The 115343-nt window shown below is 34.7% G+C and carries 130 protein-coding genes, 1 tRNA gene, 4 pseudogenes and 1 riboswitch (2 of these 136 cut by a window edge); of the genes and pseudogenes, 29 read left to right on the forward strand and 106 right to left on the reverse strand.

Features of this window, described 5'->3' with window-relative positions; all coding sequences use genetic code 11:
- The 10 genes and pseudogenes from paaD to FI644_RS23475 all read right to left on the reverse strand — a co-directional run.
- A protein-coding gene (paaD, locus tag FI644_RS23435; protein WP_056684474.1) for a 1,2-phenylacetyl-CoA epoxidase subunit PaaD crosses the window boundary here: on the reverse strand, positions 1 to 476 show its 5' portion. 16 nt of this gene lie to the left of the window's left edge; the window shows 476 of its 492 coding nt (coding positions 1-476); it begins with the start codon at positions 474 to 476; its stop codon lies off the left edge, out of view.
- A gap of 49 nt (positions 477 to 525) precedes the next feature.
- The gene (gene paaC / locus FI644_RS23440) at positions 526 to 1335 is read right to left on the reverse strand and encodes a 1,2-phenylacetyl-CoA epoxidase subunit PaaC (RefSeq protein WP_053477515.1); all 810 of its coding nucleotides are present in this window, start codon (positions 1333 to 1335) and stop codon (positions 526 to 528) included.
- On the reverse strand, positions 1328 to 1684 hold the full coding sequence (gene paaB, locus FI644_RS23445; protein WP_053475873.1) for a 1,2-phenylacetyl-CoA epoxidase subunit PaaB: 357 nt from the start codon (positions 1682 to 1684) through the stop codon (positions 1328 to 1330). Before paaB ends, paaC begins: the two co-directional genes overlap by 8 nt.
- A gap of 26 nt (positions 1685 to 1710) precedes the next feature.
- Positions 1711 to 2670, reverse strand: coding sequence for a 1,2-phenylacetyl-CoA epoxidase subunit PaaA (gene paaA, locus FI644_RS23450; protein WP_053475872.1), 960 nt, complete (start codon positions 2668 to 2670; stop codon positions 1711 to 1713).
- A gap of 295 nt (positions 2671 to 2965) precedes the next feature.
- The gene (locus FI644_RS23455; RefSeq protein ID WP_142108878.1) at positions 2966 to 4285 is read right to left on the reverse strand and encodes a UDP-glucose dehydrogenase family protein; all 1320 of its coding nucleotides are present in this window, start codon (positions 4283 to 4285) and stop codon (positions 2966 to 2968) included.
- Position 4286: 1 nt separating this feature from the next.
- Complete coding sequence (gene galU, locus FI644_RS23460; RefSeq protein WP_056684468.1) at positions 4287 to 5192, reverse strand: UTP--glucose-1-phosphate uridylyltransferase GalU; 906 nt, start codon at positions 5190 to 5192, stop codon at positions 4287 to 4289.
- Positions 5193 to 5477: 285 nt separating this feature from the next.
- Positions 5478 to 5633, reverse strand: a complete 156-nt coding sequence (locus FI644_RS26540) for a hypothetical protein (RefSeq protein ID WP_181758145.1) — start codon at positions 5631 to 5633, stop codon at positions 5478 to 5480.
- A 952-nt stretch (positions 5634 to 6585) separates the two neighbouring features.
- Positions 6586 to 7761: pseudogene (locus FI644_RS23465) on the reverse strand (glycosyltransferase family 4 protein); the annotation flags it as partial.
- Positions 7762 to 7763: 2 nt separating this feature from the next.
- Entirely contained in the window at positions 7764 to 8858 is a 1095-nt protein-coding gene (locus FI644_RS23470; protein ID WP_056684465.1) for a CotS family spore coat protein, read from the reverse strand.
- 517 nt (positions 8859 to 9375) lie between these two features.
- Entirely contained in the window at positions 9376 to 10437 is a 1062-nt protein-coding gene (locus FI644_RS23475) for a glycosyltransferase (RefSeq protein WP_142108879.1), read from the reverse strand.
- A gap of 373 nt (positions 10438 to 10810) precedes the next feature.
- Between FI644_RS23475 and FI644_RS23480 the strand changes: the two genes are divergently transcribed.
- Positions 10811 to 11815 carry an NAD-dependent epimerase gene (locus FI644_RS23480; RefSeq protein ID WP_053475867.1) on the forward strand — a complete coding sequence of 335 codons (1005 nt, stop codon included), beginning with the start codon at positions 10811 to 10813 and terminating at the stop codon, positions 11813 to 11815.
- Positions 11816 to 11962: 147 nt separating this feature from the next.
- Here the strand turns inward: FI644_RS23480 and FI644_RS23485 are convergent, their stop codons facing one another.
- From FI644_RS23485 to FI644_RS23505, 5 genes are all read right to left on the reverse strand, one after another.
- Positions 11963 to 12334, reverse strand: coding sequence for a hypothetical protein (locus tag FI644_RS23485; RefSeq protein ID WP_053475866.1), 372 nt, complete (start codon positions 12332 to 12334; stop codon positions 11963 to 11965).
- Positions 12335 to 12638: 304 nt separating this feature from the next.
- Entirely contained in the window at positions 12639 to 13517 is an 879-nt protein-coding gene (sdaAA, locus tag FI644_RS23490) for an L-serine ammonia-lyase, iron-sulfur-dependent, subunit alpha (RefSeq protein ID WP_053475865.1), read from the reverse strand.
- A gap of 252 nt (positions 13518 to 13769) precedes the next feature.
- The gene (gene sdaAB / locus FI644_RS23495; protein WP_142108880.1) at positions 13770 to 14432 is read right to left on the reverse strand and encodes an L-serine ammonia-lyase, iron-sulfur-dependent subunit beta; all 663 of its coding nucleotides are present in this window, start codon (positions 14430 to 14432) and stop codon (positions 13770 to 13772) included.
- Between the two features lie 38 nt (positions 14433 to 14470).
- A complete protein-coding gene (locus FI644_RS23500; RefSeq protein ID WP_231690063.1) occupies positions 14471 to 15154 on the reverse strand; it encodes a helix-turn-helix transcriptional regulator in 684 nt (227 codons plus the stop codon).
- A gap of 464 nt (positions 15155 to 15618) precedes the next feature.
- Complete coding sequence (locus tag FI644_RS23505; protein WP_053475862.1) at positions 15619 to 16242, reverse strand: DedA family protein; 624 nt, start codon at positions 16240 to 16242, stop codon at positions 15619 to 15621.
- A 242-nt stretch (positions 16243 to 16484) separates the two neighbouring features.
- On the opposite strand from FI644_RS23505, the gene FI644_RS23510 reads away from it, so the two are divergent.
- Both FI644_RS23510 and FI644_RS23515 read left to right on the forward strand, forming a co-directional pair.
- The gene (locus FI644_RS23510) at positions 16485 to 17051 is read left to right on the forward strand and encodes a YkoP family protein (protein ID WP_053475861.1); all 567 of its coding nucleotides are present in this window, start codon (positions 16485 to 16487) and stop codon (positions 17049 to 17051) included.
- 232 nt (positions 17052 to 17283) lie between these two features.
- Positions 17284 to 17577 (forward strand): hypothetical protein, encoded by a 294-nt coding sequence (locus tag FI644_RS23515; RefSeq protein WP_053475860.1) that lies wholly within the window; start codon positions 17284 to 17286, stop codon positions 17575 to 17577.
- A gap of 93 nt (positions 17578 to 17670) precedes the next feature.
- Here the strand turns inward: FI644_RS23515 and FI644_RS23520 are convergent, their stop codons facing one another.
- The 7 genes from FI644_RS23520 to FI644_RS23550 form a co-directional block, all read right to left on the reverse strand.
- Positions 17671 to 18066, reverse strand: a complete 396-nt coding sequence (locus FI644_RS23520; RefSeq protein ID WP_082620658.1) for a phosphatase PAP2 family protein — start codon at positions 18064 to 18066, stop codon at positions 17671 to 17673.
- 160 nt (positions 18067 to 18226) lie between these two features.
- Complete coding sequence (locus FI644_RS23525) at positions 18227 to 18499, reverse strand: FmdB family zinc ribbon protein (protein WP_053475859.1); 273 nt, start codon at positions 18497 to 18499, stop codon at positions 18227 to 18229.
- Positions 18500 to 18520: 21 nt separating this feature from the next.
- A complete protein-coding gene (gene fmdA, locus FI644_RS23530) occupies positions 18521 to 19699 on the reverse strand; it encodes a formamidase (protein ID WP_142108881.1) in 1179 nt (392 codons plus the stop codon).
- 283 nt (positions 19700 to 19982) lie between these two features.
- On the reverse strand, positions 19983 to 20216 hold the full coding sequence (locus FI644_RS23535) for a hypothetical protein (protein WP_053475857.1): 234 nt from the start codon (positions 20214 to 20216) through the stop codon (positions 19983 to 19985).
- A gap of 383 nt (positions 20217 to 20599) precedes the next feature.
- Positions 20600 to 20782 (reverse strand): hypothetical protein, encoded by a 183-nt coding sequence (locus tag FI644_RS23540; RefSeq protein WP_053475856.1) that lies wholly within the window; start codon positions 20780 to 20782, stop codon positions 20600 to 20602.
- Positions 20783 to 20936: 154 nt separating this feature from the next.
- Complete coding sequence (locus tag FI644_RS23545; protein ID WP_053475855.1) at positions 20937 to 21365, reverse strand: M67 family metallopeptidase; 429 nt, start codon at positions 21363 to 21365, stop codon at positions 20937 to 20939.
- A gap of 1 nt (position 21366) precedes the next feature.
- Positions 21367 to 23508, reverse strand: coding sequence for a coiled-coil domain-containing protein (locus tag FI644_RS23550; protein ID WP_142108882.1), 2142 nt, complete (start codon positions 23506 to 23508; stop codon positions 21367 to 21369).
- A 361-nt stretch (positions 23509 to 23869) separates the two neighbouring features.
- Here FI644_RS23550 and FI644_RS23555 point away from each other — a divergent pair, with 361 nt between their 5' ends.
- The 3 genes from FI644_RS23555 to FI644_RS23565 all read left to right on the forward strand — a co-directional run bounded on the left by FI644_RS23555 (position 23870) and on the right by FI644_RS23565 (position 26238).
- Positions 23870 to 24628, forward strand: a complete 759-nt coding sequence (locus FI644_RS23555) for a BMQ_0737 family morphogenetic spore coat protein (RefSeq protein ID WP_053475853.1) — start codon at positions 23870 to 23872, stop codon at positions 24626 to 24628.
- Positions 24629 to 24765: 137 nt separating this feature from the next.
- Positions 24766 to 25257 carry a hypothetical protein gene (locus FI644_RS23560; RefSeq protein ID WP_053475852.1) on the forward strand — a complete coding sequence of 164 codons (492 nt, stop codon included), beginning with the start codon at positions 24766 to 24768 and terminating at the stop codon, positions 25255 to 25257.
- 9 nt (positions 25258 to 25266) lie between these two features.
- Positions 25267 to 26238, forward strand: a complete 972-nt coding sequence (locus FI644_RS23565) for a CgeB family protein (protein WP_053475851.1) — start codon at positions 25267 to 25269, stop codon at positions 26236 to 26238.
- 325 nt (positions 26239 to 26563) lie between these two features.
- Here FI644_RS23565 and FI644_RS23570 read toward each other — a convergent pair whose 3' ends face one another.
- On the reverse strand, positions 26564 to 27229 hold the full coding sequence (locus FI644_RS23570) for a glycosyltransferase family protein (protein WP_053475850.1): 666 nt from the start codon (positions 27227 to 27229) through the stop codon (positions 26564 to 26566).
- Between the two features lie 224 nt (positions 27230 to 27453).
- Here FI644_RS23570 and FI644_RS26545 point away from each other — a divergent pair, with 224 nt between their 5' ends.
- A complete protein-coding gene (locus tag FI644_RS26545; RefSeq protein WP_156319108.1) occupies positions 27454 to 27627 on the forward strand; it encodes a hypothetical protein in 174 nt (57 codons plus the stop codon).
- Between the two features lie 90 nt (positions 27628 to 27717).
- On the opposite strand, the gene FI644_RS23575 is transcribed toward FI644_RS26545, so the two are convergent.
- From FI644_RS23575 to FI644_RS23590, 4 genes are all read right to left on the reverse strand, one after another.
- Positions 27718 to 28530 carry a glycosyltransferase family 4 protein gene (locus tag FI644_RS23575; protein WP_231690062.1) on the reverse strand — a complete coding sequence of 271 codons (813 nt, stop codon included), beginning with the start codon at positions 28528 to 28530 and terminating at the stop codon, positions 27718 to 27720.
- A 196-nt stretch (positions 28531 to 28726) separates the two neighbouring features.
- On the reverse strand, positions 28727 to 29944 hold the full coding sequence (locus FI644_RS23580; RefSeq protein ID WP_142108883.1) for a glycosyltransferase family 2 protein: 1218 nt from the start codon (positions 29942 to 29944) through the stop codon (positions 28727 to 28729).
- Between the two features lie 100 nt (positions 29945 to 30044).
- Positions 30045 to 31622, reverse strand: coding sequence for a DUF4214 domain-containing protein (locus FI644_RS23585; protein WP_053475848.1), 1578 nt, complete (start codon positions 31620 to 31622; stop codon positions 30045 to 30047).
- A 35-nt stretch (positions 31623 to 31657) separates the two neighbouring features.
- Positions 31658 to 32779: a glycosyltransferase family 4 protein gene (locus tag FI644_RS23590; protein ID WP_231690061.1), complete on the reverse strand. Its 1122-nt coding sequence runs from the start codon at positions 32777 to 32779 to the stop codon at positions 31658 to 31660.
- A gap of 322 nt (positions 32780 to 33101) precedes the next feature.
- Between FI644_RS23590 and FI644_RS23595 the strand changes: the two genes are divergently transcribed.
- Positions 33102 to 33704, forward strand: a complete 603-nt coding sequence (locus FI644_RS23595; protein ID WP_053475847.1) for a class I SAM-dependent methyltransferase — start codon at positions 33102 to 33104, stop codon at positions 33702 to 33704.
- Positions 33705 to 33818: 114 nt separating this feature from the next.
- Here the strand turns inward: FI644_RS23595 and gmd are convergent, their stop codons facing one another.
- From gmd to FI644_RS23630, 7 genes are all read right to left on the reverse strand, one after another.
- On the reverse strand, positions 33819 to 34775 hold the full coding sequence (gene gmd, locus FI644_RS23600; RefSeq protein ID WP_053475846.1) for a GDP-mannose 4,6-dehydratase: 957 nt from the start codon (positions 34773 to 34775) through the stop codon (positions 33819 to 33821).
- Between the two features lie 52 nt (positions 34776 to 34827).
- A complete protein-coding gene (locus FI644_RS23605; RefSeq protein ID WP_053475845.1) occupies positions 34828 to 35868 on the reverse strand; it encodes a mannose-1-phosphate guanylyltransferase in 1041 nt (346 codons plus the stop codon).
- Between the two features lie 52 nt (positions 35869 to 35920).
- A complete protein-coding gene (gene manA, locus FI644_RS23610; protein ID WP_053475844.1) occupies positions 35921 to 36868 on the reverse strand; it encodes a mannose-6-phosphate isomerase, class I in 948 nt (315 codons plus the stop codon).
- Between the two features lie 284 nt (positions 36869 to 37152).
- Positions 37153 to 37818, reverse strand: a complete 666-nt coding sequence (locus FI644_RS23615) for a glycosyltransferase family protein (protein ID WP_053475843.1) — start codon at positions 37816 to 37818, stop codon at positions 37153 to 37155.
- 222 nt (positions 37819 to 38040) lie between these two features.
- Positions 38041 to 38805 (reverse strand): TylF/MycF family methyltransferase, encoded by a 765-nt coding sequence (locus tag FI644_RS23620; RefSeq protein WP_053475842.1) that lies wholly within the window; start codon positions 38803 to 38805, stop codon positions 38041 to 38043.
- A 50-nt stretch (positions 38806 to 38855) separates the two neighbouring features.
- On the reverse strand, positions 38856 to 39542 hold the full coding sequence (locus FI644_RS23625) for a class I SAM-dependent methyltransferase (protein WP_053475841.1): 687 nt from the start codon (positions 39540 to 39542) through the stop codon (positions 38856 to 38858).
- A gap of 49 nt (positions 39543 to 39591) precedes the next feature.
- A complete protein-coding gene (locus FI644_RS23630) occupies positions 39592 to 40260 on the reverse strand; it encodes a glycosyltransferase family protein (protein WP_053475840.1) in 669 nt (222 codons plus the stop codon).
- A gap of 481 nt (positions 40261 to 40741) precedes the next feature.
- Between FI644_RS23630 and FI644_RS23635 the strand changes: the two genes are divergently transcribed.
- Entirely contained in the window at positions 40742 to 41563 is an 822-nt protein-coding gene (locus tag FI644_RS23635; protein WP_056684439.1) for a glycosyltransferase family 2 protein, read from the forward strand.
- Positions 41564 to 41689: 126 nt separating this feature from the next.
- Entirely contained in the window at positions 41690 to 42343 is a 654-nt protein-coding gene (locus FI644_RS23640) for an O-methyltransferase (RefSeq protein ID WP_053475838.1), read from the forward strand.
- Between the two features lie 78 nt (positions 42344 to 42421).
- Here the strand turns inward: FI644_RS23640 and FI644_RS23645 are convergent, their stop codons facing one another.
- The 16 genes from FI644_RS23645 to ltaS form a co-directional block, all read right to left on the reverse strand.
- The gene (locus FI644_RS23645) at positions 42422 to 44158 is read right to left on the reverse strand and encodes a LamG-like jellyroll fold domain-containing protein (RefSeq protein ID WP_181758146.1); all 1737 of its coding nucleotides are present in this window, start codon (positions 44156 to 44158) and stop codon (positions 42422 to 42424) included.
- Positions 44159 to 44226: 68 nt separating this feature from the next.
- Entirely contained in the window at positions 44227 to 45120 is an 894-nt protein-coding gene (locus FI644_RS23650) for a methyltransferase domain-containing protein (protein ID WP_142108886.1), read from the reverse strand.
- 78 nt (positions 45121 to 45198) lie between these two features.
- A complete protein-coding gene (locus tag FI644_RS23655) occupies positions 45199 to 46191 on the reverse strand; it encodes a hypothetical protein (RefSeq protein ID WP_053475835.1) in 993 nt (330 codons plus the stop codon).
- Complete coding sequence (locus FI644_RS23660) at positions 46188 to 47231, reverse strand: N-acetylneuraminate synthase family protein (protein ID WP_053475834.1); 1044 nt, start codon at positions 47229 to 47231, stop codon at positions 46188 to 46190. Before FI644_RS23660 ends, FI644_RS23655 begins: the two co-directional genes overlap by 4 nt.
- Positions 47232 to 47235: 4 nt before the next feature.
- The gene (locus FI644_RS23665; protein WP_053475833.1) at positions 47236 to 47913 is read right to left on the reverse strand and encodes a class I SAM-dependent methyltransferase; all 678 of its coding nucleotides are present in this window, start codon (positions 47911 to 47913) and stop codon (positions 47236 to 47238) included.
- Between the two features lie 27 nt (positions 47914 to 47940).
- The gene (locus tag FI644_RS23670; protein ID WP_053475832.1) at positions 47941 to 49137 is read right to left on the reverse strand and encodes an ATP-grasp domain-containing protein; all 1197 of its coding nucleotides are present in this window, start codon (positions 49135 to 49137) and stop codon (positions 47941 to 47943) included.
- Positions 49138 to 49153: 16 nt separating this feature from the next.
- Entirely contained in the window at positions 49154 to 49882 is a 729-nt protein-coding gene (locus tag FI644_RS23675) for a cytidylyltransferase domain-containing protein (RefSeq protein WP_053475831.1), read from the reverse strand.
- Between the two features lie 193 nt (positions 49883 to 50075).
- Entirely contained in the window at positions 50076 to 51236 is a 1161-nt protein-coding gene (gene pseC / locus FI644_RS23680; RefSeq protein WP_053475830.1) for a UDP-4-amino-4,6-dideoxy-N-acetyl-beta-L-altrosamine transaminase, read from the reverse strand.
- Positions 51237 to 51306: 70 nt separating this feature from the next.
- Positions 51307 to 52272 (reverse strand): UDP-N-acetylglucosamine 4,6-dehydratase (inverting), encoded by a 966-nt coding sequence (pseB, locus tag FI644_RS23685; protein WP_053475829.1) that lies wholly within the window; start codon positions 52270 to 52272, stop codon positions 51307 to 51309.
- Positions 52273 to 52743: 471 nt separating this feature from the next.
- Positions 52744 to 53007 (reverse strand): hypothetical protein, encoded by a 264-nt coding sequence (locus FI644_RS23690; protein WP_053475828.1) that lies wholly within the window; start codon positions 53005 to 53007, stop codon positions 52744 to 52746.
- Positions 53008 to 53206: 199 nt separating this feature from the next.
- Positions 53207 to 53866 carry an exosporium glycoprotein BclB-related protein gene (locus tag FI644_RS23695; protein WP_181758147.1) on the reverse strand — a complete coding sequence of 220 codons (660 nt, stop codon included), beginning with the start codon at positions 53864 to 53866 and terminating at the stop codon, positions 53207 to 53209.
- A 237-nt stretch (positions 53867 to 54103) separates the two neighbouring features.
- Complete coding sequence (locus FI644_RS23700) at positions 54104 to 54562, reverse strand: dTDP-4-dehydrorhamnose 3,5-epimerase family protein (protein WP_053475826.1); 459 nt, start codon at positions 54560 to 54562, stop codon at positions 54104 to 54106.
- On the reverse strand, positions 54559 to 55401 hold the full coding sequence (gene rfbD / locus FI644_RS23705; RefSeq protein WP_053475825.1) for a dTDP-4-dehydrorhamnose reductase: 843 nt from the start codon (positions 55399 to 55401) through the stop codon (positions 54559 to 54561). Before rfbD ends, FI644_RS23700 begins: the two co-directional genes overlap by 4 nt.
- Before the next feature lie 4 nt (positions 55402 to 55405).
- Positions 55406 to 56365 (reverse strand): dTDP-glucose 4,6-dehydratase, encoded by a 960-nt coding sequence (rfbB, locus tag FI644_RS23710; protein ID WP_053475824.1) that lies wholly within the window; start codon positions 56363 to 56365, stop codon positions 55406 to 55408.
- The gene (locus FI644_RS23715) at positions 56362 to 57102 is read right to left on the reverse strand and encodes a sugar phosphate nucleotidyltransferase (protein WP_053475823.1); all 741 of its coding nucleotides are present in this window, start codon (positions 57100 to 57102) and stop codon (positions 56362 to 56364) included. The genes rfbB and FI644_RS23715 overlap by 4 nt, the downstream gene beginning before the upstream one ends.
- Positions 57103 to 57415: 313 nt before the next feature.
- Positions 57416 to 59350 carry a lipoteichoic acid synthase gene (ltaS, locus tag FI644_RS23720; RefSeq protein ID WP_380000648.1) on the reverse strand — a complete coding sequence of 645 codons (1935 nt, stop codon included), beginning with the start codon at positions 59348 to 59350 and terminating at the stop codon, positions 57416 to 57418.
- Between the two features lie 321 nt (positions 59351 to 59671).
- Between ltaS and FI644_RS23725 the strand changes: the two genes are divergently transcribed.
- A complete protein-coding gene (locus tag FI644_RS23725) occupies positions 59672 to 59857 on the forward strand; it encodes a hypothetical protein (RefSeq protein ID WP_053475821.1) in 186 nt (61 codons plus the stop codon).
- Positions 59858 to 59969: 112 nt separating this feature from the next.
- Positions 59970 to 61019 (forward strand): M42 family metallopeptidase, encoded by a 1050-nt coding sequence (locus FI644_RS23730; RefSeq protein ID WP_053475820.1) that lies wholly within the window; start codon positions 59970 to 59972, stop codon positions 61017 to 61019.
- A 45-nt stretch (positions 61020 to 61064) separates the two neighbouring features.
- Here FI644_RS23730 and FI644_RS23735 read toward each other — a convergent pair.
- The 10 genes and pseudogenes from FI644_RS23735 to FI644_RS23780 form a co-directional block, all read right to left on the reverse strand.
- Positions 61065 to 61409: pseudogene (locus FI644_RS23735) on the reverse strand (C40 family peptidase); the annotation flags it as partial.
- A 76-nt stretch (positions 61410 to 61485) separates the two neighbouring features.
- On the reverse strand, positions 61486 to 63372 hold the full coding sequence (selB, locus tag FI644_RS23740; RefSeq protein ID WP_075209139.1) for a selenocysteine-specific translation elongation factor: 1887 nt from the start codon (positions 63370 to 63372) through the stop codon (positions 61486 to 61488).
- A gap of 74 nt (positions 63373 to 63446) precedes the next feature.
- Complete coding sequence (locus FI644_RS23745; RefSeq protein ID WP_053475819.1) at positions 63447 to 64175, reverse strand: YwaF family protein; 729 nt, start codon at positions 64173 to 64175, stop codon at positions 63447 to 63449.
- A gap of 15 nt (positions 64176 to 64190) precedes the next feature.
- A complete protein-coding gene (locus FI644_RS23750) occupies positions 64191 to 64874 on the reverse strand; it encodes a Dph6-related ATP pyrophosphatase (RefSeq protein WP_380000629.1) in 684 nt (227 codons plus the stop codon).
- Positions 64875 to 64973: 99 nt separating this feature from the next.
- Complete coding sequence (locus tag FI644_RS23755) at positions 64974 to 68108, reverse strand: AAA family ATPase (protein ID WP_053475817.1); 3135 nt, start codon at positions 68106 to 68108, stop codon at positions 64974 to 64976.
- On the reverse strand, positions 68105 to 69250 hold the full coding sequence (locus FI644_RS23760) for an exonuclease SbcCD subunit D (RefSeq protein WP_053475816.1): 1146 nt from the start codon (positions 69248 to 69250) through the stop codon (positions 68105 to 68107). The genes FI644_RS23755 and FI644_RS23760 overlap by 4 nt, the downstream gene beginning before the upstream one ends.
- Positions 69251 to 69558: 308 nt before the next feature.
- On the reverse strand, positions 69559 to 69759 hold the full coding sequence (locus tag FI644_RS23765; protein ID WP_053475815.1) for a cold-shock protein: 201 nt from the start codon (positions 69757 to 69759) through the stop codon (positions 69559 to 69561).
- Positions 69760 to 69971: 212 nt separating this feature from the next.
- The gene (locus FI644_RS23770) at positions 69972 to 70109 is read right to left on the reverse strand and encodes a YvrJ family protein (RefSeq protein ID WP_053475814.1); all 138 of its coding nucleotides are present in this window, start codon (positions 70107 to 70109) and stop codon (positions 69972 to 69974) included.
- 66 nt (positions 70110 to 70175) lie between these two features.
- Positions 70176 to 70394 carry a DUF2922 domain-containing protein gene (locus tag FI644_RS23775; protein WP_053475813.1) on the reverse strand — a complete coding sequence of 73 codons (219 nt, stop codon included), beginning with the start codon at positions 70392 to 70394 and terminating at the stop codon, positions 70176 to 70178.
- Positions 70395 to 70444: 50 nt separating this feature from the next.
- Entirely contained in the window at positions 70445 to 70663 is a 219-nt protein-coding gene (locus FI644_RS23780; protein ID WP_142108888.1) for a DUF1659 domain-containing protein, read from the reverse strand.
- A 151-nt stretch (positions 70664 to 70814) separates the two neighbouring features.
- On the opposite strand from FI644_RS23780, the gene FI644_RS23785 reads away from it, so the two are divergent.
- The gene (locus FI644_RS23785) at positions 70815 to 71093 is read left to right on the forward strand and encodes a phage holin family protein (RefSeq protein WP_321172054.1); all 279 of its coding nucleotides are present in this window, start codon (positions 70815 to 70817) and stop codon (positions 71091 to 71093) included.
- Between the two features lie 86 nt (positions 71094 to 71179).
- On the opposite strand, the gene FI644_RS23790 is transcribed toward FI644_RS23785, so the two are convergent.
- The gene (locus tag FI644_RS23790) at positions 71180 to 72064 is read right to left on the reverse strand and encodes a methyl-accepting chemotaxis protein (RefSeq protein WP_053475811.1); all 885 of its coding nucleotides are present in this window, start codon (positions 72062 to 72064) and stop codon (positions 71180 to 71182) included.
- Positions 72065 to 72674: 610 nt separating this feature from the next.
- Here FI644_RS23790 and FI644_RS23795 point away from each other — a divergent pair.
- Both FI644_RS23795 and FI644_RS26995 read left to right on the forward strand, forming a co-directional pair.
- The gene (locus tag FI644_RS23795; protein ID WP_053475810.1) at positions 72675 to 73028 is read left to right on the forward strand and encodes a hypothetical protein; all 354 of its coding nucleotides are present in this window, start codon (positions 72675 to 72677) and stop codon (positions 73026 to 73028) included.
- Positions 73029 to 73172: 144 nt separating this feature from the next.
- A pseudogene (locus FI644_RS26995) lies at positions 73173 to 73271 on the forward strand (alpha/beta hydrolase); the annotation flags it as partial.
- Positions 73272 to 73313: 42 nt separating this feature from the next.
- Here the strand turns inward: FI644_RS26995 and FI644_RS23800 are convergent.
- The 4 genes from FI644_RS23800 to FI644_RS27000 form a co-directional block, all read right to left on the reverse strand.
- Entirely contained in the window at positions 73314 to 73859 is a 546-nt protein-coding gene (locus FI644_RS23800; protein ID WP_053475809.1) for an NADPH-dependent FMN reductase, read from the reverse strand.
- Between the two features lie 69 nt (positions 73860 to 73928).
- The gene (locus tag FI644_RS23805; protein WP_231690059.1) at positions 73929 to 74360 is read right to left on the reverse strand and encodes a MarR family winged helix-turn-helix transcriptional regulator; all 432 of its coding nucleotides are present in this window, start codon (positions 74358 to 74360) and stop codon (positions 73929 to 73931) included.
- A 113-nt stretch (positions 74361 to 74473) separates the two neighbouring features.
- A complete protein-coding gene (locus FI644_RS27435; RefSeq protein WP_342668479.1) occupies positions 74474 to 74578 on the reverse strand; it encodes a hypothetical protein in 105 nt (34 codons plus the stop codon).
- 1 nt (position 74579) lies between these two features.
- Positions 74580 to 74780 (reverse strand): hypothetical protein, encoded by a 201-nt coding sequence (locus FI644_RS27000; RefSeq protein WP_231690058.1) that lies wholly within the window; start codon positions 74778 to 74780, stop codon positions 74580 to 74582.
- 231 nt (positions 74781 to 75011) lie between these two features.
- On the opposite strand from FI644_RS27000, the gene FI644_RS23815 reads away from it, so the two are divergent.
- Positions 75012 to 75365: a YxeA family protein gene (locus tag FI644_RS23815; protein WP_053475807.1), complete on the forward strand. Its 354-nt coding sequence runs from the start codon at positions 75012 to 75014 to the stop codon at positions 75363 to 75365.
- Positions 75366 to 75650: 285 nt separating this feature from the next.
- Positions 75651 to 75842: a DUF1272 domain-containing protein gene (locus FI644_RS23820; protein ID WP_075209138.1), complete on the forward strand. Its 192-nt coding sequence runs from the start codon at positions 75651 to 75653 to the stop codon at positions 75840 to 75842.
- Between the two features lie 151 nt (positions 75843 to 75993).
- On the opposite strand, the gene FI644_RS27260 is transcribed toward FI644_RS23820, so the two are convergent.
- The 7 genes from FI644_RS27260 to FI644_RS23850 form a co-directional block, all read right to left on the reverse strand.
- Positions 75994 to 77298 carry a globin-coupled sensor protein gene (locus FI644_RS27260; RefSeq protein ID WP_053475806.1) on the reverse strand — a complete coding sequence of 435 codons (1305 nt, stop codon included), beginning with the start codon at positions 77296 to 77298 and terminating at the stop codon, positions 75994 to 75996.
- 218 nt (positions 77299 to 77516) lie between these two features.
- Positions 77517 to 78485 carry a carbohydrate kinase family protein gene (locus tag FI644_RS23830; protein WP_053475805.1) on the reverse strand — a complete coding sequence of 323 codons (969 nt, stop codon included), beginning with the start codon at positions 78483 to 78485 and terminating at the stop codon, positions 77517 to 77519.
- Positions 78486 to 78662: 177 nt separating this feature from the next.
- Positions 78663 to 79367, reverse strand: coding sequence for a LutC/YkgG family protein (locus tag FI644_RS23835; protein WP_053477511.1), 705 nt, complete (start codon positions 79365 to 79367; stop codon positions 78663 to 78665).
- 2 nt (positions 79368 to 79369) lie between these two features.
- A complete protein-coding gene (locus tag FI644_RS23840; RefSeq protein WP_053475804.1) occupies positions 79370 to 80794 on the reverse strand; it encodes a LutB/LldF family L-lactate oxidation iron-sulfur protein in 1425 nt (474 codons plus the stop codon).
- A gap of 40 nt (positions 80795 to 80834) precedes the next feature.
- Entirely contained in the window at positions 80835 to 81551 is a 717-nt protein-coding gene (locus FI644_RS23845) for a (Fe-S)-binding protein (RefSeq protein ID WP_053475803.1), read from the reverse strand.
- A gap of 667 nt (positions 81552 to 82218) precedes the next feature.
- On the reverse strand, positions 82219 to 82359 hold the full coding sequence (locus FI644_RS26665) for a hypothetical protein (RefSeq protein ID WP_156319107.1): 141 nt from the start codon (positions 82357 to 82359) through the stop codon (positions 82219 to 82221).
- A 47-nt stretch (positions 82360 to 82406) separates the two neighbouring features.
- Positions 82407 to 82823: an ArpU family phage packaging/lysis transcriptional regulator gene (locus FI644_RS23850; protein ID WP_056684387.1), complete on the reverse strand. Its 417-nt coding sequence runs from the start codon at positions 82821 to 82823 to the stop codon at positions 82407 to 82409.
- Between the two features lie 222 nt (positions 82824 to 83045).
- Between FI644_RS23850 and FI644_RS23855 the strand changes: the two genes are divergently transcribed.
- Together FI644_RS23855 and FI644_RS23860 are read left to right on the forward strand one after the other, a co-directional pair.
- Entirely contained in the window at positions 83046 to 83558 is a 513-nt protein-coding gene (locus FI644_RS23855) for a DUF3231 family protein (RefSeq protein ID WP_142108889.1), read from the forward strand.
- Between the two features lie 185 nt (positions 83559 to 83743).
- Positions 83744 to 84283 carry a GNAT family N-acetyltransferase gene (locus tag FI644_RS23860; protein WP_053475801.1) on the forward strand — a complete coding sequence of 180 codons (540 nt, stop codon included), beginning with the start codon at positions 83744 to 83746 and terminating at the stop codon, positions 84281 to 84283.
- Between the two features lie 218 nt (positions 84284 to 84501).
- Here the strand turns inward: FI644_RS23860 and FI644_RS23870 are convergent, their stop codons facing one another.
- Positions 84502 to 86325, reverse strand: a complete 1824-nt coding sequence (locus FI644_RS23870; protein ID WP_053477617.1) for a reverse transcriptase/maturase family protein — start codon at positions 86323 to 86325, stop codon at positions 84502 to 84504.
- Between the two features lie 586 nt (positions 86326 to 86911).
- On the reverse strand, positions 86912 to 87121 hold the full coding sequence (locus FI644_RS23875; protein ID WP_053475800.1) for a hypothetical protein: 210 nt from the start codon (positions 87119 to 87121) through the stop codon (positions 86912 to 86914).
- Positions 87122 to 87297: 176 nt separating this feature from the next.
- On the opposite strand from FI644_RS23875, the gene FI644_RS23880 reads away from it, so the two are divergent.
- From FI644_RS23880 to FI644_RS23885, 3 genes are all read left to right on the forward strand, one after another.
- A complete protein-coding gene (locus FI644_RS23880) occupies positions 87298 to 87432 on the forward strand; it encodes an aspartyl-phosphate phosphatase Spo0E family protein (RefSeq protein WP_246067097.1) in 135 nt (44 codons plus the stop codon).
- A gap of 136 nt (positions 87433 to 87568) precedes the next feature.
- Positions 87569 to 87724 carry a hypothetical protein gene (locus FI644_RS26550; protein ID WP_172797637.1) on the forward strand — a complete coding sequence of 52 codons (156 nt, stop codon included), beginning with the start codon at positions 87569 to 87571 and terminating at the stop codon, positions 87722 to 87724.
- A gap of 445 nt (positions 87725 to 88169) precedes the next feature.
- Complete coding sequence (locus FI644_RS23885) at positions 88170 to 88412, forward strand: hypothetical protein (protein WP_053475799.1); 243 nt, start codon at positions 88170 to 88172, stop codon at positions 88410 to 88412.
- Here FI644_RS23885 and FI644_RS23890 read toward each other — a convergent pair whose 3' ends face one another.
- Both FI644_RS23890 and FI644_RS23895 read right to left on the reverse strand, forming a co-directional pair.
- Positions 88413 to 88739 carry a hypothetical protein gene (locus tag FI644_RS23890; protein ID WP_231690056.1) on the reverse strand — a complete coding sequence of 109 codons (327 nt, stop codon included), beginning with the start codon at positions 88737 to 88739 and terminating at the stop codon, positions 88413 to 88415.
- 264 nt (positions 88740 to 89003) lie between these two features.
- Positions 89004 to 89089: riboswitch (cyclic di-GMP riboswitch) on the forward strand.
- Positions 89090 to 89389: 300 nt separating this feature from the next.
- Positions 89390 to 89815 (reverse strand): YopX family protein, encoded by a 426-nt coding sequence (locus FI644_RS23895; protein ID WP_075209135.1) that lies wholly within the window; start codon positions 89813 to 89815, stop codon positions 89390 to 89392.
- A gap of 117 nt (positions 89816 to 89932) precedes the next feature.
- On the opposite strand from FI644_RS23895, the gene FI644_RS27215 reads away from it, so the two are divergent.
- Complete coding sequence (locus tag FI644_RS27215; RefSeq protein ID WP_256376274.1) at positions 89933 to 90067, forward strand: hypothetical protein; 135 nt, start codon at positions 89933 to 89935, stop codon at positions 90065 to 90067.
- Positions 90068 to 90134: 67 nt separating this feature from the next.
- Here FI644_RS27215 and FI644_RS23900 read toward each other — a convergent pair whose 3' ends face one another.
- Genes FI644_RS23900 through FI644_RS26560 form a run of 4 tightly spaced genes read right to left on the reverse strand, consistent with a single transcriptional unit; the run spans position 90135 to position 90975 of the window.
- The gene (locus FI644_RS23900) at positions 90135 to 90323 is read right to left on the reverse strand and encodes a hypothetical protein (RefSeq protein ID WP_053475797.1); all 189 of its coding nucleotides are present in this window, start codon (positions 90321 to 90323) and stop codon (positions 90135 to 90137) included.
- Positions 90320 to 90598: a hypothetical protein gene (locus FI644_RS23905; RefSeq protein WP_056684378.1), complete on the reverse strand. Its 279-nt coding sequence runs from the start codon at positions 90596 to 90598 to the stop codon at positions 90320 to 90322. Before FI644_RS23905 ends, FI644_RS23900 begins: the two co-directional genes overlap by 4 nt.
- 12 nt (positions 90599 to 90610) lie before the next feature.
- Positions 90611 to 90757 carry a hypothetical protein gene (locus FI644_RS26555; protein ID WP_156341142.1) on the reverse strand — a complete coding sequence of 49 codons (147 nt, stop codon included), beginning with the start codon at positions 90755 to 90757 and terminating at the stop codon, positions 90611 to 90613.
- The gene (locus FI644_RS26560; protein ID WP_056684375.1) at positions 90754 to 90975 is read right to left on the reverse strand and encodes a hypothetical protein; all 222 of its coding nucleotides are present in this window, start codon (positions 90973 to 90975) and stop codon (positions 90754 to 90756) included. The genes FI644_RS26555 and FI644_RS26560 overlap by 4 nt, the downstream gene beginning before the upstream one ends.
- 189 nt (positions 90976 to 91164) lie before the next feature.
- Between FI644_RS26560 and FI644_RS23910 the strand changes: the two are divergent.
- Positions 91165 to 91907, forward strand: a pseudogene (locus tag FI644_RS23910) (site-specific integrase); the annotation flags it as partial.
- Positions 91908 to 92024: 117 nt separating this feature from the next.
- On the opposite strand, the gene FI644_RS26565 reads toward FI644_RS23910, so the two are convergent.
- Positions 92025 to 92121: transfer RNA gene (locus tag FI644_RS26565), tRNA-Sec, on the reverse strand.
- 142 nt (positions 92122 to 92263) lie between these two features.
- Here FI644_RS26565 and FI644_RS23915 point away from each other — a divergent pair.
- The gene (locus FI644_RS23915; RefSeq protein ID WP_056684369.1) at positions 92264 to 92692 is read left to right on the forward strand and encodes a DUF2621 domain-containing protein; all 429 of its coding nucleotides are present in this window, start codon (positions 92264 to 92266) and stop codon (positions 92690 to 92692) included.
- Positions 92693 to 92767: 75 nt separating this feature from the next.
- On the opposite strand, the gene FI644_RS23920 is transcribed toward FI644_RS23915, so the two are convergent.
- From FI644_RS23920 to FI644_RS23930, 3 genes are all read right to left on the reverse strand, one after another.
- Positions 92768 to 93244 carry a CcdC family protein gene (locus FI644_RS23920; protein WP_053475793.1) on the reverse strand — a complete coding sequence of 159 codons (477 nt, stop codon included), beginning with the start codon at positions 93242 to 93244 and terminating at the stop codon, positions 92768 to 92770.
- Positions 93245 to 93379: 135 nt separating this feature from the next.
- Positions 93380 to 93739 carry a response regulator gene (locus tag FI644_RS23925; protein WP_053475792.1) on the reverse strand — a complete coding sequence of 120 codons (360 nt, stop codon included), beginning with the start codon at positions 93737 to 93739 and terminating at the stop codon, positions 93380 to 93382.
- Positions 93740 to 93920: 181 nt separating this feature from the next.
- Positions 93921 to 94628 (reverse strand): cytochrome c biogenesis CcdA family protein, encoded by a 708-nt coding sequence (locus FI644_RS23930; protein WP_056684367.1) that lies wholly within the window; start codon positions 94626 to 94628, stop codon positions 93921 to 93923.
- Between the two features lie 290 nt (positions 94629 to 94918).
- Between FI644_RS23930 and FI644_RS23935 the strand changes: the two genes are divergently transcribed.
- Entirely contained in the window at positions 94919 to 95089 is a 171-nt protein-coding gene (locus FI644_RS23935) for an aspartyl-phosphate phosphatase Spo0E family protein (protein ID WP_053475790.1), read from the forward strand.
- 69 nt (positions 95090 to 95158) lie between these two features.
- Here FI644_RS23935 and FI644_RS23940 read toward each other — a convergent pair whose 3' ends face one another.
- The 5 genes from FI644_RS23940 to FI644_RS23955 all read right to left on the reverse strand — a co-directional run bounded on the left by FI644_RS23940 (position 95159) and on the right by FI644_RS23955 (position 100019).
- Positions 95159 to 96952: an ABC transporter ATP-binding protein gene (locus FI644_RS23940; RefSeq protein ID WP_056684364.1), complete on the reverse strand. Its 1794-nt coding sequence runs from the start codon at positions 96950 to 96952 to the stop codon at positions 95159 to 95161.
- Positions 96953 to 96956: 4 nt separating this feature from the next.
- Complete coding sequence (locus tag FI644_RS23945) at positions 96957 to 98705, reverse strand: ABC transporter transmembrane domain-containing protein (protein ID WP_142108890.1); 1749 nt, start codon at positions 98703 to 98705, stop codon at positions 96957 to 96959.
- A 409-nt stretch (positions 98706 to 99114) separates the two neighbouring features.
- Positions 99115 to 99267, reverse strand: coding sequence for a hypothetical protein (locus FI644_RS26570; protein ID WP_181758148.1), 153 nt, complete (start codon positions 99265 to 99267; stop codon positions 99115 to 99117).
- Positions 99268 to 99336: 69 nt separating this feature from the next.
- The gene (locus FI644_RS23950; RefSeq protein ID WP_053475787.1) at positions 99337 to 99651 is read right to left on the reverse strand and encodes a hypothetical protein; all 315 of its coding nucleotides are present in this window, start codon (positions 99649 to 99651) and stop codon (positions 99337 to 99339) included.
- A 176-nt stretch (positions 99652 to 99827) separates the two neighbouring features.
- A complete protein-coding gene (locus FI644_RS23955; protein ID WP_053475786.1) occupies positions 99828 to 100019 on the reverse strand; it encodes a helix-turn-helix domain-containing protein in 192 nt (63 codons plus the stop codon).
- A gap of 135 nt (positions 100020 to 100154) precedes the next feature.
- Here FI644_RS23955 and FI644_RS23960 point away from each other — a divergent pair, with 135 nt between their 5' ends.
- Together FI644_RS23960 and FI644_RS23965 are read left to right on the forward strand one after the other, a co-directional pair.
- Complete coding sequence (locus FI644_RS23960) at positions 100155 to 100775, forward strand: hypothetical protein (protein ID WP_142108891.1); 621 nt, start codon at positions 100155 to 100157, stop codon at positions 100773 to 100775.
- Positions 100775 to 101050: a hypothetical protein gene (locus FI644_RS23965; RefSeq protein WP_056684353.1), complete on the forward strand. Its 276-nt coding sequence runs from the start codon at positions 100775 to 100777 to the stop codon at positions 101048 to 101050. The genes FI644_RS23960 and FI644_RS23965 overlap by 1 nt, the downstream gene beginning before the upstream one ends.
- A 301-nt stretch (positions 101051 to 101351) precedes the next feature.
- Here FI644_RS23965 and FI644_RS23970 read toward each other — a convergent pair whose 3' ends face one another.
- The 5 genes from FI644_RS23970 to FI644_RS23990 form a co-directional block, all read right to left on the reverse strand.
- Positions 101352 to 102326 carry a phage lytic cycle repressor MrpR family protein gene (locus tag FI644_RS23970; protein WP_056684351.1) on the reverse strand — a complete coding sequence of 325 codons (975 nt, stop codon included), beginning with the start codon at positions 102324 to 102326 and terminating at the stop codon, positions 101352 to 101354.
- Between the two features lie 11 nt (positions 102327 to 102337).
- Complete coding sequence (locus FI644_RS23975; RefSeq protein ID WP_142108892.1) at positions 102338 to 103675, reverse strand: DNA sulfur modification protein DndB; 1338 nt, start codon at positions 103673 to 103675, stop codon at positions 102338 to 102340.
- Between the two features lie 85 nt (positions 103676 to 103760).
- The gene (locus tag FI644_RS23980) at positions 103761 to 104192 is read right to left on the reverse strand and encodes a site-specific integrase (RefSeq protein ID WP_246066979.1); all 432 of its coding nucleotides are present in this window, start codon (positions 104190 to 104192) and stop codon (positions 103761 to 103763) included.
- 156 nt (positions 104193 to 104348) lie between these two features.
- Complete coding sequence (locus FI644_RS23985) at positions 104349 to 105635, reverse strand: S1 family peptidase (RefSeq protein ID WP_181758149.1); 1287 nt, start codon at positions 105633 to 105635, stop codon at positions 104349 to 104351.
- A gap of 147 nt (positions 105636 to 105782) precedes the next feature.
- Entirely contained in the window at positions 105783 to 106286 is a 504-nt protein-coding gene (locus tag FI644_RS23990; RefSeq protein WP_053475779.1) for a hypothetical protein, read from the reverse strand.
- Positions 106287 to 106516: 230 nt separating this feature from the next.
- Between FI644_RS23990 and FI644_RS23995 the strand changes: the two genes are divergently transcribed.
- Positions 106517 to 107221 (forward strand): DUF4163 domain-containing protein, encoded by a 705-nt coding sequence (locus FI644_RS23995; RefSeq protein WP_053475778.1) that lies wholly within the window; start codon positions 106517 to 106519, stop codon positions 107219 to 107221.
- Positions 107222 to 107276: 55 nt separating this feature from the next.
- Here the strand turns inward: FI644_RS23995 and FI644_RS24000 are convergent, their stop codons facing one another.
- The 12 genes from FI644_RS24000 to tkt all read right to left on the reverse strand — a co-directional run.
- A complete protein-coding gene (locus tag FI644_RS24000; RefSeq protein ID WP_181758150.1) occupies positions 107277 to 107834 on the reverse strand; it encodes an HNH endonuclease in 558 nt (185 codons plus the stop codon).
- A 97-nt stretch (positions 107835 to 107931) separates the two neighbouring features.
- Entirely contained in the window at positions 107932 to 108243 is a 312-nt protein-coding gene (locus FI644_RS24005) for a hypothetical protein (protein ID WP_053475776.1), read from the reverse strand.
- A 220-nt stretch (positions 108244 to 108463) separates the two neighbouring features.
- Complete coding sequence (locus tag FI644_RS24010; protein ID WP_156319104.1) at positions 108464 to 108718, reverse strand: hypothetical protein; 255 nt, start codon at positions 108716 to 108718, stop codon at positions 108464 to 108466.
- 281 nt (positions 108719 to 108999) lie between these two features.
- A complete protein-coding gene (locus FI644_RS24015; RefSeq protein WP_053475774.1) occupies positions 109000 to 109188 on the reverse strand; it encodes a hypothetical protein in 189 nt (62 codons plus the stop codon).
- A gap of 286 nt (positions 109189 to 109474) precedes the next feature.
- Positions 109475 to 109879: a hypothetical protein gene (locus FI644_RS27015; RefSeq protein ID WP_231690055.1), complete on the reverse strand. Its 405-nt coding sequence runs from the start codon at positions 109877 to 109879 to the stop codon at positions 109475 to 109477.
- 12 nt (positions 109880 to 109891) lie between these two features.
- A complete protein-coding gene (locus FI644_RS27020; protein WP_231690054.1) occupies positions 109892 to 110083 on the reverse strand; it encodes a hypothetical protein in 192 nt (63 codons plus the stop codon).
- 262 nt (positions 110084 to 110345) lie between these two features.
- A complete protein-coding gene (locus FI644_RS24025) occupies positions 110346 to 110654 on the reverse strand; it encodes a hypothetical protein (RefSeq protein ID WP_053475773.1) in 309 nt (102 codons plus the stop codon).
- A gap of 1529 nt (positions 110655 to 112183) precedes the next feature.
- Positions 112184 to 112786 carry a tyrosine-type recombinase/integrase gene (locus FI644_RS27025; RefSeq protein WP_053475772.1) on the reverse strand — a complete coding sequence of 201 codons (603 nt, stop codon included), beginning with the start codon at positions 112784 to 112786 and terminating at the stop codon, positions 112184 to 112186.
- Between the two features lie 150 nt (positions 112787 to 112936).
- Positions 112937 to 113197, reverse strand: coding sequence for a phage integrase SAM-like domain-containing protein (locus tag FI644_RS27030; protein WP_056684330.1), 261 nt, complete (start codon positions 113195 to 113197; stop codon positions 112937 to 112939).
- A 201-nt stretch (positions 113198 to 113398) separates the two neighbouring features.
- Complete coding sequence (locus tag FI644_RS24035; RefSeq protein ID WP_053475770.1) at positions 113399 to 113611, reverse strand: YneF family protein; 213 nt, start codon at positions 113609 to 113611, stop codon at positions 113399 to 113401.
- Positions 113612 to 113699: 88 nt separating this feature from the next.
- A complete protein-coding gene (gene sirA, locus FI644_RS24040) occupies positions 113700 to 114137 on the reverse strand; it encodes a sporulation inhibitor of replication protein SirA (protein WP_053475769.1) in 438 nt (145 codons plus the stop codon).
- 180 nt (positions 114138 to 114317) lie between these two features.
- On the reverse strand, positions 114318 to 115343 hold the 3' portion of the coding sequence (gene tkt / locus FI644_RS24045; protein WP_142108896.1) for a transketolase. 981 nt of this gene lie beyond the right edge of the window; the window shows 1026 of its 2007 coding nt (coding positions 982-2007); its start codon lies off the right edge, out of view — the gene reads right to left on this strand; the stop codon is at positions 114318 to 114320.

Raw genomic sequence — 115343 nt, forward strand, 5'->3', positions numbered from 1 at the left:
ACAGGTTTCATCGCCTCAAAGGGATTTTTACAAGATTTACAATATAGAATGCTTCGGCACGAAGTCGGACCAAAGATATTTTCTATCGTCGTATAAGTAGATCCACAATATGGGCAGTCTACATGCCATTCGCCCGTTTCAGTCATTTGTTTTGGTGGTGGAGCAATACCAAACTCCTTTAATCGCAGTCTTCCTTCATCAGAAACTCGATCAGAAGTCCAAGGAGGGTAATAAATAAATTGGACATGTATTTCTTTGAAACATTTCAATTCAGCAATTGCTTCGACTACATTTTGACGGATAATATCCAGTGCAGGACATCCCATAAAAGTAGGTAAAAGCTCAATTGAAACAGCGTCTCCATTCACTTCCACTTTTTCAACCATACCTAAATCAATGATGGAAATCGAATCAATTTCTGGATCCTTTACATGCTGAAGCGCTTCCATTACAATGTTTACTTTTTCTTGAAGCATCCTGCATCAATCCTTTGCATTTTTTACTGTGCGCTACCTCCTCCTTTTCCTACCAGCTTGCTGCGGGATCAACTTGATACACTTCGCTAAGGATTATCAATGCATCATCCAAATCCTTTGAATGCTCTCCTTTTCGTCCATCCCCGCTTTGAATGCCAAACTGGTCCGGCATTTCCAGATTTACAGAATCGAAAACTGGCTGCATAAATAGCTTCCATTTCTCCTTCAGAATGTCCTCGGATTCAATTAATTTGAATGTAGCTATATCTTTACTCAAAGGTCCGAGTGACACCACACCATCAAAATCAGCACTTACTCGTTTAATTGCATCCTCCATCTTTTTTCTTGCCTCATCCCCAGCCTGCATTAATTGCACAAACCATGTTTTCCAATGCAAAAGATGATAATAGAGCTCCATATTCACTTTCAGCGCTGCGTTTGCCAGCGGCTCATAGGAAGAGTTTTTCAAAGATTCCATACGAACCTTTTTCGCTTGGACATAGAAATAATTTCTGACAACAGCAAATGCCCAATCATAGCGCGGCTTGGATAAATAATGACCAGGTCCGTTCACCATTTCTAGTAAAATAGCATTCTTCCGCTCTTTTGCTGAACGGGCATGAGCAAGATGATCCACATCGCCTTCACCAAGGTCGCTAAGTAGCTGATAAAACATCGCGGCATGCCCCATCGTATCCTGGCTAATCGAAGAGAATGCAACATCCTCCTCAATATGTGGAGCAAGGCCAAGCCATTCTGAGCCCCGGTAAGCAAGGATGAAATCATCATCAGCCAGCTGGTACAGGAGTGAAAGTAACGCAGATTGATATGCTTGTTCCATTGGCTTCCCATCAACCATTTTCACTTTTCTTCTCCTCTCCCCATGACAGAATTTCTTTCTCATCGAGCATTCCCTGTTCGTATTGCCGCCATTTTTTCTTTAAATAGCCATACCCTTTTGTATTCCGATATTCCTTATTATCAAGCCTTTGCAATGTTTGCTTTTCCTCCATATTCATTTTACGGATATCAGAACGCTTGACGACCCAAATATCGGCTACCGGTTCTCTCCTCATAAAATTTTCCTGTGCCATAATCAACGCAATCTCACTGTTCGGTGCCAGCAGCGAAAATTGATATTGTAGAGGAGAGGTATCCGATCGTTTGCTAAAAACCTCGAATTCCTGATAAAATCCTTCACTGCCCAAAAGGTTCGCTCCTTTCTAAACTTCCTTTATTTAGCCATGTTCAAAGCCTCACGTACCCACTGATTTTCAATATATGCCATCTTGCGGAGCTCCAAACGATCTTTTGACTTTGGTCCATTATTTTTAATAATCTCTTTAAAACGATTCCAGTCCGGCTGTTTATATACCCAAAGAGCTTGCTCTTTATCAAAATGCAGTGTCTCATCTGGCAAAGTCAGCCCTAGTGATAACACCCTTGGAATATATTTTGAAAAGAAGTCCTGCCTAAGCTCTTCGTTTGTTTTTGTCCGGATCCGGTATTTAATTGTAATGTCCTGCTTTGATGTTCCTGTTGTAGATGCATCTGCAGGTCCAAAAAACATGAGAAGCGCTTCCCACCAACGATTGACTGCCTCTTGAACCATTTCACGCTGTTCCTTTGTGCCCTCTGCCAATGCCATGATAATGGCCTCCCCATGCTGGGCATGAAATACTTCTTCAGCACAAATTCTTTTTAAGGCACGTGCATAAGGTCCGTAAGAAGCATTCAGCATATTCGTTTGTGAAATAATGGCGGCCCCATCGACAAGCCAGCCAATTAGTCCAGCATCCCCCCATGTCGGCGCCTCCATATGAAACACATTATGAAATTTCAGACGGCCGCTAAATAAATCTTCCAGTATATCCTCACGTGTTTTTCCTAGAGGTTTCATTAAGTCCTCAGCCACACGAAGCAAAAGCTGTCCATGCCCCATTTCATCCTGTACTTTGGCCATAATGCCTAGCTTTCTTTTTAATGAAGGCGCTTTTGGCACCCACTCTTTTTCAGGGAGCGCCCCCATGATTTCGCTTATACCATGCATGGAGATCAGTTTAATCAGTGTGAAGCGATATTCATCTGGCATCCAATCGTCTGCTTCAATTTTTTCCCCTTCTTTAATCCTCTTCAAAAAATGCTCGTATTTCTCCTTTTCGGTTAATTGATTTGAAAAAATAACATCCGACAATGCCTTCACCTCCTAAAAGTTTTTTGAAATTATTTTATTTATATATAACGTTTATTAGACGTTATACCTTTTATATGTCATATATATTTAACACAAAGATACAGTGTAAACCGTTAAAAGTCAATTAGTTTTCAGAAAATTAAATAATTTATTTTAAACATAAGAACACCTGCTGACTCGATTAAAAATCAGCAGGTGTTAACTCAACTTCTTTTCTATCAATTTTATAATTAACTGCTTCCACCATCAGGAAATAGTATGCATATAAACAGAAGGTCCAGCCGCTTTTATACATTTATTTTTTCCCTATCAAAATAGCTGGTCTTCCTATAGGATAATATTCTAAAGCCTCACATGCTCTTACTCTTTCTTCATCTAAACAATTTCTTCCATCAAAAATGATTGGATGTCTCATATTCTTCAGCAGTTTTGCCATGTCCAAGTACTTAATCTCTTTCCATTCTGTGATAATAAAAACAGCGTCGGAATTTAAAACAGCTTCATTGATTGAATTGGAATACGTGATGGTATCCCCTAATATCTTTCTGGCATTATCCTTTGCAACGGGATCATAGGCAACCACTTCTGCACCTAGGTTTGTTAATAGGCGAGAAATTTTAATAGAGGGTGCTTCCCGCATATCATCTGTCTCCGGCTTAAAAGCAAGACCAAGCAATGCAATTTTTTTTCCTTTTAAGTCTCCAAAACGATTCATCGCTTTCCTGACAAGGGTTTCCTGCTGAAGATCATTAATAGCAATGGTCTCTTTTAGCAATGAGAAGTGAACTCCATGTAAATCGGCAGTATGAAGCAAAGCTTTAACATCCTTTGGAAAACAAGATCCACCGTATCCAATTCCTGGACGAAGGAAAGCCTCTCCAATCCTTTTATCTTTTCCCATCCCTTCAGCAACCTCTTTAATATCTGCTCCCACTGCTTCACATAAATTTGCAACTTCATTAATAAAGCTAATCTTTGTTGCTAAAAATGAATTGGAAGCATATTTAATCATTTCCGCACTTCTAATGCTTGTTAATAGAAATGGAACATTCAATGGACGATACATCTCTAATACTTTATTTGCAGCCTCTCTATTTGCATAGCCTATAATAATTCGGTCAGCTTGCATTGTATCCATTATGGCAGAACCTTGCCTGAGAAATTCTGGATTTGAAATGATCTCAATGGCTGCTTGTTTGCTGCAGCGGTCATCTAAAATGCTTTTAATATATTCATTGGTACCAACTGGCACTGTACTCTTTAATACAACAATAGCACTCTGTTCTAAATGAATTGAAATATCCTTCACCGCTTGCTCAAGATACGATAAATCGGCAGCCCCATCATTTTTTTGCGGTGTTCCTACAGCAATAATAATGATTTCGGCACCTTTTAAACCATCCCGATGTGATGTTGTAAATTCCATTCTCCCAACTTCAATATTTTTAATAAGTAAATTTTCAAGGCCAGGTTCATAGATGGGGGAGATCCCTTGAATGAGATTATTAATTTTTTGTTCATCCAGATCAATACATACAACTCTGTGACCAATTTCCGACAAACACACACCTGTAGAAAGCCCAACATAACCTGTACCTAAAATGGCTACATTCATCTTATTCAAGCTCTCTTTCTACATATAGATGATTTTCTTTGTTATTTATTTCCTTTAAATACTCAAGAACTAGTTCCCTAGTATCGCCTCTTTGTAAAGCAAAATCTACCGTTGCCTTAATAAACCCTATTTTCCCTCCAATATCATAGCGGGTTCCTTCAAAATTATAAGCGTATACCGCCTGCTGTTTGTTTAATTCATGTATAGCATCCGTCAGCTGCAGCTCATTTCCATGTCCAGCAGGAAGGCTTTCGAGAATGTCAAATATCTCGGGCCTTAACACGTAGCGGCCCATAATGGCATATCTTGAAGGAGCCTGTTCTATACTTGGCTTCTCTACTAATGAGTCAATGCAGAATAGATTCGGCTCAATTTGATTGCCTTTTGGCTTGATAATCCCATATTTACTTACTTCCTTCGCCGGGACATCTTGAACAGATACCACTGAGGAATTGTAGTATTCGTAAACATTGATAATTTGTTTCAGACAAGGTATTTCAGACATCACAATGTCGTCCCCTAACAGGACCGCAAAGGGTTCATTGCCAATCAAGCTTTTCGCGCATAGAAGCGCATCCCCTAGACCCTTTGGCTCCTTTTGACGGATATAATAGATAGTTGCCATGTTGGATATTTTCTGGATTTCTTCCAATAATTCGAATTGCTTTTTCTTTAATAGTACTTGTTCAATTTCATATGATTTATCAAAGTGATCCTCAATTGATTTTTCCCCTCGCCCTATTATGATAGCAATCTCCTTTATGCCTGAAGCTACCGCTTCCTCCACAACATATTGTATCGTCGGTTTATCAATAATCGGCAGCATTTCCTTTGGCTGAGCTTTTGTAGCAGGCAAAAAGCGAGTGCCAAGGCCTGCGGCGGGAATAATGGCTTTTCGAATTTTCATAAACTGCCTCCCTATTTTTTCCTTAATCCTTTATATGCAAGGAGATAATTACCGCTACGTTAAAAGCCTAACAACTGTGCATAAATAACAGTTTTATTTAAATACCGTAAAACGTGTTGTGTTAAATAACATGCTATATTTCCTAGTCCTAAATAGGGTACTCTTCTGACAACGGTGACTTACTTACCGATAGACTGCAATAAAAAACTCCTTTACCCTAATGGGCATGGAGTTTTATTTAACCTAATGGATGCTTAAACAGCCAAATTGCCCTATTCCCTCTGTTTAATTAGTAATCTCGGATGATATCCTTCTGAAAGGAGCAGCTATTTTCACGGCAATTATCATTTTCTGAATCGCACGATGCTTGAGCAGCATGGCATTTTCTTCGTCTGACATGATCCAATCATTTATCTTTCCCATGGTGTTTGTCAGCATCAATGTAGCGGCCTCTCATAACTGAATAACTTTCTTCATCTCGGTAGCGGCCTTTCATTACTGAGTATGAGTTATCCCCTTGATAACGGTCTTTTTTAGAGAATCCCTGTTTTTGGGAAGTAATATGAGATTTTGTATGGAGTTTATTATGCAGATTTGTTTGAGGGACTTTTGATTGTTTATTAGAATATTCACTCGGTATCTCAATTTCTTGTTCTTTTTGATTCTCAACATTGTTTTGTGTGTTGTTCATATTAGGCGCTTCAGAAGTTTTATCGGTATTTTCCTGAACTACATAATTAGATATCGTTTGTAAAAATTCCTCCCAAATTTCAAGAACCTCGGATGCGATTACTCTTCCTTTTTCCCCCACTCTCTTCATTAATGGCTCGTTTGTCAATATATCCATAATTTTCCCGCCAAATATACTATGGAGTTTATTGTTCAGTTTAGTTTGAGGGGCGTCAGATTGTTTACCAGCGGACTCAATAGGCTTCTTACTTTCAGACTTACTATCTTGCCAGCTATCTAAATTACCCTTGTCAATTTTTTGATCTTCTTGATTTTCAAATGTATTCTGCACTTCATTCATAATAGGAACTTCAGCGGTCTTAACTGTATCTTCCTGTGGTACATTGTTAGATAATAATTGTATTAATTGTTTCCTGATTTCTGGAACCTCGGTAGCAAGGTCTTTTTCCTCCTTTCCCAATCTTCTCATTAATAACTTGTATAACAATATTTCTGCATTTTTTTCATCATAAATACTATGGGGTTGATCGTTCAGTTTACCGTGAGGGACGGCAGGTTGTTTATCAGCGGATTCACTAGGCATCACAATTTCAGGCTTACTATCCAAGAAGCTAACTATTTTATCATTGTCAATTTCTTGTTCTCCTTGATTTTCAAATTTGTTCTGCATTTCAAACATAGCAGGTACTTCAGCAGTCTTAACTGCTTCTTCCTGAAGTACATGAACGGCTGGCATTTGCATAGATTGCTCCCAAATTTCAAGAACCTCCGAAGCTACTCTATCATACTTATAAATAGAAACCGCAAGCTCTCTCCCTCTTTCCCCCATTCTCCTCATCAGTGACTTATTTGACAATATTTCTGCAATTTTTTCTTCAAAGCACCCAGGATCCTCTGGATTTTCCACTACAAGGCCGTTCTCTCCAGAAAGTATTACTTCCGGATTTCCTCCTCTTGCAGTTGTTACGATAGGCAGACCAGCCGCCATCGCCTCGTAATGCACCCGTGCCAATGGTTCTTGCCATATTGATGTACACACAAATATATCAGCTGCAGCAAACCAGTTTTGAATTTCATCTGGTGCAACAAAACCTGTTGTTACAACGGGTATCGGCAGTTTCTTTGCTAATGATTTTACATAGGCAATATAGTCAGAAATATCATCTTGACTGAACCATTTACTGCCAACTATAACTAAGGCTAAATCATTAAATTTTCTTGAAAGATTTGGAATTGCCCTAATTAGCCTATCTACTCCTTTATTATTTGAAAGTCTCCCAGCAAAAAGAATGACCGACTTGTTTTCTAGGCCATGCGCTTTGCGAATATCATTACGTGTTTTTTGCATCTTTGGATGATTACCAGGTAAAAATCGGCTGCTATCTACGCCAGAATAAATTGTACTGATTTTGGGTGAAGCCTCAGGATATAACGTTCGAATGACATCACCGATATATTCACTGACTGTTACAATTTTAGAGACTTCATTTAAAGCTGATTTCGCTTCTTCGGGATTGATTTTTTCCGGATTGAACATATCATTATGCATGCTTAGGGTTATTATTGAATTAGGTGACGCTTGTCTAACAGGCATGACTAATAGAGGACGGTTAAATATATGGATGAGATCAAAATGATTAGATTCAAGATAGCGAATGACCTCTTTTCTGTATACTTCAAATATTTTTCCCGGTACACGAACATAATGGATGCCATCTACTGTTTCTTGATTCGGAAGTGATGCATCATTTACTCCTAAAACACTAATATCGTGGACTTTACTTAAATAAGGCAGGATGCCGGATATATAGGTTTGGATTGCACCTCCCATTATTGGCGGAACCGGAAGCTTTTCGGTACAAATCATTAACACTTTCATGCTTAATTTACTCCCTTCCAATCGTCTTTAATTTCTTCTAATACTGGCCACTTTGATTGGTCGGTATCTACTATGGTTTGGATTAAGGCTGTTGCAGTATCATCGAGAAATAATTCAGGTTCATATACTACCTCTTTAATATTCTTGTAAAATTCATTCGGAAGGGATAAATCAATCATCAGGATATCGTATAGTTTCGATGAAATTGGATTTTCCTCATTGTAAGCCTTGATCATCTCTCTTATCCAAGTTGCATCCCAATTATATAAGTCCGCCATAGTACCAGTAATTAATTTTGTTAAATCACGAATCGGTAGATCATATGCAACACCGTCCAAATCAATAATCCACATGCCATTAGGACCCATTTGACCATTTGACCAGCCGTAATCCTGATGGACTAATCCCCAGTATTCATTTCCTTGCTGTGCAAGCTCCCAGTAGCTTGATTGATTCAACCTTTCGAAACTATTTTTTGCCTGATTTTCGAATAAATCTATAACATTCAGTAAATAAGGACTTGCTGGCATTTCTTCATATGCTTTGCCAATATTTCGAAACCAGTCCATTTTGTTCATTACTTTTTCATAGCTTTTTGGCCATTTATATAGTCTAGATGCAACTTCAGCTCCTTGAGGAGGAACATACCCCTTGCTTAATCGGTGGAATTCTCCAAGAGCGCTACAAAGCTGTTTGGCTCCTTCCAAATCTTTTGTAACAGGCTCCAATGGTAAAATCCACTCAGCAACGAACCATAGCTTTCCCCCTGCCTCAACATACGGAGCATCATCCTTTGTTTTTATAATCGGCGGTACCCTTGCCTTTTGCACATCAACTAAATATTCCTGAGCTCCTAAGCTAAACATGCTTCTGGTAGGTCTTCGATGTAGTAATTTTAAACTTTTTGGCCCCGAACTCGTTTCTAGTTTCCAAATAGCTCCTCCTTTATCCGGCTTAGTAGTAACCACCTCAATGCTGTGAACAGAAAAGGCATACGACTGAAGAACGTAATTTGCTAGTTCAGTAATATAGTCTGGAATAAAAAACTCGTGCATAAGTTCATCAACTTCCCATGGGACGATTTGTAAGTTTTCCATATTTCTCCTCCTTTGAAGTTTCATGAATCTTTTATAAATTATGTTTATAAACTATATTTGTATAGGACAAATTAATTAGATGTGTATTTTAAAAGATGTTAATTGCAGTGATAACAGCATATGAAAGCTATAATACCCATTTTGTTACATGAACAATTGGCTTTTGTCATTTAACACCGACCCAATTTGCTGCAGTGCTGTTTTATTCTAAGAGAACTCTATTACCTTTTCGCTATGGCTCTATATATAATGGACAGTTGATTGGAAAATTTAATATTAATATGGGAATACATGGGAACATAAAAAGAAGAAAAAATGAGGGATTTACCCATTTACTAAAGCCTCTTTATTACAAGCTATTACTAGTGTGTTTCTAAAAATGGCTAGTATTTTGATAGAAATCATACACATATATTTTTTAAATTCCAAATTTCCTCGCTTACAATTACAAATGGACATTTACTCTTCAAAATTATTTTTTTTAAAAAACATAGCTTCCGTTTTGCATTCTCAAAGTTTAATTCCCATATAACAATTCGTCATAATATTTCGCCTGCTGCAACAGCTGTTTATTTTGGTCAAATTTCTGTTCAATTTTATTTCGGGCTCTGATTGTGTATTCTTTCCACAGTTGTCTGTTATTCAGCATGAATTCAATTGCCTCTGCCAGCTCATTCACATTGTTTTCCTTGACCAATATTCCATCTTCGTTATGTGTGACCAATTCAGGGATTCCAGCATGAAAAGTTGAGATAACAGGCACTCCTGTTGCCATAGCTTCTTTTATTGTATTTGGGATACCTTCCACATCACCATTTGAAGCTTCAAGACTTGCAGCACAAAAAAGATCAGCACTAGCCATATGGTCATGTATTTTGTCTTTATGGAGATAATTTAATAGCCGAAAAGACTCCCCTAAATTTAGCTGATTAGATAATGTTTTGAGGTAACCTTCAAGTTCGCCTCTTCCGATAATGGTGAGAGTTGCATTTGGAAATTTATCCTTTATTTTTTGAAAAGCTTGCATCAAGATATGGTGACCCTTTTTTTCGACAAACCTTCCTATGGATAAAATATTTTGTGAGTCATCTTGCTTTGGAGACCGGTATTTAAATTGATTAAGGTCAACACCACCGTATAAAATTCTTATTTTTTCAGCAGGACAACCCCATAAACTAATTTTATCTGCAAGATAATCACAAACTGGAAAAAAACGTTCGCCCTGATCAAAAAGCAATTTCATATTCTCTAAATAATTTGCAGGCTGGTTTGCCAGGGTTGCATCTCTTCCCCTAATGCTTGTTACTAATGGGAGATTTGTCCTTTCTTTAAAAGGAAGCAGCAATATACCAAATTGGCCATGGTGAGCATGTAAAAGAGAGATATTATTCTTATTTACATATTCTTTTGGGGAGGAAATTTCATTTAAATAATGAACCTTCTCATTCAGAAGAGAATTATCTACGATATACTCAGGCAGGCGGATTAAATGAATGTATTCATAGCCAGGAACTTGCCGAATCTGTGGAATATATTGAGTTGGATCAACTCTTAAATTTAAATGCATAGCAGTAGGCAAAAAAATCTTCTCCTTTCGTTCAAAATCAGAAAATTTCTGGTCCTTTCCAAATAAATTATGCACGATTTAACTAGGTAGCTTGGGCTAAAAGGAATTTTTAATTCGTTTGTTTCAGCGCTGACAGCAGAATTCACAACCGCAGCCATAGCAGAAAGTATTAGGTTCACATTTATATCTGCCCATCCTGATAAATAGTAGGCTTAAGCATAAACAACTTGTGACCTATTGAATATATAATATGTAAGCTTAAACCTACATTCCCTTTTAAAGGAGCAAAAAAAATGAAGATTCAATACTGTAATAGACGCTTTGGAAAAATACAAGTTCTGAATCTAGTGAATGGAAAAAGAGAAGAAGAATTGGAAGAAACACAATGAATGTTTTAGTAACGGGAGCAGCAGGGTTCATCGGGTTCCACTTATCAAAGCGTTTGTTAACCCTTGGTTATCATGTTATTGGTGCAGATAATCTTAATGAATATTATGATGTTCGTTTAAAGCAAGACCGTCTGAAACTACTAGAAAAAAACAAAAACTTCAAATTTTATAAGATAGATTTGACAAATAGAGATAAGGTAAATGAAATTTTCAAAACTAAAACGATTAAAATAGTTGTAAATTTGGCAGCTCAAGCGGGAGTACGTTACAGCCTAGAGAACCCGCATTCCTATATTGACTCAAATCTGGTCGGATTTATGAATATTTTGGAAGCATGCAGACAATATGGTGTAGAACACTTCATTTATGCTTCATCCAGTTCCGTTTACGGAGCAAACAGGAGTATTCCATTCTCTTCCAATGACTCAGTTGATCATCCAGTCAGTTTATATGCTGCAACAAAAAAAGCTAATGAATTAATGGCTCATACTTATAGCCATCTATTCAATATACCTGCTACAGGTCTTCGGTTCTTTACGGTCTATGGTCCTTGGGGTAGACCTGATATGGCTTATTATTCATTTACGAAAAATATTATAGATGAGAAAACAATAAAGGTATTTAATAATGGAGAAATGCGAAGAGATTTTACTTTTATAGATGATATAGTCGAAGGCATAATCCGTTTGCTTAATCACCCTCCAAAATATAACGAAAATTGGGATAGGCAAAATCCGATTCCAAGTTCAAGCTATGCCCCATATAAAATATATAATATCGGCAGCAATCAACCTATTAAATTAATGGATTTCATCCATTCATTAGAAAACTTAATTGGCAAAAAAGCAAAAATAGAATTTGCTCCTATGCAGCCAGGGGACGTAAAGGAAACTTATGCTGATATATCCGATTTGCAGACCGATGTGGGATTTTATCCTAAAACATCCATTGATCAAGGTTTATCTCAATTCGTCGATTGGTACAAAGCATATAATAAGTGACCCTTCCAAAAAGTCTGAAGGGTTACATCCCTTTATAGCTTGAATTTTTTGTCCGAAAGTTTAGTATTAAAAAGTTTACCATTATGATGGTTCCTTTTGAGGAAAATAAAAAAAGCGCATTATTAGCGCCTTGTGATTATGCATAGTTTAGCTTACTTTATTATTTTTCCCTTCAATCATTAAGATTGCTTCTTCATTTTTTGCAATTTTCGTTAATTGTGCATCTAAACGCTGATTGATTAAATTTAATTCTTCTTGAAGGACTTTATTAAATGAATTGCCTTTAAAGATTTGGAAAAAGTCTTTAAGGACATCTGTTTGGAATGAATCCATTTTCTCCAATATCTCCTTAATGTCAGTCAAGTCAATTTGATTCACTTCTACTCTATGTTCAATGCTGTCCATTTTTTCTAAGCGGTCCAGCCTATGTTCAACTGTTTTAATGTTTTTTCCGATTTCAGCTATATCATTCTTCATTTCATTCATGCCAGATAATATCTGCTTTAGTATCTCCTCCATAAGTATCGCTCCCTATTTTTTTGGTAATTTTATATTATCATTGTTCCTATAAGGAATCTGTGTATATTTATTTACACTTTTTTTAATCTTCTATGAAATTTATGGAAATATTAATTGTTGATAAATAAGCAAGTAATAATTTGCTACTAACAACCAATCATGTAAATATCATTCTACCTTCTACTCTGCGCGGGTTATTCTTCCCGTCATAAATGCTTGTACAGGTCATCAACCGATCATTTACTTTTTACAAAGAAAAAGCCTAAATCCTTTTTTAATCAGGATCCAGGCATTAAATGTACAGCTAATTTTTCTTTCCAAAAATTTCAGCTTCCAGCCTTCTTCCGGTAGGTGTGGCAGCAAGTCCACCTTCTGCGGTCTCCCTAAGTGCAGACGGCATTGATTGCCCAATAAGGAACATCGCATGTATGACTTCATCACATGGAATTCGGCTTGTAATCCCTGCTAAAGCCATATCGGCAGCCGTCATCGCATTAGAAGCACCCATGGCATTTCTTTTTACACAAGGAACTTCCACTAATCCAGCAACAGGGTCGCAAACAAGACCTAGCATATTTTTCAATGTAATCGCCATCGCTTCCGCTGCTTGGCGCGGTGTCCCGCCAGCCAGCTCAACAATCGAAGCAGCAGCCATTCCACTTGCAGATCCCACCTCAGCCTGACAACCGCCAGCAGCTCCTGATATGGACGCATTATTCGCTACAACAAATCCAAAGGCTGCGGAAGTGAATAAGAATTCAATCATTTCCATTCTTGTAGGGTTTAATACTTCTTTCACGGCAAATAATGTACCTGGAACAACTCCAGCTGAACCAGCAGTTGGTGTTGCGCAGATTGTACCCATGGCAGCATTGACTTCATTTGTTGCAACCGCTTTGCTTACCGCATCCAATAGGATATTTCCAGATAAAGCTTTTCCACTTTGAATGTATTTCTGCAGAAGGACTGCATCCCCTCCTGTTAAACCGGAAACAGAGGTAACACCGTTCAATCCTCGTTCTACTGCTTGTTCCATCACAGTTAGGTTTCGATCCATTTTTGCAATGATCTCTTCTCTTGATAGACCTGTCACTTCAATTTCCTGCTGAATCATAATTTCTGCTATTTTCACTTGTTTACTTTCTGCAAGTTCAACAAGCTCCGCTACGTTTCTGAATAACATGATTTCACCCCTAATTCTTGGCTGCTTTCATTCTGGTTTAAAAATACACAACGTACTTTTTTAAAAGATAAGAATGTATAATTTTGGAGTTAGAGAATTGTCTAGCGCAAGCGTCCTATCGCCTATCAAACTTCAGACCCCCTCCGCAACGATTGCGTCAACATCGGTTCGCTCTCGCTCACCATGTTTCCTTTATCTCAGACGGAGACCTTCTGCGTTTGTACGGCGATGATCAAGGCGCTTGCGCTTTTCTTAGTCAACCATTCTAATCGTCTGAGTTACATTTGGCAGCTTTTCAATCTCTGTCATGATCTCTTGGTCAATTTTTTGGTCGACTTCAATAACCATTAATGCCATTTTTCCTTTTTCCTTTCGAGAAACTTCCATATGTCCAATATTAATTTCATGATTCGCTAATATTTGAGTAACAGCTGAAATCACGCCAAACTGATCATTATGAACAACAAGTATAGCAGGATGTTCACCAGATAATTTCAATTCAAAGGAATTTAGCTCTGTTATTTCAATGGTTCCACCGCCAATTGAAATTCCAACAACCTCTAAATCACCTTGGTCATCATATAAATTAATCCGAACCGTATTCGGATGTTCTGTCACTGTATCTTCTACCTGAAAAACAACTTCCATGCCTGCTTCCTCAGCTAGCTGAAGAGAAGTTGGAATGCGCTCATCAAATGTATCAAAATCTAATAACCCGCCGACGATTGCCACATCTGTTCCATGTCCTTTGTAAGTTTTTGCAAAAGAACCATATAAGGATATTACTGCTTTCTTCGGCAAACGGTTGAATAATGTTCTGGCAACACGGCCAATCCTCGCCGCACCTGCTGTATGAGAGCTGGAAGGACCGATCATAACAGGTCCAATGATGTCAAAAGCTGATCTATATTTCATTTCATAAGCTCCTTTATTTATAATTGAATGAATGATGATTACTTATGCTCAGCTAGCTCTTCTGTCTGGAACTCATTTATTGTCCTAATTTTTTGCAAGTAATTATAAACGGTAAACTTAGAGACACCTAATACGGATGCGACATAATCAGTCGCTCCTTTTATTAGAAATGTCCCTTTCTCTTCAAGCTGGCGAACACATTCCACCTTCTCATCTAAACTCATTAAAGAAGGTGCTTTTTTAAAGCCATGGAGAACTTGTTCAACCATTTCATGTGTCACATCCTGAACAGAGGTAAAAAAGTTCTCTGATTTTGCCTGTTGCTCATCAAAGTTGATAAATTCTTCAATTTCTCCTCCGAATTGCATGAGTAGGCTGATATCGTAATTTAAACATAAGGCCCCAATTACTTTGTCTTCATGATCACGCAGAAAAATAGTAGCCGATTTCATGATATTCCCTTTCTTCGATTGCGTTTTATAATTAGGAATATCTTCAATATCTCTTTTCTGTTTTGCTAATTCCTTTAGGACAAGGTCTGTTATCGGAGATCCGATTTCTCTCCCTGTCACATTCCCTGCAATATGAATGAGTGATTTCTTTAGATCAGAAAAATCATGAACAGCTACCTCACAACGGGAACCGAACATTTTCACAAGCATATCGGCTGTGCGAATTGCTAAATCAAAAATAGGCTGATGAGATTCCTTCAATTCAGACACTTCCCTTACATTTATGTCGGTTTTCTTTATAAATAAGTTAATAACATTTTATAAATTCATCTTACCACAAAAAATAGATAGTTAAAATAATATTTTAATAGTTACAAAAAAATTGTAAAACGATTAAAAACCCACGCTAAAACTGACCGTTACCTCCGTTTCGTAACGATAAACACAGGCGTTGAGTTTATTTATTTATTTATTTATTTCATAACAATTACTGAATCCAAATATATTAAGGATACTTTCCTCATTTTTTGACGATATTTACCCAATAGTACATTACTCAGCGTCATAAATAGATAAATTTAAATATACCAAAATTCCTTATTTAAAAGGAGGGTATAAGAATTCCTCTCCGTACTAAATTAAGGATGAAATGAAGAATAAATGTAAAAAGAAGCATAGCTTGAATATAATAAAACATTTAGGGAAGAGGCATGGGATGAATCATTGGCAGTCTACTACGATTTCCCTTTATGAATGTCCAACCACTTCTTCAACCGACTAGGCCATATTAATAAGAGAAAAATAATTAACGTACCACATAATATGATTAAGATAAACTTCATAAAATGTTCTATCAAAGTAAAAACTAGCTGCCATTGATTACCGAACACATAACCGATACCGATGAATATGGAAACCCATAAGGCTGCCCCTGTATAGGCATATAATGCAAAGGTCCGATATGGTACTTGAATAATGCCCGCAAAGTAGCTGTTGAGCTGCCTGACTCCGGGCAAGAAGAAACCAAATAAAAGCATTTTGTTCCCATATTTCTCGTAAGTTATTCTTGTTTTCTTTAAATATTCTGGTTTCAGGAATAGCCATTTTCCGTATTTTTCGACAAGAGGCATACCTAGCTTTTTTCCAATCCAATACGCAATTGATATGCCTATAACCGATCCAGAATATGCCATTGCTATAGCTGGTAGAAGGTCAAGAACATTCTTGTGGGATAAATATCCGGTGTATGCAAGTGTTGAGTTTCCAGGAGGTATCGGAAGAGCAATTAATTCCAAGGGTAGACCGAATAACAACACAAAATATCCATATTGAGCAAACAAACGTTCAATGAATTCCATAAACTCTCCCCATTCCTGTTTACTTAATTCATTTATTTAATAGAGGATAGATGGATTTTCCTTAAACCCTATAAAATTATAGTTTGTTTACTTTTCGACTTTATACAGAAAAAAATAATAAACATCTAAGATAAGCGAATATCTTTTTTTATATCTAATTCAGCCCTAAATTACCATAAGTAAAGATTTCTTTTTTTGATAAAAATAAAATAAAACTGGTTATGAAAAAGGAGTATAGGAACATGAGAGATTTTTTTATCTCCATTTGGTCTATAATCGATCCTTTATATTTTCAATGCACTCGCCTTACATACCCTTCTTGTAAGGAGGGTAACATTTTTCGGGTTAGGTTAACCAAATATAAAGGCAGGAATATTATCCTTTCAGATGGGACATTAATAAACAAGAATGATACATTGGTTAAGATTCATCTTCACAATGTTAGACTGCTAAAGGAATTTAAAAACATTAACAGTGAAATTAGAAAAGCAAAAATGATTTATAAGTACGTTCAAATGTCTTTACCTGGAATAGAAAATTATATTCAAAATCATACTCATTCTAAAAAGATCAAAGGGATAATTGGAATTACAATGTTAAACAAAGGCTGTGAAAGGCTTGGATTTGAGACTTTTGAGATTTCTCATCCTATTTATAAATGGTTTAAACGAATCTCCTTCTTGCCAATCGAGATTCTATCAAGCAAGAATACATCTGATTGGAATGTACTTAAGCTCCATAATCCAAGCTATTTATTTATGTCTATAAATAAATTATCCAAATATGTTCAAACAATGAGTGAAAAATAAATCTTTGTTATTATAATTTAACGTGACTTTAAAAATAGTTCCGAATCTTTTTCATATTTGGGCTTTTGTCTGTTCATTCATTACATTTTTTTCTCAAGCAGTTTTCGTCCGGTTTTATGAAATTATGTCCATATGAAAAAGATGTCAGCATTTTCAAACGTCTTTAAGCAAATATTAGATAATGGAAGTGAAAGATTCATTTCTAAATTCTCTAAAGAGGAAGTGCTTGAAAATGAATAACTGGCTAGCAGCGCTTTTCAATACAATGAGAAAGCAAAACATTATGAAGATGTTTGGCAGAAAAAGAAATAATAAAGGCATAGTCTGGGCATCTTTATTAGGTCTAGGGGTTAGTGCAGTTGCATATGGGTTAAAAAGAAATCAAAACAGCAATATGTTGCGACCTATTCAAAAGGTTATGAATAGCATTCAATTGGGGGCAAATGGCAATAAACAAAACGCTCCTGCTTTAGCAGAGATTGCGAAAGAATTAGGACCTGATCTAAAGTCTTTAACAAATAAATAGCTCTTCACCTAAAAATGCCCACATTGTGATGGGCATTTTTAGGTGAAGATTAAAATCTGTGGGCACATTTTAAATTCAATTAGGAATTAAATGCTATTGACGGATAAATTGATTATTTAAATGAGAGATTTTATCTAAAATAATGCTGGTTATGGATGCAATAAAGGCAATACCTATTATATCAGATGGGTAATGATGCCCTACCCAAATACGAGAGAAGCCCGCCAATAATGATAACAGCCACATAATTGAACCAAGGAAACGGTCATAAAGAAAGATAGAAGTTGATATAGCGAATACTAGCAGTGCATGTTTACTTGGAAATGTAGAATCTATTTTTGATGGAATAATTATACCGACACGATTTTTTACAAAAGGACGTGGTTTAAAATAAAACAATTTAATTAAAGTATGAATAAACAATGTAATTCCCATAGACATTAATGCATTATTAGCAATATTTTTGTAGGAATCATTTTTAGACCACATGAAAACCAAAACAAAAATAAATGTAAATGGCTTCTATTGAATTACTTAAATTACCTTAGGAGATACAGTACGAAAAAACCAATTGTTATAGGAATTACTTTAGAAAAGTTTTCAAAAAACATATAAAAAACGGCCGTTTAAACAGCCGCTTTAAACTAATTCAATTTCCAACTTGCCAAGGACGGCTAGTTGATTTGTTTTTTATTTTCTGCCTAGGTCCTAATTCCTCACGTGTCATTCTTCGTGGCTCCATTCCTTTTTCAATTCGAGTACGAAGTTCTTTTGAATAAGAAAAAAGATTAGGCGGAAGATACACTCGTGTAGATTCTTCTAAACATTCTGGGCATGCTGCTCGATCTTTTTTCCCAGTCATTGATTTTAAAAACAATGTAAAATCACCGCAATTTTGGCAGCAAAATGTATAACTGGGCATCAGAATTCTCCTCCCAACAATTTATTTCGGCATGATATCTTTATCAAATATTTGTGTTGGAATCGCAACTGTACAGCATGCATTTGGAATATCCACTATTCCATTAATTCGTCCTTCAACAGGAGCAGTGCTTAATAGCATATATGCCTGCTCCCCTGTATAACCCAATGTTTTTAAATATTCAATTGCATTTAAACATGCTCTTTTATAAGCGATATTAGCATCTAAATAATGCTGCTTTCCATCCTTTTCATCAACTGATATTCCTTCAAAAACGAGGAAATCAGAATAAAGAGGATCAACTGGGCCTGGTTTGAATACTGGATTTTCTTTTATTTTATACTTCTCCATGCCCCCTTTAATGACATCTACCTTAAGGTCTATCCAGCCTGCCATCTCGATTCCACCGCAAAAAGTGATTTCCCCATCCCCTTGTGAAAAATGAAGATCACCTACTGAAAGTTTGGCGCCTTTAACAAAAACAGGGAAATAAATTCTTGAACCCTTTGATAGATTTTTAATATCGCAGTTTCCCCCATTTTCCCTTGGAGGAACTGTTCTTGCTCCCTCTTTTGCTACTCTGTCAAATTCAGCTCCTTTAAGGGTGCCAAGTACAGCTGCTTCAGGGTTAGGAGTGTTGGCAAGTGCAGGTACTCGGTCAGGATCTGTCATCTTTAATTCATTTTCTCGTTCATTCCATTTCTGTAAAAGCTCAAGTGAAGGAGCAACACCAATTAAACCAGGATGAATGACTCCAGCAAATTTCACACCCGGCACATGTCTTGATGTTGTGTAAATCCCTTCAAAATCCCATATCGATTTTGCAGCTTCTGGAAAATGGTCTGTTAAAAAGCTCCCGCCATTTTCCTTTGCAAAAATACCGTTAAAGCCCCATTCATATTCTTGAAACGTACCAATATCCAATATGTCAACAACTAAAAGATCTCCTGGTTCAACTCCATTTACATAAACGGGACCACTTAAAACATGTACTCGGGCTAAATTCACATCCCTAATATCATTTGGAGTATCATTATTTTTAATTTGTCCGTCCGTCCAATCTTGGCATTCCATTCGAAACGCGGTTCCTGGATCAACAGAGAAAGCAGCAGGAATATCTGGATGCCATCTATTATGCCCAGGATGAATTTGCTCCTCCATTGGTTTACTTAAATCAAGTTTGTACATTGTTTTTGGCATTTTATTTCCTCCTAAAATAAGTAATTCATTTCTAATGGAGTAAAAATATGTATGCGTTTTCTTGTACAAGTATATGTTTCGGAAACCGATTTATTCTAATTATCCCTATTCATTCAGGCAATAAAACTATTATGAGCTACAATCATCAACCACATATGTTAATGCTTGCCTGCTTCATTTCACCGTGTAGGTTTTCATTCGTACATAAAGATTTATTTTACGAATTAGACCGACACATAAAAAAACACCGCAGCAGGCTTTCTCACAGCGGTGTAGGTATCGCTTATACATTTTTCAATACTAAATATAAACGATTGACACGTTCTTCCTTTTCGTCATTTGATGATAGATCGTACTTTTTTAATAGATGGAAGACTTCATTTAAGATGTCTTGAGTATGTTCTTTTTGAAAAAATTCCTCAAATAAATGGATTGTATCACTTGGTAAAAATTTTATTTGCTGCTCGTATTTAGCCTTTACATCATCGTGAGAATGATCTAATTTACATTCGCTCATTTGGTTCCCCTCCTTGTTTGTTTTATTTTACTACGCTTTTGAAAAAACACCAAAGTCAAATTGATGAACAGGGGCACATACTGATAATAGTGGTGTTAACTAAGGGACATTTATGTATAGGGGGGGCATAGGGATGATTCAATAGACAACTACCCTATTACTATATGGGTTAGACTAAGACATGAGGTAAGACTTGTCTTTTTCACTGAATCATTTTGAATAAGGTTCTCCATAGTCTGAAATGAGCTCATTATTTCGCAATTCAACTGTAACAATGTACTCGTTTACAAAATAGACAATTATTTCAAAAAAGACAACTCATAAAATTTATTGAAATTTTAGAGTCGCCTTTTTTTCTTGAATTTATTTAAAATTGATTTGACCTACGACTTTTTTTGGTTTCTTCCACAACCACAGCCACCGTTTTTATATTTCTGCTTTATAGGATTCACTCCTCCTGGTATGGTATTGGATTTGATCTTATGTCCCATATAGGGTATGGATTCCGGAGATTGTTGCGATTCAAAAGATCTCTTTTGAATTTTTATTATCTGTTTTTTTATCAAAATTCTCCCTCCTGGATATTTAGGTGCTTTACTCTTAATTATATGTTTCATAAAAATATGACGTGTTTCGATTAAAACCCATTTTTTCTGTTTCAGGTAAAAACTCATAATATAAATAAAAGAAGCGGCGATCTGCTTGATCCGCCGTCTTCATTCACTCATCCACAACGATTAATTTCAATGGGATTACCTTACCCTCAATTATTTGAAAACAACCCACTTCTACTTTCCCTTTATAAAAAGAAACAATTAAATAGGCTAAATTCGGATAAGGATTATTTCCAATATCATGCGATGATGGATAGGCAGGTGAGCTTGGATGAGAGTGAAATATACCTGAAATCTTTTCACCAATTCCATTTGCATTCTTTGAAGTACGTTCGATTGACTCCTTAGACATAGTGAATCGGTTAGAATTAAGAGATTCATTTTTTATTTTCCATAGATTCATGCCATTAAATTGCGGTCCTGAAAGTAATCCGCAGGCTTCATGAGGTAGTGCTTGTTGACAATACAATATCATATCCTCATAAACTGCTTTTTTTATTTCAAAAGCAGGAATACGAAGGTCTAGATTATTCAAATCACCTTTGATTCCCGTAGTTTCCCATACCTGTGGGCTGGGTTGTTTTATTACGTAAGGTAAAGAAGTCCATTGTTCCATGCTGCGAATTTTGGCTTTTGGGCAGGGGCTGATAGCCACGCTGCTGTTGCATCATTCTTTGGAACCAGTCGGCTTGTTGTTGAAATTGTTGTTGAGTTTGTTGTTGAGTTTGTTGTTGAGCTTGTTGTTGAGCTTGTTGTTGACTTTGTTGTTGACTTTGTTGTTGAGCTTGTTGTTGGGCAGACTGTTCCTGCTGTACTGCAGGTTTAATCTGTTGAGCAGGTTGGCTTTGTATTGGTAAAGGCTGTTCAGGCTGGGATTGAACTGGCTGATCTGGCTTAAATTGCTGATACGAATTTTGATGCTCAGGTCTTGTTTGGGAAATAGGCTGTTGAATATATTGCTTAATAAAAATCTCTTTTTCCTCCAAAGTAGATTCCAAAGCATTAAATTGAGCTTTCATTTGCTTCATTTGCTTTTCCCAAGTCTCTCTGTCTTTTTCGTATTGATTAATTTTTAATCGATACAGTTCAATCTCTGCCTGGAATTTTTCCATCTGTTGAGCGAGTACACGTTCTCCATCCTTCTTAGCTTTATAGATTTCAATCTCTTTCGCTTGAAGCTCTGCAGTAAGCTTTAGATTATTCTGTTCCATTTCTTCCATTTTCACAATAGTTGCTTTTGTCTCTTTTAGTTCAGTTCTTAATTCATCAATTTGCTTGGACCAAGATCCTTTTTCGGTATCAAAATGCTCAGACTTTTCTTTATATACATTTACTTGATCTTGCACATGTTCAAGAACTTTAAGATAAGATTCTTTCTCACGCTGATAATGATCGGTAAGCATATTAAATTCATCAATTTTTGACTCTAAATCCTCTTTAAGCTTTAGTTTCTCTGTTTCGAATTTCTCAAGCTTCGATAAGGAACTTTGTGCTTTCAGCAATTCATTTCTCATGATCTCAATTTGGTGTTCTAACTCATTCTTTTTAGCCTCAGACTTCTCATATTCATCTTTAAGCAAAATGACTTCTTGCATGAGCATCTCCTTCTCTTTTTTAATTTGGTTAAGTTCAATAGTCTTTGCTTCCAATTGGTGTTTTAATGATGATGTCATCCGTACTAACTGCTTTGTCTCTGCGAAAACCTCATTTAAGTTAGAAGTGATTTTTTCTAGTCTTTTTTCATCGGATTGCCTTTGTGAAGATATGTTTGAAATACTTTCATGAATCGAAGTATTTTCCTCTTCAAGATGCGCAATCTTATTTAGGAGTGTAATTTTTTCCTCATTATACCGATTGTTTGCATCTTCTAATTTACTCATTTCCTTCACTTGGTTCTCCAGACGGTTTAACAGTTCTAATTTCAGTGATTCCAATTCTTTTATTTTGGCTTTTGCTTCTGATAATTCAGTTTGCAGATGACTAGCAGACTCAAGAGCAGTAGTTTTTTCTAATTCCAATTGGGTTATCTTTTGTTGATAAGATACGTTTTTCTGTTGTAATTGTTCCTGTTTTTCCTGGATTCCTTGAAAGTCATGGCCCATTTTTTCATTTTGCTTAAATAACCGATCATAATCCTCAGTTCTTTGTTTTAATTCTTTCTCCAGGTCCCTCAGTTCTTTTTTATACTGTTGGTTTTGTTCATAAGCTTCGGACAAATTAATGGATATTCTGTCTGCATGCTGCTTACTTGTTATTTCCTTTTCTCTATTTGCTTCTATCTGTTCCACGTATTTAGCAATTTTCGCCTCCTGCTTTTTAATAATCTCCTGCAATTGGCTATTTTCAACTGCATGATCATTATCCAGCACTGTTCGGACCGTATTTTTTTCAAGCATTGTGATTCTTTCCTGCAAAGCTGTATTTTTCATAAGCAGCTCATTATAATCATCTATTAATTCATCTCTTGTTTGATTACTTTTTACTTCGGCTTTCGTTATTTCAGTGAGTTCTAAATTCAATCGCTCATTTTCGCCTTTCAACATTTTTATTTGTTCCAGGTACCTCCTATCTCTCGTCTGGCTGTCCGCTCGGTAATAGGAAAGTTCAGACTCTAGATGAATCACCTTCTGTTGAAGCTGTATGTGTGTCAGTTTATCAAACTGATTCCTTCTTATCATCAGTTTCTCCTCCTTAGTCATTAGCCCAGTTCTTTTTTTTCATTCTATGCTTACTGGGCAAAAGTGTAACTGGATAGAGGGAATACTCTTTTCATTCAGAAGTTATATGTTAAAAACACTAGAGATTCACAACAAATTTCATTAAATTAATTAGGCTTATTTCATAGATAATTTAAATCACACCTTTGATCTAAGGGAATATATTATGTATGGGTCAACTGTACGTAAAATTGCTTTCTCTAATTTCCCCCGTGATGTACAACTAAAAATACACTCTAGCCTAAACACAGATCTGGGATAATCGCATAGTATACAGTAGGCTCAGCCCTATTAACAAAATAGTTGAGGAGATGATTGTTTCATGGATTTTAAATCAATTAGCGGTGGCCAGGAAACTTTATGTATAAAAGTAAATAAAGTTTATGACTGGGTCACCCGCCAAGCAGATGTGCCGCTAATCGCCTTTACCGGCACTGATTCTCTTCTTGATATTGGATTTGATTGCCCAAGCGGCGTAACCCCTACTCCTGGCGGTGCAGGAGACCCATGTGCTTTTCTAGGCGGAAATCTGACAGTAGAATGCTTCCCTACTGATGAAGAAGGAAATCCAATTGATCCGTTAGCACCTGGGGCAATTCTTTGCCAGGAGATTCCGCAGCCAGAAGGACGTGCAAGTGGACAGTTCCAGTTACCTGATGGATCGACTGTTACACTTCAGAAGGTAAAAGTTTTGAAAAAAGGATTTATCGTAGTTCGTGTATCAAATGCTGCTGGTCTAAGCTGTACTTCTGATCCAATTCCTTGGGCTGTATCTGAGAAGTTCTTCCTATGTGCACCTCCAGGTACATTCCTTCAATGTGAAATTACAGACTTTGAGTGCGATGCAAACATCATTTGCCGTCAAGTCGGAATTACTCCAGGAGTATTCGAGTTCCAGCAGCTTGATATTTCAATCAATCTATGCCAAAACGTTCAAATGGAGGCTATGGTCAAACTAGAAATTACTGCAGACTTCTGTCAGCCACGCCCTGATATGCCGTTTGTATGTCCGCCATTGGCATTCCCGCCTCAATGTCCAACAGTGTTTCCAGGACCTGGACCAACACCGACAGGGATGTAAAAAGAAATTAACTTCATACAGCATGTTAACTGAGGAGTTCCGCTCCTCTTTTTTGATTGTAAAATATTTCGAAACATTTCATCTCATTTTATGCATAGAATGTAAAGATATCTTCGGAATATTCAAGGGGGATCAATATGTTCTGGAAAAAAAATGCGAAGGAAACTGCTGACGCTTGTGTCTGGTTCAGCTATGCTGTTATGCTTCCAGATATTGATGAGGATGATAAGGAAGTGACTGTTATCGGGAATATGATTATCAAAAATACAGGTACTTCCATATTAAATAATCCAATGATTTGTATACGTATTAAGTCTCCTGAAAATGTTCGACTTGGCGGAAAAATCGGTTCTGTCACACATACTGCTTTAATGATAGATGGAACGAACAGCGAAGCATGGCACTACTTCCATGAAAACTGGAAGGAACAAGCAGAAAAAACTGGAGAGCATTGGCTCAAGCCTAACCGTCTTCAAAAATTAGAACCTGGTGAAAATTTAACGTTCGAAAATGAGCTGCGAATTCCAACGACAAAAAAAGAAAAATTCGTCTTGATTGAGGGGTTTTTCTATAGTGATGAGATCAAAAATGGAATCGGGACTTTGAACAATATTTCTATCAATCTGTAGGAGAATGCAATGAAAATCCTCTTTATTTCTTCAGGGTATAATGGAATCTATGACCATTTTGAAGCATGGATATTACAAGAGTTAAGCAAAAAACATGAAGTAAAGTACTTTCAGAATAAAAACGGCCTTCGTACATTACAAACACTGACAAAATCATTTATGCCAGATGCAGCAATCACAATGGTAGGCTTTAAACTGCCAATTAACATGATCCAATGGCTAAAAGTAAATAATATAAAGACTGCGATTTGGTTCACTGAAGACCCCTATTTTATGGATCAAACAGCTGAGCTTTCCCGTCATTACGACTTTGTTTTTACCATCGATACTGCAGCACTTGAATTTTATAAAAAAAATGGCCACAAGCAGGCTTACCAATTACCTCTTGCTACTGAACCAGAAATATTTAAGCCAAAAAAGATGGAAGGGATTTTTACAAGCGATATATGCATAGTTGGCTACCCTTATCCTGATCGAGTACAATATATCCAATTCCTTTTACAAAACACACCTTACAATATTAGGGTTGTAGGAAATTGGAAAAAACCTTTGTATTATTATCAAAATAATCCAAAACTAATCATTAATGAAGGCTGGTTCAAACCATCCATAGCAGCAGACTTTTATAACTGTGCAAAAATTATCTTAAATACACACAGGCCATTTAACTTGAAGCATAATCAAAACCGACTCGGCATTGAAGGAAAAAGCATTAACAATCGAACCTTTGATGTTGCCGCGTGTGAGGCCTTTCAATTAATTGAATTCAAAGAGGATTTACCTAACCACTTCGTTGAAGATGAGGAAATAGCAGCTTTTAAAAATAAAGAAGAGCTGCTAAAAAAGATTGACTATTATTTGCAAAACGATATAGAGCGGCAAAGAATGGCGGCTAAAGCCAGAAATCGAGTATTAAAAGAGCATACTTTTGAGAAGAGGCTTGACAAATTAATTCATATTATTAGTAATGCCTCCACTTAATACTTCATTCTAATCAATCTAGCAATCATTATTTTAGGAAGAAGCGATTGAGATGACAATCGCTTTCCAGAGTCCTTTTATCTGTAATTCCCATACTTGGTCACCATGTTAGGAGTTTTTTTGACCATCACTTGAGATGGAGCAACTTTTGTCATCTGCACTGGCCTTCCATGATACCGGCCATCAGCTGAATATATTTTATTAATCTTATTGCATAGACACATAGGATCACCTCACCTTCTTAATGTACAATATGAAAAAATTAATTTTTTGCTTGTACTTCTGTACTGAATTGTCCAATTTAAAGGAATGGCTATATTAAGCCCTAAAAATACTCTTGATAATTTTGAACGAATATGATCCTGTTTTCTTCATAACCGTTTAAGTTTACTGTCCCTGTTGCATGGAGACACCACGGACGTATTTGCCTTGGAACTCCTACATCATATCCTGCTTTCTCAAATTCTAAACTTTGAGAAACATCATAGAAATGCCAGCCTTGGAATAATTCTTCCCTCCATTCGAGATCGTATTGGGTAACCATGATTAATCCATCGATCGCCTTAACCTTCTCATAATCTTCTATTACAGGGCGATTCGCTAAGGTTCCTATTGCTCTTTTGCCTTTAGGGGTATAATAGACAGCTCCATATACGAGCTTACTATTCCACCAAACCCCATTAGGGATTGTTTTGGCTCCTACCATCCCTAGCATTCCTAATTTAGGATATTTATTAAATAACGAAATGATATCGTAAATGAAAAGATTATTAAAAATATAAGTGTCCTGGTGAAGATATACTTTAAATTTAGCATCACTTCTTTTCATCCCTTGATTGTATCCTGATGTCAGACTTGAAGCATTCTCAATAGATATCGTTTCGATTTCATAGCCTTCTGGTATCTTTAGAGAATGAATATATTTTAATGCTGTATTGTATTTTTCAGCATGATTGACACAAGAAATAAAGCATATTTTTTGGTTATTCAATTTGCGGTCACCTCTTCATTCCTATCATTTTTAAATATATTCATAGATATTCATTCACTTTCATTCAATAGCATTTTGAAAGAGTATGTACGCTTTGACATTATAATTAAAAAGGGGCGATATAAGTGAAAGAAAACAATAAGGAAAGGTATCCGCTCGTTTCTATTTTAATTCCTACATATAACCGCCCACATTATTTTGAATTAGTTCTTTCTGATGGGTAATTGAATCAAAAAATAAGCAAAACAGATGCAATTACCTTTGGAATTGAAATTGGAAACCAAAACTTAATGAATTCACATAATTATATTGTTGAACCAAGTTTTTTGCAGCAAAAGAGAGAATGGGAACAAGCTTTAATTGAAGCTTTAAGATGGATTAAAAAAGGCTTTCATTAATATCGAAAAGACAAAACTGAAAATTAAAATAGATTACTTCAATCCCAGGAGCTTGTTCATTAAGAATTACGTTCCCTTTAATTTCTGGCTTTAATATTTGCTAAATTCTGAAGTTAGATTACTCATTACTCTTGGCCAGTTATATTTCTGTGCTGTTTGTATGGCATTTGCGGCAAGATAATTTGCCAGTTCTCTATCTGTTAGTACTCTATAAATTGCATTTGCTACACCATCGGCATCTCCACTATTGACCATCAGACAGTTATGACCATCTATACAAAATTCTTCGTTTCCATTCGCTCTCGTAGTAACTACAGGCGCACCGCATGCCATTGCCTCTAGAATGGGCATTCCGAATCCTTCGTGGTAAGATGTTTGGACGAATACCCCACAATTCGCGTAAAGGTAAGCTACTGTTCGATCATCAGGGACAGAAAAATGCAAAGCAGGGATACGGGGAATATTTGGTGATTCTAGACCGAACGTAACTAGAGATACATTACTTAACATTTGATGAACCTTTTGTACTGCTTCAGCCGTGACATGAAATCCCTTCAAATGTTGACTTCTTCTACTACATGCCAAAATGCGAAGCGGATCATAATCATGCGTTCTATTCGGCCTGAAAACATCATGATCAATAGCGATTGATACATTTGCGGCCTGCTTTTGAAAACGCTGTGCCAATTGTTGAGTTGTCCAGTCTGCTACCGTTAAGTAATTAATATTCTTCTGGTAGGTTTGATGAACTCTTGCCCTCATTTCTGGTGAATGAGGATAATAACTTTCTTCAATATCCTGTACAAGGTAAAATGGAATGCCTCGTCCATTTTGGAGCGGATCACAGCTATTCACTACGGTGTCGAGTGTATTCCACCAAGTGGCAACTTTTATTGCATCCATAACCTTAAGCTGCTGAAGCATTTTCTGATAGTTTTTAAATCTCCTAGTCTGCACCTTTAGCGGAAACCAACGCGGGTGATTATCTAATGAAAACAAATGAACCCGATAACCCATATCATGTAAATGATTTATGTGTTCAAAAACATTCTTAACTCCTCCTGATACACCATTAGCTTCAAGTATATAAACAATCTCTCTATGATTTAAGGATGTGATAATAACCCCTCCATTTCAAATCAAATTGTTTCCTAGCTTCAAAATCCTTATGCTTATAGAAATTGATTTTTTGATGTCCCCCTCTTGTTTGGCCTTCCAAATGAATGGCTGCCGCTGGCCCGCAGTAAACCACCCTCCATCCTTTTAATCTTGCTCTGAAGCAATATTCTACATCCTCAAAACCAGTAAAAAAATCTTCAGAGAAAAGACCTAAATCTGCAACGGCATCCTGTTTTATTAGTAATAAGGCACCTGTAACAGCATGAACGTCATCAACGGCAAGGGCAGGTGGATAATCTGCGGGCATGCCAACGTATCGATGAAGAAGCTCTCCACTCATTCCCCCATGCTGAATCGTTTGATTAGGATAAAGCAATCGTGCACCTATCACGCCAATTTCAGGTGAGCTTTGTATGGTACTAATCATTTTCTTTAGCCATTCAGGTTCATGAAAAATAACATCATTATTAACGAGTGCTATATGTTTACCTCTTGCTTGTCTTATCCCTTGATTAACGGTACAGCTAAAACCCTCATTCGGGTTTTTTAGGATTACTTTAATATTTTCCTGTGATCCCCATTGCAAAAGCTGCTGTTGAATATGCATGGCACTTCCATCGTCAACTACGATAATCTCATAAGAAGTTTTCGTTATAGTGGCTTTAAGTGTGTTTACACATTGTTTCACTAAATCAACTTGATTAAAGCTTGGAATGATGCAGCTTACTATATCTTCGAAATCAGCTTTCCAAGGAGGATTAGGAGAACTTAGAAGTGAAATACATTCTCCAGATGTTAAAATATTTTCTAAAATTTTCAGCCGGTTCCCACTTTTCTTAAGCACTCCAACAAATCCATGCATTCCTCCCTTATCAGGCTCACGAAATAGCAATTCCCTGTATAAGCACTGCACAAATAGAGTTTCATTTGCTTGAAAAAATGTTCTTAAAATTCCTGGGATTGTTTGATTATGTCTTGCATGTATGGCAGGCGGGTGATTGTAATGCTGCAAACATTCATTACTTTGTATGACTGAATTGATAATAGATATTTTGCTGTAGCCAGACATGAAAAGATTATGGTAATGCTCGATTTCAATGGAATTCGGTTCCCGTAGTAATAACCCCTCATATAAACTAATAGCAAACTCTGGTCCATCTTTTTGGTAAATCTCAAATAATTTTTGAATGATTCTCAATTCAACCCCTCCAAAGAAAAATATTCAAATATTAATTGTTCGTAGAAATCGTGAAGGCCAAACAAAAAAGTGGAAAATGATTTTTATTTCTATGGAGGATTTACTTAGTAAAAAGTGCAACGCATTCTGGAGATGTTAAAATCGATTCAATGACAGAAATCCTGCTGCCGCCATGTCTAAGAATATTTATAAAGCCATACATCCCTCCTTCATCAGGTTCACGAAACAGTAATTCTCGGTATAGGCATTTAACAAATACAGTATCATCGTATTCGTTAAATGTTCTAAAAACTTCTATAATCGTTCGATTGTATCTATTTAGAGTATTTAGCGGCTGGTTGAAATGCTGACCACATTCATCACTTTGCAAAATGGCCCCTATAATAGATATTTTGCTAACGCCAGAGAATAATAAATTTCGATAATGGTCCAATTCTAGCGGTTTTGGCTCCCGCATTAGTAATTCCTTAAATAAACCATTAATGTATTCAGAGGACTCACATCGAAATAACTGGTGGATTTTTTCCATTACTCTAAATTCGTTTTCATGATAGGAATTTATTTTATTTGTACCATCTTGAAACCTTCCGCCAGTCAATTGGTTTAAAGCAAATGATAAATCCATTGCAGCCTGATCATAGGTAAATGTTTGGTCAATGAAGATTTTTAATTTATTGCCTCGATCGGCTGCTTCTTTATTTTTTACAAAGATGTTTCTCATCCTTTGTTTCAAATGTTCAACAGAAGCTTCTGCCCATAACTGATCACTTCTATATCCGTGATAATGAGATTGTGGCTTTACTGGTACAAAATGATAAGGAATTAAATAACTATTTTCTTCATTAAGAAAGTCAAGATGACCTCCCCATGCTGTCGCAATGACCGGAAGACTCCTTTTGCCAGCTTCAAGCATTGGGTAGCCAATTCCTTCCCCTCGACTTGGAAGAACGAAAGCATTGCAATGATTATATAAACCTTCCATTTCGAATTCATTTCTAATGGACAAATCAATATAATATCTTCCAGGGTCTTTATATTTTCTGCTCTCCGCTGCGATCAGTTCTTCGATCTTTTGGTTATTGTGTGCTCCAGTTTTAATAATAAGCACTACATCTTCTTTTGATGAAAATTCTTCGAAATAGGCTTTGAGCAATAAATCATACCCTTTTCTTTCTATCCATGTGAATATGGATAAAAAACGAAATTGAGGAAGCTGATGAATGTAATATGGAACTTGACTAGAAAAAGAATGTAAGGTTTCTGGAGATAAACATGGTCTTATTTTAAATACTGGAACTTTTAAACCAGCTTGGCGCATGACCTGAACATTATGTTCACTTGAAACAAACACCGCATCCATTTCATTACACTTGCTTATCCAATGATCAGGAATTTTTGATGTTTCCCAATAAGTGAATCCAATCGTTAGTCCAGGCATCCGTTTCCATGAATCTGGAGTTTGATGTAAGATATATACTTGATTTCCATAAACATTTGGCTTCTCAATTAATTGTCTGAATAGATTGCTTTGACCTGGAGGCAGATTTAATTGATAACCATTGTTAATTAAATCCAGTTTTACATCGATTCCTTTTGAATGTAAGGCTAAAAGATATTCCCTAGCGGCTCTGCTATAACCCGAATGATCATAAACTGATCCTTTCCAGACAATTTGCATGATCACCTCTCCATTTTCCTTCATTCATAAAATGATTAAATTAGTATTTCTCGAAACCTGTCCATCATTCTCTCTGCACTTTTAGACCATGTGTAGCTTGATAAGACGGTAGCTTTTGCAAGCTGCCCCTTATATTCAGCTTCATTTTGATTCATATAGACATGTCTCATTAAAGATCTTAAGTGATCTTTATCTGGTTCAGCCCATGAAAGTTCGGTATTCCAGGCATGTAGCTTTTGATAGTCTTTCACATCAATAAGATAGCCATTTGTATGATTAATAAAATCAAGATGAGCTGACCAATTAGTGGTAATGACAGGAAGACCTGTTGCCATCGCTTCCATCACAGTCATATTCCAGCCTTCACCTCGTGTAGGCAGAACATAGCAATTCACACTGTTATATAACTGTACTATTTTCTCTTCATTCCAATCATCGGTTGTAGAAAAAAAGATAATTGAACTTCTATTTCTTCCAGCAATTTGATGAACAAATTGATTGACCCTCTCCTGCTGCTGACGAATCTCTTCTTGGCTGCTTGCGCGGATTTTAATAATTAAGCAAACATCCTCTTCTTCACTAAACTCTTCAACAAATGCTTGCAGCAATACATCGTATCCCTTGCGTGCATCCCACCCAGATGAACTCATAATTAAAAAGGAAAAACTGCGTTTACCGTTAATATTTAAAGGTGAAACTCCTGGCCGGTAGATGTTCGTGTTGACTCCCAACGGCATTACTTTAAGTTTTTGAGGCTGAACTCCACTATGAATAAAGGTATGATAATTAAACATGGATGGAACCCATATCTCATCCATTTGATTACAACTATGTTCCCACCCCATTGGAAGCCTATTGCATTCAAACATAGTCAAGCCAATGCTATAGTGATTTGGGTCCTTTTTTAAATAACTCGGAATAAAGTTATAAAAAACGAGATGGTTCTCCTGTATAGATCGATGAGAAAGACTTTTTAACAAAGACACTTCATTTGGATCTAGCGATATAGGTTCTCTCTCATTTACACAAGGTGTAAACCGAATATTTGCCCCTTGTTTAATCATTTCTAATATTAATGAGCGATTTAATTTTGCATAGCCTGTTGGTTCAAAAAAGGATCCAAAGTTATGAATGTTTACCTGATTACCGTTCAGCAAACTCAATCACCTCCTAAAATCTAACTATTTCTTTACATGTTATGTTCTGTCTAGGACAAGCGGAACAAGGTCAATTGCCTTTTTTCCAAAAAATTAAGACAGTCCGGTTAAATCTTCAAAAAATATACGATCATTCTTCTTATTATTTCCTAATAGCTTGTTCCATTTAAATTTTTCCAGCATATTCTACTATTACTAAGTACTCTAAAGCTTTGGTTAGAAACTTTAAAAATTCCATTCAAAGACTTTCATTTACTTACAATATCACTGCTTTCTTGTTTAGTTTAATGGAGAACACGTAAAAAAATTGGAGGTTTGGTATATGAGTGTTTTAGATAGAGACACTTTTTTTAAACTTTTTGGTAGGGGTACCTTTTATGGTGAGTTATCTATTTATTTAGGTTTAAATGATATCGAGCCAATATTAGCATTCGTACAAACTTTTCATTTAAAAACAATCATTGAAATTGGCATCCAACGTGGGGCGACTGCAAAAGCTATTTTAGATAATTGTCCTTCTATAGAAAGATATATCGGTATAGACCTTACACCACACTCTCAAACTACCTTGTCTATTCAACAAGAAGAAGTACCTCAAATTGCCGGAGAATTAGTTAAGGATTATCATCAAGTCGAGCTAATTTTAACACCAAATGGTACAAGAGATTTATCTCCCGGCCATCTCCCTGCAGCAGATTTAATATTAATTGACGGAGATCATTCTGCACAAGGTGTTATTTTAGATACCATATTAGCGCGACAAACGATTCGAAAAGGCGGAATTATTTGCTGGCACGATTATGGAAATTCATTAGTACCAGACGTAACAAAAGTAATAGATGATTTGAATACAATAGAAGGAAATCATATTTTTCTAATTGAAAATGGATTTTTATGTTTTCAAATTTGCAGGGACGGAAGATAGTTCTCCATTACAAGAAAATACGGTAGAGTAGCTGGGAAGGCTACTTTCTACCGTATTTTCTTTGTCATTTTTCAATTAATATCAGTTAAATATTCTTGTACATGTGAAAACTTGTCATTGATATTTTTCAAGATCCTTTTCTACCATCATTTTCACTAGCTGATCAAAACTTACCTCAGGTTCCCATTTTAGATTTTGTTTTGCCTTAGCTGGATCCCCTAACAATATATCTACTTCAGCAGGACGCATAAAACGAGGGTCTTGTAAGACATAATCCTGCCAATCTAACCCAACATGTTTAAAAGCAATCTCTACCAGCTCTTTAACAGTATGAGATTCACCAGTAGCAATAACAAAATCATCAGGCTCTTCTTGCTGCAGCATCAGCCACATAGCTTTCACATAATCTCCGGCAAACCCCCAATCTCGTTTGGCGTCTAAATTTCCTAAAAGGAGTTTTTCTTGAAGTCCAAGCTTTATTTTGGCTACCGCATCCGTCACTTTTCTCGTAACAAACTCAATTCCACGGCGTGGAGATTCATGATTAAACAAAATTCCAGAGCATGCATACATGTCATAGCTTTCACGGTAGTTTACCGTAATCCAATGACCATATACTTTTGCTACACCATATGGACTTCGGGGGTAAAAGGGGGTCTTTTCGGTTTGGGGGATTTCCATCACTTTACCAAACATCTCACTGCTTGAAGCTTGGTAAAAACGAGCATCCGGTTTAGATAAACGGATGGCCTCAAGCATATTTGTGACACCTAGTCCTGTAACCTCTCCAGTATAAATGGGCTGTCTCCAAGAATCTCCAACAAATGATTGTGCTGCTAAATTATAAACTTCATCTGGTTTGATTATCTGAACCGCTTCAGCCAAAGAAGTTATATCACGAAGGTCTCCTGAAAAAAATTCAATTTCATTTTGTATATGTTTGATATTTTCAAAATTGGGTGTAGCCGTTCTCCTTTTTAATCCGTAAACTTTATAGCCTTTATCTAAAAGCAGCTCAGCAAGGTACGAACCGTCTTGACCTGTAATTCCAGTGATTAATGCTTTTTTCAATTGTCAGTCCTCCCTATTATGCAATGGTATATCATATGAAAGAAATCTTTGTTCAATCAGTTTTCTGCGGATTTTCCCTCGTCATGTTTTCGTTATTTAGTATTTTTTTGATCATCTGTTCTTTAGATTTGTGACACACTATTATTCCTTCATTTGTTGAAGCGATAATAAGATCCTCTACCCCAATAAGAATAGTTTTCCGATCAGAATAGACGATGCAATTTTTTGATGAAGCTGACATTACATCACCATTTTGGTAATTATTATTTTGATCAGATGATTGGATACGTCCCAAAGAAGTCCATGATCCTATGTCATCCCAATCAAAATTTACTGGGACAGTGAACACATTCTCCGCCTTCTCCAAAATCGCATAATCAATGGACACCTTCGGTAATAAAGAATAGACTTCTTGTAATTTAGTTTGATTGTCATTGATGAGTTTCCACATCTCTGGCTGATGCTTGTAAAAGTTATAGGCTATAGTAGAAGGTTTCCAAATGAAAATGCCACTGTTCCAAAAAACATTCTCATTCAAAATCAATTCTTTCGCTTTTTTTAATTCCGGCTTTTCGATAAATTCTTCTACTAGATAGGCTGATGAAGAAAGCGGGGATATTTTATTTGCATTAATATAACCGTATCCTGTTTCTGGTCCAGTTGGACGGATACCTAGCGTAACGATAGAATCATCTCGCTCAGCTAATGTTTCTGCAAGTATAAGCGCATTTTGGAAGGCTAGCTCATTTCCAATATATTGATCAGACGGAGCCATGACGAGGACTTCATCGTCTTTTTGATTGAGAAAATGTAAAGCGGTCAAGGCAATACATGGTGCTGTATCACGTTGATCAGGCTCCAGAATAATTTGGGTTTTCTCTAATTCGGGCAATTGATCCTTTACTAAGGGCATGTACTTTTCAGTTGTAACAACAAACACCCTTTCAGCAGGAAGCCAATTTCTAAAACGCTGATATGTCTCTTGAAGCATTGATTGATTTGAAATTAAGTTCAGAAACTGTTTAGGTTTTTCTTCTGAACTTAATGGCCAAAAACGTGTTCCCTTCCCTCCCGCTAGAATAATTGCTTTCATATTTTTCAACACCTTTTCATATTTTAATAACTTTAAAACTTCTACTATTTAATTAAGGATGAGATACGATTGCTTCAAAATTACCATTTATCGTAAAACCCCCTATACCTGCTGGTAAAATAATGTGATCGCCTTTTTGAATGTTGTAGGTTACCCCATTTACTATTAATATTCCAGAGCCATAAATCATGCTGACTAATTGAAACGGCTGGTCTTGTACCATTTTTGCCTCTTCGTGAATTTCCCATTTATACACGGTGAAATCCCTTGTCTGAATAAAAGTGATAATCGTATTTTTATTTGGTTTTTTAACAATTGGTTCTATTTGACTCTTTATATTTGGAACTGTAATAACATCAAGGGCTTTTTCTAGATGAAGCTCACGACTTGTCCCATTTGTATCCTTTCGGTCATAATCATAGATCCGATAAGTAATATCAGAACTTTGCTGAGTTTCCAGTACTAAAATGCCATCACATAAGGCATGGATGGTTCCTGAAGGCACATAAAAAAAGTCACCAGGTTTCACAATAATTCGATTTAGCAACTGATCCCATAGACCGTTTTCCAAACTATATGCTAGTTCTTCTTTCGTTTTAGCTTTATGTCCAAGTATGATTTCGGCATTTTTTTTGCAATCAATAATATACCAGCATTCGTTTTTTCCAAGTTTCTCATTTTCATACTTTTCCGCATATTTGTCACCTGGATGTACTTGGACAGATAAATTTGCATTTGCATCAAGGATCTTTGTCAGAAGTGGAAAGACAGGAGACGTATAGTTTCCAAACATTTTACGGTTATTTTCCCATAGCTCACTAATAGTTCTCCCTTTATATGTTCCATTTTTTATTATACTGTGTCCGTTTGGATGCCCAGAAATCGCCCAGCATTCACCCGTTTTTTTTGAAGGAATTTGATAACCAAATTGGGTAAGTAAAGCAGCACCTCCCCAGATCCTTTCTTTAAAAACTGGATCTAAAAACAAGGGTTGAATCACGCGTTTCCCCCTTTCTCCCTAATTTTTTTCAATATACCTAATAATTAACTTGAATATTTTCGCTCGTTGTATGCCTTTACACAAAATGAGAAATATTTTTCGATAAAACGGGATAAATGTACGTAAAATTTTTAGGGGAAGTACAACTTTTAAGTATTATATGGGGTTATAACTGAAGTGTGTGGTTGACTACCTATTGCTTTAGGAAAACTAATAAATAAAAAATCTTCCCTTATCAATATGCAAAAAATTCTGCATATTCCTTTTCAGGGAAGTGTACAATCCTACACGTATTCCTTATAATGACAAACTAGGATTCTCCTATTTTCCTCATAACCATACATGTTCGGTTTTCGTGTATCATGCAGACACCAATGACTGATTTGTTTTGGAACGCCTATATCATAGCCTGCTTTCTCAAATTCCAAGCTTTGGGAGACATCATAAAAATGCCAACCTTTAAATAAATCTTCTCTCCATTCAAGGTCATATTGTGTAATCATGATTAAACCGTCAATAGCCCGTACCTTTTCATAATCTCCTTTTACATCAAGATGTGATAATAGACCTATTTTTCCTTCACCATCAAATGTATGATAAACAGATCCGTATACTTTAGGACTTTTCCACCATAATCCATTTGGTGTTGTGATTGCACCTACAACTCCAAGCATACCTAACTTAGGGTATTTCTCAAATATGGATATAATATCGAATATAAAATTTCTGTTTAAGATATACGTATCTTGATGAAGATACACTTTGTATTTGGCATCACTCTTTTTCATTCCTTGGTTGTAACCCGATGTCATGCTACTTGCTTGCTCAATCGAAATTGTTTCGATTTCATATCCATCTGGAACCAGCAAGGAATTTATATACTGTAATGCAGTTTTGTACTGCTTTAAATTATTTACACATGATATAAAGCATATTTTTTTTTTGTTCACCTAGGTCTCTCCTCTTTTTTAGATTTGAAATATTGTTTTTCAAAAATTATTAACCTCAAACCCCCCATGTCTAAAGTATGCTTTAAATTCAATAAGTTTAAAATGTGTCAAAAAAAGTGTCCTTGCGATACTTTTAGGACACCTTTTTCAATAATAGATAGCAAGAATTGAATTACACATGACTAATCTATATAATCAAACTTATTTATTAATACGTTTTCATCACCATTTTCTCCAATATACTGCGTGATTATCAATTGGTATAAGCGGTTCTTTTATGTTATGCGCATTACGAAAATCTTTAATTGCCGGCTCACAAGTTGGCAAAATATAATCATCAACGATAATAAAACCACCATATGAAACTTTATCGTATAAATTGGTCAAACTATCCATGGTAGATTCATAAAGATCTCCATCAAGTCGTAAGATTGCTAATTTTTCAATTGGAGCAGTAGGTAACGTATCCTTAAACCATCCTTTTAGAAATTGCACTGATTCGTCTAATAAGCCATATTTTCGAAAATTATTTTGTACTTCTTCTAAAGACACACGCAGGTAATCAAGTGTATGCAGTCCGAGTCCTCCTTTATCCTTCGGGTATTTCTTTTCATTTGGAACTGGCACTCCCTCAAATGAATCTGCCACCCACACCTTCCGATCATCAACTCCGTGAACTTTTAGGAAACCACGCATAAAAATACATGCCCCTCCGCGCCATACTCCTGTTTCGATAAAATCTCCTTCAATATTTTCTCTCAATACTGTCTCCATACACATTTGTAAATTATCCATACGCATTTTTCCAATCATACTATGAGCACATTTTGGCCAAATTTCTCCCATTCTATGTTTCTCAGGATTTACAGCAGAATCCTTATAAACTAAGCCTGAGTACAAATCCTCTTCGTGTTCCTGCCAAATCTCAAACAAAATTACCTTTTTTAATAATTCAAGATAACTCTCTATTCCTTGTTCTAATTTCATAAATATCCTCCTTGGAAATTAGGTAAAGTAACCATCTTTTGATTATTAAATCAAGAAAGTCCAGTATACTTACTTAACTTTTCATATCGCTTTTGTAATTCGGTAGCTCTTTGTATTATTTCATTGAACTTCTTACTATTCCCTTTAGGGAATAGTACACCTAATCCAAATGCATGTTTAAATTCAAAAGCAGGATAATCTTCCTTTAGCATATTCCATAATTTATAAACACCAAATTCATTATCATAAAATGAAATATCATGAAATAATATTACTCCATTATCCGAGAGTTTAGGTAGCCACGTTTGATAATCATGGCTGACTGCCTCAAAAGTGTGATATCCATCAATATGTAAAATATTGATGGATTGATCTTCAAACCTACTAACCGCCTCATCAAATGTAGTACGAACTAATTCAGCTATGCTGGAATAATAAAGATCAACAATATCCTTAACTGTAAGAAAAACATCTTCCCCATAAAGACCGCTGTGCTCGTCACCTTGCCAAGTATCGATTGCAAAACATTTGCTTGATAGTCCTTCATCCTTAAGTGCTTGGCAAAAGCTAAAGAACGATGCTCCGTAGTGAGTACCAAGTTCAACTATTTTTTTTGGTTTCATAAACCTAACTAAATCATAGGCAAAATTTCGATGGCCACTCCATGCTGAATTATCCTTTATAGAAATATGATAATTATCATATTCAAATAAAGGCTTATAATATATCCAATCCATTTATAATCCTCCCTATATTAAATCCTGAAAACAAACAAATTTGATATTGTTAATCAATGTAATAATTGTAATGTTGCGAAAATTTCTTCCAATTATCATCATAACCATTTAAATTTACAATTCCGCAATCATGAATACACCAAGGAGTGATTTGTTTCGGAACTCCTACATTATATCCAGCTTTCTGGAATTCCAAGCTTTGGGAAACATCATAAAAATGCCAGCCTGGAATTAGATCTTCTCTCCAAACAAGATCATATTGAGTGATCATTATTAATCCATCAATAGCACGAACTTTCTCATAATCCTTTTTTATAGAACGGCAAGATAATAACTCTATCTCCCCTTTACCTTTAGGAGTTTGATAGACGCTGCCATAAATACTCGGACTGTGATACCAAATTCCATTAGGGATTGTTTTTGCACCTATAACCCCTAGCATGCCCAATTTGGGATATTTTTCAAATAAGTAAATAATATGGTATATGAAGTTTGAATATAAAATATTTGTATCTTGATGAAGATACACTTTGTATTTTGCATCACTCCTTGCCATTCCCTGATTATATCCTGATGTAAGACTAACAGCATTTTCAATGGCAATCGTTTCAATTTCATAATCATCTGGTACCTTTAAAGAATGAATATATTGTATTGCTATGTCGTACTCTTCAAAATTATTAACACAAGAAATAAAGCTTATTTTTTTAGTATTCAATTTGTTTTCACCTAATTCTAATATTAATTACTCCCTTAATAAATTTTATTTCTTTTTCAAATTTCATAACTCATGTATTTAGCTTTTCAATAATTTATTCATAAATTTCCTTTTGGTTAATCTGATTTAAACTCTAAGGTTGTTGATTTTGCCCATTATTTTATAGTGTAATTAAACTTTAAATTACAGCAAAAGATTGACAATATTGACATTTATGGCGGAAATAAAGTAAGAATACCCTAAGGTTGAGGAATCTACAGCTACATAATCTTATTTTTAAGATACTGAATTTGTTCACTGTGAAAGGCGTTTATAAATTCTATTACATTAGTACATATTTGAAAAGCTACTAACAATTTCATAAATTTCACATATGATACAGAAGATATTTTAAGATGAAATAAGAAGAAACATTACCGAGAAATCTGCACCTATAATCAATTTTCTATGTCTTCTTAGTAAATTCCGAGGAGGAATTATATTGAAATATTCAATTATCATTAGATGTTATAATACTCTCCCCTTGATTAAGAAATGTATTGAAGCTGTACTCCAATCTACTGATGATAAAACAGAAATTATATTAATTAATAATCATCCACCTCAAAAATCGGCAATTGAGTATTTGCAAAATTTAAATCATCCACGAATCATTGTGCTGAACCCTGGAAAAAATATTGGGAATTTAGAAGGGTTTCATTTAGGAGCAAGACATGCCAATGGTGAGAATCTTGTCATACTTGATGATGATATTATTGTTCCAAATAATAATTGGATTCAAATTATGTCTCAGTCACTATCAGATTTTCCAAATTTAGCATATACAGCATTATTATGTTCACATATTCATTTGTATCTTTTATCTAATAAAGATCCCCATGATACAGTTATTCATAAACCGGAATATGTTTTTCAACTCACAAATAATGTCGTAATATTTGGATGTGTAATGCTTAAAAAGTCTTTCTGGGAGAAATACTTTTCCGACATAAAGCTCACTCACATAGCACTATATGATATTGATAGGTTGTATAAATTGAAAGCTGATGAAATTGGAATGAAAACAGGTTATATTATTTCACATATGGCAGATCACTTAGGTCGTACTCAAGAATCAGATCTTGTTTACTGTGCTTGGAAAATACTCTATGTTTTTGGACTGACTACAGAAGAATACGTAGATTGGAGAAAAAACAAAACTAAATTTACTATTGAGGAAGAAGAACTTCTTATAAACAATGAATACTCTGACCTTAATATTGCAGAACTAAAAACTCTAATTGCAAATTCTTCTTTTCAATAGTAAATCTAAAAGTTGCAGAATTAAGATTATATAAAACCTAATCATATATTAAGACAATAAACAAACAAATTATTATTATTACCTTTGCATAACCCAAAAAATCAATGACTAAAGGAAGGTTAGGAAATGGGGAAATTACTAAATTATTTCGAATCAAATAATGGTCGGTTAATAAATAAATGGACGCACTATTTCGAAATATACGAACGTCATTTTGAGCGTTTTGTTGGACAAAAAGTGAATATATTAGAAATAGGGGTTTATTATGGCGGTTCACTTCAAATGTGGAAACATTATTTTGGTGACAAAGCCACTATTTGGGGTCTAGACATTAATCCTCTTTGTAAATCATTTGAAGAGGATCAAATAAATATAATCATTGGTGATCAAGGTAGTAAGGATTTCTGGAACCAAATAAAACCTACATTACCAATCTTTGATATTATCATCGATGATGGTGGACATTTTATGTACCAGCAGAAGATTTCGTTTGAGGAAATGTACTCAGTTCTTTCCCCAAATGGGGTCTACCTTGTAGAAGATTTGCATACAAGTTACCTGGAAGAGTATGGTGGTGGATACAAAAACCCTGCTAGTTTTATTGAATATTCAAAGAACTTAATCGATAGTCTGAATGCCTCGTTTTCTAGAGATCCTCAATTATCAGTAAATTCATTCACTACAACTACTTGGTCAATGAGTTATTATGATAGTGTTTTAGTTATCGAAAAAAAGCCAAAGGAACAACTAATAAATAAAACGACAGGAACACAAAGTTAAAGTCCCCCAATTATTACCATACTGGGGGACTTGTTTCCTTTGCTTGATTTATATTGGCCTTTTTTAATAGTAAAAAAATCATATATTTTTAATTAACTGGTTATGAATATAATCAGCTATTCGATCAGAAGAACCGTCAATCTTGTAAAACAGATCGTTCAAATATTCATCTTGTTTTTCCATATATTCATTAAAATATTGGGGATCATCTTGCAATTTCTTGATTACAATTATTAATTCCTGAGGTGTTTTTACATAGTGAAACTTTAATAGTTTTTCTTCTATTATTGAATGACAAATTTTTATTACTGGTTTATTTAAGGCCGCTGCCTCGTAAATGGCGGTAGAATAATCTCCAACAACAATATTTGCCTGTTCTATTAAATCAATAATATTATCAAACTTTAAGATTTGTTCTGGTCTTATGATACCTTTTAGAAGATATTCTTGTAAGTAATCCGGAGGAGAGCCAGGATGCAGTTTAAATATTACTTCTATATTTCTTATTTGACTGATACCTTCAATGAACATTCTTTCATTTTCTTTCCTCACCTGATCCATTTTCGGAGAATAGGCAAATATATATAGAATTTTTAGTTTGGTATTTCCTGTTTCTTTTTTCTTAGATAATATTTTATTTTTTCCAAAGACATCTTTCCGAATTTGTTCTATTTTTGGATTCCCTATCACTATATTTGGTGGGGCGTTATCCATCTGATTTAAAAGTCGTTTATCCCAATCCCCCCATAAAAATACTAAGTCTGCACCATTATAATCATGAGCAATACTATTATACATTAAAACTCCGTGTTGAATTAAAACGACTTTGGGTTGAATATATAATGACTTAATAGCATTTATACAACCAGGGGCAGTAACAAAATGAATGCCATAAATACATTTAGGTCTTATTATGTTAAGAAGGATAGTCGAATAACTTCGATCAATTGCAACAGAGTAAGTTTTATAAAACGGATGTAATTCTGTATTTTTCAACAGAACTTGATAATACTCATTTGCACGTTGAGAGATATTAAATTTATCTTTGAATTGATCAAGATAGATAATATTAACTTTACTTGAAAGCATTGACAAATTAGGAGAATATTCGTTTTCTATCAGCATACTTACAGATAAACCCTTTTTGACTAGACTATTGGCAACAGGGAATAATAGATACTCAAGATCTTGACGATAATGACCAAACATAAACAAAACATCTGAAGTATTATCCATTATTTCAAAATACTCATTAATATATAACCCATATTCATTTTCAACTATTTTCCCATTCATTCCTGCCTTAATTTCTGTTTCTGTTCTTGCGTAAGACCAAACACGGAGATTACAAATTTCCCCTTTAAAATATCCGTATGCAAACCCACCAAAAATGCCTGAAGCATACAATATATTCATTGTACTTGTTAACCCTTTTTTTATAAAATTCCCATTGATAAATAGGTATGGCGTCTTTTCGTCATAAACTACCCCAATATGAGTCCAACCATCTATTAGCACAGGATGAACTAAGGTTGCAGGTAAATGAAATGCAGTATGTTCATAAATTGAAACCCCGTTTCTTCCAATTGATATTCCTATACCAGCTTGATTATCCAATTGTCCATGTCCAGGTGCAACAATATAGTTTTTTCCAATTAGACCAGAACCACCTGTTAGCGATTCTTCATCTATTTTATGTTCTGCGTAAGGCTTAACCCAGAATTCATAAGTAAAGGAATTATATAGATCAGTAAGCAATGGCTTTATAATTATTTGCTCTCCCCCATTAAAAGTTTTTAAACCAATTTGATCCATTCCCAACACCTCGTAACTTTTTATATATTTGGGCAAGACACTCCCTAATCTCATTTTTATTTTTTACCTTAATCTAAGAATTTTGTTGCAATAATAGCATTTTGTGGTAATAAACAAGGGATCTCATCTATAATAGGATATGCTAATAAACTATCTTGGGAGTAGTATGCATTAAATCTCCTGAAGATATCTGTTTTAGTAACTGGGCAACACAATGGATTAACAACCACTGGCTTATCCTTTCGTTTTCTTATAATCATAAGACCAGTAGGATTTAATGGATTTGAATTATTTCCAAACAACTTATGTTCAATAATATTAAAACCAAGTTTCTTTGCTGTTGAGTACAATTTTGTTATATAACCATTTTCCAACATTCTCTGTCTAGATTTTACATCTGCAAATTCATAGGAAGGTTCTAACAAGATCAAAAATTTATTTGTAATTCGATAGAGTTCTCTTAAAGCCTCTTCTTCCCTTCCACCATTAGGTTCAATTGAATGTGATGTATAAACAATATCTATTGAATCATCTTTTAATGGAGTATTAAATAAATCACCAGTAAACAATTTTACATTATCTAAATTTAAACTATTAACAAAACTATTTGCATATTTAATTCTTGACCAAGAAATATCGAATCCATAACATTTTTCGGGCCTTGAATTTAAGCCTGAAATAGTTGGACATAGTGTAGTAGCTTCTCCTACTCCTACTTCTAGTATTGATTTGCATTCACCTAAGTCATTAATAATACTTGCTAATTTGCGGCCATATACTTCAAAATCTTGTGGTCTTTTCTTGTATTCTTCAATATATGTCCCTGCTTGAAAATCATAGCTAATCAATATATCTTCTAGTGAATTTATTTTTCGCTTATCTAAGTGCTTTAAATATTTTATTATATTTTCGTTATTAATATATATTTCTTTAATTTTATTTAGATATCCCAGTTTATCCATAGATCAATCAACACCTGACTTTTTTAGGGAATTGTCATTTCAAAAAACTAAAGTCTTGTTCCTTAACTAACTCTTTTTTTAGTTCATCAATATTCCTTTTATTAAATTCACGATTCGTTCTGTTCCTTTACCATCTATTTCATACCATCCACTCTTAGCAATATCATTAAGTAAGGGTATATTATTTAGGTTAGAAACTAAATTACCAAAAACTTCTTCCCCATTTCCTAGTGACTTAAGTAATCCTTTTTTTTCTAACTCTTTTACATAGTAAGACATATGAGCCCATTCTATTGCTAACACTGGTTTGCCAAGATACATCGCTTCATAAGAAGTAAGACCTCCTAGGGTTACAACAACATCTACATTCACTAAATATTCAGGTAAATAAGGGTTGTCTAATATAATAATATTTCTATTTAAATAATTATTCATTAATCTTTTCCTTCTATTATTGTTAAATCCAGGTCCGCATACTACGTAAAAAGTATAGGCTAAATAGTTATTATTAAAAAAATTAATAAATTTTTCAGTATATCCAGAAGGGTCTGAGCCTCCTAATACAATCATTACTTTCTTAATATTTTTTATTTTAATAAAATGCTGAGGTCGATAAATGATTAGATCATTTCTAATAATTTGATATGTTGATCCTGTATATTTTTTAATCTGTTTATTTTTAACTTCTACAAAGTTATCTCCATTAATAAATATATCCGGACAAAAACGATCTACATTTACATCGTTTAATTGAATAATAACTTCAGCACCAACCATTTCGTAGCTAACACGATCATGTTCGTTTAACTCGATGATATCAGTAATAAGAATATTATTGTTCTTGGCTTTCTTTTGAAAAAGCACTTGAATCCATTCAAGTGCTTTTTCACGATCTTCCACATAGTATATTTTGCCTTCTTCAAATGCAAATACGGTTGCAAGCTTTTGTTTTCCTTCACAAATAATCACTATATTATTAATAGTAGTTCCAAGATGTTTTCCTATGCTAAAACATCGACTTAGATTTCCCATACCAATTTTTTCATTAGCGGCCACATGAAAGACTATCACTTAAAGTACTCCCACTTCAGTACAGTATTTTTTGGTAAGCTTTTATTAATTTTTAAACCGATAATTTTATCTCTATCGAAAGGAGATATTCCCCACCCTGGTCTTGTAAATTTAATATCTTCTTTTCGAATGATATCTCCATAGTTCAAATCTTTATTTAAAACAATTGAGCGAATAGAGGTTTGTCGTTCATTCTCTTCTGAAGGCATCACTCTTTTCCTAGGACTCCCCAATGCCAATTCTATATTCCTAATTTCATTAACGAGTAACTTCATCTCCAATGGATCTAAGCTAAACCAATGGTCTGGTCCATCTAATTGTTTATTAAGTGTAAAATGCTTTTCTATCACTCTAGCACCTAAAACAACAGCACCAATTGCAGATGTTATTCCCAAAGAATGATCTGAAAACCCTACGATACACTCTGGATACATTGCTTTTGTACTTTTGATTACTCTTAAGTTCATCTCTTCCATGGGTGATGGGTATTGTGAAACACAATGCATAATAACAAGATCTTTACACCCGTTGTTTAATAAAGTGTTAATAGCAATATCCGCTTCTGATAAAGAGCATTTTCCAAGTGATAGCATCACTGGTTTATTCATCTTTGCCAGTAAAGTTAACATTTCAAGATAATTCACATCGGAAGCTGCTACTTTAAAGCACGGAACTTTCAATTCATTTAAAAACCGAACTCCATCTAAACTAAATGGCGTAGAAAATGGTATCACACCTAAGCTTTTGGCATAATTAAATAAATCTAGATGCCATTGGCGCTTTAGCGAAAGTCGATTAAACATGTCGCCAATTTTTTCAGATTTTAAGGCAGGTGATTTCCCCCAAGAAACAATACGTTCATGGTCAGAAAGCAGTTCATCAGCTGTGTAGGTTTGAAACTTTACGGCATCAACACCAGCTTCAGCTGCTGCCCGAATAGACCTTTTTGCTAATTCAAAATCACCATTATGATTTGCCCCTATTTCTGCAACAATAAATGTTGGATCATCATACCCAATACTCCTATTAGATATATACATCCGATCACTTCCTTACAGTAAATACCCACCAACTGTGTTTCTCACTCAAATTATTCTTCCAATAATCGTCTCTTTCAATATTTTCTACAGTAAAACCAACTTTAGTTAAAAGCATTTCAGCTTGTTCTTTTGATAAAAATGTATAAAGCATATTTTGATAAACAGGAACAGAATTACCTAAATGATAAGTTTCTTCACTGATTTTTCTACCTTTACCGAAAAGAAAATCTTCAGTTGTTCTAAAATTGACAATCATTTTTCCATTTGGTTTCAATAATTGATACATCGTTTTTAAATCATTAAACATTTGATCATACTTCCTAAGAAAAACAACTCCAAAAAGGAGAATCACATCAAAAAATTCATTAAAAAATGAGTTTTCTTCTATACTTTCTAATTTAAGTCCCTTCAACTTTTCATGATGGCCTAAGACAGAATTAGCAATTTGAAAACTTTCCTTACTATAATCGATCCCATACGTATTAAATCCATAATCTAATAGCAGTTTCAAATGCCTACCCGAACCAAACCCTACATCTAGAGCATTCTTAACATGGTTATGATCTATATCTTTAAAATTCCTAGCCAAAAAAGAAACGATTCTTTCATTTGGATATAACATTTGGTGCTTTAAAATTGATTTTCCCCATGCCTGTTTATTTAAATCGTCAAAATTTGTCATCTTTTTGTACTCCTCGTTTACTAATATTTACTCTATAATAAATTTAGAAAAAATATTTTCTGCTATGCCCTCACAATTCTTAAAATCGTCACCACAAACAATAAAATAACCCCTATTCACAATGTCTTTCCCTTGTTTTACAACATGAATAAACTCATTTACTCTCAATTGACAATCATAATAAAGAACTTTCTGAACATTAAAATCTTTATCTTTTTGGGGGATTACTTTAACTATTCCTGGTTTTAAATCAAAAAAACAGATCATGTACACTTTATTAACTTTAATATTAGGACAATATAACGCTTTCCCCATTAAATATGCAATAAAATTAGAAATTGGATTAAACCCTATAACATGTGGAATAAAATGAGTCATTAAGTTTAATCCAGCAGGTCTCCCAGAACTTTCGATAACAAAAATCCCATCATTATTAATAATAATATCAGCGTGAAATAAACAGTTGTTGGCCTGAATTAAGGTAGTTAATTGTTGGAGGATTAATATAATACTTTGTTCTAATGGAGGATGTATTCTTGCAGGAGCTAAATAGCCTATTTCTTGTCTAAAAGGGAGATTAGTTAAAATTTTTTCACGGATTAACAGTAATTCAAATTTTCCATTTACAATTCTTCCATCAATTCCATATTCAGTCCCTTCTATAAATGATTCAATTAAAGTAGCTTCATCCTTAAGTAAAGTAGAATGATGAAATTCGAGTAATTGGTCCAATTCTTCATTTGAACGTATTACTCCGACTCCTCTGCTACCTGAACCAATAGAAGGTTTTATAACACACGGGTAACCAATAATATTTATTTTTCTTTTTAATTCATGTATTTTACTTTTGCTTTCTTTCAAAATAATTTGTTTAGGCCGAGGTAAATTTAACACTTCCAAACATCTATAAAACTCTGATTTATGAACAAATGATATTGCTGCAGTCTCTGATATTCCCTTTAGATTCAGTTCATCGTTTACTTTTCCAATCGTAATTAGCGACCCGCCGATTGGTACAGGTAACACAAATTTTATCTGATGTTTTCTAGCTACTTTAATAATATCGTTGACTTCTTTTAAATCAATATTATAAGTAACATCACAATATGCAAAACCTGGTGCGTCTTTGTCACCATCAATACCTATTACGATTAAGCCCATTCTTTTAGCTTCTTGAATACTAAAAATTTGTTCTTTTCCAGCTCCAATGGACAGGACTTTCATCTTTTCAACCCCATAATTACATTTTATTAACAGGTTTTTGTTTAATGTGCTTGTTAATACTTGCGATATCTGGATTCTGAATTAAAAAACGGATTACTTCGTAGCTGGAAACTAAAGGGTTTTGGAATTTTTGAGCGATCCGCTCACAAAGCTGATAATCTTCTTGCGTATCTAAAGTAATTCTTAATTCTGGATACTGTAAATTTTCATCTATAACATAATTTTTCCAGTTGAATTTATTAGTAAATTCATAAGCATATAGTGTAACATGTTCCCTATGTCTATTTTCTTTTCCGATATCATAAATATTTTGTAAAGCTTTACTTGAAATTAATTCGATGTTTAATCCTCGTGGAACTTTTCCGACAATATTCACAATATCGCATTTACTACTTTGCACTAATTTCACAATCCTACTTGCCGTCTCGTAGTCTACAAAGGGGCAGTCTGCTGTTACCCTAATAATATATTCAGCGGGATACTTCTTTATACAATCAATAAATCTGCTTAAAACATCATTTTCAGATCCTCTGAAACACAAAGTTTGGTTCTTCAAACACCACTTTTCAATTTCATCATCTTTTTCTGTATTTGATGTTGCAACTATTATATTTTGGATACCTTCTATCTGTTTACACCGAGCTACCACATACTCCAAAACAGAATGCTCTCCCAATCTCATTAAAACTTTACCTGGTAATCTTTCTGAGCCAACCCTAGCTTGTATAATAACATTAATCCCCAATTATTGTTCCTCCGTATCAACTTTCGAGATTAATTGATTATTACAAAATTTATCAATTAAAAGGTATTCTTTAACAGATATATTAATTATATTCCTAATCTCTATTACTTCCTGGCCTTTTTTCTTAATTATCCTCGTTAATTAAGGTTCACCAAAACAATTAACTTTATATTTTTCAATTCATAGATTTAATTTATAATATAACCTTTTTAACCGCTTTAATGACGTCTTTAACATCTTCCCTTGTCATAGAAGAAAACAAAGGTAAAGTAATAAAACGTTGATAAAGCTTTTCTGAAATCGGACATATTCCTTGTTTATAACCTAATTGTTTATAATAAGGGTGATAATATACAGGAATGTAATGCAAATTTACTCCAATATTTTCTTTAATTAATTCATTAAAAATATCATTTCTTCCTTTTTCTAATTTTTCTAAGTTAAGGCTTAAAATATATAAATGCCAACTTGATTCTCTTTGTTCCTTCTGAAAGGGGATATTGACTTGTTCCATATCCCTAAAAGCCTCATTATACATAGAAACATAAGTTTTTCTTTGATTGATTAACACACCTATTTTTTTTAATTGACTTATGCCAAGCGCAGCCTGAATATCAGTCATTCGATAGTTATAACCTAAAAAGTGCATTTCATAATACCAAGAACCCTCATTATTATATAGCAAATCTGGATTTCGAGTGATCCCATGACTTCTAAATTGAATTAACTTATCATAATAAACTTTTTTATTAGTTGTTATTACCCCCCCTTCACCAGTTGTAATATGTTTTACTGGATGAAAACTAAACATTGTCATATCACTAATTGAACCTATTTTTCTGCCATTATATACAGCGCCTAATGCATGTGCGGCATCTTCGATAACTACTAAGTTATATTTTTTTGCTATACGCAAAATTTCGTCTAAATCTACTGGTTGACCTGTAAAGTCAACAGGGATGATTGCTTTTGTTTTCTCAGTAACTAAATGTTCAACTTTAGCAGGGTTAATATTATAGGTAAGCTCATCTATATCCGCAAAAACAGGCTTCCCATCCTGATACAATATACAGTTAGCACTTGCAGCAAACGTCATCGGCGTTGTTATTACTTCATCACCTTCCGCTATTTCTGCTGCAAAACATGCACCATGGAGAGCTGCAGTCCCACTTGAAAATGTTACTGCATATTTTACTCCGACATAATCTGCAATTTTCCTTTCAAACTCTTGAACAGTAGGACCTGTAGTTAAGTAGTCATTTTTTAGAACTTTAAGCACTGCTTCAATATCATCATTATCAATCGATTGACTTGCATAAGGAAGGTAGGTAGGTCTAACTGGTTTATGATTCAATTAATAAACTCCCTTCCATAAAAAAATATATTTCCTAGATTAATAAATTGTTATTATTAAATGACTTATCCTATTCATAAACTAATTTTTTCAACTCATCAATAGTTAACCAGTTTTCATTTCTATTACTTGTATAGCTAAAGCCTTCTGGAATTATATTCCCCTCCATTGTCCCCTTGTTCTCCCACCATGTGAATTCTGGTTGAATGATATAGAAATCTTTATTCTCTATAGTATGTCGAGCATCATCTTCCGTAATCATTACCTCATGAAGCTTCTCTCCCGGGCGAACCCCAATAATCTCGATAGTACAATCAGGGGCAATTGCTTTTGCCAAATCAGTAATTTTCATACTTGGAATTTTTGGAACAAATATTTCTCCACCCTTCATTCGACTAATATTATCAAGTACAAACTGAACACCTTGATCTAGTGTTATCCAAAACCTAGTCATACGTTCATCCGTTATTGGGATTTTTCCCGTTTTTTTCATCTTTAAAAAATATGGAATTACACTTCCTCTACTCCCCACTACGTTTCCATAACGGACGACTGAAAATCTAAGATCCTTGTTTCCAACATAAGAATTGGCAGCAATAAATAACTTATCTGAAGCCAATTTTGTTGCGCCATATAAATTAATTGGACTAACCGCTTTATCTGTACTCAAAGCGATAACACGTTTAACATTACAATCAATTGCAGCTTCAATTACATTCTGTGCGCCATGAATGTTTGTTTTGACTGCCTCAAATGGATTATATTCACATGAACCAACATGTTTTAATGCAGCAGCATGAATAACTATGTCTACTCCACTAAATGCTCGAATTAACCTTTCTTTATCTCTAACATCCCCTAGAAAATAACGAATTCTCTTATCTGTATAAATATTTGCCATTTCATATTGCTTTAATTCATCTCTGCTTAGCACAATCACTTTTTTTATATTTTCCTTTAAAACCCTAGCTACAAACTTCTTCCCAAATGAACCTGTTCCACCTGTTACTAAAATTGTTTTTCCAGACAAATTCATTTGTACACACAACCTTTTTCTAAAGTCAATTTCCCATGAAGGCTATTAAATAAATATGCCAGTTACGAAAAATCGGTGAACAAATATTTACTATTTATTAAGATTCTAATTAATAGTCTTAATCTATTTCCATTCTTGTATGTTTGTCCAATAGCTTATGTTTGAATCTTAAATTCCTTTCAATGAAATTTCTAAGGGTAATAAATAATATTGAGGTATTATATGAGAATAAAACTTTAGGTGTATAGATGAATACCTAGGGATCAAAATAATCTATTTTAATAATCGGACAGGCTGAAAACATTGAAAAGACCGAGCATAAAATATGCCCGATCCTACTTTGTGACACATAATAAATTGACATTAAAAAATCATGAATTCTATTTTTTTAAATGAGCAAGAAACGTTTGTTTTTATCCTTTATAGCAAACTTCGATTCTTGAAATACTTCATTCTGATTAATAGGTATATTCATTTTAACTCAATATTAACTTCCTTATTATAACAGCAAAACTTAAACTTCCCGCCTTTCCCGCATGGGCAAGGATCGTATAATCTATCCTTCATTTTAACTTTTAACGCCTTTTTCAACTGTGAAATGTCAACGTAGGGTTTTATTTTAATGATGGAATATATTCCATAATCGTTACATATTTTAGCAACCTGAGCAAGCTGAAGCTCATTAACAACATAACAGACAATTTGCCTTTCTTTAGGCGGGTTTCTATTTGTCATTTTTACGTCCTCCCTCAAATGAATCCCCTTCTCTTCATCTAAGATTATTTTTCCTGTGATATCTTTTCATCATCAAATATATTCAACATCTGCCCATTTTATTTATTTTTTAGCAGCCATTATTTTAAGCTCAAATGAATACAGAACAAAAAACCGTAGATTCGCATCTACGGAAAATGAAAAAACATTATGGAACAAGTTAATTGATGGCAACTCCTGCACTTGCGTATCCTGCAAAAGTTACAGCAATTGGTATACCGCCGGTTGCTAGTGCACTAAATACCATTAATAAGCGTTCTCCTTGTACAACTGGAATAGCCAAGCCAGGAGTATTTCCTGCGGTAGTATTACCTAAGACAATGGCACCACTGAGAGCAGGATCTAGTGTAACGATGGCTCCAGGAATTGGATTAAAGACATTGCTTAGCGGGGAATCTGATCGATATAGCTGTGCTCTAATCGTTACTGTAGAAGCTCCAAGGTCAACACCTAAAAAAACACTAAAAAATGCTGACATAGATGTAATGATCCCAGCTCGTGGCACGGAAAATGCCAAGTTCTGAAGTGTTCCTCCAGCACCTGTAAGATCTATTGGTCCTCCTAAAACACTTAGTGTTGTACCTGAAGATCCAAACCCGATTAGGCCTTGAGTAGAAGCTACACCGCCTAGAACCGTAGATAGTGAAACTGGAAGACCTGATGCAAATGGGAGAATTGCGCCAGCTCCAGGGATTCCTGGTGTTCCTGGTATTCCAGCTGGTCCTGGTGCTCCAGTAGGCCCCGGTGGTCCTGGTGGTCCTTGCATTCCGCGTAACCCTCTTGCTCCTCCATTTCCTATTACTCCTGGTATTTTTTGCATCGCGCAAACACAAGGATTACAAAAACAACTACAATTGTTTGTGTGAAAATTTGACATAAATTCACATCCTTTCATGAGGTATTAAATTATATTCATTTAATGTTAATTCTCTTGTATGCTTGTCTGTATTTAAAAAAATGTTACTTCCTATTTTCTGAAAAAAGGAAACAGAAAAAAGCCAATGGTGATTGTTGCCAAAAATTATCACCATTGACAGGCAATGCATCAAATTAATTATTAACGAAATTTCGTGTCCCAGTTAAAGCCAATGGATGGATCATTCCACTCGATTCTTTTCTCATCAGGGTTCTTGCTATCGTATGATTTGGTTGTAAAGTAGATAATGGTTGCAGGCTTTTCGCCTAAAACTCGGTATCCGTGTGCGATTCCTTTAGGGATCAGGAGCATGATTGGATTTTCTTCTCCTAAATAATAAACATCTGTTTTTCCTTTTGTAGACGAGCTATCTCTCAAATCATGTAGAACAACTTGGGCATTGCCTGAAGGAAAAAACCATAAATCATCTTGCTTTTCGTGATAGTGAAAGGCTTTAATGACACCTGGATAGCTCATAGACCAAGAAGCCTGCCCGAACCTCGACAATAAATCAGGTTCATCATCACGAACAAGCTCAGCGAAAAATCCCCGGTCATCACAATGTTTGACAAGCTTTTTTATCTTCACTCCTTCAATCACTGACTAGTCTCCTTTCGAATAAATTCTTTTAGAGCTTCTTTCCACAGTCTAGGACGCGCAATTTCTTCTCTCAGCAAAGCTTGATGACTGAATACCGAAAATTGCGGCCTCGGGGCAAGAGCTTTATATTCGCCTGTTGTAATAGGAAGAACTAAGTCGGGATTAACCCCTGCTTCCTCAAAAATAGCCCTTGCAAATTCATTCCATGTACACGAGCCTGAATTGCTTATATGGTAAATTCCATTTTTTTTATCCATTAATTGAATAATCATTTCAGTGAGGTCATTCACATAGGTTGGTGATCCTAACTGGTCATTAACAACCTTAATTTCCTTCCCTTTCTTAGAAAGGTTTAACATTGTCTTAACAAAATTATTCCCCCCATGCCCGTAAAGCCAGGATGTGCGAATAATTGTTGAATGATAGCAATGACGTGTTAATTGCTCGCCCAGCCACTTGCTCAGACCATATATGGATTGAGGGTTCGGCTCATCTTCTTCGGTATAAGGCTTGTTTTTCTTTCCGTCGAACACATAATCTGAACTAATATAAAACAGTCGAGCCTGAATTTTATTGGCTGCATGTGCGATATATTGTGTGCCGAGAGCATTAACTTCCATTGCTTTTTTTGGTTCAATTTCGCATTGATCTACAGCTGTAAAAGCAGCAGCATGAATGATTAATTGCGGTTTATAATGAGATATTAAGTGATCAACTTGAATTTTGTTTGTAATATCCAAATCCTTTTTTCCTAAGCCAATGACAGAATGGGATGTGCATAATTGTTTCTCTAATTCTTTTCCTAATTGTCCATGAGCTCCAGTTATTAAAATATTCAATTGATCACCTGCTGTCGTTCTCCTGTTTTTTGTACCAATCTATTGTTCTATCTATTCCTTCGGAGAAAGAGACGAGTGCCTTCCATCCTAACTTACTTGCTATTTTCCCAGAATCCATTGAATATCTTCGGTCATGGCCTTTCCGATCTTCAATAAAATGTATGAGATCATCACTTTTCTTCAGCTTTTTAAGGATGAGTTGAATAACTTCTAAATTTGTTTTTTCTTCACTGCCTCCAATGTTGTACACTTCTCCAGGAACACCATTTTCAAGTACCAATTTTATCGCTCGGCAGTGATCCTCCACATAAATCCAGTCACGGATGTTTAACCCATCGCCGTATACTGGGATATCAATGTTTTTTAGTGCGTTTGAAATAACTTTAGGTATAAATTTTTCTGCATTTTGAAATGGTCCATAATTATTGCTGCAGCGTGTGATGGTTAATGGAAGCTGATGTGTATTAAAGTAGGATCTAACGAGCAAATCAGCGCTTGCTTTCGAAGCCGAATAAGGATTATTAGGCGCAATAGGAGTCTCTTCTGTAAATGGAGGATCTGTTAATTGTAGGGAACCATATACTTCATCTGTGGAAATTTGAATCATTTTCATTGCTTTTCCGTTTAATACTGCTTGTAAAAGGTTAAATGTGCCATTAATATTCGTACGAATAAATGGAGCCGCGTCTACAATGCTTCGATCCACATGTGATTCAGCAGCAAAGTTGATGATTGCTGCATATTTTTGGTCAAATATCGCATCCAGATCTTGCTCGTTGCCAATATCACGATGAAGAAACTGATATTGACTCGATTTTTCAAATCGTTTGATGGCTTCCGTATTACTGGCATAGGTCAGAGAATCAACATTAGTAATATAGTAATTTGAAGATTTAAGCAAGTAAGAAATAAAATTCGCTCCAATAAAGCCAGCTCCGCCAGTGATTAGGAGGTGGTTGTTCATTTATTGTTCTCCCCAATCGGGTTAGTGTTTACATATTGAAAAGCTTTAAATAGTGATTCATGAGTCCCCGCATCAATCCACCAGCCTTTTAAAATATCGTATTCAAGTTGTTTATTTTTAATGTACATATTGTTGACATCTGTAATTTCAAGTTCGTTTCTGTCGGAGGGCTGAGCAGCATCAATGTACTGAAAAACTTCATGGTCATACATATAAATTCCAGTTACACAATAGGATGAAGGGGGATGAACTGGTTTTTCAATGATGGAGAGAATTAATTTTTTGATCGGGTCTATATATGGCACCCCATATCTGGTTGGGTCTTTGACTTCTTTAAGAAGGACTCTTGCACCTTTCTCCTGTTCTTTAAATGTATGAACATAAGGTGTTAATGAATCCTCAAAAATATTATCGCCAAGAATAACAATAAACTTTTCTTTATTTATAAAATGGCGTGCACCTAATAAAGCGTCTGCAATTCCCCCACCTACATTAGGCTGAATTTGATAACGAAGCTCTACATTTAGGTTTTCCCCGTATCCTAATATCTCAATAAAGGAAGGAATATCTTTAGGATTTGTTATAATTAAAATTTCATTGATCCCTGCTTCCTTTAATTTCAAAATGGGCCAATATATCATCGGGTACTGGCCAACAGGCAACAGATGTTTATTGAATACTTGAGTAAATGGTTTCAAACGGGAACCAGAGCCGCCAGCAAGAATAACCCCTTTCAATGAAGAAACACTCCTTTCATAGTATGTCAAGAGTTCTAAACCTCATTTAAACAATGTCGTTCAAATAAACAATATCTATATACTATATGAAAGATATCTTCTTTTGTTCTTTTTCATTATCTGCCTAAAGCAATCCGACCATCTAAAAAGGGTGTGCTCTAAATTCATGAAAACTATAAATTCTATTTTTATTTGTCCGTTGGGTCTAGTTTTTATAGGAGGAATTTTGCGGCATAAGAAAAGCACCTCCTTAAATTGATACATTGATCGTACCAGGAGGTGCCGCAAGTTTATATGCGTTTATTGATTACCTTTATTGCTGTGTGCCAAGACCGTTTCTTTCTTCCGTAATAGGAATATCCTTCTTTATATATTGATAATCATTACGATTAATCGGCTCATATCCATCAGGTTTATAGAACCGGAGCAAGTCTTTGTAAACAATTTCATCAGACATTTGCAGCTCAGTACTTGCCTTCTCAGCTAATGACTCGCACCCTGCTCCTTCTACTAGCTCTCCTGTTTCAGTAGAATAACATTTTTCCCCTATCTGAGAAACTTCTGGAGAAATAAAATCGCCATTTCGGAATGGAACAACTTCACGATGATTTTTTGATAAAAGATCAGAGCCTACTGTCAAATAATCTTTCGTATCTATTCCTAGTAAATGCATTAGAGTAGGCTGAACATCAACTTGACCGCCGACTTTATTCACTAAGCCCCCATCAACTCCTGGTACATGAATAAATACTGGTACTCGCTGGAGCATAGCATTATCGAATGGAGTAATTTCCTTGCCGATGATTTCTTCCATTGCTTTATTATGGTTTTCTGATATTCCGTAATGGTCGCCATATAAAACAACAACCGTATTGTCGTACAATCCAGATGTCTTCAAATCATTAAAGAATTGCTCTAATGCTTGGTCCATATAGTTCGCCGATTGGAAATACTGATTGACAACATTGTCATCTGTTTCTGCTGCGGGAAAATCTGTATCGCCTTCATCCATTTTAAATGGGAAGTGATTTGACAATGTAATAAACTTTGTATAGAAAGGCTGTGGCAGACTTTCTAACATTGGCATGGATTCAGCAAAAAACGGTTTATCTTTTAAACCATAATTTTTTGTGTTTTCATCAGTCATATTATAATATTCTGCATCAAAAAACTCATCATACCCTAATGAACGGTACATTTCATTGCGATTCCAGAACGTTTTGTAGTTCCCATGGAATACAGCAGATGTATAACCTCGTGATTTCAGAATTGCAGGAGACGCTTGATACGTATTTTGTGCCTTATTTACATAAACCGCACCTTGTGACATCGGATATAATGAGTTATCCATTATAAACTCGGCATCAGATGTTTTCCCTTGACCTGTTTGGTTAATAATATTATTGAAGTAAAAAGTTTTCCCATCGTGTGCTAATGAATTCAAGAAAGGGGTAACCTCTTGACCATTGAGCTGGTAATCAATCATAAATGTTTGCAATGACTCCATTGAAACATAAATGACATTCATTCCCTTCGCTTTCCCGAAGTATTCAGGATTTGGTGCAGCATAATTCGCCTTAATATAGTTTTCAACTTCGGTAATATCATTAGAGTCTGCCAATGCTCTTTGACTGGCAGAACGCGCATTTTGAATGACATCATACACAGAGAAATTATAAGCACCTAAGTATTTAACAAGATAATTTCTGTCAAATGAACGTGTTAATAGCTCAGGGCGATCCTTTTCCGCAAGTCCAAGATTCAGCATAAAAGTCGCTACCGCAGCAAGGATTACAACTGCTCCTGGTTTTCTGCTTACTAATTTTCCTGGGTTGTACCATTTCTTTGCTACGAAAAGGATAAGCAAAATGGTATCCGTAAAGTAGAAAATATCAAGTGGAGACATTAAAGATAGTGCACTCTCTCCCAATTGTGCCCCATTTACTTTCGTTTGCATAACGACTGGAACAGTAATAAAGTCGTTGAAAAAGCGATAATAAGCGATATTTGCATACAACACAAATGAAAGTAAAAAGTTCATTAAAATTAATACGGTTGATTGAATTTTCCCTTTAAATAACAATGCCAATCCAAAGAATAAAAGAGCTGAACTTAAAGGATTGATAAATAATAAAAACTCCTGCATTTTATTATCAATTCCTAAATTAAATTCAATTCGATATGCTGCATAAGTTTTTAGCCAAAATAAAATAACAACTAGAAAGAAAAGCGGCAAGTTTCCTTTCATTTTATCTTTTATAGATGAAAAAAGTTTTTTCATAATTCACACCTCACACATTTAAAAAACCAGAAAAACTTAGCAAGCGCTAAGTTCACATAATTTTTCTATTGAACATCAAATTTTTATTAGGGAGTTGAACGATGTTATCTAATATATCATAGAATTTCGCGATTGAAAACTAAAAACCATAACAAAAATTTAGCCAATTCCCCCCTAATTCCTACAAAAATGGACAATATCCCCTCAATTTTTTAAGATTATATGGACATTAGATGAAGCAAGAATTCCCCCTCTATCATAGTGTATAGAGAAGGGAGGGACATATATATGCTACAATTAATTTTACTTTATTTAGCCTCCATATTGTCAGGATTCGCACTGATAAACGTACCAACATCTGCAATTATTACACCAGGAATTGCAAACTTTTTCGATATTGTTGGAGGAATTGCGATCGTTGTATTCTCATTCGTATTATTATATCACGGGATAAAATCACTCATAAAGAAATAGCCATTGGCGAGAGACCTATCATATGGTCTCTCTTTGTTTTTATTTCATGTGCACCTAGAAAGAATTATAATAATGAATGGGTACGTTATTTTAAAAGAGAGGAGATTTACATATGGCATATCCAAATACTGATGAAACACTTCAGCTCTTAAAAGAATTAGTTTCTATCCCAAGCCCTTCAGGAAATACGACAAAGGTGATCTCATTTGTAGAACAATACTTGAGAGAATTAGATGTAGAAACGTGCAGAAATCGTAAAGGGGGAATAATCGCAACTCTTCGTGGCAAAAGTGACAAAAAACACCGGCTCCTTACGGCCCATGTGGATACACTTGGAGCAATTGTTAAGGAAATAAAACCGAGCGGCAGACTTAAACTTGATCTAATTGGCGGCTTTAAATACAACTCCATTGAAGGCGAATACTGTGAGATTGAAACATCTGAAGGAAAAAAATATACTGGAACAATATTGATGCACCAAACTTCTGTTCATGTGTATAAGGATGCTGGAAAAGCAGAAAGAAATCAGGACAATATGGAAGTTCGTATAGATGAGGTCGTTAATAGTGCAGAAGACGCACGAGCTCTTGGGATAGAGGTTGGTGACTTTGTATCCTTTGACCCACGTGTACAGATGACGCCTTCCGGCTATATCAAATCTCGTCATCTTGATGATAAAGCAAGTGTTGCAATAATATTGCAGTTAATAAAGCAAATAAAATTAGAGAACAAGGAGCTTCCATATACTACGCATTTTCTTATTTCTAACAATGAAGAAATTGGCTATGGCGGGAACTCAAATATTACTCCTGAAACGGTTGAGTATTTAGCTGTGGATATGGGAGCCATGGGAGACGGGCAAGCAACTGATGAGTATACTGTATCGATCTGTGTAAAGGATGCAAGTGGACCTTACCATTATGAATTACGAAAAAAATTAGTGCAACTAGCAAAGGATCATCAAATTGAATATAAGCTTGATATTTATCCCTACTATGGCTCAGATGCTTCAGCAGCCATTCGTGCAGGACATGACATCGTTCATGGCTTAATCGGACCAGGGATTGATTCATCCCATGCTTTTGAAAGAACTCATAAAAAATCGATCGAGAATACAGCAAAATTGCTATTCCATTATGTACAGTCTGAAATGGTTCTATAAAATTCAACAAAGCCTCCATAACTAGAGGCTTTGTTATATTTATGCTTATAAAGCCGTTCTCGCCCCAATGTAACGAGTTGTCCAATATGATACATTCATATCACTTATCGTTACGCCAGTAGATGATCCAGAGTGAATAAATTGATTGTTTCCTAAATAAATGCCCGCATGTGTTGGACCTGAACTTGTGTTAAAGAATACAATATCCCCCACTTGCGGTGTTGAAACTGGTTTCGTTGCATTCCAAATAGAAGAAACCGTCCTTGGTATAGAAATGCCAACATTATTAAACACTTAGTTTAAATAGCCGCTACTGTCAAATGCTGCTGGTGTACTTCCCCCCCATTTGTAAGGAACTCCGATATACTTTTTTGCTTCAGCAATAAGCGCCTCCACCTAAGAAGCAAAAAAAATTTTAAAAAAAGAAGCCATTTGGAAAATTTTTTTGGCTTCTAATTCTACCTATTTACTTTTCTATCCATATCCTCTTATTCTCGATTCTTTTTGTTAAACCCATCGCATCTAATCGTTCCAAAAACGGAATCATATACTTTCGTGAGAGATCAAGAACTTCTTTTGCTTCACCAACATCAAACTCCAAACCAGTATGATTCTTCAACATTTCGACCGCATGTTTAAAGTGTTCACTATGCCAATAATATTGATCATCAAGTGGCACAATCTCTAGTTCATCTACTAAAAATCTCATTATGTCAGGTTCTAGCTGATTCGGTATGCCTGCTTTTGTAAAATAGTCACTTATATATCTCACTTTTAACCTGTCACTTTTTAGTTGTTCAAGCAAGCCATCTGTTCTTTTTTCCCAATTCGAAGGAATATGAGGCTTAAAATCACGAAGATGAATGTATTGCCCCCTCTTATAGAAAAGTGAAGATTCAATTGCCTGTTCTAAAACATATTCCAAAAGCTGTTTCGGGTACATCTTTTGCATAGGCTGTAATAATGCTGCTTTATTTTCACCTGGCTTCATCGGATTATCATGATGAAAATCCTTCATGCGGTCATACATATCTTCTTCAATAAAGTCTTTTATAGAGGATAGAGTATATCCCTTCCCATTAAAATAAATGAACTCGTCATCCTCACTTAAAATTGGCTTTAATTCTGATTCATCAAGTGAAGTTCTTGTTATTAACTCTGTTAGCGTCAAGCATTTCGCTTCAGATATAGCAGCCATCATTCTTTCCTTCGGGCTGCCTTCTTTTTTCTTTGCTAATTCTTCAATTGTTTTATGGCCAAAACGATATTTCTCACCTCTTGGATCGATGACCCAGCCGCCTCCGATTGTTTCTTGAGGACTTGGCCGTCTTAAAATGAAGCGATCACCACGCTTTGTAACAATCTCCTCATCTAACCGGATTTGACAAAGAATTTCACTATTTTCATCTTTTATTTCATTCCGGTCAAAAAACACAATTCGTCCCATCACTTCTGCAGTACCAATATGACATTTAATTGGCATTCTCTGTTTAACCATATAATCTAAATCTTCGGCAACCTTTAGGGCAACATCAATTGTCCGTGTGATAATAAAATGTTCTGAAGACACAAGGACATCTCCTCGTTCAATATTCTCCTTTGAAATACCAGAAAGATTGATTGCCACCCGCTGACCAGCAAATGCCTGTCCAGCAGGCTGATGATGAACTTGAAGCTGCCTCGCACGTGTTTCCAGCCCTTTTGGCATCACCATTAATGCTTGTCCTTCTTCTATTGAACCCTCATAGACTGTACCCCTAACAACTGTGCCCTGTCCCTTAATAGTAAAGACCTGGTCAATTGGCAGCCGAAAAGCCCCTCTAACATCCCTTGTTTCCAGCAGTTTGAGTGTATTGGTTATCATATTCTTCAGATCATCTATCCCTTTTAATGAAAGACTATCAACTAGGATAAAGGGTGACTGTTCAAATACAGTCCCCTTTAATTCTTCTAAAATGTCATCCTTCACTAAATCGATAAATTCTTCCTCTACACGGTCAATTTTTGTAATGGCGACAATTCCATTCTGAACACCTAATAACCCTAAAATATGTAAATGCTCTCTTGTTTGGGGCATAACCCCTTCATCGGCTGCGACAACAAGAACAACTAAATCAATGCCTGCCACACCAGCAATCATTTGACGAATAAACCGTTCATGACCTGGTACATCCACAACAGAAATTTGGATTTCTTCATCTTCATAAAGAGGTGCGAACCCAAGTTCAATAGAGATTTGACGTTCCTTCTCCTCCTTTAATCGATCTGTATCCACATTTGTTAAAGCTTTTGTTAACGTCGTTTTTCCATGATCGATATGTCCAGCCATACCAATTGTAAAAAACCTTTTCATCGCTGCCACCTACTCCTGCTTTACTTATGTATCTTCACATTATCGTTTATATAAGAAAAATTCAATCGTTAAGGTTATTTGTCATATAATTTCCTTGAAATTCTATTTTTCAAAGCGAAAGGGATTAGCAGAAGGAAAAACAGGAAGAAAGCAACTGCTTCTAATGTCAATATATAATAAGGAAAAGGACCAAAATAATCTAATAAAGAACCATTGCTTGGTTTATGAGCAAGAAACATATAATTTCCGCCTGTAAGCTTATTTGCTATAAACGCAGCTCCCGCGCTCCCATTCAAAAATAAAAATGAGGCAAAAAGACCCTTTCTTGTCGGTTTAAATTTATGGACGAACACAAAATATAGACAAGTCCAAATAATAAACATATGAGTAATGAAAAATTGAAAAAATCGGAAATGTGGAAACCCTAGAAATAATTCAGGTGTTAAAATGGCCATAAAGGCACCTGTAATACCGATAAAATAGACAATCTGAAAAATAAATTGCGCTCTTGTTGATAGTAAAATTAAACATAATACGAGACTAAGCGAACAAAGCTGAAGCGGTAAAGTAAATGAAATATCCCAATAGCCATCCTTATATAACCAAAAATGATACAAGGTTTCTAATAAGAAAAGGACAAAAAACATACTGCCCCTTGCCTCTTGGTCATATTTCCTAAAAGAGTCTCGAAACCTATAGAGAACTACAGATCCGCAAAAAAATATAGCAATCATTAAAAAATGAGATACAGAAAAAACTTCAAAAGGAAAAAGGTCATATTGATGGCCAAATAGTTTGCTCATATAGCTATGCCCCTCTTATTCTTTTTGAATTAGCTTAATTTTTTGAAACTCATATTTTTGTGTTGTTTCAAACTTGATGATCTCTGGCTGTTCAAGTTCAATTTTCGCGTGAAATAGTGGACCATCTGAAACAAATGTATGGTATTCGCCAGATTCCCCCATCGGACAACAATCCTTTGTCATCATATCATGAATGAAAGCTGTATCTAGCTGTCTCCCAAGCCATGTTATATCAAGCACATCTTCACGGACTCGAATGACAGTCGCCTTATAGCCTGATTGAACAAAGGTAGCTAGAAGGTGAAGAGCATCTTCTTTTCTTCCCCATAATGGATAAATTGGTTCCAGTGATGTATCCTTCGCCAATTGTTCTCCCCACTCCCGGTGCTCTTCTAAATATAAGTCACCAAAGGCAATCCCATCCAATTGATATTGATGTTTATAACTTTTCAAAGCATTAGCAAAGCTGTTTGTATAATCTTCAAAGGTGCAGGAGATAAATTCTACCGGAATATCTAAAGCTTTCGCTTGAAGATTAACCAATTCCATCTTCTCTCCATGTCCAAAGGTTCTACCTATTTCAATCGGAACCGTTGTTATTAAACAGGCGACCTCCACCCCTTGTTTAGTCAATTTATCAAGTGCCAAACAGCTGTCTTTCCCGCCGCTCCAAGATAAAGCCACTCTTTTTGTCAACATCATTCATCCTTTTATTGTAAATTTTTCATCATGATACCATAATTCTGATCGTCTGCTAAAAAAAGGATAGAATTGTAGAATCCTATCCTTTGTAAATGATTATGTTAAAAACTGAAATTCTGTCCTGCTCCCTGTTTGAGCTGCAACGACTTCCAGCCTTGCGTCAATTCTCTCTTTAAGTTCTGGTACATGTGAAATAATCCCGACAAGTCTTCCGCTGCTTTGGATATCAATTAATGCTTCAACAGCCTGATCAAGCGATTCCGGATCAAGGGTACCGAACCCTTCATCAATAAACATAGTCTCAAGTGAGACGCCTCCAGCATATTGTTGCACTACGTCTGCTAACCCTAGAGCAAGTGCAAGTGCAGCCTTAAAGCTTTCACCGCCAGATAATGTTTTCACATGACGCTCCTGACCTGTATATTGGTCAAAAACGAGCAATTCTAAACCACTTTGAACATTACCTTTTGAGCGATCCGTTTTCCTGATAAGCTCATATCTTCCACTCGTCATTTTTCTAAGCCTGCTATTTGCTTCATTTAGAATGTCGTCAAGAAACGAAGCTAAAACAAATCTTTCGAAAGTAATCCGATATGTGTTTTGGCCCTTAGCAATCTCTGACAAATGGCCAATTACCTTGTATTTTTCTTCAAGTGCCTTCATTTCTTCATTAATTTGATTTATTTTACTCTCTAATTCCTCATTATCTCTTTTTTTCATAAATAGATTTGTATATGTTTCCTGCAGCGATCGAATTTGCACATCAATATTAGTGAACGCAGCATTTAGCTTATCCATATCTGGTTTCTCAATCTTTGCTAACAGCTCGTGCAATTCATTGTAGCGATCATTAACTGAACGAACTTCCTCACGATATTCGATGAATGCTTTCTCCAGCAGCTTGATTTCTTGATCCGATTTTTTTGCACCATTATACTCTCCATAAGCTGCAAAGCCTTGTTCCTTCATGCGGTCAACGAATGCTGCTCTTTCTTTTACTAGCTGCTCATTTGTTTGTTTCGTATTCATTTCAATAGTTTCATACTTCGTCTTTACTAATAGTAATTTCTCTCTGCTGTCCTGATACAAACGCTGAGCCGATTCTAATCTATGCATTAATTCATTTTGTTTTTTTACAGACTCCATTAGACGCGCTTCAAAAGCATCAATGGTGCGGAGGTCTTCAGGTATGCTTTCCATCATTCGTTTTAAATACGTTTTCTTTTCCGTATATAGAATGGTCGTTTCATTTAACTGCTCATTCTTTTTTTGAAGTTCACTATCATTTTTCTCTTTATCCTGTTCGAATGTCTGTAATTCCTTTGCCCAAATGGAAAGCCGCTCAACACTTTTTGTCAGCAATAGATGTGTTGCTTCTAACTCTTGTCGCTTTGACATGATTGTATGTTTATATACTGGAAAATCAGCAGGAGATAAATCGGGCTGCTGTCTTTGAATATCTTCGATACTATTATTTACCGTTTCCTTTAATGACAGAATAATGGATTGAACTTCATAAAAAGCTTTTTCAGCACTGCCCTTTTCCTTTTCAATTTCATCATATTGCTGTTTGGCCATTTTAATGTCTTTTTCATTTGGAATTTCAGCTGCTGTAGTTACAATTTTTGGATGATGTTCAGAGCCGCATACGGGACATGCTTCCCCATCCTGTAGCTTACTCGCAAGTAAACTAGCTTGTCCATGAAGCCATTTTTGTTCCACTTCCAAAGTCATACTCTTGGCATCAGCTAACCTTGCAACAGCATTAGCCAAAAACTTTTTTTTCTTTTCAAATTGACTAGTTGCCTGTTCTAATCGGAATTTTTGGTCCTCAAATTTAATAATAAGTGAAATTTCTCCAGCTAACTTTTCTAGCTTGTGTGAGACTTCTACTAACTTTAACTGATTATGATCGATCTCCTGCTTTTCTTCTTTTAAGGCCAGAATGTTTTTGTCAATCCTTTTTTCCATTTCTTCTAATGCTGACTTCTCCCTTGAACAATTTTCAAGCTCCCTTCCTAGTTCCTGCACTTCCTTTTGAACACTTGCAAAAGATTGAATATCTGACTTTAAATTATTCAAATAACTAATTTGCTCGCCAATTGCCGTTCTTTCTAGCTCACGTTCTTTTTCAGCTTCCCATTTCTCTTCCTGCTCTTTGAGCTGGATAGTAAGATGAGAAATTTCCTCCTTTAATATGGAAAGCTCACGATTTGCTGCATCTACTTCTTTTTTCAAGTGATGGCAAAGTTCTTCCTGCTGTGCAAGGACTGCAGCTTTTTGAGCGAGATTGATTTGCACTTCGATGTGAGAGTATTTTTCTATTTCCTTTTCAAGTTCTTCCTTCCTGCTTTGCAAATCATCCTTTGCCTTTAACTGTTTAGCAATTGCTTCTTCTTCATATAGCTTTTGCTGAAGAGCATTTCTTTCCTCTTGCTTTATCTTTAAGTAATCTGCAAGTTTCTCAAGCTCCTCTGACATTTTGCTAATTTCTGTCTGTAATAATGGCATAATAAGATGATCATTTAAACTGCCAGCAGCTTGATATCCTTTTAGCTCTTCATTATAAAGTACATGGATATTTTGGATGGCCTGGTTCCGATGCTCCACTTGCTTTTCTACCATTTTTCTGAGTACAACTGCATCTTCCTTTAATTTTTCTTCAATCCGTTTATAGATTTGTGTGTGGAAAAGTCGCTGCAGAATCACTTCCTTATCCTTACTTTCAGATGTGAGCAGCTTTCGGAACTCCCCTTGAGGTATCATTAATATTTGTCTAAATTGATTACTGTCAATAATCATAATTTCTTTTACTTTTTCATCCACATCACGAACATTAGCGGCAAGTAGCTGTCTATTTCCATCTGTGTCATATACATATAACTCTGCCTTTGCACCTATTGTTGTAAATCCATCTCCACGTGCTTTTTTCTTTTCCTGCTGCGGAGATCTCGTAATGAAATAGGTTTTGTTTCTTAATGTAAATTCTAATGACACCTCTGTCACTGTTTCATCTTTAGCAAACTGGCTTCGAAGATCAGGTCCGTTTCGATCTTCTCCACTTGCCTTCCCATAAATCGCATAGCTGATCCCGTCAAAAATGGTTGTTTTCCCTGAACCGGTTTTACCTGATATAACGAACATTGTCCGGCTGCCAAGCTTCGTAAAATCGATATGCTCGCATCCAGCATACGGGCCGAATGCTTGCATCGTTAATTTTAACGGTTTCATCTTCCGGCTTCCTCCTTTAACGTTTTCTCGATTACTTCAGCCATAACTATATTTTTTTCATCTGTAAATTCCGAAGTCGTCATCTCCTCATAAAATTGTTTAAACAGCTCAAGCTCGGACTTCTTGTCTTCCTTTACTGAGGAAAAAGACTGCTTTTTCTTCATATCCGTCATGGCTATTTTCCGTTCAAGATGCAGCACATTCGGATAGATTTGACGCAGCTTATTTATTGGATCAATTAACGCCCCTTCATCATGTAAAATAATTTTCAAGTAATCATTCACATTTTGTTTCTCGTAAATACTTGGATCCATCAGCTCATCCAGATGACCTTCAAGCTCCCGTAAATCATTCTTCGGAGTAATAGAACGGATGCGTAAATCAAATTGGCCATTGTCCTTCATTTCAATAATCGAAATTGATTTCTCTTGTTTGGCTTCTGAGAAGGAATATTTTAAGAGGGAACCTGAATAGCGGACCGTTGGGTGCTTAATCGCATCCGGACTATGCAAATGTCCTAATGCTGTATAGGAAAATGGCTCAAATAATTCTGACCCCACGCAACCAGAGCCTCCAACAGATAATGTTCGCTCTGAATCACTCGTTTGACCTCCAAGGACAAAGGCATGTCCAACAAAAACATTCGGCTCATTAGGGTTCAAATGTTGTTCTATTTTTCCAATGACAGCTTTCATTGCATCTTGGTGCGAATGAATAGATTCATCATTTAATAGATGTCTAACCATACCTGGTTCTGCATATGGGACAAGGTAAAAATTCACACCATGTATATGTATCGGCTGAATGTCCATTTCAAGCTTGCCAGTTAAAAAGAATTGACTTTGCTTGTACCACGAACTTCCGAATGATAGTCTCTCTGCACTATCATGATTGCCCCCAATAGCAACAATAGGCGTCTTTAATTCTACATTTATTTTAAATAGAATTTCGTTGAGCAGTTCGACAGCATCTGTCGGCGGAACTGAGCGATCATATAAGTCTCCCGCGATAACAACTGCGTCTGGCTGCTCTTCCTCTACTAACTCAACAAATTTATTTAGAAAGTACCGCTGATCTTCTGTCATATATAGGCCATGAACAAGCTTACCTAAATGCCAGTCAGCCGTATGAATAAATTTCATTCCATTCTCATCTCCTTACTTGCTCTTATCAATCATTATATCAAAATTCATCATTTATGAGATTTCTTCTTTTAGAGGAAAAAATAAGACACCCTTTAGGTGCCTGGTTCGATTAGTGCAGATCACGGGGATGCAGGGGACTTTGCCCTTCTTCAATTTCCTGAAATTTATCATTTGAATGCACCTTTTGCAGAACTTTTCTATGAAATCCAATGTTAGCTGTAAATATTCCACCAAAATTAATGCGCAGATAAATAAAAAAACAGTCCCGCCAATAGAACAGGACTGTTTCATTATTAGTTTGTCAATTATAGTTTAGTTACGTTAGCAGCTTGTGGTCCACGAGCACCTTCAACAACTTCGAAAGATACTTCTTGGCCTTCTTCTAAAGATTTGAAACCTTCAGTTTGGATAGCAGAGTAATGTACAAATACGTCGTTTCCATCTTCAGCTTCGATGAATCCGAAACCTTTTTCAGCGTTAAACCATTTAACTTTACCGTTTTTCATAAGAAAAAATCCTCCTATTGGCAATAACTAGCCATGTGTTAATTCACCATTCACAACGATTATAACTTTTACTCATCATTACTCATCCAAACGATTAAATCTTTGGAAAAATCGGCTTGCAAAAATATAATACGATGCATAACGGCTACATTAAATTTAACACTATTAGAAAAATAAGTCAATCTTACAAGTGATAATGGTAGTCTTGTTATCTATTCTTTCAGTCGTTCGGGAAGGCTTTGAATTGATGTAACCACTACGTCCAATTTTGCCTCAATTCGGTGCAGCAAAAAGAGCGTCACAATAATCGGAAAGCCAACTTCGCTAATGAACGGGATTAACTCTTCCATCCTCCAAACTCCTTTCTTCAACTATTTGAAAAGGGCCGTTCATACACATGAACAGCCCAGTGATGCTTATACTAATTTGTAATCTGTGACATTCCTTTCAATGACTCTTACACCTTCAGAGGCAACTAAGTCCCCATTCACGGTTTGAATAATATTTGCAGAAATTATTTGTTCCATGGCTTGCTTAACTGCAGCCGGATTGATTGGTTCCTTTGGGTTATCGATTGAAAGCTTGGATAATTTCCCGTTCTCTGTTAAGAAAGATAATTCTAATGATTTTGCCATGATTTCACCTCCTCTTAAATATTTGTTCTTACTCGCAGAATTCATCGCTATTACCCAACAATATCAAAACTGTCATTCCTTACAACTGTTACAAGTGGGTCATTGCAGAGAGAGGCAAGTGCTTGAGCTGTTTCATGAATTTGATCTGCACTTGCCGTTTTCTTTACATTCCCGATTGTTTTCGACTTATAAACAGGTTCACCTTTGTCATTCAAACCTGTTTCAAAGCTTAGTCGAATTTTTGAGTCAACCATCAAAGCTTGTGCCATGTTTTTCACCTCCCCTCACCCTTTATATATAAGTAAAGAAGAGAAAAGGACATGATAAAAGCAGATTTATTTGTATGTGTCGGGTAACCTTGGATAAAGAAACAAACAAAAACTTCCAATTTTCATAGAATAGTAGGAAACAAGCAAGGAGGTGAACACGTTGGATTTACTATCTTATTTAAACCAAAATTACCTAATGCTCGTTCCCGCTCTATGGGTGCTTGGATTCGCTTTAAAACAAACACCAGCTATCCCTAATTGGATGATTATCTGGGTCATTTTGCTAGTCTCTATCCTCATCGGAAGTTTTGCGTTTGGATTTTCCTTCATAGGGCTCATTAATGGAATCATTGCTGCAGGTGTAGCCGTATTAGGTCATCAAATGCTTAAACAGACCTTCTTTGACAAAAATGGTAAGAAAAAAGAGTAAGTATCTGCCGAAAAATGTAAAAAGTACTAGCATCATGCTAGTACTTCCTTTAAGTCACATAGAATTACCTTTTTTATCCATAATTATTATAGTTTAAACTTTGATGCGGCGAACTGCATTTCTGCTGCGATCTTTGCAAGCGATGAAGATAAAGCAGAAACTTCTTCCATCGTTGCCAATTGCTCCTCCGTAGCAGCAGATGCTTCCTCCATAGCAATAATGTTCTGTTCGGAAATATCTTTAACATTTGATATCACTTTCGTAATTTGAACAGAAAGATCTGATAATTTCTCAAGAAGAATAGATACATTGGTTACTTTCCCTGTCGTTTCCTCCATAGTTTCAGCTATTTCCGAGAAAGCGCTCCTTGTTTTCCTCGAATCTTCAAGTACAACCAATACATGATTATTGCTTTCGTTCATTGCATGGACAGCCTGATTTGTCTCTAGTTGGATCATTTCAATCATATTCTGAATCTGCTCTGCCGAAATCCTTGATTCCTCTGCAAGTTTACGCACTTCATCAGCAACTACAGCAAAACCTTTTCCATGTACTCCTGCCCTAGCCGCTTCAATAGCCGCATTCAATGCTAATAGATTGGTCTGTTCCGCAATATTTGTAATCATTCCTATAATATTACGAATCTCTATTGAACGACTTTCAAGTAAATGGATGGCTTTAGCTGCACTTTCGACGGATTTATTCACTTCGTTTAATTGCTTAACTATATTTCCAACAGATTTCTCTCCATCGATTGTAAGAAGATTTGCTTTTTCTGTGACATCCTTCATTTCTATACTGCTTTTTGTTATTTCTTGTATACTTATATTCATCTGGTGGATAGAGTTTGTTGTTTCTTGAAAACCGGAAATTTGCCTTTCTATACTGGCTGCATTTTGCTGAGTAATCTGAGCTACCTGCTCTGAAGCATTTGCACTTTGTTCAGCACCTGCTGCTAATTCCTCACTCATTTACTTTTTTAAGTTGAACATTTGAAATGCCTGCAACAATTGCAAATAACAATAGCACGAATAAAAATCCAAAAATTAACTTTTTTCTTACAGTGATCTTCATTATTGTTCCTCATTTCATGCTGTTTTAGAAATATTTTATATATTTTACCATATTTCTAAGACTTTTGAGACAGATCCTCCAGAATGAAAATGAAAAAAGCCGCTCATCATCTAAATCATGATGAACGGTTTCAAAGGTAGACCACAGACCTTAAGGAGGAGATCTTCCATACTATATTATTTCAAATCAAACAAATTGCTTGGACAATTCCCTACAATCAACACTTTTTCTTAAGATACTTCACAAATTTAGGATCCTTTAGCCAGGACTTAAATTCAGCAGATTTGTTCTTATTTCCCTCATTCATGGCAATTAAAGCATCAGGTCACCACTTGTATACATTATCTTTTGATTGGGGAAGAATTTCCTTTGCTTCTTCAACCTTACAGAAAAAGCATCACTAATATTTACTTTCATCTGTCCTGCGTTAACAGCGTTTGCAGATTATAAAAAATAAGAAATGGAGATACTAAGAAGAGAGTATATTCATAATCGGGAGGGCTTTAATTGACAGTATATGTGTACCAAACATTTCAATTGAAACAGGATAAATTCAACGAAGGGTTAGAAAATTTAACAGCAATAAAGAACTTTCGAAACGAAAAATTTGACCACAAGGTAGACATATTAACCCCTATTACTGGACAAGATCATACATATGCTCTTCTTTCCACCTATGAAGGATTAGCAGAAATGGAATTACAAAATAAAAAAATGTTCGATGACGAGGATTATTTAAAACTTATCAGTGAATTCTTCTTAGAAAATATTGTTCAAGGCAGTATGAATACGCAATTTTATCGTTCAATGCCTGATAAGAAAAAAGATGATAAAGATGACAAAAACAAGAAAAAAGAATAATCCAATTTAAATGACCCAAAGCTTGAAGAATTCTTCAAGCTTTATTGTTTTTTCCCTTTTTTACTAAAATGAAATAATCATAGTAAGAATGGGTTTAAATGAAAGGGTTGTTTATGTGAAAAAGTTTGGTATCATAAGGATTAATTAATTATTCTAGGCGCTGGCCATGGAGAAGCTGAAAAAGTAGATCCTGAAAAATATTGGCATATTATTTGGGGATTTGTCGATAGATATATTAAATAGAAAATACTCCCTGTTATCGCTTAGACAGGGAGTATTTTTTATTTATTTTTGCTGTTGATTTAACCAGCTCATAAAATTATCAGCAACCATATCTAGAAATTTAACCGTAGGCTCATGTGTAAGATTGCCTGATTCGTCCATCTTTTCATGAATAACACCAACATACACTTCATTTCCTGGTAAAAGCGGTGAACCAACACCTGGGCAAAATAGAATATCACGCAAATGCTGCTGAGCCCTTACTGTACCTAGAGCTCCCATTGTCGCACCCATGATCCAAGATGGTTTCCCAATCATGACTTTTTCGACACGTGATAACCAATCTATTGCATTTTTTAATACACCTGGAATGGAATAATTATATTCAGGTGTCACCCATAGAACAGCATCTGCCTCTGCTACTTTCCTTTTAAATTCTATAACAACGGCAGGGGGATTCAATTCAATATCTTGGTCATAATGAGGAAGATCTGCAATAGGTAGGATCTCCAACTCAAAAGAGTTTTTATATCTTTCCTTCACATACTTAGCAAGTTTCAAATTATATGATTCTTTTCGGATACTACCAACAATTGCAACAATTTTCATAGAATTATACCTCCAGTTTATTTAATATCATTTGATACATCAACCTCATGCAGTTGCTACACCAACAGTCTATAATTGATTTACATTATCACGAATTTTTATGAGAAGGGTATGTAGTTCAGAAATTTCCTCAATCGTCATCCCTCTTGTAATCACTTGAAGGATTTCCTTATTAATTGGAATAACTTCTGCTCCAAGTTTTCTTCCTTCTGCTGTTAAATATATTTCAACTGAGCGTCGGTCACTTGGACATACTACTCTGCGAAGATAACCTTTTTTTTCAAGAGTCGAAACCATCCTTGCTATACTAGCTTTATCCTTATTTAATTTTGACGAAATTTCATTTTGGGAAATTCCTTCTTGCTCCCATAAAAGCGCCATAACTAAATTTTGCTCGGAAGTTAACTTAAAAGAAGCTAGACGATTATTTACATAGTTTGTGATTTCTAAATCAATCGTATGAATAAAGACCCCAATATTATCCAATGGTATGTATTTCAATTGCATCATCCTTATTAGTTGATATATCAACTGTTTACATGTTAATTATAATCAAGTCATTTGTACCTGTCAAAATATTGATCTTTAATTATCTTTTATTTCCTTACATCCTTTTACAATAATGGTAGTACATTAATTAATGGTACCTCATATGGATGTACATCCTTGATTATTTTCTTCACAAGTTCTATATCCTTATTCGGGCACCTAAATTCCATTTTACATTCTGTACAAAAAGAAATTTTCCCTGTTTCTCCAATCAAATGGAGTTGATCCTTCTAATGGTCTCCAATAACCATTAACTATTGTATAGTAAATAACATTGTCATATTTCCCTTCTGTTAAAACACCAATTTCATTTAATTTATTCCTTAGCTGCACAATAAACTCTTCTGATAAATAAAACTTCAACTTTAACAAAATTAATGCCCATTTTATATCCCCTTTTCTCAAGATATAAAAATAATAGCATTAATAAATGATACGAACCCTACCTTTTGTATCATACTCCAATTTTCAACAAATATTTAACATTTTTACTTAGAAAGTGACAATATTGTCACTTCATTTTTTAATATGTAACCATAATCGAAGGATATTATTTTCTATTCCTTGTAAAATGTTAAAAAAGATGAGGAGGATTTCTAGAAAATGAGAGTATTAAAGATAACAATTGGATTTTTGGTTGTTGCAGTTATAATTGTTTTGTCTATGTCTCTTTTGGTTAAGAACGAACTTGCAGATATGTTAAACCCTTTTATCCCTCAAAAGGATGTTTTCGTAAAGATTGATCATACTGGAAAAAAAATAAATCAATCAACATACGAATATGCCTTAGAAGGAATTAATGAAGATGGCAAGAAAATAAAGATTACTTTCACTGCCAGTAAACAATTACGGGAAGGCGCATACTTAAAAGTTGATACCAAAAGAACTTATGTGAAATCTTGGGAAGAGGTGCAACTGAATGATATGCCCTCCGTTGTTCAAAATAAGCTCAAATAAGATTTATGGATTTTAAGGTTAAGTAGTGAAGTATTTCACTGCTTTTTTAAGTTCACTTAATAAGTTAACTGTAAAACATTATCTATCTTTTGTCTCGTTAAAAGTTAGAGTTTATAAACTTTCACTATATTCCCTCCTTGATTAATTGATTGCTTATTAAGTAGCTAATAGTCATCATCTTTTAGATCTGTCCTTCTAATTTTTTCGAAATCTGCACCTTTTCAATATTTTTCCTTGAAGTAAAATAGACAATCATAACTATTATTCAAGGGTGGGATTATTAAAATGGCTTTAGAAATGAGAAAAGAATGTGAGCGTTGTACGTCTCCAATTGAGAAAGATTCAATAGCTTTTATTTGTGTACATGAATGTACCTTTTGCTTGCCTTGTACAGAAGAAATGAAAAATATCTGTCCGAATTGTGGTGGTGAATTAGTAAGAAGACCAAAGAGACCGCAACAATCTTGCTCCTTATAGCAAACAGGGAATTATTCCCTGTTTTTTATTACTTAAATACTCTTTTGTTTCCATATCATGAATCTGCTTAATGAAATATAATAGGAGCGCAGGATTTCCCTGCACTCCTTATTTTTTATATTTAACAAATTTTATATCTGATTGTTTCGTATTACTTCGTTAAATTCATAACTTTGTTTAGAGACTCCGCCGATGAGGCAACCTGTGTTGTAGATTTGTCTACTTCTTCAATAACTTTTACTAAATTCTCCATTTGGCTTTCCATTCTATTCAAGTTCATTTCATTTCCTTCAATAGATAAACGGATTGTCTGGAAATTTTCATCCGTTAATTTGGATACATCTCCTCCTATACGAACTGCATCTTCGACTTTTATTAAAGTATTTGTCACTTTAGCTGTATAGGTTTGCGAAGTATCGATTAATGATTGGATATCTGCTATCGAGCTTTTTGTTTTTTCTGCCAATTTCTTAACTTCCTGTGCAACTACAGCGAATCCTTTCCCATATTCCCCTGCCCTTGCTGCTTCAATTCCAGAATTTAAGGCAAGTAAATTGGTCTGGTCTGCAATGATATGAACAAGACGGACTACTTCAGTAATTTTTTCAGATGAACGTGCTAAATGAGAAACCGTTTCTCTCATTAAGCGAATCTCCTTTTTAATTTGATTAACATTCTCCAATAATGTAAGAAGTGTATTTTGTCCTTCTTTCACTTGTCTTTGGATTGTCTTCGCTTGAGTGTAGCTGTTCTGCACTAATTCACTTACATCTTTACTATTAGTTATTAAAGAAGCTACAGAAGCATGCGTTTCTTCTGAAACAGCAACTAGAGTTTGACTGACATGAAAAATTTTTTGCTGTAAATCCTTCTGTCCATCTGTGAAAGTAGACTGTATTTTTTGTTCAGTTTCTTCATTGTATGCTTCTAATACAAGTTGTTGCTCTAAACTTAAGACCTTGGAAACAGCCGTCCAAATTTTCTGTAATTCTCCTAAGTCCTGCACTTCTTCCATTATATTTTGAAATAAGGCATTTTGCAGATTTTGAAATGCACCCATATACCATGCAGGCTTTAGCCCAATTCGATAATGTATCTTTGCTACTCTGATACGCTTTTCGTAAAATGCAGAATCGACCCTGCCTTCAAATAAATCAATTAGATGAGTTCGAAGAGTTTGTCGTAAACGATCAACACTACTGTGCATTTCAATGATCGTCCGCAGCTCTTCTACTTGTAAAATTGTCTTATAAAACTCATCCACAACTTTGTCAACGTACTTTTCTACTAATGGCTGAATACTTGCAATGATTTCTAAATCTTTCTCCTCTAAATGAATCATAGAAAGCTTTTCTTTTACCATTGGGGTTGGAGAGATAAGGATATGGTTTTTCGATACTGACATTGATCCTAACCATTTATTACCACTATTTCGCTGTTTCCTTAGTCTGAACAATTTCTTCTCCTCCACATGTCGATTAATGTCGATTGACACTAATATTCTACTATGCAGATAGTGTAAATAGGAAGAAAAATGCTCATTTTTTCACAAAATTCCAATATACGGTAAATTAATAACAATTTAAACGCTTTGATATTTTGACTTTTATCCCCTTTCTTCTAATTGTTGTTCATTCATTTTAGAATCAGTAATAAATATAATATTTATGAATCTTATACGTTTATTAATTCTGAAATTGCCGCTTTTGTTGGCAAAGAGGAAATGGCTCCTCTTCCAGTTGTAGTTAAAGCACCGCTTCCATTCGCAAATGATAGGATTTCAGCATGATTTTCTTGGAGAATTACCTCCAAAGTTGATGGGCATGCTCTCATTTCTAGTAGCTTATATAAAACTCCACCAATAAACGCATCCCCTGCCCCCGTTGTATCAACTACTTCTACAGGGTATCCTATTGATTCATATTTGTATTCCCTTATGTATAGATCAGCACCTGCAGCTCCCTTTGTATATATCACTGCCTTTACATTCCCAATAAAGATTGATTGAATGGCTTCATCCATTTTGGATTTGTTTGTAATAAATTCTAGCTCTTCAACAGATATTTTCACTAAATGAGCATGGGGAATAAACTCAATGATCGCACTTCGGCATGCTTCAGGGTTATCCCATAAGGAGAGCCGGACATTGGGATCAAAACTGACTAAACCATTCGCATCAATGACTGCATTTATCGCTTTTTTATGAGCCTGCTTTATCGGACTTTCCACCAAGTCAACTGAACAGAAATGAAGAATGTCCCCCTGCTCAAACCATTTCGAATCAATTTCTTTTTCTTGTAAAAGCAAATCTGCTGAAGGATGACGATAAAAAGAAAAATCTCTTTCCCCATCTTCTTTCAATGATACGAAAGCTACCCCTGTTTTTGCTTCATTTGTCCTTCGTATTCTATCTATTTCCACACCTGAACTTTCTAGCTTCTCTATTAAAAAATCACCAAATGGATCCTCGCCTACTTTTGTAATCATCGAAGACTGTCCTCCGTATTTTGCCACAGCTGCAGCTACATTTGCTGGTGCTCCTCCTGGGGCTTTTTCAAAGGAAATCACATCTTTAAGAGGCAGCCCTTTTTGTAATGGAACAAAATCTATTAATACCTCACCAATTGCATAAAGTTTTCCCAATGTCATCATCTCTTTCTTTTATTAAGAAAACCCTCAGTAACTAGACTGAGGGGTGGAATGAATTTGTTGTTATTCTATCTAAATCAACAACATTTGTACAGATTTAATATATTTTATATCTGCTGAATCTACAAATAGGTCTAAAGACACCCATCCCCTTCAATTAAATATCTATAATTAGAGATCATTAATTACAATATAATACGCCTTAACAGGCCCATGAACGCCAACAACTAATTTCAGTTCAATATCCGCTGAATTGCTTGGTCCAGTAATAAAATTAATACAGGATGAAACCTGACCTGTAGTATGATAGATTTCTCTCATTTTCACAGCTGCTTGTGTAATCCGCGGAACGATTGAACTTTTTGGGATGAGAGCAATGTATGCCGAAGGTAAAAAGCTTACCGTTCTGCCTTTGTTTTTATCCGTAAATAAAACGACTGTTCCGGATTCTGCAAGTGTAATTTCACTAATGGTAATACCTATATTCGCTTTTTCGGCTATTTTAATGTTTTCCTCGTCCTTTGTGGGATTCCACTCATAGCTTTCCCATTCCTCTTTTAGAAAAGTATCTAATCCCCACTGGGAAAAACGTTTATCCTTCCAAGTAACAATGGGACCGCCGCCATATCCTGATACAACATCTTTTAAGACAGCAGGTAAATTTTTAAGAGCAGTAATGCAAAAACTTGTATGGATTTTCTTACATTGTTCCTTTAACACATCCAATAATTCGTCCTGTGTGGCATTTTTTAATACTTCTTTTTGAGGGCGATATTTCCACTGCGGTCTCACTATCGTAGAGGAGATTCGCTTTCGTCCAAGCCGATCAGCAATTTGATTCAAAAATTCATCGCGATTTTGTATCATATTCGAAATCATTAATAATCCTCCTTTGCACGATTTTTGAACCAATCCCTAAATCTTTCTTTATTTGGCGCAGGGAATTCACGAATTTCTGTCCATGCTTTTAATGGTCCTGGACCGCTTGAAATCTTGTCTCCTATGGTAAAAGGATTCATAGCCGCCGGTGCAATTTTGGAGCCAATTTTATATAAAGCTGGTGATGCAGCCCCTAAGCCAAATGCCTTCATTGCCAGCTTTTCAGATATTGGTGCTTTTCCTTCTCTTTCAACAATAACTTCACGATGTTTATGAAGGAGCTGATGCAAAGGGATTTTCACTGGACAGACCTCTGTACATGCCCCGCAAAGTGTTGATGCATAAGGGAGTTCTTTGTAATCGTCATAGCCTCCTAATAAAGGAGAGAGAACGGCACCAATAGGACCTGAATAAATCGAACCATAGGAATGGCCGCCTACATGGCGATAGACAGGACAGACATTTACACAAGCAGCACAGCGAATACACTGCAAGATGGATTGAAATTCCCCGCCAAGAATATTGGATCTGCCATTATCTAAAATGACTAGATGAAAATCTTCAGGTCCATCGACTTCCATTTCTGCTTTTGGTCCTGTAAACAAGGTGATATAGCTTGTTAATTTTTGACCGACCGCACTCCTAGTTAAAAGAGAGACGAGAACTTCCATTTCTTCAAAGGTTGGAACAATTCGTTCCATCCCCATAACCGTAATTAGTGTTTTGGGCAAAGCAGTAACTAAATCTGCATTTCCCTCATTTGTTACTAAACAGATGGAACCTGTTTCAGCCACAGCAAAATTACAGCCTGTAATACCAATATCTGCAATTAAATATTCCTTTCTCAGCATTTTACGGGCATGCCATGCAAGTTCCTCAGGCTTAGCTGACTTTTTATAACCAAGTTTTTTTGTAAATACCTCTTGAACTTGTTCTTTATTTTTATGTAAAGCTGGTGCAATAATATGTGAAGGCGGATCATGATCATCAATTTGGAGGATGTATTCTCCAAGATCTGTTTCGACTACTTCACAGCCGGCATTTTCCAGGACTGAATTTAAATTTATCTCTTCTGTCACCATCGATTTTGATTTGACAACTTTCTTCGCTTTTTTCTTTTGGGCTACTTCTCGTATATAATCATTTGCTTCTTCCTTCGTTCGAGCAAAAAAGACGTGCCCTCCACATCTTGCTATATTTTCGCTTAATTGCTCTAAGTAATAGTCCAAGTGTGCTAACACATGCTGCCGTATTTCCTCTCCATGGGAACGCCATTCCTCCCAGTTGCCAAGTTCATCAGCCGCTTCCTGCCTTCTCTGTCCGATCCCATCCTGTGCACTCGCGACAGCACCACGCATAAATGAATCATGGATTCCTTTATCCACACGGTTCTTAAATTCTTCTGAACCTATTTTCATCGGCATACACGATTCCCCCAATATCATTTACTCATTTAAATGCACATTAACGGCTATTTAATACTTCAGCAATATGGAGAACCTTTATCGGTTTTCCTTTTCTATCAATTCTCCCGCCAATATTCATTAAGCATCCAGCATCAGCCCCAATTAAATAATCCGCTTGTGTTTCTTCAATATGTGTGACTTTTTCATCTACCATTTGCTCTGATATTTGAGCCATTTTAACCGAGAATGTTCCGCCAAAGCCGCAGCACTTTTCCTTTCCAGGCAATTCAGTCATTCTCAGACCCTCTACATTGTTTAATAGAATCATCGGTGCTTTTTTTACACCTAGTAATCTCGTCATATGGCACGACGTATGGTAAGTCGCACTCCCATCAAATCTAGCTCCAACATCCTCGACCTTTAATACATCCACTATGAATTGTGTTAGTTCATATGTTTTTTCAGCTAGTTCCCTTGCTCTATGTTCCCAAATAGGATCATCTTTAAAAATACGCGGGTATTCATGGAACATATATGCGCAAGATCCAGATGGTGAAACGACATAATCCGCATCTGCAAAGGTTTCAATCATTCGTTTCATTGCTTCTTTGGATTCTTTTATATAGCCGCTATTATAAGATGGCTGACCGCAGCAAACTTGAGATTCCGGAAAATCAATCTCACATCCTAATTTTTCAAGCAGCTCAACCGTCGCTTTTCCCACATTGCTCTGAAACAAATCAACAAGGCATGTTGCAAATAAACTTACCTTCATTTTTCATCCATCCCTTTAGTAGACTTACATTTTATATATTTTTGTTTCATTATATAGTATGTTTAATTAGTTTTGAATATATTTTTCTGAATATTCCATACTTTATACAAAGTAGACACTCCTATATCAGAGTATCAAGGATTTCTCAGTAATCAGTCATTGTCTCGTTAAAAACTTTGATGCAGTTGAATAGCAGCTTGCACTCTTAACAAAGGCTCAGTAAATGTAAATATTTCTAAGTGCTAGAAACCGAGGTCTATCATTCTGTTCGTTGATCCAATTACATAAAAACACACCTGTTTAAAAAAGGTGTGTTTAACATATATATTGAATTATTTATCGGTCCCTTCAAACTTTCTTATCTTTCTAATTCGGTGAAAGATAAGATCACTATCCCTTCAATTCCTACCGCAGGTATCTCAATTGCAGTTACATTGGTAATTGTCTTAGCAGTTACACTGCTAAGATCAAGGAATTTAACTAATTGAAATTCTAAAATAATCTCTTTATTATTACTAATTTCAACAGTCTTTCAAGCTGAACAGCATCTTATGAAACTGCAATTTGTTACGGCTTGTTCCAAATTCCCTATCTCTTGAATAAAACGATCACGTGATGATAAATCTAACCTTCAATTTGGTTGAAAATAAATAGGAACTGGATTCTTTTAAGGTGTAGGACAATCCTCAACCACTAATTCACCATTCCCTAGTTGTGTGGTAGAAGCAACGAATGTGTTGTTATTTCCAGTGATAACGACTGAAATAGTCTTATTATTCATTACACCGTTTAAATTGAGTGTATACATTGGGTTTGGTCCAAACAATAAAGGGTTATTAGTTGTACCTTGGCCTGTTATTTGAACGATATTACCAGGGCAATCGGTTTAAATTTACGATGGTAATATGATTCACTCATGCCTAGTTGGTTATAGACTTCATAATCGTAAGCTTCTTCTTCGCCTAAATATCTGATGAATAAAGCTTCCCGTTCCTTGGGTGATAATCTATTTACTGCCTTTCGAAACCATTCTACATATTCGATACGCTCACGTTCTTCATCTGCCCTTTGTATGGCTATATCCTCAGTTGTTGAATGAAATCCATTGGTGTTTGATGGTGGAACAAGGGAATATGTAGCCGTTATCTTAGGAAGTTTTTCTTCTGGAACAGTGAGTAAATATATGCGATAAGTTTCAATCGCTTCTTCAACGTTTTGCTGCGTAGCTTCTCTATCTATTTCAGGAAGCTTAAATGTTAATTGTTTTCCCACCAAATGGATCCCTCCCGTGTTAAAATAGAAGTGGGTATAGTCAGGAGAAATCCTGGCTTTTTTATTTTCTTACTCAACAGAACCTACCTTGTGTTTATTAATTTCTACGCAAACAAATTTTGGTATATTTTTTAATTACCGTTGAAAACTAATCCTTGTGGATATGAATATCCAACAAAAAGGAGAAAGCTAATAATGTCTTTCAATTTAAGGAGTGTTTTCATGGGAATTCTAAGCGGTAACCCTCAAAATGAACCTATGCATTATGGTGAAGTCTTTGGTGCTTGGAGCTACTTATCTGTAGCTAAAGGTCTTCATGCTGGCTACCAAATCTTTGCTAATCACACAGGTGATGATGACCTCAAAAAACTTATTGAAGAGGCAATTCAAGGTTTGAAACAGGAAATTAGCCAAACCGAAGAGCTTCTGAAAGTAAAGGGAGTAGGACTCCCTCCTACACCCCCAGATCGTCCAACTGCTGATCTCGAAAGTATCCCTGTAGGAGCAAGATTTGCAGACCCTGAAATTAGTGCTTCAATTTCAAAAGATATTGCTGCTGGTCTTGTAGCATGTAGCCAAATAATTGGACAATACATTCGTGAAGATATCGCCTTAATGTTCGGTCAATTTCACACAGCAAAAACTCTTCTAGGTGCAAAATTCTTAAAACTTAACAAGGAAAAAGGTTGGTTAATCCCACCGCCACTACACTTACAAACACCTGAAAATAAATAATTTTCTAAGAAAAAAGTCCATTTCCCAAATCCTCTTGGACTTTGTTTTTTTATACACATCTATCATTTAGTTCACTTTAAGCTCGCACTGCGTATAAATTGATTTTATGAAATATTTTTTCCTTTCAAAAAACGTTTTTTCTTTCTGATATAATGTAATGTATTAAATAGTGAAAGGAAGATTAGATGCTTAAAAGTGAAAATATTTATCTTAGACCTTTTATTCTCTCGGATGCTGACGAATTACTACTTTTGCGAAATAAAAATCGCTCATTTCTTGAGAAATATTCAATGACTCGTCCTACTACTTACTGGTCTTTAGAAGCACAGCAAGAATTAATAGTAAAATGGGAACAAAACAAACAAAAAGATATTGAATACTATTTTGGCATCTATAAAGTAAATGATCATAAACTCATTGGCACTATCAGCTTATTCCAAGTTATGCGTGGACCTCAACAAAGGGCTTTCATTGGATATGACTTAGATCAAGAACATAACGGCAACGGTTTTACCACAGAAGCAGCTAAGTTAATCGTCAATTATGCTTTTGAAACCCTTAACTTACATAGAATAGAAGCTGGAGTAATGCCACATAACATCGGATCAATAAGAGTTTTAGAAAAAGCTGGTTTTCATAAAGAAGGAATAGCAATAAAAAATGTTAAAATTAACGGCATTTGGGAAGATCATCAAGTGTTAGCTATTATAAATCCAAATGAATAGCGTTGTTAATTCCTATTAGATAGCTGACTAGTTAAATTTGTTCCACTCATATGTAAATACTATGAGTGGTTTTTTCTTCATTGTTTACTGCACATAATCGGTCAAAATACTATTAGTAGGATAAGCGCCCAGCGCCTTGTCATATTGCTATGATAGGTTTCCAAACGCTCTCCTCCGAACCGTACGTACACCTCTCGATGTATACGGCTCTCCATTTGTCAATCTAGTCTTCCAGCGTGTAAGTCTACATGGCACTCTTTACACAGTGTCATGGTTTTTCTTCTTCTCGCTATCATATTTTGCTCCCATAACTTTTTGCCTTTAAGGTCTTTTATTTTCCTCACATGGTGAACTTCGATGGGTACGTTCTCAGCTCCGCACCATTCACATTTATTCGCAAGTAGGCGCTCTACTAAGCTAGTCCTTCCACCGTACATAGCTGTTTGCTCTCTAAAATCCATTCCTTCTTCTCTTAAAACGGATAGGTTGTATTTAAAACCTTTGCTATAAAATAGTCGGATTTTAACACCCTGTTTGGTTTCAAATTTTACACCCAAATCCTTATGAACTCTGTATTTACTAGCCATTTTACCTACCGATGACTTATATTTCTGAGCCATTGTTCTAAGAAAGCTAAATTTCATTACATAATAATAGCTATGAAGATTGCTAACATTGAAAGCCATTCTGTAATAATTATATAGTCCTTCAATTTCGCTGTTGTACGTACTGATTATTTCAATATCTTCAAGATTACTTAAGTAGGTACGGTGTATTGGCTTCCAGATATGTCCGAAGGACACTCTAAGCGCACCTAGAGATAATAATTTGTTAATCCATTTCTCTCTAGGTAGACTGAGATAGCATTTACCTTTTGCAGATTTGCGAGTAATTTTCTGTCCCTTGAAAGTACCTCCTTTGAGGGATTCATCCTGCGAAATCATGATGTCATATCCTAAGAAACGTGCTTTCTTCTTGTTATGGGTAATTAGGGTTTTCTCTTGTGATAGCTCTAAGTTAAGCTTTTCCTTTAGATATCTTGTTAGGTCTTCCTTAACCTTTTCGGCGTCCTGTTTACTTCCTATAATTCCTATAAGGAAATCATCGGCATATCTTACGTACTGTATTCTTCGGAAATTAGGGTCATTCTGAACCGTTCTCCGCATAGTACCTCGTAAGTTGTACAGGTTTTTGATTTCCTGTTTGTAATTAAACCTATTTTCTTCCGTAAGATTTTGCCATTCGTTGTGAAGTGTTTTCTTGAGTTCATGTATTTTTTTGCTTATTTTCATGTACTCCTTATTAGCTGCTCTTTTGGTTCCTTTATCGAAGGAAGCTTTATATTCCTCGATATAAATGTCCAATTCGTTTAAATAGATATTAGATAATATTGGGCTGATTATCCCACCTTGTGGGGTTCCACTGTATGTTTGGTGAAATTTCCAATCCTCAAGATAGCCAGCTTTTAAGAACTTCCATATTAGATTAATAAACTTTTCGTCCTTTATTCTTTTGCGAAGAATGTTTATTAAAATATGGTGGTCAATATTATCAAAGAATCCTTTGATGTCACCTTCTACAAACCACTTTGTATGTGTTAAAGTATTTTTACATTGTAGAAGTGCTGTGTGACAGCTTCTTCTTGGTCTAAATCCATGTGAATTGGGTGAAAAAGCAGGTTCATATATCTCTTCCAATAAGTTTCTAACTACCTCTTGAACAAGCTTATCTTCAAAAGACGGAATTCCTAGAGGTCTTTTTCCTCCGTTACTCTTGGGAATATACACACGTTTTGCAGGCACTGGACTATAGGTTTGATTTCTTAGGCTCTCGATAATACGTTCAATTCTTTCAATGCTCATACCATCAACTGTCTTTCCATCAGAACCAGCAGTCATATTCCCTGTTTTGGCATATATTTTCCCATAAGCTTTGAGAAAAAATTCAGGATTGTATAGATTCCTATACAAGCGTTCAAATTGATATCCTTTTATTTTCGCTTTGGAAGATAGAGTGTTTAACACTAATATCGGATTTCTCATAATGCCTCCCGCATTGACCCATTTTCGTATCAAACTCGACAAACTGTTTCCCTTCGCCATGTAATAGGCTTTCCCTATCTCAGACTACTACGGAAACTCCGTTACCCTATTGGATATTCAGATACAACTATCATAGCCTCAAAAGGCTTTCCAACTTAGGTAATCCCCATTTAGACAGATAAAAACATAGCTTATTGTAATGTCGGAAGTGACTTTCGTCTGTTTCTACTGATGGTAGATGGAAGAATATGATTCACTTGGTTTGGTGCAGTGTTCCAACACCTCCCCCATATTCTCATGAAGTTTCAGATTCCATTCTTCATGCGCAAGCATCATCGTCCTTAGACTATCATTCAAGCAGTATAGCTTTCTTCCTTATTTACATATTTCATCTAGCCATTCAGTCGTGACGTAGAATCTCGCCAACTTATGGCATTATTCACCATGCTACACTCCCCGTCTGGTTTCCCTTTCGGATAAGATGATTGATGATAGGTATAGATTGTGAATTTTAACCTACGCTGTTGCCACACAGCGAATTCTTATCTGCCCTTATGGGCGCACAACACTTTGCTTATCCAGTTAATTAACCCCAGTGACCATTTTGATCTACATAAGGTTCATCAGTGTTATTAACAAGATACTTTGGTTCTCCGCGCTTACCTACGACTAATCTATTTTTCAAGATTATTTCGTGTACTTCGCGTAAATTCGCTCTTTGCGGTTCTGGCAACTTTTCTATATCTTCATTTTTAATAATAGTAAACTTCATATTCATTCCTTCTAAATTTGCCACTTGCTATTTCCTCCTAAATAAATAAATTACTCTTTAGTTTTTCGAAAACACATATTTTGTCGGTAATATTCTTTTATTGTCGAAGTAGTTCAATTATTATCCTTTTTCTGAAATAATTGTCTAATTACTTTTAACTTTTAAGGAGGAGAATAATGTGTCGTTCCTGTCGTGAACTTATGAAAGAGATTCATCTTTATAGAAATACCCTAATAAAAACTGGTTTAAAGAAAGGTTTGACAGATCCTATGACTATAAAATTTAGTCAGATACTGGATGAACTAATTTTCAGATTCCAGTCCAAATGCAAATAGCAATTCTTATTAAATTTTTGAAAAGGCAATTAAGTTAACTAATAAAGATTCAAATAAAAATTACTAACAGTTCCTGAATTTTTTTGTAACTTTGAACAAATAATAAATTTGATAATATTTCAAGGAGATGAAATAATTGTCTTTTAACAAAAATATTAAAAGTATTTTAGGTGTTGATGTACGTGCTCGTTTTTCGACTGACAATAAGATTTATGACCCTTTTAAAAACCCTATTATACATAAACGGGTAGATGGACTAGATATTGTACCTATTGATACGACAAGATTGTGAGGGAAATAATTTTCTACTTTTAGAAATAACACAACATTAAAGATATGTGGATTTTCACCACGCAAGACAAATCTCCCATCACATAATACTTTTCATATGAGTTCTTTGAACAGTGTTTATTTTTTGTTTTTGGGTTTTTTAAAATAATGAGCTATTATCTAATCCACTATATTTAAGCTCTACAGGGCAAGACTCCCAAAATCTAATCAACCTTTACACATGCTTGCCCTGTAAATGTATTTAGTGAAAAAGCACATTTTTAATTTAACTTGTACAATTTTAGTAGGATTGAATACAATATATTGATTGATTCACATCCTGAGGTGCACCTCTTAGCAGACACTAGCTAGTGTCTGCTTCTGTATTTACATAATTACTCTTGTGTTTAGTAAATTTTAGTAGTTTGCTATAATAATCTTGAACTAATAGAAAAGGGTGATTCATTATGAAAATCTTAGAACTAGATGAAAAGAAGTTAGGTCAGCAATTACTTGCAGCACCTCTTACCTCACACCAGGCTAACCACAAATGGATTAAATCCACTATGCAAGACTACATATTGCCTTCTGAGGAAAATTTAGAAGGTCAATTTGTACATGACCTATACACTAAAGATACGCAGAGTATTATTGACAAATGGTATGGTGGTAAAGAAGGCGCTGCAAAGTTAATACATAACAGATCTTAATCAAATCAACATCTCATGTTCAAAAAGACTTACATCAGCAGGCTGTAATGGTGGAGGTATTCTTTCTCTGGATAACTGGAGCAATGGAAGGCCTCTTTTTCTGCTTAAACAAATTTTCTTAAATCCTGCTGCGTGAAAAGTTCCGCCTTTTAGATGCTTCCCTACATAGGTGATAACTCCATCCTTTGGAGGTTCGCCCCATCTGGCTGCAGTAACACCTAAAGCTAGGACAATTAGATGTGAAGAAAGAAAATCCCCTTCATTTCTATACAGTGTACATTCCCATGCATCTAAACTATCATCACGAATCCCTTTCCATGTAACCATAATGCTTTTTCATCCTTTGATAATAGGACCAAATTTTTACCTGGCCGGCAAAACTTATTAGTGCCTGGCTTCTGTCTTGTATAATGCCGATCAGCTAATTCAACAGCTCTTGGATCTCCTTTACTAACTTCAACCCAGCACAATCCTTTCACCTCGCTAGTAAACTTAATAATCCATAGGTTTCCATACCTAAACATTTCACTAAATGTAAATTTTTTATAAATATGACACCATATCACACCCTTTTTTAAAAAGATATGTTAACTTTATTAAGGGCAAATTTTACGAAAGTAAAAGACGCAAAGCTACGGGCCTAAAACATTTATTGTCATGGTAGCCGGGTTGCCAAGAATCTTTCTTGTATTTCTATCTGATATTGATCTCTTTCTAATTTGCCTAATTTTTACTAAGAGGGAGAAAAATGATATTTTATCCAACTTTTTTTTGTAACAATACTAAAGTAAGACATGCTGTAAAAGACAAACACCACTCAGAGTGTGGAATAAAATACAACCCATTTCCTACATTCACCCGAAATGATCTTAAAAATATAAAATTTAAACGATCTAATGAGATTAACTGTCCTGTATGCAGATCCATCATAAAATAATTGATGGATCTTTTTAGTTATTTTTAGGAAACATAATAATTCAAGAGTTGATTAACTCTGGATTTTCGTAAATGTTGCCGATGACTTCCCATTCAACTTCTATATCTGTCATATATTCTTGTGCAACAATTGCTAGGCATACACCAGAATGATATAGATCAAACATCCCATACTTATATTCAATAAACCCTGTTTTCTCTTCGTGATAATAACCACCTAGATAATGTTGTTCTCTTTTATAATTAACTCTGCAAATATCCCCCTCATAAATCTCCTTGCCGTTCTTGTCTTTTAGGCATGTGTATTGTCCGACTGATTCCCATTCAACAGGAACAGTGCCTTGGCCATCTTCTTCAATGTAAGCCAATTCATCTTCATAACTTAAAATCAAACTGCCAACAAACCATTTAATATCACCGTAATCTTCAATTGGTTTCTCTCGAAACTTAATCTCACGCACGTTCATTCCTCCTAACTACAGTGTCGATTTATATATTTAATTGTCTGATTTTTACGAATTTTACCCCTTATATAACTACCAATATTCGCTATAATAGGTTTGTATATGGAAAGGGGTGAAACTATGAAAAAGAAACTACTTTATATAGTAATTGCTTGTGGTTTTGTTATTACTGCTGCTACTTCTACACCATCTGCTGCTTCCGCATCCGGTTGTACTGTATGGAATAATCCATTACCTCATCCTTGTAGTCCTTAATAAAGTTGGAGCGCTAAGTTTTTAGCGCTTCATATTCCAAAATAATCTACTAAACACAATACAAAAACTATTTCTCAAATATGACTTTTCTTAAAACAGACATTACATATGGTTTTATCCGTACTGGAAGCCCTTCACGTTCCCATTTATTCACCGTTACATGGTCAACACCAATGAGATCCACAATCTTATATTTGGGAAGATTAACAGTCTTACAAACTGTATTAATCAATTCTTTAAAGTGCTGTGCGTTCATTGGGTTGCTTCTTTTGAACGAATTCGTATTGGTTCCATTGCGGCATGTTCAGGTTCCCATTTAGTTGCTACACTTCTTCTGAATAGTCTTTCTGATATTCCGTTTGATTCCGCAATGGCTTTCCATTTCTGCCAGGGATTTGTATATACTTTTACAGGTGTGTTAATTGTTCTTCGTTTACTCCATCCATACCTATAGAATCTTTGATATGCATTTTCCTTACTGATTCCGTTTTTCTCTGCAGTTTCAAAATCCTGATCAGTGAGATATTCCAAAGTGAGAACCTCCTAATCTTTCAAAATACCGGACTTTACAAATAACTTTCGCCAATTATGTTTACGGATTTCTTTACGACGGCGGGCAAGAGATTTGCCCAACCGACGTTTTTGTTTTTTCTTATTAGCCATTATTTGACTACCATTACTTTTGGTCATGCTTCAGTTTCATCCTCGATAGATAATTGACCATCTGGAACTGAGACATTCCCATTGCCGTCCACAGAATACTCAATTCCTTCATGGTCGTTTTTATAAAATTCCTCTATTGTCATTTGAGAAGGTTGCATTGTTAATGTTACGTTCGTGCCTGAATATGGATAGAATTTATCAATCTTCCCTTTGCATTGCCTGACAAACTTCTCCGAACTCTTCACCTAAAATCTTTAACCAATCTCCATCTGAGTGCCTTTGTCTGCCCCATTTTGTTTTGTCTAATTCTTTCTAAACCAACATCATTGAGGACATGATTTATATCTGCTGGAAAATTCACTTTCCAACCTCCTTGAAATATTCCCTACCAAAATGATTCACTATTTTCTCCATCATCTTAGGACCGATACCCGTTTGGGATATATAAAAAAGGCAAGTACAGCCCAAAACACGAAAGTGATATTGAACGCTCTGTAAAACTTGTAGAATTGCATTTTCCTGGGGTAATGATGAAAGATTTAAATCGAAATATGCACCAAAAATTCATTAATGAAATCGCCCCAAATTATGCTACGGAAACAGTAAGATACATCTCTCGTTATATCATCCTATTTGCTATTGCAACTGGAACACGCTTCTCAGAAATTCTAGGTTTAACCTGGGAATGCGTTGATTTAGTTAATCAAACTGTCACGATCAATAAAACTTGGGATGCTAAATACAAAAATGATTTTAGTGATACCAAAAATTATTCATCGAAACGTACCATCACAATAGATAAAGAGACCAGAGATTTACTTAGCATTTTAAAACATGAGCAAAAAGTGTTAGCTGCAAAAACAGGATTAAGAAATAAAAAGAACTTATGCTTTATAAACTCAAAGTTTGAACTTGTTACAAATAATGCTGTAAACAAAACACTTAAATCCCTCTGTCATAAGGTAGGTATAAAAGAAATAACTTGCCACGGATTACGACACACACATGCATCAATGTTACTTTATCAGGGTATTAACGTTAGATATATTTCTCGTCACTTGGTCATAATGATATCGTTACTACTTTACAAACTTATAGCCATATATTAGACGAGATGGAACAAAAAGAGTCACGCCTAGTAGACGTGACAATGGAAGAAGTTTATCGTGCAAAATAAATGCAAAAGTATTTCAAAATCTATCGAATTCTTTAGGATTCTGCGAAAATCCAAAAGAGTCATAAACGTTGATATATCTAGTATTAAACAAGTTCAATCGGGTTGTTTAGGATAATATGGCGGGACCGTCTGGGAATCGAACCCAGCTGACCAGGCACGCTGGTCACAGATAGTTTTGAAGACTACGGAGGACACCAGTACCCCATTCGACCCCATATTAGCCATATATAATTATATTATTTTAATATAAATCAATCAAGGGAAACCTACTAAAGTTTCTCTGAATTTGATTATCTTGTCTATATTTAGTCAACCGTTTATAATAAAGGCATTAATATTTATTTGTAGGTGAGAAAATGCAGCTTGAAGGTTGGTTCTTATGGTTTATTCTTTTTTGGATTGTCATATTTGCTGGTTCTATGGCCATTGGCGGTTTCTTTATGTTTCGCAAGTTTTTGAAGAAAATGCCGAAACAGGACGGCAAGTCAGATATGGATTGGGAAGAGCATTATGTTAGTAATACTAAGCATTTATGGGGACAAAAAGAAAAGAATTTACTAGAAGATTTAGTCAGTCCGGTTCCAGAATTATTTAGAGATGTAGCTCGTCATAAGATTGCAGGGAAAATCGGAGAGCTTGCCTTGAAGGAACAAGCAGGAACTATCGATCAAGATTTGGTCATTCGCGGGTATATTTTAGCTACACCTAAAAGAGATCATAAATTTTTGAGAAAAAAATTAACAGAAAATCAAATTAATTTGACACCATATGAACATTTATTTTAACCACTTCTGATCATTAAAGTGGTATCTATTTATCTATGTAAAAAGCCAACGACATAAATATCGTTGGCTTTCGTTTTATTTTATAGAACCATAAAGTTCCTGCTGAAGTTTTTTAAAGTTTATATACATCGCAATTCGCCATGGAACAATCATTCCAAATGCAAGGATCCAGAACATGCCGCTTAACTGACCATAGTCAATCGTCGAGCTTAATATTAATTTCCCAGCCATACGAACGACTAGTAAGCCAATTAAAATATATAGAAATGCTTTTGAGCGCTTTAAATATATATTCTTATCTCTAATTTCAAATTTAGATGTTTTTATTAATAAAATTGAAAACAGGAATCCTACAATTACTGCCTCCGCGATTTCTAATAGTGTTACACGAAAGTACGGAAAAACGAACATAAGCGCACCTGTGCTCATAAAGATTGGCGGCAAGATTATCTTTTTTGCAGTTGCTGGTTTTTTCGCTGCTTTCATTCGGATGAACATGGCGAAGACAGCCATGCAGATAGCTCCAATCGATGTAATAACAACATAGTTCATTATCTTTCATCCTTCATCCTTTATTTTCATCATACATTATATCCTATTTAAACTAAATGGGGAACTTCAACATAAAAAGCTAACTCAATCAGGTCATTTATAAGTTAGACTTATAAACCTTGAGTCAGCTTATCATTAACTTAATACTCTATTTACAGCATCCATTACTCTACCTTCATCAAAAGGCTTAACGATAAAGTCCTTTGCGCCTGCCTCAATCGCTTCTACAACCATTTTTTGTTGTCCCATTGCCGAACACATAATAACTTTCGCTTGCGGATATTCTCTCTTAATTTCTTTCACTGCCTCTAGTCCGCTCATTTCAGGCATCGTTATATCCATTGTAACTAAATCGGGATTTAGCTCACTATATAGACGAATTGCGTCTAATCCGGTCTCTCCTTCACCGACAATTTCATGATTAGCTTTTTTAAGAATATTCGATAAGGTAATTCTCATAAATTTTGCGTCATCAATAATCAGTATCCTTGCCATAGCTGTTTCCTCCTTGATCAATACAACGGAAGTCCTATCAATTATATCTGATTGACCCATAGAAAACTATTAAAAAGAAGTTAAAATTAAATAAATGATAAAAAAGAACACATATTTAAATATATCGAATATTTCGCATAAACACCATTCTTATCATACGACAAATTTCGTCAACTTTAAATCAAAAGCCCGTAAATCCACCAAAAATTGGTGTTAGAATCGCGATAATCTTAGTCATCCAGTCAAAAAATAACACAATCCCCATTACCATCATTATATATCCGCCAATCTTCATAATCGTCCCACTATACTTTCGAATCCATTTCATCTTGCCAATAAAGAAGGAAAGGATAAAGAATGGGATAGCAAAGCCAAGGATATATGCTACCATGTAAAACATCGCCGAATTTGGATTGGATGCTGCAAGTGAAATAACCGCTCCCAAAATCGGTCCTGTACAAGGGGTCCAGCCAGCTGCAAAAGCCATACCAATCAAAGATGAACCAATGAGTCCAGATGGTCGGTTTTTAAATTCAAACCTTCTTTCTTTCAGTAAAAATTCCGGTTTAATAAACCCAACGATAAGTAAGCCAAAGAAAAAGATAAAAATTGCTCCAATTTGACGAATTAAATCTTTATAATCTGCAAAAAAACTCCCCAAAAAGGAGGTTCCAAAACCTAGTGCAATAAAAATCAGAGAAAATCCTATCAAGAAAAATAACGTATGTAACATGCTACGCCTTTGAAGCATCCCATTTTCCTCTTTCAGCTCACCAACAGACATTCCAGTTATATAAGATAAGAAGGCTGGGTATAATGGTAAACAGCAAGGAGAAATAAAACTTAAAAAGCCAGCTGCTAATGCTAAAAATACATTTAAATCTGTCATCTTTAACCTCTCCTGTTTATACTAAGTCTCCACTCATTCTAACAAATATGGTTATGAAAAGATAATGTTTAGATTTGAACAATTTGTGTCTGTCAAAAATATAAGAGAAAATAAACTTGTAAAAAATTGTAGATATCGAAGAAGTTTCTTTTGAATTATTTCCCATAATTCGCTATACTATAGTAAATACTAACAATTTTTGTTAGAATCTTTCATGTTTTTACATGGTTTTTTCTGGAAACCTCAATGTAAGATCATTTATGTTAAAAAGACTTGAAAGGAAATTGGCTGTGTCAAAACAAGATTTAATTACATTAATTGAACAAAAGAGGCAGGAACTCATTCAAGTAGCTATGAAAAATGGATTTACCTCCTCACTAGCTATTAGAAATAGCCAAGAACTGGATAAATTATTAAATGAATATAATAATATTTTCAAAAAAAAAGTTTCTACACATTAGAAAAACCAGCAACGGTCATATAACCTTGCTGGTTTCTTTTTTACTTTCCCTTAAATACACTCTACCTTATCATCCAACTACATCCTCCACTCGATCTTCCAACCCATTTTGCAGCAGGTACATTTTATGGTATAACCCGCGCTTTGCCAAGAGTTCTTGGTGATTGCCTCTTTCTACAATTTCTCCTTGATGAAGGACAAGAATGAGTTCCGCATCCTGTATTGTTGATAGCCGGTGGGCGATCGCAATTGTTGTCCGTCCTTTTCTCATTTTAGCTAACGCTAATTGGATCGCTTCTTCTGTCTCTGTATCGATATTAGCAGTTGCCTCATCAAGAACAAGGATTTTCGGATTAGCCGCAATTGTCCGTGCAAATGCTAATAGCTGTCTTTGACCACTTGAAAAAGTGGACCCCCTTTCAACTACTTGATGATCATAGCCATCTACTAGTTTCTCGATAAATAAATGTGACTGAACGAACTGTGCTGCAGCTTCAATTTCTTTATCTGTCATATTTTGATTGTGAAGGCGAATATTATCCTTAATCGTACCAAAGAATATGAAGGGATCTTGTAAGACCAAACCCATCTTTATTCTTAATTCATCCTTGGCATACGATTTAATGGATTGCCCATCAATTAGAATCTCTCCTCTTTCAAATTCATAAAAGCGCATCATTAAATTAATAATAGAGCTTTTTCCGCTCCCTGTGTGACCAACAAGTGCGACGGTTTCCCCTGGTTTAGCAGTAAAAGAGATATTTTTCAGGACATCCCTTTTATGATCGTAAGAAAAGCTGACATTGCGAAATTCTATTTCCCCTGCTGAAATGCTTCTATTTTCATTTAGTTCCTGTGCTGGAGCAAGCTCCGTTTCATCCATTACCTTAAACACTCTAGATGCTGCTACAATTGCCTGCTGGTACATGGAAAGTCGCTGCATCATATTATTAACAGGCTCAAAGAATCGGTCCAAATAGCTAATAAAAGCGTATAATACACCAATTTCAATTGGACTATTAAACGATGTAATCCCAAAAAAACTTAAGATAAGGATAATGGCAAAAACATAGACTAAATCAATCGCCGGTCTTAATAATAAGCCATCAATTTTTATATTCCGCATTCCTGCCTGATAATGCTGATCATTAATATCAGCAAATTCCTTACGCAATCTTTTTTCTTGGCGAAACACTTGAATAATCGCCATCCCTTGCAAAGATTCACTTAGCTTCGCATTTAGCTGACTTAGCCTTTCCCTTAAATCCTGATAAAATATCGAACTATATTTTCGATAGGCTCTCATAATGAGTAATAGGAGCGGCAAGATCACTAAGCAAAAAAGGGCTAGTTTAACATTTAAGATAAACATCGCAATAAATATCCCAATAATTAAAAAAGCTCCTTGAATAAAAGTAACTAACACACTCACAAACATGTCTTTTATTGCTTCCGTATCATTCGTAACACGAGATACAATACTTCCAGCTGGTGTCTTATCAAAATATTTTAACCCAAGAGCCTGAACCTTCGAAAATACATCTACACGAAGCTGTTGGATTATTTTTAAAGCAATCTCCTGAAACTTGAGCAATTGAAAATAGGAAACAAGTACATTCAGAATCTGTATGCCAATAAATGCAGCCCCTAAAGCAAATATAGGTTCAAATACAAGATTACGAGGAGATAAATAATCATCAATAAAAATTTTGATTAATATCGGCCCCAATATGTCACCAACTGTTGTAACAAGGAGCAAAACAAATGCGAGTATAATTGTTTTCAAATGCGGCTTTGTATAGGAAAGAAGGCGAAAAAGAACTTGCCGCTGTTCTTTTCCCTTTATTACGGTCGTCTTTTCCATTTGATTATCCTCCATGCTCCACAAGTTCTTCTAGCTGCTGATGCAGGTACATATCTTTATACCATCCATTCTCCAGCATTAATTTCTCATGTGTACCTCTTTGAACTATTTCCCCCTCATCAAGTACAAGGATCAGATTTGCATGCTGGATTGCACTTAATCGATGTGCAGTAATAATAGTCGTTTTGCCTTCCCTATTCTGCTTTAATGAATTCAGAATCTCCTCTTCTGTTTTTGCATCGACTGCTGATAAGGAGTCATCCAATATTAATACTTCTGGGTTCATAATCAATGCCCTAGCAATAGATATTCTTTGCTTTTGTCCGCCAGATAGGGAAACGCCTCTTTCTCCTACTACCGTATCATAGCCATCACTAAATTGAAGAATATCCTCATGAATATTTGCTGTTCTTGCAGCTTCGTATATTTCATCAATCTCTGCATCTGGATTCGTAAAAGCTATATTTTCAGCAACGGATGAGGAAAATAAGAAATGGTCCTGTGGAACATACCCAATTGCTTCTCTTAGTTTCTCTAACCGATATTGGAATAGCGGATGACCAGCAAATTGAATTGTCCCATTATATCCTTCAAACTCACGAATAAGCAGTTTTAATAATGTTGTTTTACCTGAACCCGTCTTCCCCACAACGCCTAGCGTCTCTCCTCTTTTTAAGGTAAAGTAAATATCCCTTAGAAGAGGCACGTTTTCATCAGGGGAGGAAAACTCTGATACATTAAATTCAATATCTCCGCTTGGAACAATCTCCACTGAGTTTTCTTCATCGATAATGTCCGCTTTTTCTGCAAGAAGCGCTGTTACACGATCGTTCGATGCACGACCTCTCTCAACAATATTAAATAGCCATCCAAATGCAAGCATCGGCCAAATGAGAAGCCCTAGATAGGTTGTAAAGGAAACAAGCTGACCAATCGTTAATTCTTCGTTTAGCACATATTTTGCGCCAAATGCAATTGAGAGGAAATAAGAAATACCAACAATAAGGGAAATCGTTGGATCAAATAATGAATCGATTCTTGCCACTGATATATTCTTCTGAACCACGTCTTCCGATTGTTTGCGAAAATCTTCAATATCCTCCTTTTCTTGACCGAATGTCTTAATTACTTTAATACCCGTCACACTTTCCTGGGTTTTATCATTAAGAGAAGAGAATGCCTCTTGTGCTTTATGGAATTTCTTATGTAGCATTGTCCCATACCAGCTTGTTAGAATGGCCATAAGCGGCATAGGGATTAAGGCAATTAAGGTCAGCTTCCAGCTTATTGTTGTGGCCATAGCGATGATTACGAAACCACCAGTTGCTAATGAATCTACTAAAGTTAAGACACCAGAACCAGCTGTTTGCTGAATTGCCTGTAAGTCATTAGTTGCATGCGCCATCAAATCGCCTACACGCTTTTTTTGATAGAAGGATTGGGACATATTTGTAAAATGCTGATAAAGCTTATTTCTTAATTGCCTTGACAATTTTACTGCAGAGCCAAAAATCATTATTCGCCAATAATAACGTAGGACGTACATGATTGCAGCCGCAGCGATTAATACCCCAATCCAGATAAGCATAATCTTAGCTGTTAAAGTATCATTCTTAATATGGTCAACAAAAACTCCAATCACTTTTGGTGGAATTAACTGTAGAAATGCCACAAATAACAGGATGATAATTCCCGTCAAATACGCTTTCTTCTCCTGTTTAAAAAACCACATTAAATCTAAAAACACCTTCATACTCATGTCCTCCATGATAGTCGATAGAATCCGATATTCAATAATCCAAAACTTCATACGTATGAACTGGTTGATAAATTAATATCAAATATTTTCCAAGCAGCAAATTAGGTAACTTAAATAGTTTATCAAATATTAAAAAAATAAGGAAGATTTTTAGTTTAATAAAAAAAGAAAAAGCACCCATACATGAGTGCTTGTCCACCATTATTTTGTTTGTTTATTCATGGCGTTCATCATTTGATTTTCTTTTGTGAAAGCTTTTGACCCATTTGCATCAAAGCGTTGATATATCAAGGTTTAAACCTCTATTCCGTCCACTTTTTCTGATAAGGAAAATATACCATTTTTCAGACAAATTGTCTATCAAAAGTTGATAGATTCTTATATTAGTGGTACATCTTTCTTCCTATTTATATATCGTTCTCTTCAATTTAAAATCATCAATTTCTGGTTTATTTTGCATCACATCTTCCATATACATTTCCCGAATCATTTTAAATTGTATTGGTATGAAACTAGCTGGTAACCATTTAATTTTACCTCGATCACGAATAGTCATGAAAATCACTCCTCATAACACATTGCAGAACGAACATTCCTATTTTTTGCATATAAAAAGAGGAGATGATTAAATACCCCCATCAAGTAATTTATTAATATTATTTTCAATAGAATTACCATTAAATAAACTAGATAGTCTTTCTAATTTTGCCTTAACCTCGATTCTCCAAGTTTCCAATAGGTGATATCTCTTACTTATGTCATCATATCGCTCTAATAATTCTTTATCTATGAATTCTCTTCCTTTATTTGATACGATTGTTTCTTCTTCACTCTTTAAATCTACTAAATATGCTACTAATTGATCCGAACCAAAACCTTTTTTAATTAATTGAAATGCCTTATCTATTTTATGATTTCTTTCTTCTAACAATCTGTCCATTGATCTCCCTAGTTCACGTGCAATAAATATGTGAACATAATCTATTAAAGATAATTTAAATCTTTTGTGTAACTGATATATTTTCCTAGGATCAATTATTATTTTATTTTCATTCGGATAGTAAATACCATCCTAGTGCCGACCTTAGTCATTTTAGAAACAACAAGGTAATTTACTCATTGGTCACCATCAAGCCAATTAAAAAATGATTTCTTTGAAATTTTGTACAGCCTACCAACTTTAACTACATGAAATGGTGGGTTCTCCATAAGTTCATAAGTTTGTCTTCTACCAATACCTAATATTCGCTGAATGTGAGAAGGAGTTAGTGCTTCTGGTAAATTATCTCTGATTATTTCTGTAATCATTTAGTTTCCCCCTATTCCTATTTTCCTTTCTATAGAATATTCAATAATGGTAGAGTTATTCATAAAAGCTATTATTTTTTAAAGTTTGATAAAGCAGAATGAGAATGAAAGTTTAATTTTATGGAGTGATAAGGGATGTTCAAAGTAACTTATCAAAAATGTAATGGAGATGGATATATTTCTAACTATGTAAATTTCCAAGAAGGTCGCTGTTTTTCATGTGATAGTAGGGGATATTTTATATTTGATGTATATCAATATGATAAGTATCTTACAAAACATCCTAACGCAAGTCGTCAAGAAATTAGCATAGAATCCCTAATGAACGAGGATGATTATATTAGTTTAGATGAGAAGATAAATAAAATTATTGGTACTTTTACTAAAGAAGACATCAACAACAAAAAGAAAGTTAAAATTGAGTTGGATTATTATGAATTAATTAAGGTTCAAAGTGCATTTAAAAATACTGCACTTACTCATTTATTGGAGGGAAGAAGCAGAATAAATAATAACTTTTATAAGGAGAGTGCTAAATTGGATAAAACCAAACAAACTATTAGAAATTATTTAATAGAAAAGGGTAAAGGTAAATCAGTTAATCAAATTAATGCACATACTAAGATAAGTAAGGAACACATTATTAAAGCAGTTTTAGAAATGAAAACTGAGGGAATGGTGGTCACAACTCCAAGCCCAAGCGGTAAGAAAATTAATGATGTCTCACTAACTGAAAAAGGATTAAGGGGATATTAATGAATAATGTATATTATGATTTTTGGTATTTAAAGTCAGAAGAAATTGATTTAGAGGGTAATGATACATGCATGACCAGTTATGAGATTGCTATAGGCGTCTTTGCCGACAAGGATCATTTTAAGCAACTTGATGATATTAGAATAACTGGGTTGAAGAAGGATGAGATGTTATCTTTTTGCATTAATCAACCTGATAAGCTATTCCCTAAATTAGAGGAAGAAGGCTTATTTAATATAGTTGAGGATATAAAAAAATTGGTCTTTACAGAGTAATGGGAGATCAAGTAATTAAGTTAGATTAAAATATTTGTTTATAAAAAATGTGAAGTTGAAAAAGAGAAAGACGATTGGTTTGATGTTATTGACGAGAATAATTTATAAATTAGTAAACCCTTCATAATTGGAGGGTTTTTCCTTTTGTCTAGATTTGTCGAATGCATTGAAGCCTTATCGAAAATGAATAAATGGAAATAATTACTTTATAAATTCCATCCCCCATAACGTTTTAATGATCTATAATTTATTTTAGTAATTATGTATAGCCTTAACCCCAATATTAGGGCTAGGTTAAAGATTATTTATACAGTTTATTTATGTTCTCTTCATTAATAAATCCGCTCATATATGCCCTATTATAACTTTCATAGCCATTATTGTTTATTTTAGACAAATTAAAGTGTTCCCCTATTTTATCAAAGTCCTCTTTAATTAATTCATTTCTACCTTGCATTAATTGACTAGCCATGTACAACATTCCGGATCTCCATATACTTTTTGGAGTTAAGTCTAACCAACCAATGTACTCTTTTATTATATTTATTCTAGATATTATACTACTCTGACCTATTCTATGTCCTTCTTTTGCTGCACCACGCTTTAGACTCTTTACTATAAATTCACTATTAACTAAGTGTGAATTCGGACTCCTTCCTTCAGCCATACCATTCTTATTCATATATTCTTCTTCAAAATTTGCTTTATGAAGCAATTCTATAACATTTTCATCCAACTTGATATATCTTTCACCTTTAACATCATCATATAACCTAGTTGTGCCATCTTCTTGAATATCAGTTAATTTTAAGTTTCTTATTTCCGAGCTTTCTGTTCCATATACACCATTAAATAATAACACAGGAATGATCTTATCTTGATAATTAACTAATTGACTCACCATTTCATCTAATTCTGTTTTAGAAATAAATTGTTTTAAACTTGTATCTACAAATTGAGCATACCAAGATTCATCAATATTTTGTAAAGGATTAAGGTTATCTCTTCTCAAGTTTACATCTGGAGAAATAGCCCATGAAATATATTGAGAGATAAAACTTCCTCTTGTCTTTGCTACATTGAGGCTTTTAGGGTTTGAGTTAGCAATAACGCTTCCTATTTGATCCAAACTAAAGTCATACAAATCTTTCCCTAAAGGCAACTCATTTAAATATGCGTAAAAGAATATATACTTAATAACTTTTCTTGTTTCTTTTGAATCATATTTTTCTTTTAAGAATCTCCATTTAATATCTTCATTGTACATCTTGTTCATACCTTAAACACCTACTCTTCAATATTTAACTCACTGAAATATTTTGCAATAATTTTTCTTACTTTACTAGTATCTTCAATATTTCCTTTATCATTTAAAATCCCTAGCTCTTTCCAAAATGAATTATCTTTTGAAAAGTCTATACTCTTAATTATTTCTGTTAATTTTTCAACAGGGATTTGATTAACCATCATTTTATTTGCTAAAACTACATAACCAACAAATAAATTGTTATGATTGATTAAGCTTTTATTTCTATATTCAATTGTATTAAAAATAAATTCTTCTGGAAATGCTCCAATAAGTTCATCAAAAAACTCTATGAGAAAATCCCCAACTTTTTTTGCATCTCTTTTTGAAATAATATTCATATAACTGTCTATGCTATCAGCCAAAACATTATAGCTTACAAGTTGATTTGCTGTAGTTTTGAGCTGTGTATTTTGGGAAATTCTATCTTTTAAATCACTCTCTTGCATTAATCTTGTAACTATTCCATCACTATATCTCGCATTCTTCAATTGAGTTTGTCTGTTTTTAGAAATAGGAGTGGCTTGTGCAAGCTGATATTGATACTGTTGAGCCATAGATTTACTGTAATTTGTAATTATTAATACAAAATTAAAATCTAAATCTGGTCGTTGACGAAGTGCCTTTTGTAATCCTTTGTGTCGGTGAAAACCATCTACAATGGCAACCTTAGTATTTTCAGTAATAGTTAAGGTATTAGTTTTGTTGTCAAATACTAACTCTTCACCTGAATCAGACGAACCTAACGCAGCGTTCCAAACTAAAGTCGTTGGAACAAGAGTTCCGTTTATCATATGCTCAGCAATTTCGTCTACATTCTTCTTAATCACTGTAGGTTCATAACGTATCCCTTTTTTATCTGTAATAACAGTCATTTCTCTTTGCAATTCTGGATCGTAGTGTAACAATTGATTATTTAACATCATATCAATCATTTTGATATCAATTGGAATAGAGTGTGCTCCATTACCAACAATAGTAGCATTTTCAAACGTTATTGGAAAATCAAAGTGTGGTCTTTTTATTGAAGCATCATATATTCTAGACTCTCTAATTTCTACATCAGTGAAATAAGATTTAGGGTTAATAATCAAATCGCCAGTCTTTAAATACACTTGTTCAGTGAATAAATACAGTTCTCTAATATCTAATTCTTGAAGTTTTTCCTTTGGGCTATTTATCCATTCTTGTATATCTCCAGCTAAAATATCATGCTTTTGAGCTAACTCTAATTTAATATCATTAACAATATTACGTTTTCTTTTAATTTCTTGGATATTACTAGATAAATTTTCAATTAATTCTGCTTTATCTTTCAAGTCGATAAACCTCCGATAATTTATTTTATTATCTATAAATAATTTAGACTATAGTCAATAAAGTGTAAATATATTTATATTATTTTCACCCAATGATTTCATTTAATTTAATATTTAATAAAAGCCTCTGATCTTTATTTAAACTTTCATTTCCTCTAAGCAACTCTTCATGTGAAGTATTGTTTAAATTACTATGCCCTGCTGCCTTTTTAGCCTGCATAATGTCATTACTTAAACGAAATTGAAAAGTTACCCCACACTTACGAATTGAATGAAAAACCACGTTTCTTTTATCCTCAAATTGCATTTGTGATTTTAGATAATTCATCATGTCTTGAATTGAAGTTTCACTTATATTAAAGACTTTACCATCTTTAGATTCAGATTTAATTTGTAGTAACTCATCATAAAACTCTTTAGAAATTCTTAAATTTCTTTCCTCATTTCCCTTATCTATAGCTTTAATTTCAATATACTCTTCATGTTCTATAAAATCACTCCATGTTAAATTTAACAAAGCACTCTTTCTCAGGCATGTATCATAGTGCATAATTCGAAAAATCAATCTTTTATTTAATTTAAAGTATTAATTTATTTAATTAATAATATTGTTTTTAAAGAGCTTGTCTAAACAAGCTCTCCATTTACTAATACTACATAAATCAATATTTTACTAATTTACTATTTTATAATTCGTATCTGAGGTGTAGAGTGTAATTGAGTATAATGCTTGAATATCTCTATATTGTGTAACGTAGCCACCAACAATGCTACCATTTGATTCTTTTAGTCCTGAAACTATACCACTTAGATATAGATCATTTCCTGTTTGGAAGAATGCAGCTCCACCACTGTCACCTTTTTTAACGTAATCTGTTCCTTTAATTTCTGAAACATTAAATGTTGGATATCCAGTATATTTAACAGTTGTGTTTGCATTTACAACCGTTCCACAAGTAGTGTTAGTGGTCTTTCCTGTTTTACATATTTGTACACCATCATACATTGTTGTCCAGTTCTTAAAAGATCCATCGAAAACATCAGTAGATGACCAACGCTTGATTTTATTAGTAGCATATCTACCACCTGTTAGATAAGTTCCAGTGACTCTCACTAGTCCAACATCTAGTGAACTTCCACTACCAATAGCATGTTGACGACCAACGTTAGTATTATATTGTCTAATTAAGTCTCCGCCTGTTGAAGAAGTTGAACCAGCAAAGCAGTGTGCAGCTGTCAGAATAAAGTAGTTACCATTTTTACTTGCCATACCTGCAGTTGAACAAGTACCGCCATTGATATTTTTAATACCTAATCCAGCACCTAATTGATTCCAATCTTCTTCTCTACCTTTTGCCACTTCTGATGTTGTATCAGTAAGTTTTTCTTCAAAGACATTACCATATGAGTTTTTCAATTCATTTACTAGTTCTTTATCTAAGCTGTTATGCTCTAATATAACTTTTTGGTTAGGAAAAGATGCAGCGATATTAAAAGAAAGTTCATTGTATTCTTCTGGTGTATAAGCACTCTTAATATCAGTTAATACTTTTTCTTTGATATTATCCAATTCCCATGTAGAGTATTCAACTGTACTGTCTGTAATAATACTATCATTTACTAATTCAGTAATACTTTGAACAGCTTTTGAGTTTGTGTCAGATTTAAGTTTTGCAGAAGATTGAGAGAATCCTAGATGTACAAAGCCATCCTCATCAAAATAAAGACCGCCAATTTTCTCGAAATTTTCCAGAGATCCATAAACTTTTTCAATTTCATTAGTTATCTCTAAAACATAATCCGATGCATCCACTTCAGTAGATACATTTTTCGAGTCTTTCTCTTGATTCAAAGCATTTGAGTTGTTTTTACTATTATTCTCACTATCAGCAAAAACATTCAGTCCACTCAACCCTAAAATCAAAGTACTTACGAGTGACAAAACCCATACTTTCTTCAAATCGTTACCTCCTAATATAGTATTTTCACAAGGTAACAATAACATGATAATCCAAAATTTTACAGTATATTCTATTATTTTAACATAAATGTAATATTTTGTATTTTTTATTAATGTTTGATATACATCTTATTGCTTGCTATATGATTATTTTCCTTTTATAGGTAGCACAATCTCTTGTTTACCTTGTACAAGTGCAACCTCCGCTATATTATTTGAAAAGGTTTTATCTATAGCTATTACAAAGCTACGCGGACTTTCATCTGCTGTACAGTTTGCTTCCATATCTGAAAAAACTATTGTCATTTTTGATTTTTCTGAAGTAGTTAATTCTTTAATAGAATAGGGACAACTACTTGATTCATATAGCCCTAAAAAAATTACATCCTTTTTTTCCAGATCAATTTCCATCAAGTCTTTTTTAATTTGAAACGTATCCCACATTTCTTGGTAGTCTTCATTATTCTTAACTCTCATAACTAGAAACTTGCTATTGGACTTTTTATCAATAGTAGACATTTGATCGAATGAGGTAGGTAGAGTTTTATCTGTAGCCATTAAACTTGAATTAATATCTAACCCCTCCTTACTTTCACAGCCAGAAACAAACAATAATAATGATAAAAGAACGATAAACATTATTTTATTCACCAATTCCTCCTCCTTACAGATATTTGATGTGTAAAGTTTTGGTTTACTGTTTAATTCGATCTGTTTTTAATAAGTCCTTTAATTTCAAATGTTTTCCAGAAACTTTCTATAATCTTATTTATTGCCATTAAAAAATATAATCAAATGGATATCTTATTAAAACGTTTTATTTATTTTGAAATTTTTAGAGTTATAATAAAAGTGTAAATAATTACAGGGGAGGAATATAAATGCAATATCGTCAATTGTTAAAAATAACAATGACTTTTGTGGTTACCCTCACACTTTTCCTAATACCATCTTATAATCACAAAACAAATGCAACAACACCTGTACCAAAATTTACAAGACACGCATATGAAGGAAATAGTTTATTATTGTATCCTCAAGTTTCCGGTATTAATATAAAAGCAGCCAGTAAAATTAATTCCACATTAAAGGGAGCAGCTGAAAAATCATATGATAATTACATCAAATTAAAGAAATCTGAAAAGGACATTCCAAGAAAAAAACTTTGTAAAAAAACTAATAATAAATGTAGATATTCGTATAACTCTCATTATGAAGTTAAATATAATTCAAATGGAAAACTTAGTATCATTTATTATGACTACGCATATACTGGTGGATCAAAAGGTAAAGGTTCTGCAACAATGTACAATTTTGATCTCATGACAGGCAAACATTATAAAATACATGATATTCTTAAAACTTCTTGTAATTATAAAAAAGTTCAAAAGTATGCATTTGACTATTTGAGTAAGCATGAACCGTTTTCCAAATCTGTTTCTAAATTAGGTGACGTTACAGTTAATAAAAACACTCAATTCTCGTTTGCTAAAGACGGAATTTACTTGGTGTATCAAGAAAATGAATTTCAATCATACACTGATGGATATCCATTTATTAAAATACCGAAATCAGTTTATAAATAACTGATATTAAGTGCGATTAAAATTTTATTGTACCTTCTCCATTAAAATCAGATTTTTATGCTAATTTATTCAATCTTGCTTTCGTTCCTTTTAGTTCAATCGCTCTTTTATTATATGCCCTTGCTGCTTCTATTTCTGAATCAAACTTTCCAAGTACTTCTCGATTATAGTTGTGACATATTTGAGAAAGCCATTTATTTTCATGCCTACTAAAACTGACTCCCAAATAATCAGATGTCATATTATTTCCTGCCTTATATTTTTCCCATTCATTTTTAGACATATATACTGCATCATTTAATTTACAAAACTCATCATGTAATTCTTTAGCGTAATAATTATATGCATTAGCTGCTGCTATTTCTTTTGTAAAACAACCTATATGATATCTTGTAGAGTCTGACTTTATTTGCACTTTCCACATATTCATTTTCTTATTCCACCAAACACCTTTATATTCTGACCTAGGTTGCTTGTCTAATTGTTTTCTATTGGGTTTTCGATTCTTTGCATTATCAGCATGACTGCAAATTCTTAAATTTGATTTTTGGTTATTTAATTTATTTCCATCAATGTGATCAATATTTATTGATCTCCCTGTTTTGTCTGGCAACTTTAATAGCTTATGTACTAAATTCACCTCTTATAAAATATTCTTTTTATGTGATATTTTTTATTAATTGAAAAGCACTTATAAAAGTGCTTATTACTTACAAACGCTCTTCAAGAGATAATATTCTAAAATTTAATTCGAAATTGTAATCTAAGAATCCTATAACTATCTGATTCTCTTGTGTTAGGGTTACAAATCTGAAGGTTGCATTATTATCGATCAAAAAATTTGAATCCAGTGGTGATTCCATCTTTGCAAAGACAGTTTGCGTATACTCAAGTGGAAGAACATCATCTACCCCATTATCTGGTCTACCAATAAAATTAAACATAATATTTTTCAGTGTCATTTGTTCAATATTCGATAAACTCTTCTTAAATGCTAGTTGGTTTGCAGTAATATTTTTCAACTTTATCACTCCTTAATAATAGATAAAGTTTATATTTAAAGACTTCCAGCATCAAGGGTATTATGATGACAAGCTTTTTACATTTTTATTACTTAATATTAATGAAATACCTGTTTTATTTAAGTTTAATACCGTGTAATTCACGTTCTTTCTCTCTTATCATTTACTGGTTTGGAATCCACCTACTACTAACCCTTTTTCGGTAAATAAAAAACTGGGTTTATGATGTTTGCTCATATAATTCAATTTCAATAATTCCTGCCCCTCTACAATCAGCCATATACTCATTGCTTTCTTGCCAGTAAAAATCTAATTCCCATTCACCTTTGTAATTATATAAAGGATATACTTCAAATCCATCTTCGATAAGCCATTGTGACGCTGCCCTGTAAGTAGTAAATGCTTTTTCAATCCAAGCTCTGTAATCCTCAAAAGATTCATAATTATTTATTTCAACTAAATATACTTTCATCATATACTCCCTTTTTTATTCCCCTTAAAACAACTTAAAATGTGTATTTTAAATGAACCTATGAATCTCATTTCTCGTCAACCTTACAACGTTCCCATATGGTGAAACACCTATAAATATTGGTTTTCCTAATCCTTGATGAAACTCAATTTTCCTACATGTTGCTACTCTTTTATTACCATCATGAGTAAAATATTCAAATCCTTTTCCTATGTATTTCATCATGATCCTCCATTTCCAATTAAAAAGTCACTTTTATACTTAATACTTTTTAATACTGTTCGTCATCCTTTTTCAACAATCCAACCATTTATCCTCGCATATTTTAATTTTCTTGAATACTTACGTTTCCATTCATCCCACTCTTTCATTCTCCCATGTGCAGCAAACACATTTTGTTTCTTTTGTTCATCGAGAATTTCAGCTACCCATTTAGGGACAACAGGCTTGTACAAATTGTTATTACTCTTCATCCATTTAACTCCTCTTCACTATTTAATCATTAAGGTAAAACAACATTTTTATTATGTATAACTGGTGATTCCCGAAGAAACCACCATACAAATCATTAGTTATAATTTATTTTATTAATTATTGAAAAGTGTCTTTACGTGACATTAGAATTTCTTTAATTTCATCATAATTATGTCCAACTTTAATAAAAGAAGCCATTACAGTTTCAACTTCAACAACCTTTCTCAAATCCTCTAATGTAAACGAATCTCGAAGTGGATCATTTTTATCGAGATCATATAAATTTCATAACTGGGTTACGTTACAATCAAATAATACTTTGTAAACTAAGTTAGTGAAAGTAACGTATTCATGTCCTTTTATTGATTTTCCTTCATAGAGTTTGATTGCATCAGTTAACCTTCTTCTTTCACGTTTACTGATTTCTCGTTCTACTGCCCAAAGTCTTTGCTCTTTGTCGGAAACTTCCTCAATATTAAGCAAATAATTTCTTACTGTTTTAGCTACTTCTGATTCGGTTAGGAGCATTCCTAGTCTTAAGAGACCTCTCCTATTAACAAGTGTCAAAGATGGAGCTGTTTTTAACTCAGGTTCAAGCTGCACCTGACCTTTAAAGTCCTTTAAAACCTTACCTTTTAGTATTCTGATTTCACCATACTCATTAAATTCATCTCTTTGACGTTTTATCACTGACTTGATTGTTTAAAATGGTACTTCATAATAACTTGCTGCAATTTGAATAGTTACCTCAAAATCATCTGTTAAAAAAGCTACTTCTTTTACCTTTTTAAGCATTTCATCCCTGTACACATGTTGATCCCTCATTGTTCGACTTTCTACTAAAATTAATTCATTTGAATATGTTAAACTAGCTTCCAGTTGCTTAATAGTCATTTAATTGACTCCACATTATAATTTATTTATCTATTAAACAATGATAATAATTATTCACTGTTATATAGCTTTTGTGATATACTAATCAACAAATCAAATGTCGATGTTCCAATAAGAACACTCTTGACCTTGGGTTGCGGTTGTCCTCTTCTGTGGTAGGAAGAGGACTTTTTAATAAATGATAGATTTTTTTACTAATTTATTTAATGTATAAAATTTAAAAAAATAAGGCATGTTTCACTCGACCTGTAATATGTATTTTTTACTCAACCTTATCAATTTTAATTAATCCATCCACCTTGCTCGATTCTTTAAAATAACAAATTACATTGTCTCCTACATTAATAATCTGATCAGGTTGTAATTTATCATGAGTAAAGAATATTACATTATCATTGTCCACTGACTCTCCAGTGTAGCCCTCGCTAGTCTTGTCTACTATGACATATTCATGTGTTATATAGTCTTCCGGTGATTCAGTATTGAAATTCGAATCAATTACCATTCTATAATACAGGTAAACTACCATTAGAACTAACATTAAACCTAAAAGTATATTCATTTTACCCATTTGTCCCATCCTCTTAGCTGCTCTTTTCCATCTTGTTTATCCTGTATGACCCAAACAGAAGTTCATTATTTTATCTCTAAATATATTCACACACAACCTCAAATATTAATATTTATTTATTAATTTATTTTGTCCATTGTGCAAAACAATGAATTTTGTATATCTATTCACTGGCGATATTTTGGGCTTACTGTTATATGCTTATCCTTGTTTAGATCTTTGCTCTGCAGCTATCATCATTACTTCACTAACCACAAAATAACATTCATCTGACATTGCTTAATATAATGCTATTTTCTCTTGGTCTTCTTTATTCATGAAAGGAATAATTAAGTTTATGAACAAAGAGGGAATCTTTGTCTTATTGTTCTGTTTCCTCTCTTCTCATTCTTTTCTCTCAATATGAATTTAAGTTGATACTGTACATTTGTTCATGTTCTGATTCTCCATTCTTAGATTTAAAATCCAGTGGTATTTTGTTATTTGTAATAGATTGAATTATAGGATTTCACGCTTAGATAGATTAATGAAATATGGCTTTGGAAGGTCTATTTTCTTAAGTAGGTTGATTGTTTTTCTTAGGTTAATCATCGTAGTTCCTCCCTTCGATATTACTGTTATTAATTTATTTTAACTAATTTATTAATAAAGTAACATTTGTTGTCTAGAGTAATAATTTTCTTTTCTCCCAGATATTCAATGGGTGCTTAAACAATTCCAGTATCAGTGATTACTTCCGCATATTCATTTGTTAATGTCCATAGTTTCATTTTAATTAACTCCTTTCATAAGCCAGTGATTTATTTTGAATTTTGTTATGCAAAAATTAAAATATTAAGTATATGAATTTATTTTATTTTTGTTATGTAAGTTATAACAATCCATTTATTAGTGGATGTTATAACATTTAATAAAAAAGAAGGCTCAGATAGTCCAGCGATATTATGAACTAACTGTTATGCTGCTTTCGACTAATGATCATTGTAGTGATTGTTATAACTGTTGTTATGGCTAGTAATATATTTGCTGTTATGAGTAACTTAGATGTATAGTCTGAAGATAGTCTTACAATGATGTAACAAGCAACAAAGACAAGGAATAATAAATCAGAATATTTTCTAAGTGATTGCATAATTTTTTGAGTGTGTGATCTAATGACACTTGAAAGGGAACTTTGTTAGCTTCCCTATTCAAGTTTTAATTGTCTAAAGTCGTATTATCGTTGTTGCCTTCTTCTAGTCCTAGCTCGACTTGATGAAGACTTTTTCTTTTGTATTCCTTTGTTATTAAGTCAGCAATTAAGCCTTATGTATGCTATGTAATATTTGCCCACCCACTTAAGGTTTGTTATTCTTATTGCAATTTCTCTTTCAAACATGTAACCTGTTCTAAATGATTTATTTTACATAACGGAAGAGGACAGCGAGTAATTGGCTGTCTTTTTTATTTATAGTGTACTTGTCTGGGACACTAACCTTCAAATACACTCATAAACAGATCATTTACTTGTTGAGACTTTAATTTACACTTTAAAATACCCGTATAAAGGCGAATGGATTGCGAATGTTCTTATTAGCTTTAACTTTAGCTATTAGCTGCTTAAATGACTCTACGCTGATCCTAGAAATGCTCTCAGAATCCATATCAACGTTCTTAGACTGCATTAAAACAACTCGTGCAAATTCAGTCACTTCTTTAGCAGAATAGTAGTAAGAAGCTAATTTAGATAACTCCGAAAGTCTATTATTTAAACGAGATAATGAATACAAATCTATTCCACTTAATAGACACTGAACCGCATAAAAATGCCTGAAAGTATGTGGAGATACCCTCTTACCTTCTATACAAGTCCTTTTGCCTGCTAATTTAATCTCATCATCCAGTGCGTTATGTGATAAATCAGATCCCAGATAGGTGAGAAAATAATAACTTGCCGTATATTTATTTATAAAATTTTGTTTTTTAAGTCTTTCAAACTTTATTAAAATACGTTTTAAAGCTGGTGAAATAAAAACTATACGTTCTTTCCCCCCTTTCCCATTTACTAGAATTGTTGTTTCTTTAACATTCTCAGATAGTAATCCTCCGATCTCCATCGCTCTAAGCCCACAATCAGCCATCATAGCAATCATTGGCTTTATTTCTGGCTTCTATGTATCCCTTGAAGGAAAAAGCGTCTATCATGGCTTGTACTTCTTTTTGAGTGAATCCTTTTAGTACTTTCTTAGATACCTTTGGTAGTTCAACCTTTTTAGTAATATTCTCTTTTAGATATTCTTCTTTTACACACCAAGAAAGAATGTACGAATTAATTTGAACATCGTAACTATAGATTGAGGTTGTAATTTATCTTTTTGTTTTAATCTCATATAAGCCTCTAAATCATGTGGAGTGATATTTTCTAAATCAACAATTCCTCGTTTAACAATTAAATACTCTTTTAACTGCTTTAGTTCTTGCCGTTTGTTAATCATTGTCTTTTTTGTGAATCCTTTCGCTTGGCAATGATAAAGATATTCTTCCAATACATCTTCTAATAACAACAAAAAAACCACCCTTTCTAGGTTAATCATTCACCCAGAAAAAGTGGTTTTGGTTGCAACTAAGAAAAATTAACCAATTTGAAGTGAAATTTAAGGGGAAGGTTTAACCTTTCCACGTTCCCTTTAAGGAAAATCCCAGTATCTTATTGGCTATCAATCAAACGTCAAACCCTTATTTATCAATGATTTGCTTGTCCACCATTATTTTGTTTGCTTGTTCATGGCGTTCATCATTTGATTGATTTTCTTTTGTGAAGGCTTTTGGCCCATTTGCATCATCATCATTTTTAACATTTGTTCATTGATTGGCGGATTTTTCTTTAAATAGCTCATCATATACTTTCGAGCAATGAAAAATCCTAGTGCTATTCCAGCAAGAAGAGCTAGAACACCGACTAGAATATAAGTCCACATATAAAACTTCCTCCTTCGTGTTGTCTACCATACAGTGTACTAAACCAAAGGTTATTATACAATATTTGCTTCATATTTTCTTCTTTTTTTAGACGAATTTTCTTTCTTTGATTGGTTTTAGCCAACCATAGCGGTGATGTTCAAGGTCAATTGCCAGAAAAGAAGACTCACTTTTCCTTAACACTTCAAAAAAAATGGTTTCGGCATCATAGTTTCCGCTTGCTTCTAATACTAAGGATTGATCATTGACTTCAAGTTTCGCATTGCTTCTTTTTCCCATTTTTATATAGTATGCACCTTTTTTTACGAGAAAATCATTCTTTCTATATAATTGTTGATTGACGTATTGATGAAGTTTTAATCCCGGTATCGGTTTTGTAATATATTGAATCTGCTTAGCTAAGATCGACTTCAATGCACCGGATGATTCCTCGTACTCCTGAAATAACTGAAAAAACATCTTTTCCCTGCCAAAGTAATGGGAAGCAAACTCCTCTTCAATTAAATACAAATGATAGGCTCTCATCCAAACCTCTCCTTCCGGGACAACCCCCTTTCTTCCTATTATAATGAATATTCACAAAACATTCTGTCTGTTGATGGCGAAAATTTCCTCTTGTTTTGTCGAAAGTGTATTATTCACACTATCGTTAATGGAATGTTGTATAAAAAAAGAAGAGCATGTATCGCTCTTCTTTTTCTTCTGTTAATTTTGTAATAATGTTTTCACACGGGAAACGACATTACTAACAGAGAAGCCATACTCCTCCATTACTTTTTCACCAGGTGCAGATGCGCCAAATTGATCGATGGCAAGTACATCGCCTTCATCGCCTGCATATCGATGCCAACCTAGAGAAGAACCCATTTCAATCGCTAATCTCTTCTTTACATCTTTCGGAATGACACTTTCTTTATACTCTTTAGACTGAGCTTCGAAACGATCCCAAGCAGGCATACTTACAACGGAAGCATAAATATCTTCAAGTGCTAAAGCTTTTTGTGCTTCAACAGCCAAACTCACTTCTGAACCTGCAGCAAGTAATAGTACATCGGCTTTCTCTTTGCCAGCTGGCGAAACAACATATCCACCTTTAGAAACACCATCATAAGCATTGCTATTTGTTCCTTTTAATGTTGGCAGGTCTTGTCGTGTCAATACTAATGCCGTTGGTTTATCTGTTGATTCAACTGCTAGTTTCCATGCAGCAGCCGTTTCATTCCCATCTGCTGGTCGAATAACAGATAAATTAGGCATGGCACGTAATGCAGCTAATTGTTCGATTGGTTCATGTGTAGGCCCATCTTCACCAACTGCAATACTATCGTGAGTAAATACATAAGTGACAGGTAGCTTCATTAAGGCAGCTAGACGTATTGCTGGACGAAGATAATCAGAGAATACGAAGAAAGTTCCTCCAAATACATTAAGTCCACCATGTAAAGCCATTCCATTTAGGGCAGCACCCATCGCAAATTCACGTACACCAAACCAAATATTTTTTCCATCAAATGAGTCTGGAGTAAAGTCCTTTTGCCCTTTAATCATCGTTTTGTTTGATCCTGCAAGGTCTGCAGATCCACCAATAAATGAAGGCAAGTTCTTAGAAATACCATTCAAAGCTTCTCCTGATGAAGCACGACTAGCAAGGCTTTTTCCTTCTTCATAGACAGGAATATCTCTATCCCATCCCTCAGGAAGCTCCCCTTTAATAGCTTGGTCAAGCTGTGC

It is taken from the genome of Cytobacillus solani (genome assembly GCF_006704205.1).
GTDB lineage: Bacteria > Bacillota > Bacilli > Bacillales > Cytobacillaceae > Cytobacillus > Cytobacillus solani.

Excerpts from the sequence above, each read along its gene's own strand:
- paaC (WP_053477515.1), bottom strand. The coding sequence starts at position 1,335 with ATGGTTGATGGGAAGCCAATGGAACAAGCATATCAATCTGCGTTACTT.
- FI644_RS23455 (WP_142108878.1), bottom strand. The coding sequence starts at position 4,285 with ATGAATGTAGCCATTTTAGGTACAGGTTATGTTGGGCTTTCTACAGGT.
- galU (WP_056684468.1), bottom strand. The coding sequence starts at position 5,192 with ATGAAAATTCGAAAAGCCATTATTCCCGCCGCAGGCCTTGGCACTCGC.
- FI644_RS23470 (WP_056684465.1), bottom strand. The coding sequence starts at position 8,858 with ATGGAAAACTTACAAATCGTCCCATGGGAAGTTGATGAACTTATGCAC.
- FI644_RS23480 (WP_053475867.1), top strand. The coding sequence starts at position 10,811 with ATGAATGTTTTAGTAACGGGAGCAGCAGGGTTCATCGGGTTCCACTTA.
- FI644_RS23485 (WP_053475866.1), bottom strand. The coding sequence starts at position 12,334 with ATGGAGGAGATACTAAAGCAGATATTATCTGGCATGAATGAAATGAAG.
- sdaAA (WP_053475865.1), bottom strand. The coding sequence starts at position 13,517 with ATGTTATTCAGAAACGTAGCGGAGCTTGTTGAACTTGCAGAAAGTAAA.
- sdaAB (WP_142108880.1), bottom strand. The coding sequence starts at position 14,432 with ATGAAATATAGATCAGCTTTTGACATCATTGGACCTGTTATGATCGGT.
- FI644_RS23505 (WP_053475862.1), bottom strand. The coding sequence starts at position 16,242 with ATGGAATTCATTGAACGTTTGTTTGCTCAATATGGATATTTTGTGTTG.
- FI644_RS23510 (WP_053475861.1), top strand. The coding sequence starts at position 16,485 with ATGAGAGATTTTTTTATCTCCATTTGGTCTATAATCGATCCTTTATAT.
- FI644_RS23515 (WP_053475860.1), top strand. The coding sequence starts at position 17,284 with ATGAATAACTGGCTAGCAGCGCTTTTCAATACAATGAGAAAGCAAAAC.
- FI644_RS23520 (WP_082620658.1), bottom strand. The coding sequence starts at position 18,066 with ATGTGGTCTAAAAATGATTCCTACAAAAATATTGCTAATAATGCATTA.
- FI644_RS23525 (WP_053475859.1), bottom strand. The coding sequence starts at position 18,499 with ATGCCCAGTTATACATTTTGCTGCCAAAATTGCGGTGATTTTACATTG.
- fmdA (WP_142108881.1), bottom strand. The coding sequence starts at position 19,699 with ATGCCAAAAACAATGTACAAACTTGATTTAAGTAAACCAATGGAGGAG.
- FI644_RS23535 (WP_053475857.1), bottom strand. The coding sequence starts at position 20,216 with ATGAGCGAATGTAAATTAGATCATTCTCACGATGATGTAAAGGCTAAA.
- FI644_RS23550 (WP_142108882.1), bottom strand. The coding sequence starts at position 23,508 with ATGATAAGAAGGAATCAGTTTGATAAACTGACACACATACAGCTTCAA.
- FI644_RS23555 (WP_053475853.1), top strand. The coding sequence starts at position 23,870 with ATGGATTTTAAATCAATTAGCGGTGGCCAGGAAACTTTATGTATAAAA.
- FI644_RS23560 (WP_053475852.1), top strand. The coding sequence starts at position 24,766 with ATGTTCTGGAAAAAAAATGCGAAGGAAACTGCTGACGCTTGTGTCTGG.
- FI644_RS23565 (WP_053475851.1), top strand. The coding sequence starts at position 25,267 with ATGAAAATCCTCTTTATTTCTTCAGGGTATAATGGAATCTATGACCAT.
- FI644_RS23575 (WP_231690062.1), bottom strand. The coding sequence starts at position 28,530 with ATGGATGCAATAAAAGTTGCCACTTGGTGGAATACACTCGACACCGTA.
- FI644_RS23585 (WP_053475848.1), bottom strand. The coding sequence starts at position 31,622 with ATGCAAATTGTCTGGAAAGGATCAGTTTATGATCATTCGGGTTATAGC.
- FI644_RS23595 (WP_053475847.1), top strand. The coding sequence starts at position 33,102 with ATGAGTGTTTTAGATAGAGACACTTTTTTTAAACTTTTTGGTAGGGGT.
- FI644_RS23605 (WP_053475845.1), bottom strand. The coding sequence starts at position 35,868 with ATGAAAGCAATTATTCTAGCGGGAGGGAAGGGAACACGTTTTTGGCCA.
- FI644_RS23620 (WP_053475842.1), bottom strand. The coding sequence starts at position 38,805 with ATGAAATTAGAACAAGGAATAGAGAGTTATCTTGAATTATTAAAAAAG.
- FI644_RS23625 (WP_053475841.1), bottom strand. The coding sequence starts at position 39,542 with ATGGATTGGATATATTATAAGCCTTTATTTGAATATGATAATTATCAT.
- FI644_RS23640 (WP_053475838.1), top strand. The coding sequence starts at position 41,690 with ATGGGGAAATTACTAAATTATTTCGAATCAAATAATGGTCGGTTAATA.
- FI644_RS23645 (WP_181758146.1), bottom strand. The coding sequence starts at position 44,158 with ATGGATCAAATTGGTTTAAAAACTTTTAATGGGGGAGAGCAAATAATT.
- FI644_RS23650 (WP_142108886.1), bottom strand. The coding sequence starts at position 45,120 with ATGGATAAACTGGGATATCTAAATAAAATTAAAGAAATATATATTAAT.
- FI644_RS23660 (WP_053475834.1), bottom strand. The coding sequence starts at position 47,231 with ATGTATATATCTAATAGGAGTATTGGGTATGATGATCCAACATTTATT.
- FI644_RS23665 (WP_053475833.1), bottom strand. The coding sequence starts at position 47,913 with ATGACAAATTTTGACGATTTAAATAAACAGGCATGGGGAAAATCAATT.
- FI644_RS23670 (WP_053475832.1), bottom strand. The coding sequence starts at position 49,137 with ATGAAAGTCCTGTCCATTGGAGCTGGAAAAGAACAAATTTTTAGTATT.
- pseB (WP_053475829.1), bottom strand. The coding sequence starts at position 52,272 with ATGAATTTGTCTGGAAAAACAATTTTAGTAACAGGTGGAACAGGTTCA.
- FI644_RS23690 (WP_053475828.1), bottom strand. The coding sequence starts at position 53,007 with ATGACAAATAGAAACCCGCCTAAAGAAAGGCAAATTGTCTGTTATGTT.
- FI644_RS23695 (WP_181758147.1), bottom strand. The coding sequence starts at position 53,866 with ATGCAAAAAATACCAGGAGTAATAGGAAATGGAGGAGCAAGAGGGTTA.
- rfbB (WP_053475824.1), bottom strand. The coding sequence starts at position 56,365 with ATGAACAACCACCTCCTAATCACTGGCGGAGCTGGCTTTATTGGAGCG.
- ltaS (WP_380000648.1), bottom strand. The coding sequence starts at position 59,350 with ATGAAAGGAAACTTGCCGCTTTTCTTTCTAGTTGTTATTTTATTTTGG.
- FI644_RS23725 (WP_053475821.1), top strand. The coding sequence starts at position 59,672 with ATGCTACAATTAATTTTACTTTATTTAGCCTCCATATTGTCAGGATTC.
- FI644_RS23730 (WP_053475820.1), top strand. The coding sequence starts at position 59,970 with ATGGCATATCCAAATACTGATGAAACACTTCAGCTCTTAAAAGAATTA.
- selB (WP_075209139.1), bottom strand. The coding sequence starts at position 63,372 with ATGAAAAGGTTTTTTACAATTGGTATGGCTGGACATATCGATCATGGA.
- FI644_RS23745 (WP_053475819.1), bottom strand. The coding sequence starts at position 64,175 with ATGAGCAAACTATTTGGCCATCAATATGACCTTTTTCCTTTTGAAGTT.
- FI644_RS23750 (WP_380000629.1), bottom strand. The coding sequence starts at position 64,874 with ATGTTGACAAAAAGAGTGGCTTTATCTTGGAGCGGCGGGAAAGACAGC.
- FI644_RS23755 (WP_053475817.1), bottom strand. The coding sequence starts at position 68,108 with ATGAAACCGTTAAAATTAACGATGCAAGCATTCGGCCCGTATGCTGGA.
- FI644_RS23760 (WP_053475816.1), bottom strand. The coding sequence starts at position 69,250 with ATGAAATTTATTCATACGGCTGACTGGCATTTAGGTAAGCTTGTTCAT.
- FI644_RS23765 (WP_053475815.1), bottom strand. The coding sequence starts at position 69,759 with ATGAAAAACGGTAAAGTTAAATGGTTTAACGCTGAAAAAGGTTTCGGA.
- FI644_RS23770 (WP_053475814.1), bottom strand. The coding sequence starts at position 70,109 with ATGGAAGAGTTAATCCCGTTCATTAGCGAAGTTGGCTTTCCGATTATT.
- FI644_RS23775 (WP_053475813.1), bottom strand. The coding sequence starts at position 70,394 with ATGGCAAAATCATTAGAATTATCTTTCTTAACAGAGAACGGGAAATTA.
- FI644_RS23780 (WP_142108888.1), bottom strand. The coding sequence starts at position 70,663 with ATGGCACAAGCTTTGATGGTTGACTCAAAAATTCGACTAAGCTTTGAA.
- FI644_RS23790 (WP_053475811.1), bottom strand. The coding sequence starts at position 72,064 with ATGAGTGAGGAATTAGCAGCAGGTGCTGAACAAAGTGCAAATGCTTCA.
- FI644_RS23800 (WP_053475809.1), bottom strand. The coding sequence starts at position 73,859 with ATGAAAATTGTTGCAATTGTTGGTAGTATCCGAAAAGAATCATATAAT.
- FI644_RS27435 (WP_342668479.1), bottom strand. The coding sequence starts at position 74,578 with ATGGAATTTAGGTGCCCGAATAAGGATATAGAACTTGTGAAGAAAATA.
- FI644_RS23815 (WP_053475807.1), top strand. The coding sequence starts at position 75,012 with ATGAGAGTATTAAAGATAACAATTGGATTTTTGGTTGTTGCAGTTATA.
- FI644_RS23820 (WP_075209138.1), top strand. The coding sequence starts at position 75,651 with ATGGCTTTAGAAATGAGAAAAGAATGTGAGCGTTGTACGTCTCCAATT.
- FI644_RS23840 (WP_053475804.1), bottom strand. The coding sequence starts at position 80,794 with ATGCCGATGAAAATAGGTTCAGAAGAATTTAAGAACCGTGTGGATAAA.
- FI644_RS23845 (WP_053475803.1), bottom strand. The coding sequence starts at position 81,551 with ATGAAGGTAAGTTTATTTGCAACATGCCTTGTTGATTTGTTTCAGAGC.
- FI644_RS26665 (WP_156319107.1), bottom strand. The coding sequence starts at position 82,359 with ATGTATACACTCAATTTAAACGGTGTAATGAATAATAAGACTATTTCA.
- FI644_RS23855 (WP_142108889.1), top strand. The coding sequence starts at position 83,046 with ATGGGAATTCTAAGCGGTAACCCTCAAAATGAACCTATGCATTATGGT.
- FI644_RS23860 (WP_053475801.1), top strand. The coding sequence starts at position 83,744 with ATGCTTAAAAGTGAAAATATTTATCTTAGACCTTTTATTCTCTCGGAT.
- FI644_RS23870 (WP_053477617.1), bottom strand. The coding sequence starts at position 86,325 with ATGAGAAATCCGATATTAGTGTTAAACACTCTATCTTCCAAAGCGAAA.
- FI644_RS23880 (WP_246067097.1), top strand. The coding sequence starts at position 87,298 with ATGAAAGAGATTCATCTTTATAGAAATACCCTAATAAAAACTGGTTTA.
- FI644_RS23885 (WP_053475799.1), top strand. The coding sequence starts at position 88,170 with ATGAAAATCTTAGAACTAGATGAAAAGAAGTTAGGTCAGCAATTACTT.
- FI644_RS23890 (WP_231690056.1), bottom strand. The coding sequence starts at position 88,739 with ATGGTTACATGGAAAGGGATTCGTGATGATAGTTTAGATGCATGGGAA.
- FI644_RS23895 (WP_075209135.1), bottom strand. The coding sequence starts at position 89,815 with ATGAACGTGCGTGAGATTAAGTTTCGAGAGAAACCAATTGAAGATTAC.
- FI644_RS27215 (WP_256376274.1), top strand. The coding sequence starts at position 89,933 with ATGAAAAAGAAACTACTTTATATAGTAATTGCTTGTGGTTTTGTTATT.
- FI644_RS23900 (WP_053475797.1), bottom strand. The coding sequence starts at position 90,323 with ATGAACGCACAGCACTTTAAAGAATTGATTAATACAGTTTGTAAGACT.
- FI644_RS26555 (WP_156341142.1), bottom strand. The coding sequence starts at position 90,757 with ATGACCAAAAGTAATGGTAGTCAAATAATGGCTAATAAGAAAAAACAA.
- FI644_RS23915 (WP_056684369.1), top strand. The coding sequence starts at position 92,264 with ATGCAGCTTGAAGGTTGGTTCTTATGGTTTATTCTTTTTTGGATTGTC.
- FI644_RS23920 (WP_053475793.1), bottom strand. The coding sequence starts at position 93,244 with ATGAACTATGTTGTTATTACATCGATTGGAGCTATCTGCATGGCTGTC.
- FI644_RS23925 (WP_053475792.1), bottom strand. The coding sequence starts at position 93,739 with ATGGCAAGGATACTGATTATTGATGACGCAAAATTTATGAGAATTACC.
- FI644_RS23930 (WP_056684367.1), bottom strand. The coding sequence starts at position 94,628 with ATGACAGATTTAAATGTATTTTTAGCATTAGCAGCTGGCTTTTTAAGT.
- FI644_RS23940 (WP_056684364.1), bottom strand. The coding sequence starts at position 96,952 with ATGGAAAAGACGACCGTAATAAAGGGAAAAGAACAGCGGCAAGTTCTT.
- FI644_RS23945 (WP_142108890.1), bottom strand. The coding sequence starts at position 98,705 with ATGAAGGTGTTTTTAGATTTAATGTGGTTTTTTAAACAGGAGAAGAAA.
- FI644_RS26570 (WP_181758148.1), bottom strand. The coding sequence starts at position 99,267 with ATGACTATTCGTGATCGAGGTAAAATTAAATGGTTACCAGCTAGTTTC.
- FI644_RS23950 (WP_053475787.1), bottom strand. The coding sequence starts at position 99,651 with ATGGACAGATTGTTAGAAGAAAGAAATCATAAAATAGATAAGGCATTT.
- FI644_RS23955 (WP_053475786.1), bottom strand. The coding sequence starts at position 100,019 with ATGATTACAGAAATAATCAGAGATAATTTACCAGAAGCACTAACTCCT.
- FI644_RS23960 (WP_142108891.1), top strand. The coding sequence starts at position 100,155 with ATGTTCAAAGTAACTTATCAAAAATGTAATGGAGATGGATATATTTCT.
- FI644_RS23965 (WP_056684353.1), top strand. The coding sequence starts at position 100,775 with ATGAATAATGTATATTATGATTTTTGGTATTTAAAGTCAGAAGAAATT.
- FI644_RS23970 (WP_056684351.1), bottom strand. The coding sequence starts at position 102,326 with ATGAACAAGATGTACAATGAAGATATTAAATGGAGATTCTTAAAAGAA.
- FI644_RS23995 (WP_053475778.1), top strand. The coding sequence starts at position 106,517 with ATGCAATATCGTCAATTGTTAAAAATAACAATGACTTTTGTGGTTACC.
- FI644_RS24010 (WP_156319104.1), bottom strand. The coding sequence starts at position 108,718 with ATGATGAAAGTATATTTAGTTGAAATAAATAATTATGAATCTTTTGAG.
- FI644_RS24015 (WP_053475774.1), bottom strand. The coding sequence starts at position 109,188 with ATGAAGAGTAATAACAATTTGTACAAGCCTGTTGTCCCTAAATGGGTA.
- FI644_RS27020 (WP_231690054.1), bottom strand. The coding sequence starts at position 110,083 with ATGACTATTAAGCAACTGGAAGCTAGTTTAACATATTCAAATGAATTA.
- FI644_RS24025 (WP_053475773.1), bottom strand. The coding sequence starts at position 110,654 with ATGGGTAAAATGAATATACTTTTAGGTTTAATGTTAGTTCTAATGGTA.
- FI644_RS27025 (WP_053475772.1), bottom strand. The coding sequence starts at position 112,786 with ATGATTGCTATGATGGCTGATTGTGGGCTTAGAGCGATGGAGATCGGA.
- FI644_RS24035 (WP_053475770.1), bottom strand. The coding sequence starts at position 113,611 with ATGTGGACTTATATTCTAGTCGGTGTTCTAGCTCTTCTTGCTGGAATA.
- sirA (WP_053475769.1), bottom strand. The coding sequence starts at position 114,137 with ATGAGAGCCTATCATTTGTATTTAATTGAAGAGGAGTTTGCTTCCCAT.